102 protein-coding genes, 2 tRNA genes and 1 other annotated feature (2 of these 105 only partly in view) are annotated in these 115,343 nt (G+C 53.0%); of the genes, 82 read left to right on the forward strand and 22 right to left on the reverse strand.

The genetic code is table 11. The annotated features are described in order from the left end of the window. Positions 1-2,630 carry the 3' portion of an alpha-mannosidase gene (locus H7F31_RS17355; RefSeq protein ID WP_187099796.1) on the forward strand. The gene continues 571 nt to the left of window position 1, outside the view, so 2,630 of the gene's 3,201 nt are visible here — the last part of the coding sequence; its start codon lies off the left edge, out of view; its stop codon occupies positions 2,628-2,630. A 95-nt stretch (positions 2,631-2,725) separates the two neighbouring features. Here the strand turns inward: H7F31_RS17355 and H7F31_RS17360 are convergent, their stop codons facing one another. The 4 genes from H7F31_RS17360 to larE are packed head-to-tail and all read right to left on the reverse strand — an operon-like array spanning position 2,726 to position 6,199. After that, a complete protein-coding gene (locus tag H7F31_RS17360; RefSeq protein ID WP_187099797.1) occupies positions 2,726-3,640 on the reverse strand; it encodes a dihydrodipicolinate synthase family protein in 915 nt (304 codons plus the stop codon). Further along, a complete protein-coding gene (locus tag H7F31_RS17365) occupies positions 3,637-4,536 on the reverse strand; it encodes a nickel pincer cofactor biosynthesis protein LarC (RefSeq protein WP_187099798.1) in 900 nt (299 codons plus the stop codon). Before H7F31_RS17365 ends, H7F31_RS17360 begins: the two co-directional genes overlap by 4 nt. After that, positions 4,530-5,330 (reverse strand): nickel pincer cofactor biosynthesis protein LarB, encoded by an 801-nt coding sequence (gene larB, locus H7F31_RS17370; protein ID WP_222622712.1) that lies wholly within the window; start codon positions 5,328-5,330, stop codon positions 4,530-4,532. Before larB ends, H7F31_RS17365 begins: the two co-directional genes overlap by 7 nt. Then, positions 5,327-6,199, reverse strand: a complete 873-nt coding sequence (gene larE, locus H7F31_RS17375) for an ATP-dependent sacrificial sulfur transferase LarE (protein WP_187099799.1) — start codon at positions 6,197-6,199, stop codon at positions 5,327-5,329. The genes larB and larE overlap by 4 nt, the downstream gene beginning before the upstream one ends. Before the next feature lie 134 nt (positions 6,200-6,333). Between larE and H7F31_RS17380 the strand changes: the two genes are divergently transcribed. Then, on the forward strand, positions 6,334-7,323 hold the full coding sequence (locus tag H7F31_RS17380) for an aldose epimerase family protein (protein WP_187099800.1): 990 nt from the start codon (positions 6,334-6,336) through the stop codon (positions 7,321-7,323). A 67-nt stretch (positions 7,324-7,390) separates the two neighbouring features. Then, positions 7,391-8,023 (forward strand): GyrI-like domain-containing protein, encoded by a 633-nt coding sequence (locus H7F31_RS17385; RefSeq protein ID WP_261800028.1) that lies wholly within the window; start codon positions 7,391-7,393, stop codon positions 8,021-8,023. 146 nt (positions 8,024-8,169) lie between these two features. On the opposite strand, the gene H7F31_RS17390 is transcribed toward H7F31_RS17385, so the two are convergent. Then, positions 8,170-8,253: transfer RNA gene (locus H7F31_RS17390), tRNA-Leu, on the reverse strand. Positions 8,254-8,450: 197 nt separating this feature from the next. Here H7F31_RS17390 and H7F31_RS17395 point away from each other — a divergent pair. Further along, entirely contained in the window at positions 8,451-9,338 is an 888-nt protein-coding gene (locus tag H7F31_RS17395) for a divergent polysaccharide deacetylase family protein (RefSeq protein ID WP_261800029.1), read from the forward strand. Here the strand turns inward: H7F31_RS17395 and H7F31_RS17400 are convergent. Next, complete coding sequence (locus H7F31_RS17400) at positions 9,303-9,992, reverse strand: N-acetylmuramoyl-L-alanine amidase family protein (protein ID WP_187099802.1); 690 nt, start codon at positions 9,990-9,992, stop codon at positions 9,303-9,305. The genes H7F31_RS17395 and H7F31_RS17400 overlap by 36 nt on opposite strands. Before the next feature lie 151 nt (positions 9,993-10,143). Between H7F31_RS17400 and H7F31_RS17405 the strand changes: the two genes are divergently transcribed. After that, positions 10,144-10,338: a YqzE family protein gene (locus H7F31_RS17405; RefSeq protein WP_187099803.1), complete on the forward strand. Its 195-nt coding sequence runs from the start codon at positions 10,144-10,146 to the stop codon at positions 10,336-10,338. On the opposite strand, the gene H7F31_RS17410 is transcribed toward H7F31_RS17405, so the two are convergent. The 3 genes from H7F31_RS17410 to H7F31_RS17420 form a co-directional block, all read right to left on the reverse strand. Next, positions 10,329-11,261, reverse strand: coding sequence for a hypothetical protein (locus H7F31_RS17410; protein ID WP_187099804.1), 933 nt, complete (start codon positions 11,259-11,261; stop codon positions 10,329-10,331). The two genes, H7F31_RS17405 and H7F31_RS17410, sit on opposite strands and share 10 nt — an antisense overlap. A gap of 125 nt (positions 11,262-11,386) precedes the next feature. Next, entirely contained in the window at positions 11,387-12,334 is a 948-nt protein-coding gene (locus tag H7F31_RS17415; protein ID WP_187099805.1) for a YqhG family protein, read from the reverse strand. After that, the gene (locus H7F31_RS17420) at positions 12,331-14,160 is read right to left on the reverse strand and encodes a DEAD/DEAH box helicase (protein ID WP_187099806.1); all 1,830 of its coding nucleotides are present in this window, start codon (positions 14,158-14,160) and stop codon (positions 12,331-12,333) included. Before H7F31_RS17420 ends, H7F31_RS17415 begins: the two co-directional genes overlap by 4 nt. A 203-nt stretch (positions 14,161-14,363) precedes the next feature. Between H7F31_RS17420 and H7F31_RS17425 the strand changes: the two genes are divergently transcribed. From H7F31_RS17425 to H7F31_RS17440, 4 genes are all read left to right on the forward strand, one after another. Next, on the forward strand, positions 14,364-17,024 hold the full coding sequence (locus tag H7F31_RS17425; RefSeq protein ID WP_187099807.1) for an adenosylcobalamin-dependent ribonucleoside-diphosphate reductase: 2,661 nt from the start codon (positions 14,364-14,366) through the stop codon (positions 17,022-17,024). A gap of 88 nt (positions 17,025-17,112) precedes the next feature. Continuing rightward, on the forward strand, positions 17,113-17,685 hold the full coding sequence (locus H7F31_RS17430) for an NAD(P)/FAD-dependent oxidoreductase (RefSeq protein WP_187099808.1): 573 nt from the start codon (positions 17,113-17,115) through the stop codon (positions 17,683-17,685). Positions 17,686-17,860: 175 nt separating this feature from the next. Continuing rightward, positions 17,861-19,585 carry a hypothetical protein gene (locus H7F31_RS17435; RefSeq protein ID WP_187099809.1) on the forward strand — a complete coding sequence of 575 codons (1,725 nt, stop codon included), beginning with the start codon at positions 17,861-17,863 and terminating at the stop codon, positions 19,583-19,585. Between the two features lie 492 nt (positions 19,586-20,077). Further along, a complete protein-coding gene (locus tag H7F31_RS17440; RefSeq protein ID WP_187099810.1) occupies positions 20,078-20,947 on the forward strand; it encodes a stage II sporulation protein P in 870 nt (289 codons plus the stop codon). On the opposite strand, the gene H7F31_RS17445 is transcribed toward H7F31_RS17440, so the two are convergent. The 4 genes from H7F31_RS17445 to H7F31_RS17460 all read right to left on the reverse strand — a co-directional run bounded on the left by H7F31_RS17445 (position 20,944) and on the right by H7F31_RS17460 (position 25,652). Next, entirely contained in the window at positions 20,944-22,023 is a 1,080-nt protein-coding gene (locus tag H7F31_RS17445; protein ID WP_187099811.1) for a Ger(x)C family spore germination protein, read from the reverse strand. The two genes, H7F31_RS17440 and H7F31_RS17445, sit on opposite strands and share 4 nt — an antisense overlap. Further along, positions 22,016-23,101 (reverse strand): GerAB/ArcD/ProY family transporter, encoded by a 1,086-nt coding sequence (locus tag H7F31_RS17450; protein ID WP_187099812.1) that lies wholly within the window; start codon positions 23,099-23,101, stop codon positions 22,016-22,018. Before H7F31_RS17450 ends, H7F31_RS17445 begins: the two co-directional genes overlap by 8 nt. Then, entirely contained in the window at positions 23,094-24,425 is a 1,332-nt protein-coding gene (locus tag H7F31_RS17455) for a spore germination protein (protein WP_187099813.1), read from the reverse strand. Before H7F31_RS17455 ends, H7F31_RS17450 begins: the two co-directional genes overlap by 8 nt. Before the next feature lie 111 nt (positions 24,426-24,536). Continuing rightward, a complete protein-coding gene (locus H7F31_RS17460; RefSeq protein ID WP_187099814.1) occupies positions 24,537-25,652 on the reverse strand; it encodes a glycoside hydrolase family 88 protein in 1,116 nt (371 codons plus the stop codon). Between the two features lie 128 nt (positions 25,653-25,780). On the opposite strand from H7F31_RS17460, the gene H7F31_RS17465 reads away from it, so the two are divergent. Next, entirely contained in the window at positions 25,781-26,644 is an 864-nt protein-coding gene (locus H7F31_RS17465) for a helix-turn-helix domain-containing protein (RefSeq protein WP_187099815.1), read from the forward strand. Between the two features lie 107 nt (positions 26,645-26,751). Here the strand turns inward: H7F31_RS17465 and H7F31_RS17470 are convergent, their stop codons facing one another. Then, positions 26,752-26,961, reverse strand: coding sequence for a DUF2536 family protein (locus H7F31_RS17470; protein WP_187099816.1), 210 nt, complete (start codon positions 26,959-26,961; stop codon positions 26,752-26,754). Positions 26,962-27,100: 139 nt separating this feature from the next. Here H7F31_RS17470 and H7F31_RS34210 point away from each other — a divergent pair, with 139 nt between their 5' ends. Further along, a complete protein-coding gene (locus H7F31_RS34210) occupies positions 27,101-27,223 on the forward strand; it encodes a hypothetical protein (RefSeq protein WP_256975597.1) in 123 nt (40 codons plus the stop codon). A gap of 554 nt (positions 27,224-27,777) precedes the next feature. Here H7F31_RS34210 and H7F31_RS17475 read toward each other — a convergent pair. Together H7F31_RS17475 and H7F31_RS17480 are read right to left on the reverse strand one after the other, a co-directional pair. After that, a tRNA-Thr gene (locus H7F31_RS17475) sits at positions 27,778-27,853 on the reverse strand. Between the two features lie 171 nt (positions 27,854-28,024). Then, positions 28,025-29,482 carry a MocR-like pyridoxine biosynthesis transcription factor PdxR gene (locus tag H7F31_RS17480; protein ID WP_187099817.1) on the reverse strand — a complete coding sequence of 486 codons (1,458 nt, stop codon included), beginning with the start codon at positions 29,480-29,482 and terminating at the stop codon, positions 28,025-28,027. A gap of 111 nt (positions 29,483-29,593) precedes the next feature. On the opposite strand from H7F31_RS17480, the gene H7F31_RS17485 reads away from it, so the two are divergent. Next, positions 29,594-30,100, forward strand: coding sequence for a pyridoxamine 5'-phosphate oxidase family protein (locus tag H7F31_RS17485; protein WP_187099818.1), 507 nt, complete (start codon positions 29,594-29,596; stop codon positions 30,098-30,100). Positions 30,101-30,193: 93 nt separating this feature from the next. Here H7F31_RS17485 and H7F31_RS17490 read toward each other — a convergent pair whose 3' ends face one another. After that, on the reverse strand, positions 30,194-31,483 hold the full coding sequence (locus tag H7F31_RS17490) for a hemolysin family protein (RefSeq protein ID WP_261800030.1): 1,290 nt from the start codon (positions 31,481-31,483) through the stop codon (positions 30,194-30,196). Between the two features lie 292 nt (positions 31,484-31,775). Here H7F31_RS17490 and H7F31_RS17495 point away from each other — a divergent pair, with 292 nt between their 5' ends. From H7F31_RS17495 to thiI, 10 genes are all read left to right on the forward strand, one after another. Continuing rightward, positions 31,776-32,519, forward strand: coding sequence for a DUF1836 domain-containing protein (locus H7F31_RS17495; protein WP_187099820.1), 744 nt, complete (start codon positions 31,776-31,778; stop codon positions 32,517-32,519). A gap of 58 nt (positions 32,520-32,577) precedes the next feature. Beyond that, positions 32,578-33,492, forward strand: coding sequence for a prenyltransferase (locus H7F31_RS17500; protein ID WP_261800031.1), 915 nt, complete (start codon positions 32,578-32,580; stop codon positions 33,490-33,492). Between the two features lie 54 nt (positions 33,493-33,546). Further along, positions 33,547-34,284, forward strand: a complete 738-nt coding sequence (locus tag H7F31_RS17505; protein ID WP_187099822.1) for a DUF6081 family protein — start codon at positions 33,547-33,549, stop codon at positions 34,282-34,284. A gap of 54 nt (positions 34,285-34,338) precedes the next feature. Next, positions 34,339-35,712 (forward strand): sensor histidine kinase, encoded by a 1,374-nt coding sequence (locus tag H7F31_RS17510; protein WP_187099823.1) that lies wholly within the window; start codon positions 34,339-34,341, stop codon positions 35,710-35,712. 43 nt (positions 35,713-35,755) lie between these two features. Beyond that, on the forward strand, positions 35,756-36,454 hold the full coding sequence (locus H7F31_RS17515; protein ID WP_187099824.1) for a LuxR C-terminal-related transcriptional regulator: 699 nt from the start codon (positions 35,756-35,758) through the stop codon (positions 36,452-36,454). Positions 36,455-36,868: 414 nt separating this feature from the next. Then, positions 36,869-37,555, forward strand: a complete 687-nt coding sequence (locus H7F31_RS17520; RefSeq protein WP_261800529.1) for a YwaF family protein — start codon at positions 36,869-36,871, stop codon at positions 37,553-37,555. Then, positions 37,552-39,255 carry a DUF2339 domain-containing protein gene (locus tag H7F31_RS17525; protein ID WP_187099826.1) on the forward strand — a complete coding sequence of 568 codons (1,704 nt, stop codon included), beginning with the start codon at positions 37,552-37,554 and terminating at the stop codon, positions 39,253-39,255. The genes H7F31_RS17520 and H7F31_RS17525 overlap by 4 nt, the downstream gene beginning before the upstream one ends. Positions 39,256-39,415: 160 nt before the next feature. After that, positions 39,416-40,135, forward strand: a complete 720-nt coding sequence (locus H7F31_RS34475; RefSeq protein WP_315970498.1) for a lytic transglycosylase domain-containing protein — start codon at positions 39,416-39,418, stop codon at positions 40,133-40,135. A 104-nt stretch (positions 40,136-40,239) separates the two neighbouring features. Continuing rightward, positions 40,240-41,394 carry a cysteine desulfurase family protein gene (locus H7F31_RS17535; protein ID WP_187099827.1) on the forward strand — a complete coding sequence of 385 codons (1,155 nt, stop codon included), beginning with the start codon at positions 40,240-40,242 and terminating at the stop codon, positions 41,392-41,394. A gap of 1 nt (position 41,395) precedes the next feature. Beyond that, positions 41,396-42,622 carry a tRNA uracil 4-sulfurtransferase ThiI gene (gene thiI / locus H7F31_RS17540; RefSeq protein WP_187099828.1) on the forward strand — a complete coding sequence of 409 codons (1,227 nt, stop codon included), beginning with the start codon at positions 41,396-41,398 and terminating at the stop codon, positions 42,620-42,622. Positions 42,623-42,651: 29 nt separating this feature from the next. Here the strand turns inward: thiI and H7F31_RS17545 are convergent, their stop codons facing one another. Next, the gene (locus H7F31_RS17545; protein WP_087567661.1) at positions 42,652-43,374 is read right to left on the reverse strand and encodes a TerC family protein; all 723 of its coding nucleotides are present in this window, start codon (positions 43,372-43,374) and stop codon (positions 42,652-42,654) included. A gap of 142 nt (positions 43,375-43,516) precedes the next feature. Between H7F31_RS17545 and H7F31_RS17550 the strand changes: the two genes are divergently transcribed. The 7 genes from H7F31_RS17550 to H7F31_RS17580 all read left to right on the forward strand — a co-directional run bounded on the left by H7F31_RS17550 (position 43,517) and on the right by H7F31_RS17580 (position 48,961). Then, positions 43,517-44,176, forward strand: a complete 660-nt coding sequence (locus tag H7F31_RS17550) for a TerC family protein (protein ID WP_187099829.1) — start codon at positions 43,517-43,519, stop codon at positions 44,174-44,176. A 196-nt stretch (positions 44,177-44,372) separates the two neighbouring features. Next, a complete protein-coding gene (locus H7F31_RS17555) occupies positions 44,373-44,855 on the forward strand; it encodes a hypothetical protein (RefSeq protein WP_187099830.1) in 483 nt (160 codons plus the stop codon). A gap of 291 nt (positions 44,856-45,146) precedes the next feature. Further along, positions 45,147-46,988 (forward strand): translational GTPase TypA, encoded by a 1,842-nt coding sequence (gene typA, locus H7F31_RS17560; protein WP_108991498.1) that lies wholly within the window; start codon positions 45,147-45,149, stop codon positions 46,986-46,988. Between the two features lie 87 nt (positions 46,989-47,075). After that, complete coding sequence (locus tag H7F31_RS17565; RefSeq protein ID WP_087567665.1) at positions 47,076-47,387, forward strand: YlaH-like family protein; 312 nt, start codon at positions 47,076-47,078, stop codon at positions 47,385-47,387. Beyond that, entirely contained in the window at positions 47,384-47,656 is a 273-nt protein-coding gene (locus tag H7F31_RS17570) for a hypothetical protein (protein WP_187099831.1), read from the forward strand. Before H7F31_RS17565 ends, H7F31_RS17570 begins: the two co-directional genes overlap by 4 nt. Before the next feature lie 16 nt (positions 47,657-47,672). Continuing rightward, entirely contained in the window at positions 47,673-48,737 is a 1,065-nt protein-coding gene (locus H7F31_RS17575) for an LCP family protein (protein ID WP_187099832.1), read from the forward strand. A gap of 86 nt (positions 48,738-48,823) precedes the next feature. After that, positions 48,824-48,961 (forward strand): hypothetical protein, encoded by a 138-nt coding sequence (locus H7F31_RS17580; RefSeq protein WP_187099833.1) that lies wholly within the window; start codon positions 48,824-48,826, stop codon positions 48,959-48,961. 54 nt (positions 48,962-49,015) lie between these two features. Here H7F31_RS17580 and H7F31_RS17585 read toward each other — a convergent pair whose 3' ends face one another. Next, entirely contained in the window at positions 49,016-49,573 is a 558-nt protein-coding gene (locus H7F31_RS17585) for a YhcN/YlaJ family sporulation lipoprotein (protein WP_187099834.1), read from the reverse strand. A 125-nt stretch (positions 49,574-49,698) separates the two neighbouring features. Between H7F31_RS17585 and H7F31_RS17590 the strand changes: the two genes are divergently transcribed. Next, positions 49,699-51,036 carry a PhoH family protein gene (locus tag H7F31_RS17590; protein WP_187099835.1) on the forward strand — a complete coding sequence of 446 codons (1,338 nt, stop codon included), beginning with the start codon at positions 49,699-49,701 and terminating at the stop codon, positions 51,034-51,036. Positions 51,037-51,171: 135 nt separating this feature from the next. Continuing rightward, the gene (locus tag H7F31_RS17595; protein WP_187099836.1) at positions 51,172-52,554 is read left to right on the forward strand and encodes an extracellular solute-binding protein; all 1,383 of its coding nucleotides are present in this window, start codon (positions 51,172-51,174) and stop codon (positions 52,552-52,554) included. A 52-nt stretch (positions 52,555-52,606) separates the two neighbouring features. On the opposite strand, the gene H7F31_RS17600 is transcribed toward H7F31_RS17595, so the two are convergent. After that, positions 52,607-53,710, reverse strand: coding sequence for a coiled-coil domain-containing protein (locus tag H7F31_RS17600; RefSeq protein ID WP_187099837.1), 1,104 nt, complete (start codon positions 53,708-53,710; stop codon positions 52,607-52,609). A gap of 126 nt (positions 53,711-53,836) precedes the next feature. Here H7F31_RS17600 and H7F31_RS17605 point away from each other — a divergent pair, with 126 nt between their 5' ends. Beyond that, on the forward strand, positions 53,837-55,000 hold the full coding sequence (locus tag H7F31_RS17605; protein ID WP_187099838.1) for an SAM-dependent methyltransferase: 1,164 nt from the start codon (positions 53,837-53,839) through the stop codon (positions 54,998-55,000). Between the two features lie 85 nt (positions 55,001-55,085). Here H7F31_RS17605 and H7F31_RS17610 read toward each other — a convergent pair whose 3' ends face one another. Beyond that, positions 55,086-55,322, reverse strand: a complete 237-nt coding sequence (locus tag H7F31_RS17610) for a DUF2626 domain-containing protein (protein ID WP_087567673.1) — start codon at positions 55,320-55,322, stop codon at positions 55,086-55,088. 266 nt (positions 55,323-55,588) lie between these two features. Here H7F31_RS17610 and H7F31_RS17615 point away from each other — a divergent pair, with 266 nt between their 5' ends. From H7F31_RS17615 to H7F31_RS17790, 36 genes are all read left to right on the forward strand, one after another. Then, the gene (locus H7F31_RS17615; protein WP_087567674.1) at positions 55,589-56,251 is read left to right on the forward strand and encodes an RsfA family transcriptional regulator; all 663 of its coding nucleotides are present in this window, start codon (positions 55,589-55,591) and stop codon (positions 56,249-56,251) included. Between the two features lie 90 nt (positions 56,252-56,341). Further along, positions 56,342-57,328 (forward strand): 2-dehydropantoate 2-reductase, encoded by a 987-nt coding sequence (locus H7F31_RS17620; protein ID WP_187099839.1) that lies wholly within the window; start codon positions 56,342-56,344, stop codon positions 57,326-57,328. Between the two features lie 27 nt (positions 57,329-57,355). Further along, a complete protein-coding gene (locus tag H7F31_RS17625; protein ID WP_187099840.1) occupies positions 57,356-57,754 on the forward strand; it encodes a DUF3397 domain-containing protein in 399 nt (132 codons plus the stop codon). Between the two features lie 156 nt (positions 57,755-57,910). Then, a complete protein-coding gene (gene bshC / locus H7F31_RS17630; RefSeq protein ID WP_187099841.1) occupies positions 57,911-59,551 on the forward strand; it encodes a bacillithiol biosynthesis cysteine-adding enzyme BshC in 1,641 nt (546 codons plus the stop codon). A 19-nt stretch (positions 59,552-59,570) separates the two neighbouring features. Further along, the gene (locus H7F31_RS17635; RefSeq protein WP_187099842.1) at positions 59,571-60,836 is read left to right on the forward strand and encodes an adenosylhomocysteinase; all 1,266 of its coding nucleotides are present in this window, start codon (positions 59,571-59,573) and stop codon (positions 60,834-60,836) included. A 535-nt stretch (positions 60,837-61,371) separates the two neighbouring features. After that, entirely contained in the window at positions 61,372-62,550 is a 1,179-nt protein-coding gene (locus H7F31_RS17640) for an RNA-guided endonuclease InsQ/TnpB family protein (RefSeq protein WP_187099843.1), read from the forward strand. Between the two features lie 150 nt (positions 62,551-62,700). Beyond that, complete coding sequence (locus H7F31_RS17645) at positions 62,701-63,198, forward strand: DUF4349 domain-containing protein (protein WP_187099844.1); 498 nt, start codon at positions 62,701-62,703, stop codon at positions 63,196-63,198. 136 nt (positions 63,199-63,334) lie between these two features. After that, positions 63,335-63,772: a division/cell wall cluster transcriptional repressor MraZ gene (gene mraZ / locus H7F31_RS17650; RefSeq protein ID WP_187099845.1), complete on the forward strand. Its 438-nt coding sequence runs from the start codon at positions 63,335-63,337 to the stop codon at positions 63,770-63,772. 220 nt (positions 63,773-63,992) lie between these two features. Beyond that, complete coding sequence (gene rsmH / locus H7F31_RS17655; protein ID WP_187099846.1) at positions 63,993-64,943, forward strand: 16S rRNA (cytosine(1402)-N(4))-methyltransferase RsmH; 951 nt, start codon at positions 63,993-63,995, stop codon at positions 64,941-64,943. Positions 64,944-64,986: 43 nt separating this feature from the next. Continuing rightward, a complete protein-coding gene (ftsL, locus tag H7F31_RS17660; protein ID WP_087567682.1) occupies positions 64,987-65,388 on the forward strand; it encodes a cell division protein FtsL in 402 nt (133 codons plus the stop codon). Between the two features lie 94 nt (positions 65,389-65,482). Further along, the gene (locus tag H7F31_RS17665) at positions 65,483-67,738 is read left to right on the forward strand and encodes a penicillin-binding transpeptidase domain-containing protein (protein ID WP_261800032.1); all 2,256 of its coding nucleotides are present in this window, start codon (positions 65,483-65,485) and stop codon (positions 67,736-67,738) included. 370 nt (positions 67,739-68,108) lie between these two features. Further along, the gene (locus H7F31_RS17670) at positions 68,109-70,049 is read left to right on the forward strand and encodes a stage V sporulation protein D (protein WP_187099848.1); all 1,941 of its coding nucleotides are present in this window, start codon (positions 68,109-68,111) and stop codon (positions 70,047-70,049) included. Between the two features lie 68 nt (positions 70,050-70,117). After that, positions 70,118-71,605 carry a UDP-N-acetylmuramoyl-L-alanyl-D-glutamate--2,6-diaminopimelate ligase gene (locus tag H7F31_RS17675; protein ID WP_187099849.1) on the forward strand — a complete coding sequence of 496 codons (1,488 nt, stop codon included), beginning with the start codon at positions 70,118-70,120 and terminating at the stop codon, positions 71,603-71,605. Further along, positions 71,602-73,020: a UDP-N-acetylmuramoyl-tripeptide--D-alanyl-D-alanine ligase gene (gene murF / locus H7F31_RS17680; RefSeq protein WP_187099850.1), complete on the forward strand. Its 1,419-nt coding sequence runs from the start codon at positions 71,602-71,604 to the stop codon at positions 73,018-73,020. Before H7F31_RS17675 ends, murF begins: the two co-directional genes overlap by 4 nt. Before the next feature lie 4 nt (positions 73,021-73,024). Beyond that, positions 73,025-73,981: a phospho-N-acetylmuramoyl-pentapeptide-transferase gene (mraY, locus tag H7F31_RS17685; protein ID WP_187099851.1), complete on the forward strand. Its 957-nt coding sequence runs from the start codon at positions 73,025-73,027 to the stop codon at positions 73,979-73,981. A 110-nt stretch (positions 73,982-74,091) separates the two neighbouring features. Beyond that, entirely contained in the window at positions 74,092-75,540 is a 1,449-nt protein-coding gene (gene murD / locus H7F31_RS17690) for a UDP-N-acetylmuramoyl-L-alanine--D-glutamate ligase (protein ID WP_187099852.1), read from the forward strand. Between the two features lie 46 nt (positions 75,541-75,586). Further along, complete coding sequence (gene spoVE, locus H7F31_RS17695) at positions 75,587-76,684, forward strand: stage V sporulation protein E (protein ID WP_187099853.1); 1,098 nt, start codon at positions 75,587-75,589, stop codon at positions 76,682-76,684. A gap of 572 nt (positions 76,685-77,256) precedes the next feature. Beyond that, positions 77,257-78,168, forward strand: coding sequence for a UDP-N-acetylmuramate dehydrogenase (gene murB / locus H7F31_RS17700; protein ID WP_187099854.1), 912 nt, complete (start codon positions 77,257-77,259; stop codon positions 78,166-78,168). Between the two features lie 15 nt (positions 78,169-78,183). After that, positions 78,184-79,464 carry a UDP-N-acetylglucosamine 1-carboxyvinyltransferase gene (gene murA / locus H7F31_RS17705; protein WP_187099855.1) on the forward strand — a complete coding sequence of 427 codons (1,281 nt, stop codon included), beginning with the start codon at positions 78,184-78,186 and terminating at the stop codon, positions 79,462-79,464. A gap of 86 nt (positions 79,465-79,550) precedes the next feature. Next, on the forward strand, positions 79,551-80,309 hold the full coding sequence (locus H7F31_RS17710; protein WP_187099856.1) for a cell division protein FtsQ/DivIB: 759 nt from the start codon (positions 79,551-79,553) through the stop codon (positions 80,307-80,309). Positions 80,310-80,726: 417 nt separating this feature from the next. After that, positions 80,727-81,968, forward strand: a complete 1,242-nt coding sequence (gene ftsA / locus H7F31_RS17715) for a cell division protein FtsA (protein WP_087567692.1) — start codon at positions 80,727-80,729, stop codon at positions 81,966-81,968. 23 nt (positions 81,969-81,991) lie between these two features. After that, positions 81,992-83,107: a cell division protein FtsZ gene (gene ftsZ / locus H7F31_RS17720; RefSeq protein WP_187099857.1), complete on the forward strand. Its 1,116-nt coding sequence runs from the start codon at positions 81,992-81,994 to the stop codon at positions 83,105-83,107. 197 nt (positions 83,108-83,304) lie between these two features. Next, the gene (spoIIGA, locus tag H7F31_RS17725; RefSeq protein ID WP_187099858.1) at positions 83,305-84,240 is read left to right on the forward strand and encodes a sigma-E processing peptidase SpoIIGA; all 936 of its coding nucleotides are present in this window, start codon (positions 83,305-83,307) and stop codon (positions 84,238-84,240) included. 24 nt (positions 84,241-84,264) lie between these two features. Beyond that, positions 84,265-84,987: an RNA polymerase sporulation sigma factor SigE gene (gene sigE / locus H7F31_RS17730; RefSeq protein ID WP_087567695.1), complete on the forward strand. Its 723-nt coding sequence runs from the start codon at positions 84,265-84,267 to the stop codon at positions 84,985-84,987. 283 nt (positions 84,988-85,270) lie between these two features. After that, positions 85,271-86,053 (forward strand): RNA polymerase sporulation sigma factor SigG, encoded by a 783-nt coding sequence (sigG, locus tag H7F31_RS17735; protein WP_087567858.1) that lies wholly within the window; start codon positions 85,271-85,273, stop codon positions 86,051-86,053. Between the two features lie 410 nt (positions 86,054-86,463). Beyond that, the gene (locus H7F31_RS17740; RefSeq protein ID WP_187099859.1) at positions 86,464-86,745 is read left to right on the forward strand and encodes a YlmC/YmxH family sporulation protein; all 282 of its coding nucleotides are present in this window, start codon (positions 86,464-86,466) and stop codon (positions 86,743-86,745) included. A gap of 94 nt (positions 86,746-86,839) precedes the next feature. After that, the gene (gene pgeF / locus H7F31_RS17745; RefSeq protein WP_187099860.1) at positions 86,840-87,694 is read left to right on the forward strand and encodes a peptidoglycan editing factor PgeF; all 855 of its coding nucleotides are present in this window, start codon (positions 86,840-86,842) and stop codon (positions 87,692-87,694) included. A gap of 9 nt (positions 87,695-87,703) precedes the next feature. Continuing rightward, entirely contained in the window at positions 87,704-88,417 is a 714-nt protein-coding gene (locus H7F31_RS17750; RefSeq protein WP_187099861.1) for a YggS family pyridoxal phosphate-dependent enzyme, read from the forward strand. Further along, complete coding sequence (locus H7F31_RS17755; protein ID WP_187099862.1) at positions 88,414-88,896, forward strand: cell division protein SepF; 483 nt, start codon at positions 88,414-88,416, stop codon at positions 88,894-88,896. The genes H7F31_RS17750 and H7F31_RS17755 overlap by 4 nt, the downstream gene beginning before the upstream one ends. 7 nt (positions 88,897-88,903) lie before the next feature. Further along, on the forward strand, positions 88,904-89,185 hold the full coding sequence (locus H7F31_RS17760) for a YggT family protein (RefSeq protein ID WP_187099863.1): 282 nt from the start codon (positions 88,904-88,906) through the stop codon (positions 89,183-89,185). 10 nt (positions 89,186-89,195) lie between these two features. Beyond that, a complete protein-coding gene (locus tag H7F31_RS17765; RefSeq protein ID WP_187099864.1) occupies positions 89,196-89,978 on the forward strand; it encodes a YlmH family RNA-binding protein in 783 nt (260 codons plus the stop codon). Continuing rightward, positions 89,975-91,177 carry an AraC family transcriptional regulator gene (locus H7F31_RS17770; RefSeq protein WP_187099865.1) on the forward strand — a complete coding sequence of 401 codons (1,203 nt, stop codon included), beginning with the start codon at positions 89,975-89,977 and terminating at the stop codon, positions 91,175-91,177. The genes H7F31_RS17765 and H7F31_RS17770 overlap by 4 nt, the downstream gene beginning before the upstream one ends. A gap of 77 nt (positions 91,178-91,254) precedes the next feature. After that, entirely contained in the window at positions 91,255-92,277 is a 1,023-nt protein-coding gene (locus H7F31_RS17775; RefSeq protein WP_261800033.1) for an ABC transporter substrate-binding protein, read from the forward strand. Between the two features lie 230 nt (positions 92,278-92,507). Then, entirely contained in the window at positions 92,508-93,005 is a 498-nt protein-coding gene (locus H7F31_RS17780) for a DivIVA domain-containing protein (RefSeq protein WP_087567704.1), read from the forward strand. 113 nt (positions 93,006-93,118) lie between these two features. Beyond that, positions 93,119-93,423, forward strand: a binding site (T-box leader). Positions 93,424-93,481: 58 nt separating this feature from the next. Continuing rightward, complete coding sequence (ileS, locus tag H7F31_RS17785; RefSeq protein ID WP_187099866.1) at positions 93,482-96,574, forward strand: isoleucine--tRNA ligase; 3,093 nt, start codon at positions 93,482-93,484, stop codon at positions 96,572-96,574. Between the two features lie 86 nt (positions 96,575-96,660). Further along, entirely contained in the window at positions 96,661-97,074 is a 414-nt protein-coding gene (locus tag H7F31_RS17790) for a DUF5665 domain-containing protein (RefSeq protein ID WP_315970500.1), read from the forward strand. A 39-nt stretch (positions 97,075-97,113) separates the two neighbouring features. Here the strand turns inward: H7F31_RS17790 and H7F31_RS17795 are convergent, their stop codons facing one another. Further along, a complete protein-coding gene (locus tag H7F31_RS17795) occupies positions 97,114-97,842 on the reverse strand; it encodes a TraR/DksA C4-type zinc finger protein (protein ID WP_187099867.1) in 729 nt (242 codons plus the stop codon). 228 nt (positions 97,843-98,070) lie between these two features. Between H7F31_RS17795 and lspA the strand changes: the two genes are divergently transcribed. The 14 genes from lspA to H7F31_RS17865 form a co-directional block, all read left to right on the forward strand. Beyond that, positions 98,071-98,598 (forward strand): signal peptidase II, encoded by a 528-nt coding sequence (lspA, locus tag H7F31_RS17800; protein ID WP_187099868.1) that lies wholly within the window; start codon positions 98,071-98,073, stop codon positions 98,596-98,598. Continuing rightward, complete coding sequence (locus H7F31_RS17805; RefSeq protein WP_187099869.1) at positions 98,576-99,532, forward strand: RluA family pseudouridine synthase; 957 nt, start codon at positions 98,576-98,578, stop codon at positions 99,530-99,532. Before lspA ends, H7F31_RS17805 begins: the two co-directional genes overlap by 23 nt. 102 nt (positions 99,533-99,634) lie before the next feature. Then, positions 99,635-100,870: an LL-diaminopimelate aminotransferase gene (locus H7F31_RS17810; protein ID WP_187099870.1), complete on the forward strand. Its 1,236-nt coding sequence runs from the start codon at positions 99,635-99,637 to the stop codon at positions 100,868-100,870. Positions 100,871-101,305: 435 nt separating this feature from the next. Beyond that, on the forward strand, positions 101,306-101,878 hold the full coding sequence (gene pyrR / locus H7F31_RS17815; protein WP_187099871.1) for a bifunctional pyr operon transcriptional regulator/uracil phosphoribosyltransferase PyrR: 573 nt from the start codon (positions 101,306-101,308) through the stop codon (positions 101,876-101,878). 6 nt (positions 101,879-101,884) lie between these two features. Then, a complete protein-coding gene (locus H7F31_RS17820; RefSeq protein WP_187099872.1) occupies positions 101,885-102,787 on the forward strand; it encodes an aspartate carbamoyltransferase catalytic subunit in 903 nt (300 codons plus the stop codon). A 95-nt stretch (positions 102,788-102,882) separates the two neighbouring features. Then, the gene (locus tag H7F31_RS17825; protein ID WP_187099873.1) at positions 102,883-104,169 is read left to right on the forward strand and encodes a dihydroorotase; all 1,287 of its coding nucleotides are present in this window, start codon (positions 102,883-102,885) and stop codon (positions 104,167-104,169) included. Between the two features lie 120 nt (positions 104,170-104,289). Continuing rightward, a complete protein-coding gene (locus tag H7F31_RS17830; RefSeq protein WP_187099874.1) occupies positions 104,290-105,435 on the forward strand; it encodes a carbamoyl phosphate synthase small subunit in 1,146 nt (381 codons plus the stop codon). Next, a complete protein-coding gene (carB, locus tag H7F31_RS17835; protein WP_187099875.1) occupies positions 105,422-108,649 on the forward strand; it encodes a carbamoyl-phosphate synthase large subunit in 3,228 nt (1,075 codons plus the stop codon). Before H7F31_RS17830 ends, carB begins: the two co-directional genes overlap by 14 nt. Before the next feature lie 23 nt (positions 108,650-108,672). Beyond that, positions 108,673-109,407, forward strand: a complete 735-nt coding sequence (pyrF, locus tag H7F31_RS17840) for an orotidine-5'-phosphate decarboxylase (RefSeq protein WP_187099876.1) — start codon at positions 108,673-108,675, stop codon at positions 109,405-109,407. Continuing rightward, positions 109,400-110,047, forward strand: coding sequence for an orotate phosphoribosyltransferase (pyrE, locus tag H7F31_RS17845; RefSeq protein WP_315970501.1), 648 nt, complete (start codon positions 109,400-109,402; stop codon positions 110,045-110,047). Before pyrF ends, pyrE begins: the two co-directional genes overlap by 8 nt. 170 nt (positions 110,048-110,217) lie before the next feature. Further along, entirely contained in the window at positions 110,218-111,948 is a 1,731-nt protein-coding gene (locus H7F31_RS17850) for a methyl-accepting chemotaxis protein (protein WP_187099877.1), read from the forward strand. Positions 111,949-112,092: 144 nt separating this feature from the next. After that, the gene (locus H7F31_RS17855; RefSeq protein ID WP_261800035.1) at positions 112,093-112,881 is read left to right on the forward strand and encodes an ABC transporter ATP-binding protein; all 789 of its coding nucleotides are present in this window, start codon (positions 112,093-112,095) and stop codon (positions 112,879-112,881) included. Then, on the forward strand, positions 112,847-113,914 hold the full coding sequence (locus H7F31_RS17860) for an efflux RND transporter periplasmic adaptor subunit (RefSeq protein WP_187099878.1): 1,068 nt from the start codon (positions 112,847-112,849) through the stop codon (positions 113,912-113,914). Before H7F31_RS17855 ends, H7F31_RS17860 begins: the two co-directional genes overlap by 35 nt. Before the next feature lie 3 nt (positions 113,915-113,917). Next, positions 113,918-115,343 carry the 5' portion of an ABC transporter permease gene (locus tag H7F31_RS17865; protein ID WP_187099879.1) on the forward strand. The gene runs 1,472 nt beyond the window's last position, so 1,426 of the gene's 2,898 nt are visible here — the first part of the coding sequence; the start codon lies at positions 113,918-113,920; its stop codon lies off the right edge, out of view.

The raw sequence follows: 115,343 nt of genomic DNA on the forward strand, positions 1-115,343 counted from the left end.
CGCTGGTTAAAGCCGTAGATCGGGCATTTCTGTTAGTGGATTATCGGAACCCTGGCAGTGCAGCATTTTATAATAGCGTAGCTGCCGCCGCGGTCAAGCTGCACGAAGAAATCGAAAGCATTCCGAAAAATAATGAGGTTACGGTACGTGCCATCGGCCATACGCATATTGATGTCGCTTGGCTGTGGCGGTTGAAACATACACGGGAGAAGTCGGCCCGTTCATTTTCTACCGTACTTCGGCTGATGGAGAGATATCCCGAGTATGCGTTTCTGCAAACACAACCTCAGCTATACGATGATTTGTCACGAGATTATCCCGTGCTGTTCGAGCAAATCAAGGAACGCGTCAAGGAAGGCCGCTGGGAAGCGGGCGGCGCCATGTGGCTGGAATCGGATTGCAATATTCCGAACGGAGAGTCGCTGGTGCGCCAGTTGATGTACGGCATGCGTTACTATGAGCAAACCTTCGGCGTAAGCTGCGACTATCTCTGGCTTCCGGACGTATTCGGATATAGCTGGGCTTTACCGCAAATTTTAAAGAAATCCGGCATCAACTACTTTATGACGACCAAAATCAGTTGGAACGTATACAATCGTTTCCCGCATGATACGTTCTACTGGCGCGGCATTGACGGCACGGAAGTGCTGACGCACTATATAACTACGCCCGAACCTGGGCAAGCTGCAGATAGCTTGACCAAGTATTATACCTACAATGGTCAGGTATTGGCCGAAACGGTGAACGGGATATGGAAAAATTATCGCGACAAAGAGGTCAACGATGAATTGCTGCTGGCATACGGCTGGGGAGACGGCGGAGGCGGTCCTACCCGCCATATGCTGGAGATGCGTCGAAGATTAGAAAATATGCCAGGCTTGCCACATGTGACTACCGGCAGAGTTGACGAGTATTTCCATCAACTGGAGCAAACGGTGGACAAAAGCGATCGTTATGTGCATCGTTGGAACGGCGAGCTTTATCTGGAGCTGCATCGCGGTACGTACACGTCGCAAGGCTATGTGAAACGCATGAACCGCGAGATGGAATCGCTGCTCCATACAGCGGAAGCCGCAGGGGTACTTCATGGGATTGTAAGCGGGTTCAAAGACTATCCTAAAGATACGCTGGATGAAAGCTGGAAAATCGTATTGCGCAACCAATTTCACGATATTCTTCCCGGTTCGTCGATTGCCGAAGTTTATGAGGATTGCCATGTGGAATATGGCGAAGCAGAACGACTTGCGCGCGAAGCGTTAGGAACCAGCTTGTCTGGCCTTGCAGGACGTTTGCCGTTAGCGCCTGCCGGGGAGCAATGCTGGATCGTTGTAAATTCGCTAGGAATGGAAAGGGACGAATTGGTCGAACTGGCATGGCAGGATGATTTTGCGATTGGAGGCAGCTGGACGGATGCGGAAGGCAACCATTTGACAGCCGAGGCGGTTGTCAAAGAATCGGGAGAGCGTTCGGTACTCGTTCGGATTCCGAACATTCCCGCATTTGGCTATAAGACCATTTCGTACAGCTCGGCCGTGGAGTCAGACGTAAACGTTGCAGAGCCTGCCATTATCGTCAAAGCGCAAGGTTTATCCACGCCATTTTATGAGTTGACCTGGAATTCGCATGGCCAATTGGACCGTTTGTATGACAAACGAACGGAAAGAGAATTAATTGCCCCGGGCGAAGCGGCCAACCGTTTTGATGTTCACGAAGATAAGCCGACTGCTCACGACAACTGGGAAATCGACATTTTCTATTACGAAAAGCAACGCCAAATCAATGAGCTGCAGTCGGTTGTTATTGCCGAGCATAATTCTTTGCGGACGGTTGTGCGCATGGCATGGCAGGATGGAGAAACGGCACTCAAGCAGGATATGATTGTTTATCCCGACAATCCGCGCATCGATTTTGTGACTTGGGTGAGCTGGCAGGAGCGCGAACAACTGCTTAAGGTTGCATTTCCGCTTAATGTCAGCTCTACCTATGCCACGCACGAAATTCAGTTCGGCAATGTACGCAGGCCGACACATTGGAATACGAGCTGGGACTTTGCCCAATTCGAAACCTGCGCGCAACGGTGGATTGATCTATCCGAGCGCGGCTGCGGAGTCAGCTTGCTCAACAATTGCAAATATGGCCATGATGTCCGGGACAATGTGATGCGTCTTACTTTAATCAAGTCATCCAACGATCCGGATCCGACTTGCGATTTAGGAGAGCATGTATTTACCTACTCCTTGCTGCCTCATGACGGAGATTGGTTCGAAGCCGGAACGTTGGAGCAGGCCGCAAGGTTAAATACAAAGCCTGAAACGTTAAAGCTCACTAATCTGGCGCAAGGCTCTGCAGAAGCGATACCACTGACTTTTGGCCTGTTAGCTATAGAAGGCGGACATGTGGTCGTGGACACGGTTAAACGTGCCGAGGATTCGGACGCTTTGATTGTGCGCTGTTACGAGTACGCAGGCATGCGCGGCAACGTATCCCTCAGGTTTAACGCTTCCGTAGCGGAAGTGGCGGAGGTGAACCTGATGGAACGCGAAGCACGGGAGATCGCTCATCAGTCGAATCAGTTTGCGGTTCACTTCACCCCTTATGAGCTTAAGACGTTCAGGGTGGTACTAAGTTAGGACATTAGGAAAAGCCGACCACGAGGTCGGCTTTTTGGCGTCGGCGGTTAGAATGGCGATGCACGATGCCTTGCTACGCTTCCCGTGCTCCATGGTTAGTTTCCTTGCAGAGCCGGATCTAGCGTTTCATGCCAAATACGCAGCGCTTCGGCTGTAGACGGCTGCAAGGAAGCTCCGGTTCTGGTTTTCAGGGTGAAAGGAAGACCTTGCAAAGCGGCCAAATATTTGGCGGTAGCGGTAAAGCCGTTGGAAATCAGCGCATCCAGGCATAAAAGTTCGCGATGTAGCAGTTGAACTTCATCATCCACTATTCCGCCGTTTTGCTGCAATCGGTTCCAAAGTCCGATATTGAGATTAGCCATGGCTGTGGAGGTAATGGCCATAATGCCGTTCGCTCCAGCGGTGATAGCCTGCACAAGAAAAGCCGTATTCGCTTGAAATACAAGGCTGTCCGGCGCTATGGCAAGTTTGGCCGTGATGCCTTCCAACGTCGAAGTTGTATCTTTGATTCCGCTTACCCCATGTTCGGAGACCAGTGTCCCATACACTTCCGGCGGGATATAGTGCGGGGCTACGCCGGGAAATTCATACAGGATGAGCGGCAAGGGTGAGGCCGTCGCCAGCTCGGCGAAATAATGCAACAGACGACTTGGATCATGTCCATAACCATTGGGCGGTATGGCTACCAATGCAGAAACCCCGGTTTCGGCCATCCGCAGAAGCTCGTCGCGATGGGCGGTCGGGTCGCTTCCAGCGTTGGCAGTTGCTACAACAGGGATATTTCCGGCACGTTTTACGGCGATTCGTGTCAGTTGCAGCCGTTCTTCGGCGTTTAAAGTAAGCAATTCGCTGCTGCCGCAAGAAGCGAAAAGCGCTTGGGGCTGTTGCGACAATTGCCAGTCGACATAACGTTCATAGGTTGCATAATCGATTTCTCCCGATTCGTGAAAAGGGGTAAGCAGCAGAGAGTAAACACCTTTGACTGGTACAGATACAGTTGGGTTATTCATATGATCGCGTCCTCCCGTTTGTGGGTATGATGTTCGTTCGGGCTATGATGATGATGATCATCATGATGGTGATGGTGATGGTCTGAATGATGGGATTTTTCCTGGTGCCAAGTGGGGGTATTTCTCTTTTGACGCGACTGCCCAAGTGCTGTTAATTGATGCGACGACAAACGTCCGACAACAGCGCGCAGCACATTGGGACGATTAGGCAAGTCCCGGGTACCTGCGCCATAACCAATTTGCTCTACAATCATGGATGGCAGCCCGGTCAGGAAATAATCGGCAAGTCCCGCCACGATTGCGGCGCCTGTTGGCGTCGTCAATTCGGCATTGACTTCGGAATGGGCGATCGGAACATCCAGCAACAGCTCGAGAGTAGCTGGCGCGGGTACGGGATATAAGCCATGATCGCACCAAATATAGCCGCTTCCAAGCGGAATTGGAGACGCGATGAGGAGGTCGGCGCCCAACGAATCGAGGGCAAGAGCGACGCCGATCATATCGATAATCGAGTCCAGCGCGCCTACTTCATGAAAATGAACATGTTCGATCGGGACATTGTGAATACGAGCCTCCGCTTCCGCCAATTTGGCAAACATGGTTAAGCTGTCTCTGGTCACCCTCTCGTTAAAATTTGAAGCTTTTATGATTTGAACGATATCCGAATAATGACGATGATGCGATGGAGCCGTTTCGTTGTCAATCGTTATTTCCAGCTTGATAGAGGAAATACCTTCCTTCATAACGGGCCGCCATTGCAGAGAGAAGGGCTCTGTTTGCAACTTTATCAGCTCTTCCGCGATATATTCGCGGCTCGCCCCGGCGTGGACCAAAGCGGCTAAAGTCATGTCGCCGCTAATGCCGGAGAAACAATCCAAATATACGGTTTTTAGCATGAAGGGCTCCTTTCCGTCATAGGAAGCAACTTGAAGATGCGTATGGCGGCACAAGCTGCGCCGAATCCATTATCGATGTTGGTGACCGTCAGTCCAGGGGAGCAGGAGCTGAGCATAGCCAGCAGCGGGGTGATACCGCCGAGACCTGCTCCGTATCCAACGCTGGAAGGAACGGCAATGACCGGTTTGGATACAAGCGAGCTCAATACACCAGGCAGAGCGCCCTCCATGCCGGCTATAACGATGATAACGGCCGATTGGCGAATGTCCGGCAATTTGACGAGCAACCGATGCAATCCGGCAACGCCCACGTCATAGATACGATTGACAGGGAGTCCAGCGAATTCAATGGTCAAAGCGCTCTCTTCGGCAATCGGCAGGTCGGAAGTTCCGGCACATACGACAGCTATCGTTGGACGATCTTGCGCCACTTCGGGCTGCATGCTTCCGATAGTAAGCACTCGTGCGGCATTATGATAGATTGCGCCAGGTATATGTTGCTGGATATAAGACGCTTTGTCCGCGGATACCCTGGTGGCTAGAACAGGGAGATGATTGTCGGCAAGTTTTTTCGCAATGGCGCTGATCTGCTCGGCGCTTTTGCTTTCGCCATAGATGACCTCGGGAAAACCGGTGCGTCTTTCCCGGTCCAGATCGATCCGGGCGAAATCAAGTTCCGCGATTTGACCTTCGGGCATGCCGCCGGCGATCATGCCGATCTGCCTGGCCGCGGTTGCGATATCCGTTTCTCCTGCTTGCACGGATTGCAGTAACTGTTCCAAATGGTTCATCATGCACCTGCCTCGTTAACGCGCAGGGCAGCTCCAAGCCGTTCATTCATGCTGCCTGTTCGATATCCTTGCAAGTCGAGCGTCACATAGTTAAAACCGAGCTGCCGCAGGCGGCGATCAACTTCGGCGTTGTATTTAAACATTAATTCCATCTCATCGGGGTCGATTTCAATACGGGCGATTTCTCCATGGTGTCTGACTCTGACCTGATAGAAGCCGAGAGAGAGCAGATAGGTTTCCGCTTCATCCAGCTGATCGATTTTCTTTCTGTCGATTTCAGTACCGTAAGGAATACGCGACGACAGACAGGCAAAGGACGGTTTGTTCCAGGTCGGAATCCCCATCGCGTAGGATAATTGCCGAATTTCCAGCTTGGATAAGCCGACTTCCTGCAAAGGACTGCGCAGTCCTTGCTCTTGCTTGGCTTTAAGGCCAGGCCGGTAATCGCCCAAGTCATCGATATTGGATCCGTCCCAAATAAATAAACAGTTCAGTTGTTGCGCCGCCTCGTTTAGATGGGAATAAAGTCCGGTTTTGCAATGATAGCATCGATCGGGTTGGTTAGCGACGAATTGCGGGTTAGCGAACTCGGAAACCGATGTTTCGTGCACCGCGATGCCGTAACGCCGGGCAATCATAATGGCGGCATTATATTCGCGGGTCGGGAAGGTTTCCGATGCGGCGATGGCTGCGACAACTTTTTCTCCGACCAGCCGATGCGCGCGAATAAGCAAGTAGGTACTGTCGACGCCGCCGGAATAAGCCAACATTATTTTTCCTTCCCCGGCCATTTGGGTAATGATTTCGCCGAGGCGGCGGTCTTTATCTAACGTTAGCCGGTCAGGTGGCTGCTTTGCTTGCTTTATCGACATGGGAACAGTTCACCTCATTTCAACATGGATGTTATGGTTTACATTCAATCGACTCCATTATACAATAAACTTAATCAATAAGTAAATTAGAATTCGCCAATTATGCAAATGGATCAAGAGAGGGGATTTGGCATATGCACGGAACAAATCTGTACAGAAGCTTTCGCAACTATGGCTGCAGGATTACCGATGATTTAATGTACAAAGGTTATCGTTCGCTCATTGTGGAGAATGAGCATTTGCTCATTCATATCCTGCTGGACAAGGGCAGCGAACCTATCCGTTTTTTACATAAACCGAGCGATATGGATTTGATTTGGGTAACCAGAATGGGGATCCAGCCCGCTCATGCTCTGTTTCCCGATTATCAGACGACCTATACGGGAGGGTGGCAGGAAATGTTTCCGGAGGTCAGTTACACGCATGAGCAGAGCGATACGGTGATCCATCGCGGAGAATCTGCGGTAACTCCCTGGGATTACGAGATATTGTGCGACAATGAGGCGGAAGTGAGCATAAAGCTGACTAACCGCTTGCGTTCGATGCCTTTTCTCATTGAAAAAGAAATTTGCTTGAAATCCCGAGAAGCCATTTTTAGAATCAATGAAAAAATAACGAATGAATCGCCAACGGTCGAATTGCAGGCTAATTGGGGACATCATCTGGCCTATGGCAAGCCGTTCCTTACTGAGGCAACCAAGGTCGAGTTGTCAGAAGGCGCCGTTGTTTGCAATCCGGTAAGCGGGGAAAGCTGGAGCTGGCCGTACGCTAAGCAGGATGGACAAAGCATTGATTTATCGCAAATGGCTGCTCCGGGTACAGAGCGAGATTTATTGTATATAGAGGCGCCGGATTATCGTTACAAGCTGCGAAGACCGGAGGATGGGATTTGTTTAAACGTCTCGTGGGACGGTAATACCTGGCCGTATTTATGGTATTGGCAAAACTTCCAGCCTGCGAGCGGCGCTCCATTTTACGGCTGCGAATACAATATCGGTCTGGAGATGTTTAACGTGATTCCGAAGCTGACGCTTGCCGAAGCGGCGGAAGCCGGTCAAGCTATCGTTTTTCCGCCCAGGCATACCGTCAGTGCTTGGCTGAACTTCGAAGTAACGATGAGTTAATTTTTTTTGACAAAACAGGAACAAATGTTCTAAAATGGAGAGAAAAACTATTCGGAGTTGAATGCCGGTGACCGCGAAATACGAATGGAAAAAGAACGACAAAGCTTTGTATCTGCCGAAGGAGGAGCCGGCCATTATCGAGGTTCCTGTCTTCAGGTATTTTATGATCAGCGGAGAGGGCAATCCCAATTACGAACAATTTCGGGAAGCCGTCGGAGTCTTGTACTCGTTGTCGTATGGGGTAAAGATGCTGCCCAAAAAAGGCGAGGCGCCGGAAGGGTATTACGAATATACGATTTTCCCTTTGGAGGGAGTATGGGATCTCGCGGTAGAGGCACGAGGATTAGAGGTACTGGACAAAGATAAACTTCTGTATACGATCATGATCAGACAGCCGGATTTCGTTACGGAACCGCTGGCGATGGACGTGCTGAAAACCGTAAAAGCGAAGAAGCCTCATGTCTTGCTGGACAAGGTTATGTTCGGCGAGCAGGAGGAAGGATTATGTCTTCAGATGATGCACCACGGCTCATATGACGATGAAGCGCAAAGTTTCGCGAAAATGGAGCGGTACTGCGATGAGCACGGGTTAAAGCGAATCTCGAAGGTTCATAAGGAAATATACATATCCGACCCGAGGAAAACTCAGGCGGACAAGCTTCGTACCGTGCTTCGTTTCCGAGTGGAGAAAAACGAATAAAAAGCGATCGTCAGCAATGCATTGGCCAAGAAAACGTTAGGTTGGACGCCTCGGCATTCGTGGAGCGATCATCGAGGAGAAACATCCTAATTAGTGCCGGTAAAAACATAAAAAGTCCAAGCTCTTGAGCTTGGACTTTTTGTTGATGCGGTCGAGAGGACTCGAACCTCCACGGTTGTTACACCACTAGAACCTGAATCTAGCGCGTCTGCCAATTCCGCCACGACCGCATGTCTAAAGTAACGAGATTTATAATAGCATGGCTTCCAAGTGGAAGTCAACGCCAATGCTAAAGTTTAAATTTTCAGCTAATTCCATCATTTTCTCGGCGCAATGGCATGGTACATAAATCCTTATAAATCGTGGAAAGGTAAATGAAGGAATCGATGATGGAAAAAGAAAATAGACCCTAGGGGGTAGCGGAACAATGAATAGAAAAAAAACTAGTCAATCGCCGCAAGTGCTGCATACGAATAGGATGCTGCCCAGATGGAAACGGGCTGCAGCCGTGCTCTCCATGACTCTTGCTATAACGGCTGCTTTGCACCCCTCAACGCTTGCAGCCGCAGTCGACCAACCGTCGGAATCGCTTCAGCCATCCGATAGAGCCGAAAAAACGGTCTCGATCGTTATCGACGACTTCGGCAACGGGATGGCTGGTACGGAGGAGATGCTGAAGCTGCCGGTAAAAATCACCGCTGCCGTCATGCCATTTTTGTCTACGACAAAGAAGGATGCCGAAGCAGCTTACAAGCTCGGACATGATGTGCTGATTCATATGCCTATGGAGCCGAAATATGGCAAAAAGAACTGGTTGGGCCCCGGCGCCATTACAGCCGATCTTAGCGATGCCGAAGTGCGGGAGAGAGTAGAAGCTGCAATTGTGGATGTGCCGCATGCCGTCGGCATGAACAATCATATGGGCTCCAAAATAACGGCAGACGAACGTATCATGCGCATTGTGTTAACCGTATGCAAAGAGCGCGGACTGTTCTTTCTGGACAGCAAGACGAACTACCGCTCCGTCGTTTCCAAGCTGGCCCAGGAGATTGGTTTGCCCGTACTCGAGAACAATGTGTTTCTCGACGATGTGTATACGGCTGAGCACATATCCAGGCAAGTTAACGTTATTCGCAAGCATATGGAGACCCATAATCGTACCATTACGATCGGCCATGTCGGTTCCCCGGGTCTCAAGACGGCAGCTGTGCTGCAACAATCCATTCCGGGCTTGCAGGCGGAAGCAAAGATCTTGAAGCTGTCGGAGCTTATAGGTGCTTCAATTGGCGACCCATTGGTAGTGCCCAATCCCTGAAGCGATCGCCTCGGCAATCTCTAGTTGCTTGCGTGAATCGGTCAACATGCTCCGATCCTGATCATTGCTGATAAAGCCCATCTCCACAATGACCGAAGGCTGCTCCACTCTCCGCAGCAAATAAAATGGTTTTCCCTCACGCGGGAGCTGGGATGTATTTTGTTGTCGATTAAGAACTTCCTGCAGGCAGAAGGCGAGCAAGGCGCTTTCGCCCGTGTTCTGAAACAGGACAAGAGGACCTCGTTTCCTGCTGTTGCGTGCCGAGTTTACATGAAGGCTGACCATTAGCTCGCTGCCGATCTCTTCTGTTAATCCTCGGCGCTGCGAAAGGTCGCGCCTATGCCGGGAACCGGTACGGTGCCAGCGATTATCGTCGCTGAGCGCATAATCGCCTGTCCGGTTCATGACGGCGGCAATGCCTCGGCTTCGCAATAACAAATAAAGCTTGCTCGCGATGGCTAGATTAATGTTTTTTTCCAGCAGGTCGCCATGCGATGCTCCGCCGTCGATTCCGCCATGCCCAACGTCAATAATGACGGTAGTCGTTGGCAATGCCCAGCGATCGCTGGACTGGGAAGGGAATGAGGCGGCCGCCGCAACGGGATGAACCAAAAACATAAATAAAACAAGCAGTGTCAGCAAAGTTCGAATCATGATCAACGTCAACCTCCTGCGACCGGATCAGAATGATTTATTTGACGTTAGCGTGGCTGTTCGGAGGTAATCTCATACATGATTATGACCGACCTAAAGCGGGAATAATGATAGTAACAACTCGCACTATAAGAAGCTGGAGGTGGCGAAGATGAAGGGCGGAAGCGATCTTGTGAAGTATATGACGGAGCAATTCATTACGTATATGGAGACGCCGTCGGAGACGCGCAAGCAAGCAAAAACGTCAGCCAAAGCTGCAAAAGAGCCTTGGCTGACGCGATGGTTCGGATTCGGCGGCATGAGTCTGATGATGTGGTGGCGAGGCCGTTCAGGACGTCAAAGGTAAAAGGATCCTAATGGTTGCAGCAAGGAAGCAGGAATATATCGTCGGACCGGAGCATTCTCTTCGCTGTCGAGCGAGATAAAAAGCTCTCCGCCCGACCACTCCGTATATCCCGTGACGGACCACACATACGTCATCTTTCCCTGGAAGGACTTGCTGACGTACCTAAGCTCACTATTGTCTTGCAAGGCGCCGGATAAAATCGAGAGGGGATCGGCACCAATCGAATAAGGACTTTGGGTGAGCCATGGCAATCGGCCATAAGGATCGAAAGAAGCCATGGCTCCAGCAGATGAGATCGAAGCATGGGCGTTTTTAACCCCATGCTTGTTTGCGTTGGCGGCTTGAGCAGCGGCAGTGGCCCACTGTCCGGCGTCAATCGGCAATTGTTCGCCCGAATAAGCATCTGTATAATGATTTTCGGTTATTGATCCATTACCGGCAATGCCGCCCGATATTTGCCAAGCAGCCAGCAAGGGATGAATATAGAGTCGAGTCGCTTTCATGGACGTCTCGCTCAGACCTAGTCTGGTTAAAGCGGATTTTAATATTGCCGAGCTAAAGGGCGGGTATTCCCCGATGCCGTATTCGCCCAGTACATAACCTCCGCCATCCTTGGCATAAACAATCATATATCCGACAACATTTTGACCTCGTTTCATCATTACGAGCCAGCTATGCGTACCGGGTCCGAGCGCTGTCGCGCTTACCCAAGCTCCCTTCCATTCCGCAAAAGCTCCATCCGGAGAATTCGCGAGCTGTTCGGCCCATAACCGTGCTTGTTCTTTCAATGTAACGTCTTGTTCCTTGTCCAGCGTCGTCATGGCTTGTCCGGTTGCATAAATTCTTGCGTCCGTCCCGCCCGACATGCTTAACATAACCGCGAGAACGGTCGCGGCCGTTGCGATCTTCCAGCTTGTTCGCATTGTAATCACCTCTCTGGATTCATTGTAGCGGACAAGCCCCAAGAAGACTGTTGCAACCTGTCGCCCAATAGCTGCCTGGGAACCAATTCTTTTGCCGCAATGAAACGATTCCCGTCACAATGTCATCAATCTATGCCTTCCAGATGGAAAATGCCGCAGTTAATGGCGGAAGCCGTCACGCGCGGCTCGTATTGCCACTTGATTTCGGCTTGCCGCTGCATGTATTGTTCCTGAATGGCTGACTTGTTCTCGGGGAGGGCATGCTCCAGCAACGGCTCGTAATAAGCCTGAATGCGGGAAAGCTCCTCTTGCAGCCTTGCAGCAGCCCCTTCCGCCCAAGTGTAGTCGTATCCCTTGAGCTTACGCTCCAACGCCTGCTCAATTAACGTCAGCGCACGGTTGTAGGATAGGCCGTTTCGGGCTAGATGAATATTGGCAGGGAGTCTTGGCGTAAGTTTTTTATGCTGAAGACGGTCGTGAAAGTTTTCAATAATATGCCCGGTCACAAGCGACACGCCGAAGCTGTGGATTTCCTCCCGCTTGCGATCGCAAGTCAGCTCCACTCGCATATTAATGCCGAGCCATGCCGTATAAGGCGTCGAGCTGTACGGATTGCCGCCGCGCTTGTCAGGTTCCTGAAACAGGAACACATAGCTGCCTTTATTTCGAGTAGCACCAAACAGTTGATCCAGCCGGCGCGAGCCGAAATAGAGATCGTCGCGAGGAACGCGGGCTGGCGCAGCAAGGGTCGTGTGGACGAAGCCGAACGATCGGGCGAGGGCGGCATCCGCCGCTGGCGCAAGGCTTTCGCCGGCGGAGGGGCCGGGTGATGGAGTTGGCGCTTCCAGCATCGTCTCGTATCTAGTCTTGTCGGTGACAAACAGAAACGTCATCGTCTCCGGCTCCGCGCCTACACGGTCAACAAAGCTCCAGTAATAGGGACGATTCGTCAGCTCCCGATCGGCTTCCGGAGACAGCTTGACCATATAATGGGCATTCGACTTCTCCAGGATGGAGCAGCCCGTTGCTTCCAGAAATCGGCCAACGAATTTATGGATTTGTTTCTCGTTCACGGCTTCACCTCCACAGTTTGCCCCAGTCGGTCCAGCTTCACCAGCAAGTCGGGACTCTTAGCAAGTCCGACTTCGGACTTCGCCCCTTCGCGCAGCTCGGATATGGAGCTGCCGAGCTCGTCGAGCTGACGTTTCAGCTCCTGCTCGTTTCCGGCTTCTAGCAGCGCCTTCGCCAGCCGCTTCTCGATCGATTCGCCTCCGTCGAGCCTCTCCAGTATATGGTCCAGTTCGCCGATCACGAGCTCGAACAAGTTGATCTTTTCGTGCAGCAAACCTACGATATGCTCTTCGATTGTGCCGAGCGTGCACAGATTGTAGATCTTCACATCTTCGGTCTGGCCGAGTCGATGCACGCGTCCGATCCGCTGCTCTACGCGCATGGGGTTCCATGGCAAGTCGAAGTTGATCATGTTGTGGCAGAATTGCAGATTGATGCCTTCACCGCCGGCTTCCGTTGCGATCATAACCTGAGCTCTGCCGCGGAAGAGGTCCATCATCCAATCTTTTTTGCCACGGTTCATGCCGCCGCGATAGGGGACGGCGATCATATCGTTTGCGCGGAAAAATTGCAGCAGATATTCCTGCGTCGCCCGATACTCCGTAAAGATGATGACTTTTTCGTTCATCTCCTTTACAAGCTCCATCGCTTTCTCTGCTTTCGTATTGGCTTTAATGCCTTTGATCTTTTCGACGAGCCCCCAGATTTTGGCCCGGAGCGGAGAATCCTCCGACGTTTTCTTGAACAGATTGACCAGCGTCAGAAAGACGGCATCGCGGCTGCTGCATACTTCGCGCTGCAAAGTAACGAGCGACAGCATGCTGGTCATATCGCCTTCGCTTTCTTCGTAACGTTCCTTCACAAATCCGGTGACGGCATCATATAGCGCCTTCTCATCTTGGGACAGCGAGAGAGGGATGTTTTTAACGAACCGCTTGGTAAAGTGAATGCCTCCGTCGCCTCGCCGATTGCGAATCATGACATTCGACAGAGCCTCTTGCAGCTGATCTTCATTTTTCGGCAGCCGTTTATCCACGACGAAATTGGCGGCGAATTCGCTTTGCCCGCCTAACTGTCCCGGTTTGAGCAGCGTAATAAGGTTGTACAGCTCGTCGAGATCGTTCTGGATCGGCGTTGCCGTCAGCAAGAGGCAATATTTTTTGCGAAGCAGGTTGGCGAACTGATAGTTCGTCGTTTTTTTGTTCTTCAGCTTATGGGCTTCGTCGATAATGATGAGATCATAGTCGGTGCCCAGCACGAGCTCACGATGGGGATCCCGCTTGGCGGTGTCGATGGAGGCGACAACGACGTCGTAACCCCAAGTATGATCCCGTTTCTGGGCGACGGCCGAAATGCCGAATTTCTGGTTGAGTTCCCGCACCCATTGCAATACTAAAGAAGCGGGAACGAGAATAAGCGCTCGCTTGACTAGGCCGCGGACCATATATTCCTTGAGCACAAGCCCGGCTTCGATCGTCTTGCCAAGTCCCACTTCATCTGCGAGAATGGCACGGCCTCCCATTTCATGCAGCACCTTGCCGGCCGTGCCGATCTGGTGGGGGAGAGGCTCGAAGTCCGGCAGCGAGCGCAGGCATTGCAATTCTTCGAAACTCTCAACGCGCTTGGCATGTTCGGCTTCCATAGCGAGCTGGTATAACGTCCAGTCATCCCACGGACCGCCTCGAGATATTCGATTTTGGAGCTCGTCGTACCAGGAACGGTCGAATTGCAGATCGACCAGAGGATGAAGTCTACGCGTAACGGCGGTATCGCTGCTTGCCGATCCCGTGCTGGTCGGCTGGTGCGGAGACGTAAGTTGATCGGTCATGGGAAGCTCCTTCCATTCTAAAAAAGGGTGAAGTTGTCATTAGTATTGCCTTGTTGGACCATAATCATAAGACAGACTGGAAAATGAAGTGAATAACCATATATAGTGTGGTATAATATGAAGGGTATACTATATGTAGATGTTGTCGGTGTCCGTAATTGTGAATTTATTCTCGGAATGCAAAAACAAAGGAGAGAATACCCATGCGGCTCGAAGGTCTAAGCGAAAAAATATTTTTGGATCGGTATGCCAAAAAACATCCTAACGGTCAGTTATGCAAACCTGGCGATACGGTGCTCGTGCTTGTAAAGGACGATCCTAAATTCCCGACGAAGGAAGTAGGGGTAGTCACCGCTCGCCAAGGAAATGAAGTTACGGTTCTACTCCGTGGAGGAGACTCGGTGAAGACGACCGCAGACAAGCTTGTGCTGCCTCTGGAAGTTACGCCAACCGGCATGTGGAACCGTCTTGCGGAGTCTATCGCCTCTGCCGAGGAACGCCCCGATAAACGCGTAGAGTGGGAAGGACGGTTCCGCGATGCGCTGCAAGACTGGAAGCTTGTGCCGGGCGGACGCATTATGGCGGGAGCGGGAGCCAGCGACGAGCTTACGCTTTTTAACTGTTACGTCGTACCGTCGCCGAAGGACAGCCGCGGCGGCATCATGACGACGCTGGGCGACATGACGGAGATTATGGCTCGCGGAGGCGGCGTCGGGATGAATCTCTCGTCGCTTAGACCTCGCCGCGCCGTCGTGGCAGGAGTCAACGGCTCCTCCAGCGGATCCGTCTCCTGGGGCGGCCTTTTCAGTTATGCGACGGGGCTGATTGAGCAAGGTGGTTCGCGCAGGGGCGCTTTAATGATCATGCTTAACGACTGGCATCCCGATCTGTTGGAGTTTATTACGGTGAAGCAGAAGATGGGCGAGGTAACGAACGCAAATCTCTCTGTCTGCGTGAGCGACGCCTTTATGGATGCGGTGAAACGGGATCTGGAGTGGGAACTTGTATTCCCGGACACGAAGGAAACGGGTTACGACGAGCTGTGGGACGGAGATTTGGCAAAGTGGCGTGAGCTCGGCAAGCGGGTCGTTACCTATCGCAAGTTGCCCGCTCGAGAAATATGGCATGTCATGATGGAGTCGGCATGGCGTTCCGCGGAGCCGGGCGTCGTCTTTATGGAGCGGTATAACAAGCAATCTAATAGCTGGTATTTTAATCCAATTGTGTCAACTAATCCCTGCGGAGAGCAAGGCTTGCCCGGCTGGGGAGTATGCAACCTGTCCGCCGTGAACTTGTCCCAGTTTTATGACGCGAAACGGGGCGACGTGGATTGGAATGAGCTCGCCCAAGTGACCCAGTCTGCCGTGCGGTTCCTGGACAATGTCATCGATAAGACGCCTTACCACTTTGAGCAAAATGAACGAAATCAGAAGCTTGAGAGGCGAATAGGACTAGGCACCATGGGTCTGGCGGAGCTTATGATCAAGCTGGGAATCCGTTATGGGGGAGAGGAATCGATTGGTTTCCTGGACCGTCTGTTCGGCTTTATTGCGAAGGAGGCGTACCTGGCATCCTCCCGGCTTGCGGCGGAGAAAGGTTCGTTCCCGGCGTTCGACGCGGATCTGTATCTCCAAAGCGGATTTATGAAAGAGCTGGTTGCGGCCTATCCCGAGGTTGGCGAGGCGATCCGCAGAGACGGTATTCGTAACGTAACGGTGCTGACGCAGGCCCCTACAGGAAGTACGGGCACGATGGTAGGCACGTCGACGGGTATCGAACCCTACTTCGCCTTCGAATATTATCGGCAGAGCAGGCTGGGCTACGACAAGCAGCTTGTGCCGATCGCGCAGCAATGGCTGGATGAGCATCCCGGAGAGGAGCTTCCCGATTATTTCGTGACGGCGATGAGCCTCTCGGCGGAGGATCATATTCGGGTCCAGGCGACCATCCAGCGTTGGGTCGACAGCTCCATCTCCAAGACGGCCAACTGTCCTGCAGACTTCACCGTGGAGGAGACGAAGCATCTCTACGAGCTTGCTTATGATCTGGGCTGCAAAGGCGTCACGATCTATCGCGACGGCAGCAGGGATGTGCAAGTACTGTCGGCGGGAGAGAAGGAGTCCTCCGTCAAGGATGTAGAAAAGTCTGATGCGGAATCCCAAGAAAAAGCGGAATCTCCGACAGAATTTGAACAGACAGGCAATCTCACAGTTGAATTGACGCCCACGGAGACATCCAGCCTGGAGAATCCAGTATCCGCAGATAAACAATACAAGCGCCGCCCGTCCGTCTTGCGCGGAGCGACTTACAAGATGAACACGCCGTTCGGCATGGCCTACATTACGATTAACGATCTGGACGGCTCGCCGGCGGAAATATTCCTCAACGTTGGCAAGGCCGGCTCGGACGTGTTCGCCATGGCGGAAGCGCTCGGCCGAGTATGCTCGTTGTTCCTGCGCTACGGCGACCACGGCAGCAAAGTGAAGCTGCTGGTCAAACATTTAAAGGGGATCGGAGGCACCGGAGCGATCGGCTTTGGACCGAATCGCGTAGAATCTATTGCCGATGCCGTCGCGAAGGCGCTGGAAATGCATATAGAAGGGGGTCGGGAACCGCTTGATGTCGTCTTCCAGTCGGAGATGGTATCGGATGAGCTGGCGGCAGCTCAAGCTGACGCGAACGGAACGGGCGCTTATCCCGACTACGCGACCGACTCGGAAACCGGCTCTCCGCGAGATCATTTCAAACATAAAGCCGCAATTGAGACTCATCCGGATCTATGTCCTTCTTGCGGCTCCGCTACATTAATGAGTATCGAAGGATGCAAACAATGTACGGTATGCGGGTTCAGTAAGTGTAATTAGGAAAGTTAGTTCCCTTTTGAAAGCTTAGGGTTTGTTCTGGTATACTCGAATAGATAGACAAACCTGAAGATCGAAGGGAGCGATTGACATGTATGATGTTGCTATTATCGGGTCTGGACCTGCAGGAGCGAGTGCGGCTATCTTTACGGCTAAGGCTGGCAAAAAAACGATCGTGCTGGACGCCGATCAAAGTGTTACTAAAAGGGCCTGGATCGAAAATCATTACGGCGCGCCCGAAATCAGCGGGCCGGATCTCGTAGAGACAGGCAGAAAGCAGGCGGCTAAACACGGAGCGGAACTGGTTGCTTCCAAGGCGGTTGCACTGGAGACTGCAGGCGAGAACCTCCGTGTGCAAGCGGAAGATGGCACGGTTTACGAGGCGAAGCACGTCATTCTAGCAACCGGCATGTCGGTTGAGCTGGCTGAAGCTAACGGCGTGGCGGTGAAGCCGGGAACGGAGCCTCGCATCAAAAGTATTGTAGATTGCGATGCGGAAGGCAAAACTAGCTTGGCCGGCGTATGGGCTGCGGGCACTGTTGCAGGCGTAAGCATGCATACGATTATTACCGCGGGAGACGGCGCGAAGGTCGCTATTAATGTGATCAGCGAGCTTAACGGTGCTCGTTATGTCGATCATGACGTACTGAAAGTGAACGGTTAGTCTAAGAGATTCAAATCGATATGGCCCAATAAATAACGTAATGATGAAAACACATATGATAGCAGCTAGTCCGGGCGCTGCCCGGACTTTTTGTGTTGTCAAATTTTAGTAGGCAAATAGACCCTGATATAGTATGATGATACTCATATTTTGAACCATTAGGGGAGGGTACGGAATGGATAGGGAACTGCCGCCGCAGTCGGATATTGTTATGCAGTCAACGCGCAATAAGTCTTTGGCGGAGAGAATTTGGCAATACAAATTTCATTATATCATCGTCATACCTGCATTTTTTCTCGTTTTTGGATTAAAGATCATGCCTTTCCTGAACGGACTGCATGCGTCATTTCTGGAATACAAACCTCATTTGGGGATCGGAGGCAGCCCATGGGTCGGGTGGGATAATTACAAGGCACTCTTTCAATCGCCCGAATTCCGGAGCGCATTGGGTAATACTTTGACTTACAAGATCATCTATATCGTTGCCGGAGGCGTGCTTGCCTTTGGAGCCGCATTGGCGTTAAGCGGTATTCGATCGGGAAAGCTGAGAAGCTGGATAACTTCGATGCTTGTTTTGCCCTACGTCATTCCTTCCGTCGTACTTGGGCACTTCGCGATGCTGATGTTTTCCGCCACTTCATCTCCTTTGGGACCGACAGACCGCTTGCTGCTTGGAGAACCGGGACCTTTCAGAATCATTCTTCTGGCGTTGGAGCTGCTGAAGTATGGCGGCATTCCGATGATTATTGCTCTGGCGGCGATTTCTGCGACGCATTCCAGGTTCGGCGACGGTATTAGCGGTGCGACGTTCGGTCGTTTGAATGCGCTTCCCGCCGCAAAGGCGGTTGCGGCTGTTATGCTGCTCCAGCTCGCCATGATTACAACGACGGATTTCGAGCTGCTGCATACTTTGTTTAATCCTCTTGTCATGGACACGGCCATGACAGTTGATCTGTACGTTTATCAGATGGGCTTCCTTCAAATGAACACTGGCCCGGCATTTTCGGCTACGATTCTTTCGTATGGACTGCAGCTTGCGCTCGCGCTGGCAGCCTATTTTATCGTACGAGGAACCTTGCTGAATTCGTTGTTTCAGCGCGATGCCGATCCGGCTGCCGATTTAAAAGGCGGCTCTGCGGTTGCCGGAGGAGTCGTTGGGGTTGCAGGCACGGGACTCGTGTTGTTTATGCTTTACTTTATCTTCGTAGATCCATTTCTAAGTCAAAGCTCAACGGAAACTTCTTTAACCGAGCTTCTGCGGCTGCCGAACGTGGCACTGGGCGCCGTACTGTTCTGGGGAGCGACGCTGATTAGCATGCTCGTTACGATTACCCTCGCCTATCCGATGACAGCGCGCAATCTGCCGGGCGGGACGTGTTATCGGATCATCCTGATTGCCGTCATGGGCATCGGAACGGGGACGTTATTCGAATACTTGCAATTCCGTTGGCTGGGCATGGTGAATACCATATTCCCGATAGCCATCGTCGGCTTTATTAACATTGTTTCGGCATTTGTGCTCAAAAGCATTTTTAACGGCCAATACGGCCATTTGAAGAAGCAAGCGGAGCTCGAGGGACGGGGAGAGTTTGCCACGCTTTTCACCTTGTTTTTGCCGAAGATATGGAAACCTTTGCTGGCATTAGGCGCGCTTCAATTTATCGTGTTATGGAACAGCTATCTTCCATCGTTACTGTATATAGCGGATTCTTCCAAACACCTTGGCATGATGCAATTTCTTAATGCGATGTATATGAGCGATCAGTTGGGCATCGACCGCAGCGACCCCATCCTGTATCGGATCGGTGCGCTCCTGAGCCTGCCGCCGCTTATTCTATTCCTGCTTTTGCGCAAATGGATCGTTGGCGGGGTGCTGTTAGGAGGATTGTTTAAAAGGTAGTTCAATTATTAGAATGATGAAAACGCCTATTCTAATACGAGTTCAAAAAGTTTGGTTTTCAGCACCGAGAAGATTGAATGAAGGTAGAAAGTGAGGAGCGGAGCGTAGTGGAGCTACGTGAGCACCGGAAGTTTCGCCTGAATTCAATATTCGATGTCGAGTAAGCTTCGTGGCATACTTCGTGATCAAAAGCGGACTTTTTGAACAACCTCTTCTATGAAATTCGGGTGCTTCATATAGTAGTAACAACGCTAGATTGAATTGGGGGTTGTTACTATGCTGTACAAGCTTCGCGAAAGACTCGTTTCAGGCACCTTTTTTGCATCCACGTGTTTGTTGTCCATGGTATTAAGTGTAGGGTGGGGGTTGGCCGCAGACTCTCACCCGACTACATATGCTGCCTTGCATACGGAAACAGAAGGGGCAGGCGGCCTTTCGACATTTCTGCAGCCCGCTCCTGAGCCGAAGGTCTCTTTCCTTGGCGGGATCCAAATGTTTCCGGGATGGGAGGACGCTGCGTTAACTGCTCCAGATCAAGGCGGAGCAGCACTGGCAACAGCTGCCGCTCCTTCTGCATCCGCGGCTCCTGCTCAACCATCCGTCTCAAATACTCCGGACAAGCTTAATGCTGCGTCAGCTCCAAATGACAAGACGGACAAGCCCGCTGCATCGGATGCCACATCAGCGACTGCGCCGGCGCCTCCCGCCAAGGACAAGCCCGTCAGCGTCGCAAGCTCCTCGCCTCGCGTGCTGGTCTATCATACGCATAACCGCGAATCGTATTTCCCTGAACTCAAGGAAGGAACCAAAAACGCCAGCTCCAAGACGATAAACGTCACGCTTGTCGGCAAGCGGCTGACGGCCAGTCTGCAGAAGCTTGGCATTCCCGCCCTGCAAGAGAAGATGGATTATCCGACCACGATCTCCAAGTTTAATTATGCCTACTCCTATAAGTATTCCAAGCAGACGGTTGTCGACGCGCTAAGCGAGAACAAGGAGCTGACGTACCTGCTCGACATCCACCGCGATTCCTTAAAGCGCAACAAAACGACGGTCGAGATTCATGGAAAAAATTACGCTAAAATCCTGTTCGTCATCGGCGAAAAAAATCCAAACTGGAAGGACAACAAAGCGTTTGCCACGAAACTTCACGAAGCGTTAAACGCCAAATTCCCGGGCATCTCGCGAGGCGTGCTCACGAAGGCGCCGGGAACGGGCAATGCAGAGTATAACCAGTCGCTGTCGAAGAACAGTCTCGTCGTCGAGATGGGCGGTGTCGACAATACGCTGGAAGAAAACTACCGAACTGCGGACGCCTTGGCCGCCGTCCTGCATGAGCTTGACCAGAACGGCAAGGTTTAGCTGTCCCGCAGCAAACCTGTATTTTGAATAACCGTCACGAATTCAACCTCGCAGTTGAGCCGGGGCAAATAATCTTCTCTCCAATGCTCCAGCTGATCGCGGGTCAGATTCGACCGGAAATATTGCCCGGTAGCCAGTATATCCGCCCGGGTAGTTTTCATCTTGCCGATAATGTTGTCGTATCGGCTCTGCAGCAGCTTGTTGACCTCCTGTCTGATGCTCTCCTGGGAAGGCGAACCTTTCGTCTCCAGCAATGTCACCTTAAGCCGAATCTTCGATTTTAGATACGGGATGCCATTTTTCATCGTATGCCGGTGGACGGTGGCGCTGCTGATGATCTCGACCGTCGCGTTTTTCATGACTTCAATCTTGCCTTGCGCGCTGCTGCCCTTAAACGAATTGACGATCAACGTCTCCCCGGGGGTTAAGTTGCCGACCATCCGTCCGCTGCCGATGATGGCCGAACCTCTGCTCTCGATCACGGTCCCGGTGCCGGATCGGATGATCGGTATAGAGACGTCATGCGTATAGGAGTTCATGCTTCGGAACACTTCCCAGATGGAGGATTCCGCAACCTGCGGATTCCAACCGGCGTTTTTCTCGAAAAAGCTGAGAAGGACGGTTCCGTTGTTTTTGTGGAAGGTATTAATGTTTTTAAAGAACGTTTCCAGCGGTTCGTCGCAGATCGCGACCATTACCTTGGCGGAAATGTCGTGCGCGCGCATAAACGATTCGATGACGTCTCCCAGCCCTTCCTTGGCGAATTGGTCCTCGAATAAGATGAGCTTCAGATGCAGCAGATCGATTTGGCTTTCCATATTGGTGCTTATTTTATCGACAATATCGTTAATGGTCGTTCCCTTTCCTTCGATCACGCGAAGAGCGGTGGTTCCTTCCGTCGGCTCCGGCACCTGCAAGACGACCTTGTATATGCCATCCCGCTTGGCGATGCCCATGACGATCGGGAGGGAGCGATGATTAATGTCTTTGTTATCCCAGCAGCCTCCGGCGGGAAGCGTGAGCAGCATCGACAGAAAGACGGCAATCCAGCGAAGTTTAAAGGATCTACTACCCATACGCCGCGCCACCCTTCCGCTTGTAAAGAAGGCCCAGGGTCAGCGTAACGCCCGGAATAACAAACATGACGTATAGTCGGAGGAATGTATTCCACCAAATCAGCTTCTCCAGTTGCTCCCAGTCGTCGATGCTTACGCAGATAACGAACAAGACAAAGGCGATGGTCCATACGATAGACCACGTCCGCAATGCAATCACCTTTTGCGCCAAGTAGGCAGCGTTCCACAGCATAAGCGAGATAAAAAGTAGGACGAACGCGATCATGCTCATCGTAAAGAACAACGACGAGCGCTCGAACATGAGCCAGTTCACCTCTACGATATCTGTCACGAAGATAAACGGGAACATCAACCTGGAGGCCGTGCTATGGCCGAAGGTCAAGAGCGGAACATAGACGGCAATCCCGTACAACGGCAGCAACAGGAAGCTGGCATACCGCATATAACGCTGATTGAATGCCACTTCCGGTTGAACGAATCCGAGAAAGACGAAACTGCCGCCCACCGCTAACAATCCCATCAGGAAGGAGCGATTGTAAACGAATGACCATTGGAATGCTCCGCCTTCGAATAGGGGGAGCAGGTAATGCCAGTCCACATGCTGAAAGGACGAGACCAGCACGAACAAGGTGGGAGGCATGCATAACACGAGCAGCAATAATCCCGTTCGCAAGATGGCTTCAATGCCTTGCATTGCGAGAAAGGCTGCAATGATGGCCGTTAACAGCATCGTTGCCCAGAGAGGCGTGCTGGAGAGAAAAATGATCGTAATCATTTCCCCGTACGACCGGATCGAGATGACGATGACAGCAAGCAAATACACAAAGACGGGGGCGAGCAGCAGAAAAGCGATCCACTTGCCGGCGTCAAGGAAAATGTCCACGACATTTCGGCGATCGAAAAGACTTAGCCCTTTCATGTAACTCCATACGACTATGATATGAAGCAGGAAACCCGTCAGAATGCCGATCCAGTGACTGACCTCCATCGCTTGGATCATATTGTCCGGATAGAGGAAAAAGATGACGCCGATATGCGTCAGAATATACAGATTCGCCACTTGCCAGGTTTTAACCATTCGGCTCACCTCTCGGTTTCATCATGTGCATGTAAGGGATGCCGAACGAGGTGACGCCGGCCATATAGGAGCAGACCAGGAACAGCCCGGCGAGCAGCCCCATTACGCCGTAAATCGCCGATAATACGACAAGCAAATATTTGAACAGCCGAATGGTGACCGAGTTCTGGAAGCCGACTACCGCCGAGTTTGCGATCGTTGTCGCCGCGAGAATAATAATAAGCAAATTGCTGACGAGTTTGGCGCTGACGACGGCTTGTCCCAAAATAATGCCTCCAACCATAGTGAGCGTGGGACCGATGCTTTTGGGCAACCGAATGCTCGCTTCCAGAATCAGCTCCAGGATGACGAGCAGCAGCAGCGTTTCGACCAAAGACGGATAAGGCACATCGATCCGACTCTTGGCGATCGTCAGGGCGAGCTCTATGCGCATGACGTCCGGATTAACCGAAACGAGAGCGACATATAAGCCTGGAATGAGAATGTTGATCAAGACTCCGAACACGCGCAAAAAACGAATGGCATACATAAAGATGACGGGGAAGCTGCGATCGTTCTCCACGGCAAACATATCCCACATCAGGCTGGGAAGGATGATGGCGAAGGGCATCCGGTCCATAAACAGGACAACCTTGCCTTTGCTTAAAGCCGTCTCCGCTTCCTGCGGCAGCTCGGAGGTGTTGAACTTGGTCACGAGCGACCACTTTGAGAAGCCGAGAGCCGTCGACAGCTGCTGCAAATTTTGAATGTTCATTTCTTTGTTCTTCTCGAGCATCGCTACGATTGCATCCCGAAGCCGAACGTCCACGACGTTATCGTTGCATAACAACACAATCCGCTTCTTCTGAATCGTCCCCAGCAAATAGGAATGAACATGTAGAGAAGGGGAGGCGACATGCTTGCGAATAAGTCCTATGTTTGTATCGATATCCTCCACGAAAGCGCTGATCGAGCCGCGCAGCACATTTTCCGTCGTAGGCGGTTCAATCGTACGCGAGAGGGGACGGCTGACAGGCGCGACAAGCACGTAGGCGTCGATTCGCTCGAACCAGAGAATGAGGTGACCGGCCAGCATGGATGACATTAATTGATGCTCTGTCGGCTCGGTTACGATAGGTCCAAGGTTGCCGATCACCGACTCTAGCGGCAATCCCGTGTTAGTATCCTGGTGAACTTGCTGCTGAATATGCAGGAGCGAGGCGTTAAAATCGATCAGGGAGCTCAACCCCGTCAGTTCTACTTCCAGGCCGGACAACGTCATTCTCTGAAAACGTATATCGGCATTTAGGCTTGCCCGATGTTTCAAAGCTTGCAGAATCGTCATGAGATGCTCCTAAGTGAATGCTTTTCTTAGCAGTATCCCCATAGCGGCTATCTCGCCATACCAAAAACCGGCAGACAGAAGTCTACCGGCCAATTGTGGAGATGGATCGGATTAAAAGATGCGTTTCGACCAGCCGTTTAACTTGGCGAACGCTTCCGCATAATAATAATCGCCATAGATTAATGATACGTTGATGTTCTGTCCGGCAGGCTTGTGGCCTGTGCCTTCAACGAGAATGGCTTCGTGCCCAGGACGATCCCATGTTGCGTAGTTTTCTGTCAGAGAATGCAGGATACGGCGCGCCGCATCGCCATAAATTCGTTTCTCCTCCACGCCTACTAACTCGGATAGCTCCAGCAAGCCGGAAGCGGCGATGGCGCCTGCCGATGTATCGCGCGGTTCGCCTTCGATCGGATGCGCCCGGAAGTCCCAATGCGGAACATGATCTTCGGGCAGCGAGGCGATAAAATAGTGCGACACGCGTTTCGCCGCTTTCAGGAAACGATCCTCTCCCGTACAACGATAGGCAATCGCTAGACCGTATAAAGCCCATGCATTGCCGCGGCTCCAGGAAGAAGTGCCCGACAGACCTTGTCCGCCCAACTGCTCGAGGAACTCGCCGCTCTCCGGATCAAACGACAAAATATGGCAAACAGAGCCGTCGTCGCGGATCGCATGTTTCAAGAATGTATCGGCATGACGGATGGCGATATGCTTGTAGCGGGGATCGCCGGTCGTGCGGCTCGCCCAGAACAAAAGCGGAATATTCATCATGCAGTCCACGATGGCCCAGCCGATGGCTTCATCCGTATTCCATGCGCGGATAAACTCACCTTCGACGTTAAAGCGTCCGGCCAAATAATTGGCGGCTTTCAAGCCGATGCGCAGCGCTTCCTTATCTCCCGTGAGCTCGTATTTAAATACGGCAGTAGGAAGGAACTGAAAGCCTACGTCATGATGCAGCCCGATGGGATGCTCGGAGAAGCAGCGCTCTAGCTTTGCGTCCCAGTCCCAAGCTCCTTCTTTAAACGATTCCTTGCCGGAGACGTCGTACATCAGCCACTGCAAGCCCGGCCAGAAGCCGGATGTCCACCAGCTATGGCGCAGATCGTCGTAGATGCCATCCTCTCGGGCCACATGGGGCGACTTGCCGCCAATTCTTTTCATCATATCTTCTACTTTGTTCGTGATAGCGGTCATCGTTTGGTTAACGTATGTTTGATCCATCGATTGGTCAGCTCCTTGTCATGTTTCTTATGCTCCAAGTATAGCGCCTGACAAACATACAAAGTTGCAGTACAATGAGTGAAAATGTTGTTGTATTGACATTACATAACATGCGGAGATGAAGGAAAATGAAGGATTTATTCTATAAGTCGATCAATCCCCAGGGCAAGCCGTTCCTGTGGTCCCATCGGAGATGGACGCAGGAGCCGTTCGACGGTTATTATCATTGGCATTGGGGTTTCGAGATGCTGTTCGTGCATCAGGGGAGCGGCGTAGTGATCGTCAATCAGAGGAGGTATGAAATGCGGCCTGGATCGCTCTTCTTCTTTTTGCCGAATCAACTGCATAAGGTGCAAGCGGATATAAACGAAGAGCGGCCTTACGAGAGAAGCATCATCCATTTCGAGCCGGCTTTCCTGGAGCGTTTCCTGCCGCCGTTTCCTTCTCTTAGAGATTCGTACATGCGGATGAAGAAAGGACTGCTTCGGAAGCAGAGCTTGGAGCTTTCTGCCTGCCAGACCGAGCTGGGAGCAGCGTTCGACAGCTTTCAAGGAGTCATTCATGACAGTGGTGCGGGAGGCGGGGAGGAAGAGGGGGCAGCGATCCTTCTGCTGCAGCTGCTGGCCTTCATTCAGCGCGGAATCGCGGAGCCGATAGCAGGGGAGGGCGTGAAGCCGATCCGTCATTCCGACGAAATCATGGCCTGGATAGAGCGGCATTATTCGGAGCCGTTCCAGCTGGATAAGCTTGCGGCGGAGCTGCATATGTCGGGTTCTTATCTGTCGCGGCTGTTCCGTCAGGAGACGGGCAGCAGCATTACGGGATACCTTGCTGCGCGTCGGATTCAGCAAGCATGCAGTCTGCTGCGCGGGAGCGACAAGCCGATCGAGCTGATCGGACAGCAAGTCGGCTTGCCTAACGTTTCTTATTTTATCCAGCTGTTCAAACGAACGATGGGCATCTCCCCGCATCAATACCGTCTGAAGCTGTAAGAGGTTGTTCAAAAAGTCCGCTTTTGATCACGAAGTATGCCAAGAAGCGTGCTCGACATCGAATATTGAATTTGAACTCGAATATAAGAAGCGGGCTGCCCATCACTTTACCGTTTCAGCTTGAAGTGCACGACGGCGCTATAAAGGAGCCGTTCTGTACAGGGATTGAACACCACCTGGTGAGAGACGGAATGAACGTCGAGCATTAGCGCCTTATTGATATCAATCGCCCGTTCGATCTGGCCTTCCAGCGACTTCAAGTCATCCGCCTCGTATAACTCGACCTTGGAATCCAGTAGGTCCAGCTTAAAATCCATAACATTACCCTCCTGCTTGTCAACTGAATCGTAATATGAAGATCGAATTCTATTCTAACCGATCTTGCGGCGGTATCCAATAACGATCCGATTATGATACTATAAAGAACATTAGGCTGGTGGAAGGGAGGGGCGGCTAATGGGCAATGTGCCCGGTTCTGTATGGATATTTTCGGTGATCATTATCGTATTGGTGACCTGGATTACCCTTTGGGTGACGAGGAAAGCCTATTCGAAAAAATGGGACGAAACCGATGAATGAGATAACCTCTATCGTGGCCTTTCGGAGATGAGCAACCGCGTCTAGAGGTGAAGGCGATCATCGCCCTCAGTAAAGCCAGGCGGCGGCGCCTGGTTTTATTGGCGTGTCGCGGGAAAAAAACAAAATCCCCAGAAGGTGATTCAAACTCCCAGAAACGTCCAGTCGCTCGCAGCCTATCCGACACGCCAGTCTCACAGCCTAAAGGACACGCCCGCCTCCACAGCCTAAAGGACACAGATGACGCTATTCTTCGATTTTTTAGGTTTTCGAAAATGTAACGGACACACACGACTTTATTGGCATCATCATCGCGCAAATTGGCTTCGTTACGACTCATTAGTGTTTTTCCTGTCCGTTAGATTAGTTTGAGGTTGAAAATCGGACAAATAGCGTCGCTGGTGTCTGTTAGATTTTCAAACTCACCGACTATTGGACAAACGAAGCATACTTTTAGTTCCACAAGACTTATGGTTGCATAATCTCCTGAACAACAAAAAAACTTCCCCCGACCAGGTCGACGAGAAGTCTTGAAATTACTAGTTGTGAGAAAAAAATGGTGCCGTCGAGAGGACTTGAACCCCCAACCTACTGATTACAAGTCAGTTGCTCTACCAGTTGAGCTACAACGGCACATTTTGTTATCCCTGTGTTACTGGGGACAAGACATATTATTGCACAAAACCAAAAATGAATGCAAGCCATTTTTTGAAGTTCTAATTTTCAGAAAAGTAACAACTTTTGAGTAAATGAAACGCGCTGCTCTGCCAAAGGACGGCGACAGCCGTTTTACCTTGGCTTCGACTACCTCGCAAACCAGGCCAAGGATAATTTCCGCACTCCTTCGCGCAACAAGTCTTCCTGCATGCCGCCGAAGCCTAACATAACGAATTCACGCGCTTCCGCATTCGGGTTGCTCCAATGTTTGGCGGCGGGGTACACGAGGCAGCCGGCTTGCTCCGCTAACGCAACAAGCTCCATGGCATCTCTGCCCGGCACGCGCAGCAGGATGTGCATCCCCGACGAATCGCCGACGATGCGAACACGTTCTCCCATCGTGGAAGAAACGGCATCCGTCAGCGCCCGATACCTGGCTTGATAAACGCGCCTCATCCTGCGGATATGGCGTCCGTAATGGCCTTGCTTGATGAAAAGCCAGACCGCTTGTTGAATCATGGGGGAAACGGAGCAGCTGTAATTCGCCATTCGTTCTGTCATAACGGGAACAAGCCTGCGCGGAACAATCACATAGCTGAGTCTGGCGCCGGGCAGGAACGACTTCGACAAGGTGCCCAGATAGATGACGCGATCATCGTAATCCAGCGCCTTTAAGGAAGGGACAGGTCTGCTGCCATAACGGAACTCGCTGTCGTAGTCGTCTTCGAGGATGAGCGCATCGCTTGCGGATGCCCACTTAAGCAAGCGTTGACGTTTCTCGATGGACATGACCATTCCGAGCGGGAATTGATGCGATGGCGTCACGTAAGCGACCTTGGCCTTCGATTGCTCCAGAGCCGTGACTTGAATGCCGTCCGCCTCTATCGGGATGGAAGTAATGTGGCAATCCATGCCGGCAAGAACGCTTCGAACGCCGTTATAACCAGGCTCCTCCATGGCGAATTCGGCCTGTCGAAGACCGAGAATCTGAAGCAGGAGAGAGACGGTGTACTGGGTGCCCGCTCCGATGAAGATCTGATCAGGGGAGCAGACCGCACCGCGAGATTGATACACATAATCGCAGAGCTCTTCCCGCAGTCCGAGATGTCCAAGCCGATCGCCGTAGCCTAATATGCCGAATGGCGCTGCTGCTGCCGCATCGTTAACCGATTGCGTAAGGCACGACTTCCATATATCGTATGGGAAGCGGTCGAAGGCAATATCGCCGTACCGAAATTCGTAAGGGAGGAAGGAGGACTCCTTCCTGTTAGTTGAGTTCATGACCTCGTTTGCCTGATCGCCACACTTTTTATTCATTTCCACATACTGAACGGGAAGAGGATTCCACAGCTCATCCAACGGCTGTATAAGGAAGCCGCCCCTCTCTTTGCTCTCGACATACCCTTCGGCAACCAACTGGCCATAGGCAGCCTCCACTGTATTTTTGCTTATGCCCAGATGCTGGGACAGTGCCCGTATCGCGGGCAGTTTGCTTCCGCTTGGCAGCTTGCCGGCTTCGATCGCTTCGCGAATATAACGATACAGCTGAGTATAAAGCGGGGTACCTTTTTCCTTGCCAAGCGCAGGAGTAATGGATTCAATCATCGATAGATCTGTCCCCTTGAATTTTGATGTTTTTGTCACTTTTCTTGGTGACAATAGTTGCATATAGTGACAATAGCACAAGATTAGCGCAGTTGAGAAGGGGAGAAGCCTATGTTTACCGTAAGATTGAGCAAAAGAGTATGCCAAGACGAAAACAAAATAGCCGCATTTCTGGAGCAGGCGCAAACGGCTTTTCTCGGTTTGGCGGACGGTGGTATTCCTTACGTCGTACCGCTGAATTTTGTATGGATTAACGGATCATTTTATTTCCATGCGGCTGAAGAGGGAAGAAAGATGGACATTATGGGTCGAAATCCGGAGGCTTGCGTAACAATCGGGGAATCGTACGGCACGATCCCGCATCCCGTTCCCGCCAAGACGGATACGGCATATATGAGCGTGATGGCATTTGGCGCCATCGAACCCGTCCCGGGACTTGCGGAAGCAACGGCGGCCATGCAGGCGATGCTGGACAAGTATGCGCCCGGTTTCCACAGGGAACGACTGGCGAGCGTGCATGTGGAGCGGTACGTGTCGTCCATGGGCAGCAAAACCGCCGTCTTTAAACTGACGGCAAGACAGTTGACGGCAAAGGAGAGCGAGAAACCTGCGGGATAGGCTGGAGAGCGACTGTTGGCAATTTCCTTTTTGGAATAGGAAAGGGGCAGCCCCAGGTCTTTGAACCTGGCGGCTGCCCCTTTGAACTATATTTTAAGCCGTTTCTCCTTCAAGCTGGAGCTCCTCGATCTGCATCTCGATCTTGCGGATCCTGTTCTTGCTTGTCTCGCGAATGATGAATTTCATATTTTCGTGCGTATATTCCTTGCCTGGCTTCGGATCCTGCAGCTTGCTGTAAAGCCAGCCGCCGATCGTATCGACGTCTTCTTCGTCGAAGTGTTTGCCGGCGATGGTTTCCAGTTCGTCCAGCAGCACTTTGCCGTCCAGCAAGTAACAATTGTCGGCAAGCTGCTCGATTTCCTTGCGCTCGTCGCCGTCGAACTCGTCTCGAATCTCGCCGACGATCTCCTCCAGAATATCCTCGATCGTGATCAGTCCGGATGTGCCTCCGTATTCGTCGACCAAAATGGCAATGTGCACGCGTTCTTGTTGCATCCGCTTGAGCAGCATCTTGACGGGAGTAACCTCGGATACGCTCAGTACGGGATGAATCAGATTTTTGATGTCGAATTCCTTGTTCTCTTGGTAGGAGAGGAACAGTTGCTTCGTGTTAATCATGCCGACGATATTGTCCTTGCTCTCGAGAGCAACGGGAAATCTTGTATATTGTTCCTTGCGGATAATCTCGAAATTTTCCGCAAGCGTATTGTTTGTGTATAAGCAGATCATATCGGTACGAGGAACCATTATTTCCTTGGCCAGCAGCTCATCAAATGCGAAGATCCGGCTTACGTAACCGTATTCGGTGTTGTTGATCATGCCGCTTTGGTAGCTCTCGTTCAAAATAATCTGAATCTCTTCTTCCGTATGCGCCTCTTCATGCTCCTTCATGGGTCTCAGTCCGAAAGCGCGCACTAGCGCGTTGGCCGATCCGTTAAGCAGCCATATGAATGGGAACATCAGTCGATAGAAGAAGATGATAGGTTTGGCCGTCAAAAATGTAATAAATTCCGCTTTCTGAATGGCCCATGATTTCGGCGCGAGTTCGCCGACGACGACGTGAATAAACGTGATGATGACAAACGCGATTCCGATAGACAATGCATGGCTCAATGCTTCGCTGAGCTGAACGTTTTCGAACAGTGGTAAAAGTATTTTCTCAACCGTCGGTTCGCCAAGGAAACCAAGCCCCAGCGCCGTGATCGTAATTCCCAACTGACAGGCGGACAAGTAAGCATCCAGATTGCTCGTTACCTTCTGAACGGCAAGCGCATTTTTCCGTCCCTCCAGCACGAGCTGATCGATCCGGCTTCCGCGAACTTTAACGATGGCGAACTCCGTTGCGACGAAGAACGCAGTCAAGAAGATAAGCAAAGCGATCATGAATAAATTAAGTCCTATACCACTACCCATTTTCGTGTCTCACTACCCTTTTTTTTATAATTTTTGTAGGACAGCAAACTATTGTTCTATTTACTTATGAATTAATATAACGAATCATGACTCGAACTGACAACCGGCAAAAGGGTCGTAATTCGCCTTGTACGTTCGTTTAAGTCGATTTACATGCGATTATTGCGCTTTTCCCATTGTTTTTCGCTCCTTTACAAGCTTGTTTCGCAGCCGTAAGATGAGTTCATATGAACTCCCATGCGACAGGGAAGGAGGCGATGTCATGGATGGATTCTCTTTGACTCGCGCTGAAGTCGGCCATTTATTGATGGCGATGGAGTCCGGAGGTCAAGAGCAGCCGGCCGATATTATGCAGAAAGCTTGGAGCGCGCGAAGCCAGACAAGACGTTTGAGCGATCATCCCGTATTGTCCGAGCCGCTCCCGGCGATCGCCATGAAATTAATGAAAAGCGGTACTCCAAAAGGATTGTCGCTGCACGAAATCGCCGAGCTGGGACAACTCGTCGAATTTGCCAGTCCTTCTGCCACCTCCATGCAGAATTGGGTGAAACGCGATTTCAAATCTATATTCGTCTGCCCGCAAGCGGGGAAAAAATATGCGCCTGGTCAAGCGGCACTCCTATATATGATCGATGACCTGAAGTCCAGCCTGGATTTCGAATCCATACGCAATCTGTTCGCGATTCTATTCGGCAAGCCGGATTGCAGGGAGGGTTCTTCTGCCAAACCGTTCATTGAGCCTGTTGCTTTGTACAAAAGCTACGCCGCGTTATATGAAGAGATGAAAGTTTTGGGACGATCCGGCGTCCGTATTGGAAGCCAGTTGGAGGAGCATGTTCGCATGCGTGCAGACAAAGCGGCGAATCTGCTCGCGCTTGGAACGGAGCCGGAACGTGAAGCGCTGCGAAATTTTTTGCTGGTTGCTGTCATCTCGGTTCAGTCGGCCTATTGTCAGGCGCTGGCACGGCGTTATAGCGAAGCCACTTTGTTTCTGGGCGGCCATTAAAGTAACCTCTTGATGCGAAGCGAGGGGTTCCGCTATTTAAGAGAGGATGAAGACATCGATGCTGCAATCATTTATGAAAGCCTCGCGATTCAAAGTGCTGCCGGTCATGCTTATTCCAGTCGTGCTTGGAGCCGCTGGAGCTTATGTTTGGACAGGGCGATTCCATATCGGATTAATGTTGTTGACGCTGTTGGGAGCGGGTGCGGCACATCTGTTCTCCAATATGATTAATGATCTCTGGGATTATTACAACGGGACGGATGAAGCTGCCAAAGCGACGGAAGGCGCTATCTCGACCAACTCCGGATTTCTGACGGGGGGCGCCTGGAGCGTCGGCAAGTTCCGCGCGGTTACCTGGCTGCTCTTTCTCGTTGCGGCAGCCAGCGGCATTGCGCTTGGCGTAATCAGCGGCTGGCCGGTTATTGTGTTCGGATTCGCAGGGGCGTTTATTGCGTACTTCTACGTAGCGCCACCCGTGAAGTTCGGCTATCGCGGCAAAGGCTACAGCGAGCTTGCGATTTTGCTTGCCTTTGGCGTGCTGCCTGTAACGGGAGCCTATTATGTTCAGACGTCGCATCTCAATTATCGGGCACTGTTGTTGTCGCTGCCGATCGGTTTATTGACGACGCTGATCCTGTTTAACCATCACTTCCTGCATTGGGAGGCTGATCGCCAGGCGGGCAAGCGGACGCTAGTCGTCGTTTGGGGAGAGAAGAGAGCCTTGCAATTTTCCCGGCTGTTATTGTTTCTGGCCTATGCCGCGCTCATTCTGTGCGTCGTTTTTGGAGCACTTCCCCTATATGCCTTGCTTGCCGTGTTTACGGCGGTTCCTTTATATTTGGTATACGGCAGACTTGGCGCGCATAATAAGTCGACGGCGTATTTGCCGCTGATGGGGGCATCGATGCAAGCGACCAAAAGATGCGGCGCTGTCCTCATCTTGGCGCTTGTACTGCAAGGTATCCTGCAATAACAGGCAAGCTGAGCGAACACTTTACAACCATACCAGGAAAGAAGGAATGCCGACATGGCTACTACTACGAAAATACTCGGTGATTTCCATACCATATTAAATGACGGAGAAGTGTGGAAGATAGGAGGTTTTCCGTTGCATGACGGTACCTTCTGGCCTTATCGCGAGCCGGAGGCCGTTGTCATCGTTCGAAACGGCATTCTTTATGTTCGCGCGGCAATCAGCCGATCCAACGACCAAGTGCAGATACTCGATAATGCGAAACATATGTATTATTCCGCTGAGCAGGTAGCAGTGCCGGAGAACGGGGAAATCAGCTTCGAGCTGAAGATTCGCGCCCGCTCCAAGGACACGGCGCCAGGAGACTTGTACGACGGCTACGTCTCTTTGAATTTGCTGGATTTTACGACAGGCGGGGCATTGGACTTCTTTGTAGGCAATGATCAATATGCCAGCGTGTACGCCGTGCTGCCTTTCCCGGGCGTGAAGGTGCCGGAGACGGACGGAACGAAATATTTCTGTATTTTCAAAGAAGATACGGACTTCGCTCCGCGCGAATTTAATACGTACCGGATTACGTACAACCGGAACAAGGACGAAGTGGTCTTCTTCGTGAACGGCCGGGAAGTTCGCAGAGAGACGGGAACGCCAGTCAAGTTCAACAGCTTCACGGTAGCTCTCGGCATTATGACGGAGAAGGACCTGACGCCGGAAGGCAGCGTGTCGGCGCATGGACAGACCGTGATCGCGGAATGGTCGCCGATTACGATTGAAGTGACCGAAGAAGGCTAACATCGCGGACGGCGGTGAAAATGGCGCGGCTTGGAGCCGCGAAGGGGCGTAACGATGCTGTTTGTATTGATTGCCTTATGGAGCATAGCGGCGATTGTATGGATATCGGAGCCGGGCTCTGCGGTAAATCGCAGGCTCGGCGGGCTTGCGTTTACCGGCGGCACTGGCGCGCTGGCGGCAATGATCGATTTGAAGTGGCTGCCGCAAGCAGCGGAGGCCGGAGCGGGTCAATCGACGCTGCGCCTTCTGTATGAAGTGCAAGCGCTGTCATCGATTTCGTCCTATTATGGCATTCCTTATTTTTTCTTGCTGTTCGCGATCGCTTATAGCGGCCTTCGGCTTAGCCGAGGACTGGCGATTGCCCTCCCTGTTCTTTTGCTTATTCCCATCATTCTGTGCATTTTTCTAACGCCTTATTATACTATCTATTACCCTATCAGCTATAAGGTAGTCGTCTGGTGGGCCGTTCCTTATATGTTGACGGGAGCTGTGCTGGTGCTTTCGAAGAGGGTGCCGCCATCGATATACGCCAGAACACATTGGATCGTTTGTTTCGCCGTACTTCCGCCCGCGCTATTCTGCATGTTCATGAACTACATACTGCCCAGTCTGGGCATGCTTCGCATGTGGGTGTATAATACTTGGTTAGTTGGCCTTGGTGCGGCCGTGTTCGTGATTGGGCTGTTCACCTATGGTTTCATGGGCATGCGCGTACTCATTCAGCACAGACGATACGATTCCACTTTGCGGGCCGTAACATCAGGAACGGCCATGCTTAATCACGCCATCAAAAATGACGCGGGCAAGCTGCGATTGTTCGGTGAAAAGATGAAACGTCACGCCATCGCCACATCGCAGCAGGAACTGCTGGCCGATGTTGAAGCGGTTCTGTCGGCTTCTCGGCATATGGAGGAGATGGTGCGGCGCGTTCACAGACGAACGGAGGATCTGGAGCTTCGTCCGGAACGCGTCGAGCTGTCTTCCGTACTTTGCGAGGCGCTGGAGCTGGCAATGCCATCCGCAAGCTCCGTCAGGCTTGAGACAGACTTTGCGGAGGGTTGGCAATGCGAGGTGGATAAGACGCAGCTGGCGGAAGCGTTCGGCAACATTGTGACCAATGCGATCCAGGCGATGTCGGAGCGTGGCGATGCCATGCTGAGAGTTAAGCTGACGGCAACCAAGCGGGAGCTTGTCATCGAAGTGGCGGATAACGGCCCCGGTATGGATCGGGAGCAGAGGCTGCAAGCGTTCGAACCCTTTTATTCGACAAAGCGGGGGAGCGGAAGTTTCGGGCTGGGCTTGCCTTATGCCTATCATGTCATGAGCAAGCACAAGGGCGCTTTGACCATGCGAAGCCGGCCCGGAGAAGGAACGACCTTCTATATGACTTTGCCAAAGCGGGCGGTCAAGGCAGTAAGGATAGATTAAGGAATGACAACGAGGATTCGTGACGACTGGAGGAACGGGCCGAATGGGGAAGGAAGAATCGAAGATACGAGTGGGACTGCTGGAGGATGATCCCGACTGGCGGCGCGGCTTGGCCGATTATTTGGCTGGCCAGCCTGATGTGTCATTAGCATGGATTGCGTCCTGCGGCGAAGAGCTGCGCGCAGCGATCCGCGAAGCGGGCGAGGACGGGGGCGCTGACGTTGTGCTGATGGATATTATGATCGACGGCAGTCCGGAAGGGATCGCGCTTGCCGAAGAAACCTCTCTATCGACGGGTGCCCGCGTCATTATGCTGACATCGATGGAAGAGAAGGAGCTTATCTTCCGATCTTTCCAGGCGGGAGCCATCGACTATCAATTGAAGTCCGGCTTCGAGGAGCTTCCTGATGCGATACGGGCGGCTTATGCGAGACAGTCTCCTATAAGCGCCGCTGCAGCCGAACGGCTGCGTGACGAGTTCCGGCGTTTGAAGCAGGTGGAGAAGGAGTTCGAAACGAAGAAGATCGCCGACCTCATTACCCCGTCGGAGCGGCAACTGCTTGGTCTGATCCATCAGGGCTACTCCCAGCCACAGATTGCGGATAAGCTGTTCATTACGCTGCGGACGGTCAAAAATCATGTAGGCAATATTCTGCGAAAGCTTGGCACGCAAGGCTCCAAAGAAGCTGCTGACAAAGCGAAGGAGCTTGGCTTGCTTGACCAATCGAATAAGGACATCTAACGGTACCAGTTATAATTGGTACTATTTTTTTTCCCCCCAAAAGGTAATATTTCCTTATAAGGAAGTTCGAAAAAGTCCGCTTTTGATCACGAAGTATCCCAGGTAGCTTACTCGACATCGAATATTGAACTCAAGCGAAACTTCCGGTGCTCACGTAGCGCTGCTACGCTCCGCTCCTCAGTTTCTACTTTCATTCAATCTTCTCGGTGCTGAAAAGCGAACTTTTTGAACTTTTATTTGAAGCTTCAACACAAAGTCAAAACCGCAACACAAAAGCAAAACCGCAACACAAAAGGCAAAACCGCAGCCCAAAGTCAAAACCGCAAGACACAAGGTCAAGAGCGCAAAAAAAAGTCTAAACCGTAATAAACATAAAATTGTGCGTACGAAGGGGAGGTGGAGTCATTGTTTGAAATGTTTTCGGGATCGCACCTCGCCGCGTTGACCGTCACCGTAGCCGTATTGGCTGCCATTGCGGCGGGACGGGCGAAGCTGAGGGAGGAAAAGGCCGGGCGCGCCATGCGCGTAGGACTCGCGGTTCTGCTCCTTGCATGCGAAGTATCCTTCCAGCTGTCTTATGTGATGGAGGACAACTGGAGCGCGGGATCGCTGCCGTTCCAGCTCTGCAGCCTCATGGTGCTGCTGTCGGCGGCAATGCTCTTGTCAAATGCAAAGAGGTTGTACCCGGTCGTCGTCTTCCTGGGAGTGGCAGGAGCCCTGCAGGCGCTGGTCACGCCCAACCTGGATGCGCCATTTCCGGAATTCCGATACTTCCACTTCTTCGCCGCTCATATCGGCATTATGGCAGCCGCGATGTATCTGCTTGCCGTGGAACGTTATCGGCCGACGCTGCGAGCTACGTTCGGCGCGTTGCTGTGGCTCCACGTCCTCGCCATTCCGGCTGCTATCACCAATATCGCGACGGGCACGACGAACTTCATGTTTCTTGCCCGCAAGCCGGGCACTGCGTCGCTGCTTGACGCGCTGGCACCATGGCCATGGTATTTGCTTCAACTGGAGCTGATAGCCGCAGCTATGTGCCTGATGATGTACGGTACCATCCATTTCGTCCATTGGACGCTTAGGAGGAAAACGAGATGAAGGATACGATTAAGAACCATTGGACTTCACTGCTTGGCGCGTTGTTCGTTATTACCGCTTTTATTACAATGTTCCAATTCTCCATAGATAAAGGCTGGATCACGAATGCGATGAAGATCGGCATCGGAATTGCGGCAGGCATCGCCTTCGCATTGGCCGGAGGAAGAATCGCGCAGAAGCCTAAATGGGAGTTGACCGGCCAAATTTTATTGGGCATCGGAGCGTGTATCTTATACGCGACCTTTTCGTTCGCAGGCATCTATTACGATATGTGGGAGCCTACCCTGGTGTTGCTAGGCATGACGGCCGTTACGGCGGGCATGCTCGCATACGCCCATAAGTTCAACTCGCGCATGCTGACGAATATTGCTCTGGCGGGCGGGCTGCTGGCCCCGATGCTGCTCCGTCCGGACTGGGATTCCGTGCTCACGCTGTTCCTGTATTTGCTGGTTTTAAATATCGCGATCTTCTATCTGAGCATTACAAAAGGATGGATGGAGCTGCGCATTATCGCATTCGGCGGAACATGGCTGCTTTATACGATCTACTTCATCCATTTCTCTCCTGCTACCGAGGGCCTCTGGAATATGCCGATCCGATACGCTATATGCGCTTACCTGTTCTATACGTTCGCTTTGCTTGCCGCCACTTGGACCAGCAAGCTGAGCTTCGATAGCGTCGATCTGTATCTCAATGCCATCAACGGACTGTTGTTCGGCGTTTGGGCGCTGTTTATCTGGCAAGGAGATGTTCCTTACGGCTATGTCATCGCGGGTATGGGCGTCATCTATGCCGCTGCCGGCTTCGTCCTCTTCCGATTGAGCCGTTTCTGGTCCGTACCGGCTGTATCGTTCGTACTAGCCGGCGCGCTTCTGTTGCTCATGTCGCTGAACAACTTGGGCGAAGGTACATTGTTTAATGTGATGATGTGGACCGGCTTCGTTGCGCTGCTGACCGGCGTTGGCCATATCAAACGCTGGTTCCCAGCTGTACTGATCGCCGCGATCGTCTGGTTCTACCTTGGCGCTTACTGGTACGTTGTCACTTGGACGACGCCGAGAGGCGAATGGTTTGGCGTCTATATCCCGTTTCTGAACTGGGGAGCGATGGCTTGGATCGCTCTTGCCGCACTCGGCTTCTACTACTCCAGACAGCTGCGGCTTCCCGGCGCAGGCGAGCTTATGAACAAGGCAACGTCAAGGCTGTTTGCTCTGCTGGCTCATCTGATTGTCGGCGGATTAATGACGAGACAGATCGAGAATATTTTCACCGAATATTTCCAAAGCGGCTATGGCGTGTATATGGATCTTACGCTGTCTGTCGTATGGGGAATCTACGCCTTGCTGCTCATCCTGTGGGGCAATTATTACAAGGAGCGCACCTTTAGGTGGTTCGGATCGATCGTACTGGTGCTGGTCGCATTTAAAGCGATTTTTGTGGATCTAAGCGGACAGGAGCCGCTGTACAAGGCGATCGCCTTGCTGGCGCTTGGCGCCATCTCGTTCGCCATTACCTGGATTAATAGCAAGTGGAGGGGCGGAGAAGCAGAGAAGCGCGCAAGGGAAGAAGGTCCAAACGAAGAACCGGTCTCCGGCGATACGATATTTGTAGCGGATTACGCAGTCCAGAATATCCAAGGGGATCGGAAGACCGAAGCAGGCGGAGGCAACGCCGGAAGCCCGTCAGATGAAAGGGATTAGAGAGCTCCTTGACGCGCCGTCCCCCGGCTTTTTAGACGAGACCTGGCAGAATGGGCTAAAAAGTTGTACAATGGATACCGATATTACTCATGTACCTGCAGCAATGCGGTTGTTCCGCAATTGTACGGATTGAACATGTTATCGCTAGGGGGCAACGAACGTGAGTATAGATCCGCGAACATTAAAATCAATGATACAGGCACAGCTGGCGCCTTCCCTGAGCTTTGGGGCCAACGCCAAAAAAGCGTCAGGACAGGACAGCGACGATGTTTCTTTATTCAACAAAATCTTGAGCGCGCAGCTAAGCAATTCCGATTTCGGCGAAGCGGTCGGCGGGGACGGAACGTCGCCCGCTGCAGTATGGTCCAATCAGCTATGGGCCCAGGTGGAGTCCTCGATGGGCTACGAGGGCAGACTGATCTGGGGGGACGCCAGCGCTCAATCGGCCTCGGATGGCGGGAGCTTTTCGGAAGCAGCGGCACCGTTCGCCGGCATCATTGCTGGCGCGGCTGCGAAATACGGCGTAGACAGCGCCTTGATCGAAGCGGTGATCGCGACAGAGTCGGGCTTCAGGCCGCTTGCCGAATCGCATGCGGGCGCCAAAGGTCTGATGCAGCTGATGGACGGAACGGCAAGAGGGCTTGGCGTAACCGATTCCTTCGACCCCGTCCAAAATATCGAAGGCGGGACGCGTTACTTGTCTCTGCTGCTGCGCAAATACGCCGGCAACGAGTCGGTAGCTCTGGCAGCTTACAATGCCGGACCAGGCCGCATCGACAGGCTGGGCATCTCGACGGATGCGGAATTGCTGTCCAGACTGAGCGAGCTGCCGCAGGAGACGCAGCGTTACGTCGCGAAGGTGCAAGATGCCAAATTTTAGACAAGAAACACGAACTAAAATGTATTCGGGGATCACGGTTGCTACCGCAGTAACAGGCGGAGCGGCGCTGATCCCTTTTCTCATGAACGAGGAGGTTCACCAACATGCAGAACCCTATTTATTTCGATCATTGCGCTTCGACGCCTCCTTACGAGGAAGTAGCTCGCACCGCCATGGAGGTTATGCTTAAGGCTTATGCCAATCCTTCTTCCTTGCACGGTCCCGGAGCGGAGGCGGCCAAGCTGATTGAACGCGCCCGAACGCAACTGGCAACCAAGCTCGGAACAAGCAAAGGAACATGGTTGTTTACTTCGGGCGGGACGGAATCCAATAATTTGGCAATCAAGGGGAGCGCGCGTTATTATCGGGAGAGAGGTCGCCATATCGTGACGACCGGCATCGAGCATTCCTCCGTAATTGAAGCCGTAAAGCAACTGGAGGGAGAAGGGTATAACGTTACCTATTTGCCTGTGAGCCGTTCCGGCCATGTGAGCGTGGAGGATATTCGATCGGCATTGACTAAAGAGACAGTGCTCGTAAGCGTCATGCACGTCAATAACGAGATCGGAACGGTTCAGCCGATACGCGAAATCGGAGAACTTCTGCGCGGGTATCCCAAGGTGCTGTTCCATGTAGATGCCGTGCAGAGCCTGGGCAAGCTCCCGATCGACGTCGAAGGCTGGGGCATCGACCTGCTGTCGGGTTCCGCACACAAATTCGGCGGAACGCGCGGAGTCGGCTTCCTGTACGTCCGCGATGGAGTCCACCTTCAGCCTCTGTCCTCCGGCGGTTCCCATGAAAAGGGATTTCGCGCGGGCACGGAAAATGTCCCAGGCATCGTGGCTTCGGCAAAGGCGGTGCGGCTGGCCATCGAAGGAATGAACCTGCGCGAACATAAAATGATCGTACTTAGGGACAAGCTTAAGGCATTTATAGAAGCCGTACCCGAGCTGACTCTTAATGGAAGCGAGCCGCTGGCGCCGCATATCGTCAATTTCTCCTACGCGGGCATGAAGCCGGAGGTTATCGTGCACAGTCTGGAGCAGAGAGGCATCATCGTCTCCACGAGATCGGCCTGCTCATCCAAAGACAACAAGCCGAGCCGCGTGCTTTTGGCCATCGGGGCGAGCGGACAGGCCGCGGCAGGAGGCGTCAGAATCAGCTTTGGCGACGAGCATGACGAAATGCACGTCGATGTCCTGATTACGGCGATTAAAGAAGTCATTGAGCAATTGAAGCCGCTTGAGAGGAGCACTTAAGTTGATATTCGACCAGATCGTTTTAAGGTACGGGGACTTGACCATGAAGGGAAGAAACCGAAACCAGTTTGAAAAAAAAATGCTGCAGCAGGTCAAAAATGCGCTGTCGGGTTACGAAGGGGTCACCTATTGGAAAACGTACGGAAGGCTGTACGTCAAGCTGAACGGACATCCCTGGGAGCCTGTGGCCGGACGGCTGAAGGAATTATTCGGCCTTGTTTCTCTTAGTCCCGTACGCAGTACGGAGAGCGGGCTGGAGGAGATTCGATCCGCGGCCATGACCGTAATGAATGCGCTCGGCAAGCCGCCGAAGACGTTTAAGGTAAGCGTCAAAAGAGCATGGAAGGGTTTCCCGCACAGCTCGCACGAGATGAACCATCTCGTCGGCGCACATATTCTGAGAGCATTCCCGGAGCTGAGCGTAGACGTCAGAAATCCGGAGGTCGAGCTTAAGGTCGATATCCAGGAGGAATCGACTTATGTGTTCTGCGAGGTTATTCCAGCTGTAGGAGGGTTTCCGTTCGGCTCCAACGGGAAGGCTTTGCTTCTTCTCTCCGGCGGTATAGACAGTCCCGTAGCGGGCTGGATGGCCATGCGCAAAGGACTTGAGGTGGAAGCAGTCCACTTCCACAGTTACCCTTACACAAGCGAACAAGCGAAGGATAAAGTCGTGGAGCTTGCCAGAAGATTGACCTACTTCAGCGGGGTATCGATGAAACTTCATTTGGTTCCGTTTACGGAGATCCAGACCACCCTTGCTCAATCCGGTCAGGAACATCTTATCATTACGCTTATGCGAAGGGCGATGCTGCGAATAACGGAGCGCATCGCGGAGAGCAGCGGAGCGGGCGGCATCGTCACCGGCGAGAGCCTCGGCCAGGTTGCGAGTCAGACGCTTGCCAGCATGAACGTCATCGGGAGGTCGACGCAGCTGCCCTTGATCAAACCGCTGATTATGATGGACAAGCAGGAGATTATTAATATTGCCTACCGGATCGGCACTTATGAAACGTCGATTTTGCCTTATGAGGACTGCTGCACGTTGTTTTTGCCCAAGTCGCCGAGCACGAATCCCAATCTGCGTGTAGTCGAGAGGATAGAGGCGGGACTCGGCGGTCTGAGCGAAATGATCGAGACGGCCGTACGGGATACGGAAGTGATCAAGCTGTATCCTAACGCCCCTGCAGCGAAAAGCGACAACCCGTCGCAAGAGGATGCATGGTTCTGATCGTATTACAAAAAGAAAAGCAGCGAACCCTAGTGGGCTCCGCTGCTTTCTTGTTTCTTGGCTGTTTTGGCCATATTGCGTTTGTTCGTTAAGTAACCCGCGAGAACGGTCAGAATGACGACTACGATGATGAAGGACCAGTAAATGACTTTGTCGTCTTCCAGGAAGCCGTTAAACTTCTTCTCGTGCGTGATCATCTTGGCAGCCGTGTATGCAAGCACGGCGGATCCGATATAGACGATCCAACTGAATTTGTTGATCAGTTTGATGAACAGCGTGCTGCCCCATACGACGACAGGGATACTGATCAGCAGTCCCAGAATAACGAGAATCAGCTCGTGATCGCCATGCGATGTGCCTTTGGCAGCGCCCGCTACGGCGATGACGTTATCAATGCCCATCGCCGCGTCGGCGATAATAATCGTCCGGATCGATTGCCAAAGCGTGTTGCCCGCTTTGATGTTATCGTGGCTTTCCTCTTGTACAAGCAGTTTGTATGCGATCCATACGAGGAGCAGGCCGCCGGCCAAATTGAGCCATGGCACGTCCAGCAAGTACACGACCAGCACCGTTGCAATGACGCGAATGCCGACTGCGCCGACGGTTCCCCAGATAACGGCTTGTTTCTGTTGGTGCTTGGGCAGCTTCGCAGCCGCAAGTCCTATGACAATGGCGTTATCCCCGGCCAGAATGAGGTCGATGAAAACGATGGTCATCAGAGCGGTGAAAAACTCGACCGAGAAAAAATCCATATTTTAGTTCCTCCTTTCGATAAGCTTTGCATTATGAAGTCTACATCAAATATGTCCATTCGTGAAGATGGTCAATCATTTTTTTTGGACATATTCTCCAAAGCTTGGACATACCCCTGTTATGAGAGGGGAGTGTTCGCGTGTGGACAGCACACTTATTTTTCTACAAATCGTCTTAATTAATGTATTGCTCAGCGGAGACAATGCCATCGTTATCGCAATGGCCAGCCAGCACCTCCCTTCAGCGCAGAGGAAAAGGGCCATCTGGTGGGGGGCATTCGCCGCCGTCGCGCTTCGATGTCTGCTTACGGTCGTCGCGCTGCAGCTTTTGCAAATTCCGTTCCTTCAAGCCGTCGGCGCATTCCTGCTGTTATACATCGCAATCAAGCTGCTGCAAGATGCCGGCGCCGGGCACGGCAATGGGAGCGTCAAGAGGGCGACCACGCTCGGACATGCCATCTGGACCATCGTGACGGCCGACTTCATCATGAGTCTTGACAACGTATTGGCCATCGCCGCAGTTGCGGACGGCGACCTCGTGCTGGTGCTACTCGGCATTGCGCTCAGCATTCCGATGATCGTATGGGGAAGCCAGATGCTGGGCAAGCTTCTTCAGAAGGTGCCGGCGCTTGGGTACATTGGGGCTGCTCTGCTGGCATTCGCGGCAGGCGAGATGCTGATGAAGGATCCCGGCATGAACGCCGTGCTGTTTCATAACTCCAAGATGCTGTCCGAGCTGATTCCGCTATTATGCGTGCCTTTAGTCGTTGCCATAGCCGTTTCGAAGAAAAAATCCGTTTAATTGCTATTTTTGAACGACCTGTAAAAATGCGAAAATACGCTTCGGCTGCGCCTTTTGGAAGGCGCGGTCGATTTTTTTTTGCTCTGGCAACTCTTCGTACTGGTTTTTTTGCCGCAGTTCCTATAAACTAATATAGATAAAATTCGCCGTCTTTCGTCTTGTCTATACGATCGATGTTGTAAGGAGCGGAAGAGTTATGCCATCTAACAAATATTCCGCTGGAATTATTTTGCTGTTAGCCGGGGTCGTTATTCTGTTGGGCAAAGTAGGCGTCTTTAGTTTTCTGGGCGCGATCTTCTGGCCTTTGCTCGTCTTGATCCCGGGCGTGCTTTTGCATGTGCTCTATTTCGGCAGAATCGTTCCGGCTGTCGCGCTTGTACCCGGCGGTATGCTCGTTGTGTATTCGCTGCTGTTTATCGTCTGCAACATTGCAGGATGGGAGAGCCTCAAATACCTGTGGCCGCTGTTCGTATTCGGGGTTGCTGCAGGGCTCTACGAATATTACATGTTCGGCAGCAATGTGCCGCGCGTCGTATTCACCGCATCGCTCGGTATCGGTATCGCGTCTATCGTATTCCTTCTCTTGATCCTGCTATGGAGCTGGGGCATCTACCTTGTTGCGGCCGCGCTCATCGCAGCAGGGGCTTGGATGATGTTCGGCACCCGCAAACGTTGGTAAGTCTGCCTGACCGCAAGACCGCAAGATCTGAATACAAGAATATGTTCAAAAAGTTCGATTTTCAGCACCGAGAAGATTGGATGAAGGTAGAAACTGAGGAGCGGAGCGTAGTGGCAGCTACGTGAGCACCTGCAATGTTTCCGGAGGAAACATACTTCGTAAGCATTCGCTTAGTTTCGCCTGAATTCAATATTCGATGTCGAGAATGCTATATGGCATACTTCGTGATCAAAAGCGTACTTTTTGAACTACCTCTAAGAAGAAATTTAAAAAGTGGAGTGGTTATTTCTTATGCAAGCAAGAGAGAACATACGCAACATCGCCATCATCGCGCACGTAGACCATGGCAAAACAACGCTGGTTGACAAGCTGCTTCAACAATCGGGCACATTTAGGGAGCACGAATCCGTTCAGGAGCGTGCGATGGACTCGGGCGATTTGGAGCGCGAGCGCGGCATTACGATTTTGGCCAAGAACACGGCCATCAATTACAAGAACTTCCTGATCAACATCGTAGACACGCCTGGGCACGCCGACTTCGGCGGCGAAGTAGAACGGATTATGAAGATGGTTGACGGCGTATTGCTAGTCGTTGACGCTTTCGAAGGTTGTATGCCGCAGACGAAGTTCGTACTGCGCAAGGCGCTTGAGCATCAGCTTACGCCAATCGTAGTCGTGAACAAGATCGACCGTCCTAACGCGAGACCGACAGAAGTCATCGACGAGGTGCTGGACTTGTTTATCGAGCTTGGCGCCAACGACGAACAACTGGAGTTCCCGGTTGTGTACGCATCCGCGCTGATGGGCAAATCCAGTCTGGATCCCGAGAAACAGGACGACAACATGCAGGCGCTGTACGAGACGATCGTCAGCCATATCCCGTCCCCGACGGAAAGCACGGTAGACCCGCTTCAATTCCTGGTTACGCTGCTTGACTATAACGAATACCTGGGCCGCATTGCGATCGGCCGCGTTAACCGCGGCACAATCAATCAAGGCCAGTCGGTTGCGGTTATCGACCATGACGGCAAGACGAAGCAGGCTCGCATCGAGAAGCTGTTCGGCTTCCAAGGTCTTAAGCGCATTGAAATTCCCGAAGCCGGAGCAGGCGATATTGTCGCCATTGCCGGCATTCGCGAAATCAACATCGGCGAGACGATCGCAGATCCGCAGCGTCCAGAAGCGCTGCCGGTGCTCAAGATCGACGAACCGACTTTGCAGATGACATTTCTGGTCAATAACAGTCCGTTCGCTGGCCGCGAAGGCAAGTGGGTGACGTCCCGCAAGCTGCGCGAGCGTCTCTTTAAGGAGCTGGAGACGGACGTGGCGCTTCGCGTCGACGAGACAGATAGCCCGGATGCCTTCGTCGTATCCGGACGCGGCGAGCTGCATCTCGGCATCCTGATCGAGAATATGCGCCGCGAGGGCTTTGAGCTTCAGGTATCGAAGCCCGAAGTAATCGTGAAAGAAATCGATGGCCTTAAACAAGAGCCGTACGAGCGTCTGTTGATCGACGTGCCCGAAGAAAGCATGGGTTCCGTTATGGAGTCTCTGGGCACTCGCAAAGCAGAGATGGTTAACATGATCAACAATGGCAGCGGACAAGTACGTCTGGAGTTCATTATCCCGGCTCGCGGTCTCATCGGCTACCGGACCTCGTTCCTGACGCTGACTCGCGGCTATGGCATTATGAACCACGCATTCGACAGCTACGGTCCGCTTGCCGGATCCAGTGTCGGCGGCCGTCACCAAGGCGTTCTGGTTGCCAGCGAAAACGGCACATCTACCTTCTACGGCATGATGGGCGTAGAGGATCGCGGCTTGCTCTTCTTGGAGCCGGGCGCAGAAATCTATGAAGGAATGATCGTCGGCGAGCATAACCGCGACAACGACATCATCGTCAACATTTGCAAGGAGAAGCAGTTGTCCAACGTTCGTTCCGCGGGCAAGGACGACACCGTTAAGCTGAAGACGCCGGTCATCTTCTCCCTGGAGCAGGCTCTCGAGTATCTGAACGATGACGAATATTGCGAGATTACGCCGAAGTCGATTCGTCTGCGCAAAAAAATTCTGGTGAAGAGCGAGCGCGAGCGTGCGGAAAAACACCGGAAGATGTCGCAAGCTGGCGTGTAATCAACCAGCGCGCCCGCGAGGGAAGGCCTATTACGGGGAGTCCGCCGCCAAGGCGGACTCCCCTTAACGTTGTAGGAGGGAATATCCATGCAGGAATGGTTAAGCGATCATAAGTTGGTTTCATACCTGATTATTTTGGCGTTTACGATCTACATATTTAATTCAGTCTTCCGTCCGCAAGCGAGGCTTCCTATTCTTAAGGAGATTCTTGTTTATCTGCTGATGGCATTCGGATCTTTTATTCTTATGATTCTTCAGGTGGATAAGCTGCCCATCATCCAATGTATGGCTGTCGCCGTCATTATGATGCTCATGCTGAGAGGCAGGCAGTTGTACGATAAGTGGAAGAAGGGCAAAGGGCCGCAAGACGGGACGGGCAAGCCGGAGTCGGGACGATGAGATTGGAGGACGCTTTGTTTTATTGGCTGCAGATCAAGCTGGTTGCCGAAGGCCGTCCGGATGACGATGCGGCGCTTCGCACGCTTGCGTTCTTCGAAGACATTTTGCGCGAGGACCATGGACTGGATCAGGTTGCAGTCTCGTCGATGGACAGTGAACGGATTGAGGTAATCTACGAGAAGGAAGGCAAGCCATACAGCCAGCACTATCCTCGCGAGCTAGGCGAAGCGCTGCTGCACGACATCGTATCGAATCCCAAATATAACTAACGAGAAGGTGGACTCCATGAGCCAAACATCCTTGCCCCCACGCTCGGAATCGCGCGGACAGACGAAGCCAACCCCCGCCAAGGGCAAAAAACCTAAGAAGGTCAAAAAACGTAAAAGGGGATTGTCCATTTTTCTGGGCGTCTTCGCAGGCCTGCTCATTCTTGTCGCAGCTGCGCTTGGTTACGTCGTTCTCAAGACGACGGATGCGATCGACAATATAAGCAGCGTAAGCAATAACGATGAAGGTGTAAAGGTGCCCGTCGCAGAGTCGGTAAAGAAGAAGCCCGTAGCTATGGTTCTGATGGGGCTCGATTCGAGAAGCCATGGCGGCGGATTAAATACGGACGTCATGATGGTGGCGGCATTTGATCCCGAGACAAAAAAGGCAACCGTCGTCTCCATTCCGCGAGATACATATATTGCCGTTGAAGGCTACAAAGGACGTAAGGCCAACAGCATCTATGCGGCTTTCTATAGCGATGCAAAGAGCAAGGGGGCCGACACGGAAAAAGCGCAGCTAGCCGGCAAAAAGGCGGTGAGCGACGTACTGGGCAAGCTGTTCGGAATTGACATCAAATATGCGGGAATCATTAATTTCCAAGGCTTCAGCGATGTTGTAGACGCCGTGGGAGGCGTGAAGGTCAACGTCGACATGCGAATGAAATATACGGATAACGCCGACGGCACGAAAATTGATCTGCAGCCCGGCATTCAGACCCTTGACGGCGACAAGGCGCTTGACTTCGTACGATACCGGAAGTCGAATGACGGCCGCAATATGTCGAGCGACTTCGACCGTAACCGAAGACAAAGCGAGGTAATTGGCGCGATCGTCGACAAGCTGACTTCCCTTGGAGGCGCAGCTAAGATTGGTTCCGTCATCGAGGCGGTCGGCAATAACATTCGGATCGATATGCCAAGCAGGGAAATTACGCGGATGCTGGAGACGTATTATTCTGTCCGAAGCGATGACATTACGTTTCTCGCCCTTGACGGCGTCTGGCGCAGTCCATATGTATATGCCGACGAAACAAGCCTTGCGAACGTCCGTACCGCCCTTAAGGAGAAAATGGGAGAATGAGCGTAGACTAACCTTAATATGATAACTTATAATGGAGCTAAGCTGCAGCTTATTCCCCCACATTCCAAGCCAAGGAGGTTGTGCGGATGACCGAAGAGAGAAGAAATGGCAACCCGCTGCTTAATGGCACCTGGCGCTTGCATCAATTGGCTGAGAGCATGTTTGCAGACAACGTAATGGACAAGGAAGGCCGAGCTATGCCCGGCCTATGTAAAAAAGCCTAGTGAACCTCACTAGGCTTTTTGCAATTACAGGAAAGCAAATGTCGTCCGCGCTCCTTATTTGTCGCCGTTCATCGTATTCGGCCGTCCGGACTGCTGCCGCGCTTTCGGATCATTATCGGCAGGCATAATGTCTCTCGGAACCTGCGGTATAATGCGTCCCATAATATCGGCCAGCTCCTCCGCGAATCCTGCAATGGGACGACCAAGGCGGATATCTTGACCGATCTCCGCCAGCCGGTTCGAAATATCAAGATCGGCCGTGACGAAGGCATCCACGCCGTAAGGATCGTTGCGCAATGCTTCCGCAACGGAATATTTGATGACGCCGACTCGGGATCGCTCCAGATTGCCGTCGACGTTGATGCCGACGATGGCCGTATTGCCGACAATAACGCAATGTGCGCTTTCTACGCCCTCTACGCCCGCAGCCAGCTCCTCCAGACGAACTTCTACGGCTGCCGGGTCCTCGATCAGCTTTTTGCCAGGCTCGTTCTGCTGGGTTCTGACGGACCCATTATGATATGGAGAGGGTGATGGTTCATTCCGCACGCTGGTGCCGCAGCCTGATACGACAACCGCCGCAGCGATCATGATTATTATCCATTTGTACATGTCTGCCACCTCATTCATGTGTGTACTCGCATGCGCGAACGCGCGAGCATCGTATGTCCAGTAGTTTGTCCGCTGCCAATTGAGGCTATGTATGCAAATGTATAACCGATGCCGGGAGGGGTACCATGAAAAAAATATTCGTGCTCGATACCAATGTGTTGCTGCATGATCCTCAGTCGCTCTTTGCATTCCATGATAACGAGGTCATCATCCCCGCGATCGTACTGGAAGAACTGGATTCCAAGAAAAGGCTGGCCGACGAGCTTGGCCGCAATGCCCGCTCCGTATCGCGATTGCTGGATCAAATGCGCGAGGAAGGACATCTTCACGAAGGAATCACGCTACCGGGCGGCGGCTTGCTTAAGGTAGAGCTTAATCATAGAAGCTTCTTGCGCGTTCAGGAGATGTTCGGAGAGATGTCGAACGACAACCGGATTCTGGCTGTTGCGCTGAACTACAAGATGGAGCAAGAGGACGTTCTCGAGGAAGAAAAGCTGAGCGTCGTGCTCGTCAGCAAGGATGTGCTGGTACGAATCAAGGCGGATGTGCTCGGACTGCAAGCGCAGGACTATCTCTCCGACCATAACGTCATCGACTCCGACCTGTATACCGGCTATCTGACGTTGTTCGTTCATCCATCGGTTATAGACGAATTTTATACGTATCGCTTTCTGAGCATCAATCAACTCCAGCTTAAGGCCAAGCTCAATCCCAATGAATTCGTCATTTTGCGGGACGAGATGGGGACGTCCAAGTCGGCGTTGCTCAAGGTCAGTCCGGACGGCTTAAGGCTGGAACCTCTCTATCTCAGCAACGAACCCGTATGGGGCATTACCGCCCGCAACGCCCAGCAGCGCATGGCGCTGGAATTGCTGCTTAACGACGATATTCCGCTTGTTACTTTGTCCGGCAAGGCAGGTACGGGGAAGACGCTGCTCGCCCTCGCGGCAGGACTGCTGAAGGTTGAGGACGAACACAAGTATAAGAAGCTGCTCATTGCCAGGCCCGTTGTTCCGATGGGCAAGGATATCGGCTATTTGCCCGGGGAGAAGGAAGAGAAGCTGCGTCCGTGGATGCAGCCCATCTATGACAATCTGGAGTACCTGTTTGATACGAAGAAGGCAGGGGATATCGATAAAATTCTGATGGGAATGGGCAGCATACAGGTCGAAGCGCTGACCTACATTCGAGGACGCTCCATTCCGGGACAGTTTATAATTATTGACGAAGCTCAAAACTTGACGAAACATGAAGTAAAAACAATCGTCTCGCGGGTCGGCGAAGGAAGCAAAATCGTTCTGATGGGCGATCCCGGCCAAATCGATCATCCTTATCTCGACTCGCTTAGCAACGGACTGACGCATATCGTAGAGAAGTTTAAATACGAGGGCATCAGCGGCCATATGACTTTGGAGAAGGGCGAACGCTCCAAGCTTGCCCAGCATGCGGCTGATTTGCTGTAAAACGTATCTGTTGGTTTAGCTGACAGCCATATCCGCCAGGAAACCAAGCACGGTGCACGAGAAGCGGCAAATCTCGGCAACCGCTTGGTTTTTTGCTGCTGCGGGGGATGGTCGGCCCATTCTTAGGATATGGGCTTGGACAAAAGGAAGAAAAGCTGGTATCCTATACGCAACTATGAACGGAAGCCGGAAAGGACGAATACGTTGACCTTGCGCAGAATTGTCCCGCTGCTGATCGGCGCGCTTCTATTGGCTGCCTTGCTGCTCCTGCATTTTACCCGCGTACTGGACTGGAACTGGGCGAGGGAAAGTCAGGGCGACAGCCAGTCTCCCGTTGTTTACGTCGGAGCGGAGAGGGTGGATACGCAGCCTTCGGAACTTTATGTAACCGTTTCCCTTGATGCTGCGAGCTTCGCACGCTTGACAAAGTTAAACGACAGATTTATGGCGCAATACCCGCACATCGAGGTCCATCTTCGCAACGAAGCTCCCGGAAGTCTGAGCTTCGAAGACTGGCTGACTGCAGGCAAGCGGGGCGATGCGCCGGATGTGATGTTGTTAAATAATGCCTTGGTGCTTCCATTGGCCGTACAGGGATACTTGAAGTCCGTCGACGCGCTTATGACGGGAGACATGCTGACGGATCAGCTCGCGGGCTTATTGGAGCCGCTGCGCTGGAATGGTTATCTGTGGGGCGTCCCGGCCGACATTGAACCGTATCTTCTCTTCTGGAACAAAGATATGTTGGCCGAACTCGATCAGCAATCTCCAATCCCGGATGTCGCGAGACTGGATGAAACGTTAAAGAAGATGACGGATACGAATGCGGGAGAGCCTGCATACTTTACAAACCTGAGTCCTGGCGATTTGCATCAATTGCTGATCTGGGAAGCCAAGTTTCATCAAGGAGAAGGAAAGTTCATTGCCTTAAAAAAAGCGGAAGAGACGGGAGGCGCGCCTCATCTGGAGTGGCTGAACAGCCATGCGGAATATGTCTCCGGCATTCCACTGTCCCAGCCCTTTAAGCTTGGCGAGCTGCTGATAGAAAATCGCTTGCTTAGCGCCGTTATGACATGGGGGGCTTATTCGAAGCTGAATAAGGGGGTGCAGGAGAAGTTGGTCCTTGATTCGGAAGGTTTGTCGTATCCGTGGCTTAATGGCAGCAGCTTCGCGATCTCCGCGGGCAGCAAACACGATGATGACGCCATTATTTGGATCGAGGAGATGACGGGGGCCGCCAATTCTGATGCCGCCTTTGGAGACGCCGGGAAGCTGCCTGTTCGAGCTTCGTTATACGGCGAGCAAGACCAGCTCGCATTCCGCAACGGGCCAATGCCACCGGTATGGTGGTACGAAGCGCTTAACGCCAAGCAGCCGGAAGGAGAGAATGCCTTGGCCGATCCCTTGTGGCCGCTGCGCTGGCAGCAGTGGGAAACGGAGTGGCGTCTCCATTCCGGCGACGGCGAACTTCGTATTGCGGAATTTCTAGCGGCTGTTACGAGCAATCATCATGAATAAGAGCAGCTTCTTCCAAATAGAGCATATTCTTTTTGCGATATTGGTTCCCGTTTTAGAGTGACACGCTGAGCTTGATAATCAGCTCGCCATCTTTTAATTCCACTTCCTTCGCCTTCAGGAAGGACAATACGAGTCCGGGGTAGAAGCCCAAGTCGAATTCTTCCTCCAACGATTGACGCGTCGTGTCAGGCAAGGCGAAGCCGTTAAACAATAGTTCATCCACGTGGAAAATAATGCCGTTCTTCGGCTTGTCTTGAATGCTGTAACGACCGGATACGCTAATTTCCATTCCATCGCGCTTGCCGTGCGCCGTTATCTCGTTCTCTTCGAACGTAAAGGAAAACTGGTTAAAGCGTTCATCCTGCTCCCGAAGAAATTCGTTCAGCTGCTCCTCTGTCACGCGGATCGTGTAATTGAAGCCTTTGATCTCCAGCATATCCTTATTGTCTTGCACCCATCCCGGGAGCTTGCCCATGGCCGAAGACAGCGCCTTAAAATATTCGCGAACCTCGGCAAGTCCTGCCGTCTCCCAGAAGCTGGTCAGTTCCTTCATGAGAAGTCTGATTCGCTCGCTGTCGGATCGTCCCTTTAATTGTCCTTCGAGGTCCTTTTCCAGAGCCTGTACGCGCTCGCGCTGTTCATTTAGCCTGCGCTCCACCTCGGCAAGCTCGGTCTGCCTGCCTTCCAGCTTCCGATAGTCATCCTGCATGCTACGGTATTCGCCGATATAGTCGTTCATCCTGGATTGGTCATGCGAGACGATGATATCTATATAATCGAGTACCTGGAAAAATGAAGTCCAGGACTTCATCGTCAGCAGGGCTGTAAACATGGAATCCCGTTCTCCGGTGTAATAAGCATGAATCACATCGCCGGCTTGTTCGCGCTTGTCCGCGATACGAAGCTCTTGCTCATGCAGCGCCGCCTCGGCTTCGGTCATCGTGGAGAGCAGCTCCTTGCGCTTTTCTTGAATGCGAAGGATTTCTTTGTCGATCTCTACGACGGACAGACTTTGCTCCAGCAGATCGCGAATGCCGTCCTCAGGCGGATTCTCTTGCTTCTCGGCCATTACAGGAAGCTGAAGGGCGAACGTAATGCCGACGAGAATCGCTGCGAGCATACCGATGATCCTTCGTCGATAATAGATAGCGGCCAACGTCATCCTCCCTTCTTACCCCTCTATTGTATGCGACAGCCATTTCTATTACCACATAAGATTGCAGGAATCTGAAATTCTTATTGGCGATAAAATATCTTAGTTTAAGAAAAGGATGAATAACCCATGGCGATCATAAAAGGACCGGCTTCCGCGGCAATCGAGAAACGAATATCCGAGTCCGGCTTGCGCGGAGCGGAGCTGTCGGCTGGCGGCGAGGCAGCCTGCATCACGTTCGCGGACTATATGGAGGCTTGCTTGTACGATCCCGACTCCGGCTATTATCGTGTCGGTGACGCCAGGGTAGGGAAGACAGGCGACTTTTATACCGTATCCGGAGTTGGAGATCTTATGGCCAGAGCGATCGCCGGAGCCGCTCTCCAATGGCGCTCGGAGATTGCAAGAGATGATCTTGCGTCACTGCTGCTTGCAGAATGGGGAGCGGGCACAGGCAGGCTGTCCGCTCAGCTGGCAGCCGTCTTGTCGGAAGGCGAAGACGGATCGGGGATTCCCTTCAGGCAGCTCCTCATCGAGGACCATAAGGGCCATCAGAATGAGATTGCCGAGACGTACAAGATGCTGCATGGGGGACCGCTCCCCGTGGTAAGAATCTCGGACGAGGTTTGGGAGCAGGCTGAACGTTTGCTTGCCGGACCATTGTTGTTGATAGCAAATGAACTGCTGGACGCATTTCCCGTCCACCGGGTAACTCGCAAGGATGGAGTAATAGTGGAGCTCGGAGTGGCGGGAGATGCGGAGAACGGGTTCCGTTATGTCCGGCTGCCTCTTACAGACAAACGCATTCGGATGGAAATGGACCGGGGCGAGCTCACCTTGGAGGAAGGAGAAATAAGGGAAGTTTGCCTGGCGGCAGGGGATTGGATCAGACGATTGGCGAGCGCGATGGGGCACGGAAGGGTGCTGATCATCGATTACGGAGATTGCGGCGAGGAGTTGTCGGCTCCGTATCGAAGCGAGGGTACCTTTATGACCTACAGCAATCATCTTGCTTCCGATGAGCCTTTTCATAGGCCGGGCGGACGGGATTTGACGGCGCATGTTAATTTTACGGCTGTTAGAAGCTGTGCCGAGGAAGCGGGCTTTATTACCCTTTATTATGGCACTCAGAAGGAGTTCCTGCTGGAGCAAGGGATGCTCCAGCTGCTTGTCGAGCATGACGGTGCCAATCCGTTCTCGTACGAGTCACGGCGCAACCGTGCCATTCGTCAGTTGCTGCTTGGAGATAATATGAGCGAATCATTTAAGGTGTTGTTGCTGGAGAAACGTTAGAGTTTCCGTACAATGCAACTAAAAAGAGCTGTCCGTACGCAGAACGTATTCTGCATTCGGACAGCTCTTTGTGCTTCAGGATTGACTAGAACGGCAAACTCATCTTGAAGACGGACCAATAAGTGAATCCAATAAATGAGATCGCCATATATCCCCAGAACATCGTTATGTAAGTGCGTTCGGAGAAATTCAAGTAGCCTAGAAATACGAACGCTACAGCTTGCGCGAAGAACAGAAGCGCAAATTCGGTCATATGGCCTGCAAAAGCCATGAGCCCGATTACTAAGCACCAGAAACCAAGTACCCGATACATGCGTGCCATGTTACATCCCCCTTCCGCCTTGGCCCATTTTTTCTAAACTTCATTATAACGCCTGTCATCTGGAGTGTAAACCTGAAAGCGTGACTAATTCGCAATTTTTTGTGACGAGATGATATCCGCTTCCGACAGTTTGCTCAACCTTCTCCGAATTCATGTATGAGGAGTTCAAAATTTGGTTATACAATTTAGTATCCAATAGATTCTATGAACTCTACCAAGGGCATAGAGATAAAGTAAGCGCCTTTACGTTAGGAGGTTTCGATGGCATGACAGCAGTAAGACAAGATGCGTGGAGTCCGGACGACGATCTTATTCTCGCCGAAGTGACGCTGCGCCATATTAGAGAAGGTAGTACCCAGCTTGCCGCGTTCGAAGAAGTAGGGGAGAGGATTGGACGTACGTCGGCTGCTTGCGGCTTCCGTTGGAATAGTTGTGTCCGTAAGCGTTACGAGGATGCCATTCAGATTGCGAAGCAGCAACGCCAGAAACGCAACTATTTGAAAAAACAAACCGTAACGGCAGCTTCGGCTGCCACCTCTCAGGTTTCTTCGATCTCGGTATTCGAGACGGAGGAGCGTATCTTCAAAGGGGATACAAACTCGTTGGACGAAGGATTGTCCGTCGATGCGGTGATCCGATTCTTGCGTACATGGAAGTCGACTTATCAGGATTTGTCCCGTCAAATCAAGCTGTTCGAAAAGGAAATGAAAGACAAGGAAGAGGAGTTGTTCCGGCTCCGCAGCGAGAATGAGAGATTGAACCACGAAGTCAACAATGCCCAAACCGATTACCGGACGGTCAACGATGACTACAAGACGCTGATCCAGATTATGGATCGAGCTCGCAGACTTACCGTTCTCTCGGGTGAAGAGGAAGCGAAGCCGAGGTTCAAGATGGATGCGAACGGAAATTTGGAACGAATCGAATAAGTTATGCGCCATGAAAGCCCGCCGTTCTTGGAACGGCGGGTTTCTCTATTGTATAATGGCAGAATATGAGCAAATACGGGAGGAACCAGCTTGCGGATCGGAATTATTGGAGGGGGCTCCATCGGGCTGCTATTTGCATCGAAGCTGGCAGCGGTCGGCGCGGAAGTGACGATCTGGACCCGAACGGAGGAGCAAGCTTTCGTTATTGCGGCAGAAGGCATTCGGCTTTGGGATGCGGAAGGCGGGGAACATACGATTGTCGCGGGTGGAGAATGGCTGTCCAGGGAACGATTGGCGAAAATGGAGGCTGGTCGGCTGGAACGGGCTGACTGGTATCTGCTTGCGCTTAAGCAGACGGACTTGTCGAAGGAAACTGCCGAACTCATCGCGGAGCTGATCAGACGGACGCCGGATCGTCCGCCTCTCCTTTGCATACAAAATGGCACAGGACATCTCGGGAAGTTGACGGCCGCATCGGCAGGAGACTTCTCCATCTATAATGCGGTGACAAGCTCAGGCGCAAAGCGCGAAGACATGCGCTCGGTACGACATACCGGCCAAGGCTCTTTATTTCTTGCAAGAACGCCAGAACGGAGTCAAGGGGAGCGAAGGGCAGAGCGATCAGAAGATGATTTTCGTCAAAAAATGTTGCTCAATTTCCTTAATCGGGCAGGATTTGACGCTTCGTTGTCGAATGACATCCATAATCGAGTTTTCCAAAAATTGCTCATCAATGCCGTTATCAATCCCTTGACGGCGCTGTACGATATGCGAAACGGCGAATTGCCCGCCCATCCGGCGCGCCGTTCGCTCATGAAGGCGCTTCACGACGAGACCAAACCCGTTTTGCTTGCTGCGGGCATGAAGGAATGGCCGGACAGCTGGGAGTCCGTGCTCGGCGTGTGCGAACGGACAAGCTGCAACGTGTCCTCCATGTTAGCCGACGTTAGGGCCGGCAAGGGAACGGAGATTGATTCCATTAACGGAGAGATCGCGCGGATGGCAGCCGCAAGGGGATTGTCTGCGCCGCTTAACGAGTCGATGCTGCGGCTGGTAGAGGCTCTCGGCAAGAGATAGATCGGAAGCGGGGGGATAGTAAGCAACATGTTTGCAATTATAGATAGTCTGTGGAAGGCGACGACTGCGCTGGCTGTATTTCCTATCGTGCCTTTTGCTGTCGTGCTGTTCGGTTATGGCGCATATGTAAGAGACCGGAAGAAGGCGCTTCGCATGGCGATGGATGTGTCTACAATCTTTATTATTCTATGCGTGGCCGGACAGTTTAAGCTGCTTTTCGACAGCACTTTTGGTTTTTACGGCATTTTGCTGATTATGATTCTCGCGGGCGGATTGCTCGGCAACGCGCAGTTCCGCAAGCGCGGCAGCGTGGATGTAAAGCGGATATTCCGCGCCATATGGCGGCTTGGCTTTTTCGCCATGAGTTTTCTCTACATCATCTTCACGATCGTGCTGCTAGGAAAAGTGATCTTTTCTGTAGCGTAGTCGCGATCTTGGCAGTATCGTAACGTCTCCGCCAGCGCGGAGACGTTTTTTCTTTTTGACGTCCGTGCGGATGTTCCTGTACAATTGGGAATGGTCTCACTATATTTTTCTCAGTGCATAAGAGCTGGCAGGATGACATGGAGGTGCAAGACTGGGATGAGTCAAGAACGTTATCAGCTTCCTGTCGCGCAGGCGCTGACGCAAGCATACATAGAAGGAAATCGCGAGGTAGTGGAAGGTTTGTATGGCTATCACGCCGGATCTCTTCAAGATTGGGAGAAGCGATTCGCTTGGCTGCAAGGCAGTACGAATACACGAGCAACATCGGCGGAGGTCGCTTCCGTGCTGCGGGAATATAATGAACGACATGGGGCGACGCAAGCTTCCATGCGCAATATAGCGGCTCTGGCGGAAGGAGCTCCGGTGGTTGTCGGCGGTCAGCAGGCCGGACTGTGGACGGGTCCTCTGCTCGTCATTCACAAGGCCGTATCCGTCATCGGGGCGGCGAAGTCGGCAAGCGAACAGCTTGGCGTCCATGTCGTGCCTGTCTTTTGGATCGCCGGCGAGGATCACGACTGGGATGAGGCTAATCATGCCTATGTCGTAACCGCCGATCAAGAGCTGCGCAAGCTGACGGCTTCCAAGCCGGAGGGCAGCAGAACCTCGGTGAGCCGGACTCGAATTGCCGAAGAGCAATGGGAGAAGCTTGTCGGCGAGTTGGAGCAGAGTCTGCCATCCTCGGAATTCAAAGCTTCCATTATGGAGAGGCTTCGTCAATTGACGAAATCCAGCGGGACATTATCGGATATGTTTGCGTCCATCATGGCGATTATGTTCGGCGAAGTAGGTCTCGTCCTGCTGGATGCCGACGATGCTGCGCTTCGCGCGCTGGAGGCGCCAATGTTCCGCAGAATGCTGGAAGAGAACGATGAGCTCAGCTCCGCTTATTCGTCGGCCGCCGAGAAGGTGCAAAGCTTTGGCTTCCCGCTGCAGGCCGAAGTGGCGGAAGATGCCGCCAATCTGTTCCTGTTTCAGGGGGACAAGGATGATGAGCGCACGTTGCTGTACAAGCGGGAGGGCGGCTTCCGAGACCGGAGAGGAACTGTCTTCTGGTCGAAGGATGAGCTTCTGCGGCTTGCTGGGGAACAGCCTCAGCAATTCAGCAACAACGTCATGACCCGACCGATCATGCAGGATTATCTGCTGCCGGTGCTGGGCGTCGTGCTGGGACCCGGCGAAATCGCCTACTGGGCAATGACGGGTGAGGCATTCCGGACGCTTGGCATGGAGATGCCGATTATTGTGCCTCGGATGTCCTATACGCTTGTCGAAGGCGGTGTCGTCAAGAACATGGCCAAATATGAGCTTTCCTTCCATGACGTCATGGAGTCGTTCGAGGAGAAGAGAGCGGCATGGCTGAAGGGGCAGGACAACTTGCATATCGAAGCCCGTTTCGGCGAGGCAAGAGCTGCCTTCGAGACGATGTACACGCCGTTGCTGGAGCTTGCCGGCTCCGTTCAGGCTGTTCTGATCAAGCTGGGCGAGACGAATATGGCGAAGATCATGGAGCAGATCAGCTATATGGAATCCAAGACGATCGAGGCGTATAACAAACAATTCGAAGCTTCGACCCGACAACTGGATCGCATCCGAATCTCGCTGCTGCCTTTGGGCAAGCCGCAGGAACGCGTCGTCAATATGGCGGTGTATTGGAATCGCTACGGCGACGACTGGCTGAAGAAATTGCTGGAGACGCCTTACAGCCGAACCGGCGGTCACGAAATCGTATACTTGTAAATAACAGGAGGCAATCAGAATGAGCGCAAAAGACAATAGCATTATCGCAGATCTGGCGTTGGCGCCGGAAGGACATCTAAAGATTGATTGGGCAAGCTCGCATATGCCCGTGCTGAACCGGATTCGCGAACAGTTTGAGAAGGAGAAGCCGTTTCAAGGGCTGAAAGTATCCATCTCGCTCCACCTCGAGGCAAAGACGGCTTACCTGGCCAAAGTGGTTCAAGCAGGCGGCGCGGAAGTGACGATTACAGGCAGCAATCCGCTTTCCACGCAGGATGATGTGTGCGCGGCGCTTGTGGAGGACGGCATTACCGTATTTGCGAAATACAACCCGACATCGGCGGAATTCAAAGCATTGAATATGAAGGCGCTGGAAAACAATCCGGATCTCATCATCGACGACGGCGGCGATCTCGTAACGCTGCTGCATACGGAGAGCAAACAACATGCCGTTAATCTTCGCGGCGGAGCGGAAGAAACGACAACAGGCATCATCCGTCTCCGTGCATTGGAGAAAGAAGGTGAACTCCAATTCCCGATGATCGCCGTTAACGACGCGTATTGCAAATATTTGTTCGATAATCGCTATGGCACGGGACAATCCGTGTTCGACGGCATTAACCGGACAACCAATCTTGTCGTAGCCGGCAAGACGGTTGTCGTTGTCGGTTATGGCTGGTGCGGCAAAGGCGTTGCCATGCGCGCCAAAGGACTTGGCGCCAATGTCATCGTCACCGAGATCGACGCGATTAAGGCGGTAGAAGCCTATATGGACGGCTTTGCTGTCATGCCGATGCTTGAAGCGGCCAAGCTTGGCGACATGTTCGTCACTGTAACCGGCAACCGCGACGTCATTCGCGGCGAGCACTTCGAAGTGATGAAGGACGGCGCGATTTTGTCCAACGCCGGGCACTTCGACGTAGAAGTAAACAAGATAGAGCTGGAAGCGATGTCCGTCAGCAAGCGTACGGTACGCCGCAACATCGAGGAGTACAAGTTGAACGATGGCCGCAAGTTCTATCTGCTTGCAGAGGGCCGTCTTGTTAACTTGGCGGCCGGCGACGGCCATCCGGCGGAAATCATGGATATGACTTTCGCCCTTCAGGCGATGTCGCTCAAATACGTAAACGATCAATACAAGTCGATCGGCAGCAAAGTGGTCAACGTGCCTTATGAGCTTGACGAGCAAGTAGCGCGCTACAAGCTGGAGTCTTTAGGCTTCGGCATCGACAAGCTGAGCGCCGAGCAAATCGCCTATCTGGACAGTTGGGCGGAAGGCGAATAAAACTGCCAGCCTGGGGAAGTCGGTTACAGAATAACGCCAAGAATCATAAAACCTTTCGCGTTGAGTTTTGCGCGGAAGGTTTTTTTTTGACGTACCAAGGAAAGATTTTTATATGGCTTGTAGGATCGCCAAATGAAGCATAAAAGTAACTCTAATTAGCAGCCGTTGGCGAAAAAAGCGTCTTGGACCCAAAAGTAGGCAAACGAGCAGCTGAAGGCGTTTATTACGCCGATGGACCGTAAAGTGACTCTGATCAGGGCTTATAGGCGATAGTAGCGTCTTTGGCACACAGAAGTAAAAGTTTTGCAACCACTGTGCGGGTAGATCCAAACGGAGCCTATATTCTGCTATTTAACATTTTAGGGCAATAAGTCTCCCGCCTCTAAGCTACCTTACTCGCGATAGTGAACGCGTAGGCGGTGAGATGAATGGCCTGTCTTATACGAATTTTGTTCGCACAAACTTCTTTGTATACGAACATATGTATGGTAAAATTGAGTTGTGAGTAAACGGATTGTTCGATGGAGGTGGTGCAATGATACGAGCTCAAATCGTACATTTTCAGGCATCCAATCGGAATATGGACCGACTATTTGCCTGCAACCGGGAATCGGCGCGAGTGTGGAACGAATGTTTGCAATTATCCAAGGACCATTACACGATACATGGGAAATGGATCACACGATCAGAAATCCAGAAGCAAACCAAGGGCAGATTTCACTTGCATAGTCAGTCGATTCAATCGGTTTGCCATAAATACCTGTTTGCCCGGGATTCCGCTTATCAAGCGGTACAGCAAGGAGTGAAGACGGCACGGTATCCGTATAAGAACAAGAAACATTACAACACAAAATGGGCGAAAGATGGATTCAAGGTAGCCCGAAACGGGACCCTCTCCCTTTCCATGGGAAATCACCACGGCAAGAGAGAGGAGCCTATTGTGATCCATACGACCGGGCTTCCTGATGGCCAGATCAAAGAAATTGAGCTTTGTTATGACAATGAGTTGTACCTGGCTGTTTCCTATGAAGACGGGGTCGAGAGTAAACCTTACGAGAAGAAACAGGCGGCCGGGGTTGATCCGGGTGAAATTCACACCCTAGCCGCTTTCTGCGAGGATGGGGAAAGCTTGATGATCACAGGACGAAAGGTGCGCTCTATTCATCGTTTACGCAACAAAAAGCTGGCGGACATTCAGCGGCTGCAGTCTAAATGCAAAAAGGGCTCACGGCAGTGGAGAAAATACCAGAAAGCCAAACGATATATCCTTAGCAAATCCGAAAAACAACTGAGAGATGCCTTGCACAAGACCACGAAGCTATTTGTAGATTGGTGTGTCCAGCAGTCGGTATCCGATGTCCATATGGGAAATGTAGAAGGCGTCCAGCGAAATACGCGCAAGAAAAACCGTGTCAACCGTAAACAAGCACAGCGATTGTCGAACTGGTCCTTCGGTAAAGTGAAACAGTACTTGGCCTACAAGCTGGAGCGGCAAGGAATCCAGCTTCAAAGTATAGACGAATCCTATACGAGTCAGACTTGTCCAGTCTGCACGAAGAGAAACAAAGTTTCTTCGAGAAATTACCGATGTGCCTGCGGGTATACGGAGCATCGGGATATTCATGGAGCGAGGAATATTCTCAGTAAAGCTCTATATGACAAGATGGTCCATTCCGATGTGGATTCACAAGTCAAGTATCTACGGATTGCGTAAGCAAGAAGTAGTAGATGGGCTGTTCCGCCCCATGTGCCGAGGGCACATGTTGCTTACTTAGACTGCTTTCGATGACACCCATACACATAGCTAGAATGTATGGAGTAAGAGTGGCAAACCCGCTTCTACAGAGTTGTATCGAGGTTGTTGATGGTAAGAAGCCCCCACATCAACCTGTTTGCAGTAAGTGGGGGAGGTTCACTGATTCCAGATACGACGGGGAGATCGATTCTCTCTTTACGATTGCCTGTGGGGGGGCTTCCTGTCGTTCGTGGACAAAATTTCCAGTTGGCGGAGGTACAGGAGCAAATCGAGCAGCTATTGGGCCGAATCAGGTATCTTGACGCGAATGTTGCCTATTCTACCGTCGAGTTAAGAATTTACCAGGTCGATCAGAAGATGGCCACCGGCTTGGAATCGGATTCCCAATCTTTCGGTGCCAGACTGTCAGGAGCTTTAACCGGCAGCTCCAAGGCGGTCTGGGCCGGAATTCAGGGATTTATGGTCATACTTGCGGGGGCGCTGCCCGTTCTGGCCATCCTTGCCGTAATTGGAATTCCGGTATTCTGGTTCGCGAAGCATAGACGAAAAAGAATAAATTCGCGCTCGGGGATGCCGCAAGAAAAGAATGCGCCACCGGAAAGTTAATCTTTAACAACCTAAAATATTTAAAGAAAATCCTGCTGACCAAGCAGGATTTTTATTTTAGGTGGCGAACTACTGTATTCAGGTGGGGAAAAGTGGGGCAAAGTGGAGCGTTAGGGGGAAGGAGTGGAGCGGAATTATGTTTATGGGTGAATATCAACATAGCATTGACGAGAAGGGACGTATTATCATTCCTTCGAAATTCCGCGAATCGCTCGGTACGACCTTTATCGCCACGCGAGGCCTTGATAACTGTTTGTTTGTGTACCCCATGAGCGAGTGGAGCGTACTGGAGCAAAAGCTCAAGACGTTGCCGCTGATGAAGTCCGACGCGCGGGCGTTCACGAGGTTTTTTTTCTCGGGAGCTACAGAATGCGAGCTGGACAAACAGGGCAGGGTAAACATACCCGGCCATCTGCGAGATTATGCCAAGCTGGATAAAGATTGTATGGTGCTCGGCGTTTCAAGCCGGGTGGAAATTTGGAGCAAGCAGACATGGGAAGGCTACTACGAGCAATCGGAGCAAACCTTCAACGAAATTGCGGAGAAACTGGTTGATTTCGATTTTAACTTCTAATGTGAGTTCAAAAAGATCGGTTTTCAGCACCGAGAAGATTGGAAGAAGGCAGAAAGTGAGGAGCGGAGCGTAGTGGAAGCTACGTGAGCACCGGAAGTTTCGTCTGAATTCAATATTCGACGTCGAGTCGGCTTCATGGCATACTTCGTGATCAAAAGCGGACTTTTTGAACAACCTCTTCTAGAGCATATCGGACATCGAGAACGGGAGGAAAGACGGCGTGTTTCAGCATACGACAGTATTATTGGAGGAAGCAGTTGACGGATTGGCCATCAAGCCTGGCGGCGTCTACGTAGATTGTACGCTCGGCGGAGCCGGGCACAGCGAACTGATCGCATCCAGACTAAGTGAAGGCGGAAGGTTGATTGCGTTCGACCAGGATGACTGGGCGCTAAGCAACGCGCGAGAACGGCTGGCTCCCTATATGGATAAAGTAACGCTGGTCAGAAGCAATTTCCGCTATCTGGAGCAGGAATTAAGAGGCTGCGACGTGCGCATCGAGAACGGCGTGCCTCAGGTAGACGGCATTCTGTTCGATCTTGGGGTATCCAGCCCCCAATTGGACGAGGCGGAAAGAGGTTTCAGCTATAACCACGACGCGCCGCTGGACATGCGGATGGATCGCGAAGAGTCGCTTACGGCGCATGAGATCGTCAACGAGTGGGAGGAGCGGGAAATATCCCGCATCCTTGATCGCTACGGCGAGGAGAAGTTCGCCCGCAATATAGCCCGCAACATCGTGAAGGCAAGGACGACCGCGGCGATAGCCACCACGGGAGAGCTGGCGGAGCTGATCAAGGTTTCGATACCCGCGGCGACAAGAAGAACGGGTCCGCATCCCGCGAAACGTTCTTTCCAGGCGCTTCGCATTGCCGTCAACGACGAATTGGGAGCGGAAGAAGAAGCGCTGGAGAGCGCGGTTCGCTGCCTGGCGCCTGGCGGCAGAGCTTCCGTGATTACATTTCACTCGCTTGAGGATCGTATTTGCAAGTCGATTTTCGCCAAATATGTGGAGAAATGCACGTGTCCTCCGGACTTCCCGCTCTGCGTATGCGGGAACAAAGGGACGCTCAAGCTGATTAACCGGAAGCCTATCCTGCCGAGCGAGAAAGAGCTGGAGGATAACCCGAGAGCCCGTTCGGCCAAATTGCGAATAGCGGAAAAATTATAGAGTGGCGAAATAGGAACATTTTATTTATAAGGAGGATTACATTGTGGCGTATGTGAATGGAAATTTGGCACTTCAACCGAAGAAGAAACCGCAGCAGGAGCCACTCATCCGGGAAACCAAAAAACTTGTTGTCAAGCGGAAATCGTTGCCGGTTCAGGAGAAGCTGCTTTATTTGTTTACTGTACTGATTTGCGTAGTGGTTGCAGGAGTCATTATTTTCCGATATGCGCAAATCTACGATATGAATATTCAAATCACGAAGCTTAACTCAGAATACCAAGGTTTGAATGTGGAGATCGAGGAACTGAAGAGGCAAGTGGAGACGCTCAACGATCCAGAGCGGATCAGGCAGCTGGCGGAGACGCAAGGCATGGTCAGCAGCGAGGATGCTGGCATTACGGTGAAGACGGGCGGCGAGCAATTGACGACAGTCATGCAAGAATAGGGTGATCGCAATGGGGAAACGAATTAAACTGCGGACATTGTTTTTTGGAGGGATAATGACCCTCCTTTTCTTTGTCCTTATAGGTCGAATCTATATGGTGCAGGTCGTAGACGGCGCGATGTGGTATGAAGAAGCGAAAAAAAGATGGTCGGCAGCCGACACGATGAAGGCGAAGAGGGGAGAGATTACGGACAGGGACGGCAACGTTCTGGCAATGGACACGATTGCTTATAACGTATCGGTAGACCCGCAGATCATTAATGATGCGGACATAGCGGAGGAGGTCATTAACGGACTGCATGAAACCCTCGGGATCGGTAAAGACGAGCTGACGAAGCAGGTGACGGCCCAGAAGGAAGACGGTACCTTTTATCGATCGCGGGAGTTGCGCAAGGGCGGTTGGATGATCGACAAGCCGGTGGCGGATGGCTTAGCGGCGTTCCGCGACGAGCTGAAGGAAAAACTGAGAGAAGACGGCAAGAAGCTGGATACGGGCATCTATATGGTAGAGACGCATAAACGTTTCTATCCTAGGAATTTCCTGGCCTCGCAGCTCGTAGGTTATGTAAGTCTTGATGGAGAGAACAAAACGGGTGTCGAAGCTTACTTCGACGATCAGTTACAGGGCGCTGACGGTTTTATCCGATATGAGAAAGACGGCAAACGCGTCCAGTTGTCCAAGGGAGAAGTCGATTTCCAAGCGCCGAAGGACGGCAATAATATTAAGCTGACGATCGATAGCGACATACAAGGGTATGTAGTGGAGGCGCTGCGCGATATTGTGAAGAAATATTCGCCGAAAAGCGCAACGGCTATCGCGGCGGATCCTGACACAATGGAAATATTGGCCATGGCCAATATGCCGGAATTTGATCCTAACGAATATGCGAAGTACGATTACGCCAACTTCTATAACCATGCCGTAGGCTCGTTATATGAGCCAGGTTCTACGTTCAAAATCGCTACGCTGGCAGCCGCGGTGGAGGAAGGCGTGTTCAACCCGGATGAAATCTACCAATCAGGCAGCATTGTCGTGCCCGGGGATCCCAGACCGATACGCGAACATAACCGTAGAGGGTGGGGGAAAATCAGCTTTCTGGACGGCTTGAAATATTCCAGTAACGTCGCGTTCGTTAAGCTGGGCTTCGAGAAGCTCGGCGGTGAAAAGCTTCGCGATTATTTCACGAGATTCGGTTTCGGTCAGAAAACCGGCATTGAGTTGACAAACGAACTGGCGGGGAAAATAGATTTGCTGGGCAACAGGGATATCGCTTCGGCTTCGTTCGGACAAGGCAGGGTGCAAGTAACCGCTATCCAACAAGTAGCGGCTGTCGCAGCTGTAGCCAATGGCGGCAAGCTGATGGAACCGCATATCGTTAAGAGCATTACAGATCCATCGACGAATACGACGACGGTGACGGATCCGAAGTTCGTTCGTCAGGTCATTTCCGAACAAACATCCAAGCAAGTCGGCGAATATCTGGAGCAAGTCGTCTCCGACCAGGACAAGGGAACGGGGAAAAACGCGTATATCGAAGGCTACCGGGTAGCAGGCAAGACCGGTACCGCGCAGAAGGTTATCAACGGCAAATATTCCGATAATAAATTTATGGTTTCTTTTATTGGTTACGCACCTGTGGAAAATCCCCAGATCGTGCTCTATATCATGGTCGACGAGCCGAACAATCCGCTAGCGGGGGGCGGCTCGGTAGCGGCTCCTGCTTTCCGGGAGATCGTATTAAAAAGTCTGAAAAAGATGGGGATCGCGCCAGACTATAACATCGAAAGCGATGAGGAATCTGCCAATAAGGAAGCGAAAGTTTCAGTTCCGAAGGTGCAGGACTTAAGCGTTGCGCAGGCGAAGGCCGAGCTGCAGGGCAAGGGATTATCGTTTGAAGTCGTAGGCGGCGGCGACAAAGTGCTGAAGCAAATTCCGGCAGCAAGCTCGCTCATCTATCCCGCGCAGAAGGTATATATTGTGACGGAGAAAAAGGATCAGCTGGCCGTGCCGGATCTGACGGGCGTCTCGCTTCGGGATGCGCTGGAGCTGACCTCCTTGATTGGCGCGCGCCTCGTAACGGAGGGGACTGGTTACGTCGTCAGCCAGCAGGTTGTAGAAGAGAACGGCGGACGGCTGGTCAAGGTGAAGCTGGTCCCTCCAGAGGGCGCTGAAGGCTACGATGAAGCGCTAAGCGCGTCCGGCGGCGGTGGCGAAGAGTCCGATACTGGCGAAGAGGGCGGCGAATCCCAATCGGATGACGAATCAGATGCCGGAGAATCAGGAGGTTCCGAAGATTCGACGGACGCCGACATCGAACCGCCGGTTGGCGTACAGGGCGGCGAGAACTGACCGATTGCGAGCTTGACTGGCAGCTTGTAAGATTCGACGTCGAATAAGAGGTGGATGTGGATGTGGATGTTTTGAACTGCCATTCCAATAAAGGTTCAAAATGTTCGCTTTTCAGCACCAAGAAGGTTGTACGAAACTAGAATCTGAGGAACGGAGCATGGCTGTAAGCTATGTGAGTACCGGAAGAATCGGTTGAGTGCAAGATTCGACGTCGAATAAGCTTCTTCGAGCAGCGTCGTGATCAAAAGTGAACATTTTGAACTACCATATCAGGGGCTTGTTCTATCCCTCTCTTGTGTTTCATAGTCTGGGAATGAGCGTCAGTGCACGCTTATTCGCAAGGCTGGAGGCGAAGAGGGGGATTTCTACGATGAAGGTATCTAACGTAACGGTTAGGCGACGGTTGTTCGTCGTGCTCATTCTCGCAGGCGTGGCGTTTATCGCCCTATGTTTAAGGCTTGGCTATGTACAGCTGTACAAAGGCGCAGAGCTTGCAGAGAAAGCGGAAAATTCGTGGAGGCGCGACATTCCCTATGTCGCGAAGCGAGGCGAAATCTGGGATCGCAACGGCGTGCAGCTAGCCTATAATATAAGCACGCCCACTGTATGGGCGATACCCGTGCAGGTCAAAGAGAAGGAAGCGGCGGCAGCAACGCTTGCTCCATTGCTCGACATGTCTCAGGAAACGCTGCTCAAAAAAATTTCAACGAAAGAAATGATCGTCCGGTTGGGGCCGGGCGGCAGAAAGATGACGCCGGAGAAGGCCGATGAGATCCGTGCGCTCAACCTTCCAGGCATCGTCGTCGCAGAGGACAGCAAGCGGCATTATCCGTTCGGCAGTCTCGCTGCCCACATGCTGGGCTTCACGGGCATCGACAATCAAGGTCTCACCGGCATCGAGTCGAAATACAACGAAGCGCTAACCGGCATTCAAGGCAACGTATCCTTCTTGTCCGATGCGGCTGGCCGGCAGATGCCGAATTCGTCCGATACATACGTTGAGCCGCAAGAAGGCTTGACGCTGCAGCTCACGATCGACAAGGAAATACAGGCTGTCATGGAGCGAGAGCTGGATCAGGCCATGACAGGCCTACAAGCGGATAGCGTCATCGCGATCGCCATGAATCCGAAGAACGGAGAAATTCTCGGCATGGCGAGCAGGCCAACCTACGAGCCGGACAAATATCAGGAAGTGCCGAGCGAGGTGTACAATCGGAATCTTCCCATCTGGATGACGTATGAGCCGGGCTCCACATTCAAGATCATTACGTTGGCCGCCGCGCTCGAGGAGAAAAAGGTAAATCTCAAAAACGAACATTTTTTCGATCCGGGAGCGATAGAGGTCGGCGGAGCGAGGCTTCGCTGCTGGAAAAAAGGCGGTCATGGCAGCCAAACGTTCCTTGAAGTCGTCGAAAACTCCTGCAACCCTGGTTTCGTTACGTTAGGCAACCGGTTAGGCAAGGAAACGCTGTTCCAATACATCAGGGACTTTGGCTTCGGCACGAAGACGGGGATCGACATTAACGGAGAAGAAAACGGGATCCTGTTCAAGCTGAGTCAGGTAGGGCCTGTAGAACTTGCGACGACGGCGTTCGGTCAAGGCGTCTCTGTGACCCCGATTCAACAGATCGCGGCGGTATCGGCTGCGATTAACGGCGGAACTTTGTATAAGCCCCATGTAACGAAGGCGCTCATCCATCCGGATACGGGAGAGGTCGTCAAAGAAGTGGAGCCGGAGGCGGTGCGTACCGTGATTTCGGAAGAGACTTCGAAGCAGGTGAGAGAAGCGTTGGAGAGCGTCGTGGCAAAGGGTACAGGACGCAACGCGTTCATCGACGGTTACCGGGTCGGAGGCAAGACGGGAACGGCGCAGAAGGTCGTTAACGGGCGTTATTCGCCCAATGAGCATATCGTGTCGTTTATCGGCTTCGCGCCTGCGGACGATCCCCAGATCGTCATCTACGTGGCGGTCGATAATCCGCAAGGCATCCAGTTCGGAGGTTTGGTCGCGGCCCCTATCGTACGCAATATGATGGAGGATGCGCTAACGATTTTGGAGGTTCCTCGCAGGGAGTCGCAGATTGACAGGCTGTACAAGTACGGGGAAACACCGATCGTTACCGTGCCGAATCTGATCGGCAAGAGCGTCTCCGATCTGTATGAGGATTTGAATATGAACTTCAATCTGACCACCGCGGGCTCCGGCAAGGTTGTCATCCGGCAGGCGCCGGCTGAAGGGGCGAGAGTCGACCGGGGCTCGACTATCCGCATCTATCTCGGCGACGAAGAAGACATTCCGCATTCCCACTAGCCATTAACGCGTTTACTCTGGGCGGCATATAGTATTCCGTCAGAGTATTCGAGGGAGGCATGGAAGGGATGCGTCTAAGAGAACTTACGGAGCTGCTCGTTACAGCGAGGTTAATAGGGGACGGAGATACGGAATTTACGGGGATAACACGAGACTCCCGGCTTGTTGCGGAAGGAGATCTGTTTATCTGCATTCCCGGGCACAAGGCGGACGGCCATAGCTATGCCGAAGCGGCGGTTCATTGCGGAGCGGCGGCGCTTGTCGCAGAGCGGCCCCTTCCGCTGGATATTCCGCAGCTGATCGTAAAGGATGCGAGAGGTGCGGCTGCCGTCATTGCGAGCCATATCAATGGTTATCCCAGCAACAGCGTGCGTCTGATCGGCGTAACGGGCACGAACGGCAAAACGACGACAACTTATTTGGTGGAAACGATTCTAAACGACAGCGGAAAATCCACCGGCGTGATCGGGACGATCGAGCGGCGTTTCGAAGGCCGTGCTTATCCCATGGAAGGCACTACGCCGGATTCTCATGAGCTCCAGCGTTATTTGGGAGAGATGAGAGAAAGCGGCGTTAAGTACTGTGCGATGGAGGTATCCTCGCATGCGCTGGACCAAGGGCGGGTCAAGGGCTGCCGGTTTCGGACCGCGATCTTTACCAACCTGACGCAGGACCACCTGGATTATCACGGCACGATGGATAAGTATGCGGATGCCAAAGGGTTGTTCTTCTCGCGGCTCGGCAACGTCTATGAGGCAAGGCAGGAGGAACGTTCCTTCGCCGTGCTCAACTCGGACGACGAGGCTTCCGAGCGCTTCCGGAAAATGACGGCGGCCGAAGTCGTGACTTACGGCATCGAAAATCCGGCGGATGTCCGGGCAAGCGATGTTCGGATTACGGCGAGGGGGACATCATTCCGGGTGTCGACATTCCGGGGCGAAGCCAAGATCGAGCTCCGCCTGCGAGGCAAGTTCAACGTCTACAACGCGCTTGCCGCAATAGCGGCGACGCTGCTGGAAGGCGTGCCTCTTGCTGCTATAGCGGAATCTCTGTCTGCTATTCCCGGAGTGCCGGGCCGCGTGGAGAGCGTGGAAGAGGGCCAGCACTATGCCGTAATCGTCGATTACGCCCATACGCCGGACGGCCTGCAGAACGTGCTGCAGGCGACGCGGGAATTCGCGGAAGGCCGTATTATCTGCGTATTCGGATGCGGCGGCGACCGTGATCGGGCGAAGCGCCCAATGATGGGCCGAATCGCGTCCGAGCTTGCGAATTATATGATCGTGACGTCCGACAATCCCCGGACGGAAGACCCGCTTGCCATCATCGACGATATAATGGAAGGGGTGATTGCGGCTGGTTCGGATGGAGATCGCTACGCCGTCATTCCCGATCGGAAGCGCGCGATTGAAAAAGCGGTTGAAATGGCAAGCCAAGGCGATGTAGTATTGATTGCGGGGAAAGGTCATGAAACCTACCAGCTGATCGGCGGAGAGGTGCATGACTTCGACGATCGATTAACGGCAAAAGACGCGATAAGGAGATTTTTACATTGATTAAACGTACTGTAGGACAAATGACGGCCATGTGCGGCGCCAAGCGCCAGGGCGGCCATGAGGATATGCTGCTCCGCGGAGTGACGACGGATTCGAGAGCGGTTGGAGGCGGAGGCGACCTGTTCGTCCCGCTCGTCGGAGAACGCTTTGATGGACACGACTTCGCGGCGCAGGCGGCCGAGAACGGCGCCAAAGCGATGCTGTGGCAGAAGGGACGCGACATCCCCGCTGATCTCCCCGATGTGGCCTTCCTAGTTGTCAGAGACACCCTGGCCGCACTGCAACGGCTCGCTTCCGCTTACCGGAACGAGCTGATGGTGCGAGTAGTAGGCATTACAGGCAGCAACGGCAAGACGACAACCAAGGATATGACGGCTGCTTTGTTGTCCACACAGTATTCGGTCCTAAAGACGGAGGGCAATCTGAACAACCACATCGGCTTGCCCCTGACGCTTTTGAAGCTGGACGAGGAGACGGAGGTTGCCGTGCTGGAGATGGGCATGAGCGGCTTCGGCGAGATCGAGCTGTTGACGAAGCTTGCGTCTCCCGATCTAGCCATTATTACGAATATCGGCGACGCGCATCTGCTTCATCTTGGCTCGCGGGCCGGCATCGCGAAGGCAAAGCTGGAGATCGCGCTTGGCCTTGGCGAGGACGGCGTCCTGCTCTACAACGGCGACGAGCCGCTGTTGAAGGAAGGACTTGCAGAGTCGGCGCTGCCTGAAGGCGTTACTCTCCGGACATTCGGTCTTGGAGCGGATAACGAATGGTCTGCGGACGACATTCGGCTCCATCCGGATCAGAGCGTATTCGCGGCGTTGCACCGGGGACAAGTAAGCGGACTCGGAACCGTTCATATTCCGGTGCCGGGTCGTCATAATATTAGCAATGCCCTTGCCGCGATTGCCGCCGCCAGATTTATGGGCGTGCCTGCGGAAGCCATCCATCGCGGCTTTAAAGAGCTCAAGCTGACAGGCATGCGCATCGAGCCGGTAAAGGCGTTTAACGGCGCCGTCATTTTAAACGACGCGTACAATGCCAATCCCACTGCCGTACGCGCGGCTATCGATTTGGTTGGCGGACTCGAGAGCTTCGGCCGCCGCTGGATCGTGCTGGGCGATATGCTTGAGCTCGGCCCGGAAGAAGCGGAGCTTCACCGCGGCATCGGCGCTTATCTGACGCCGGATGCGGCAGAGGGCGTACTTACCTGCGGACCGTTATCGGCCAATACGCACGAAGGCGCGAAAGCAAGCCTTCGCGAGGCTGACGAGGCGGGCCGCGTGATCCATTTTAATGACAAGGATACACTCGCCGACTGGCTTAAGAACCGGCTGCAGCCCGAAGATCTGGTGCTTGTAAAGGGCTCCCGAGGAATGCGGATGGAACAAGTTGTCCAAGCTTTGGAGAAGGGGTGAGGAAATGGACATGATGGTCAACTTATTCGCAATCGGCGTATCCTTCCTTATAACGGTTCTGCTGGGACCATTGTTCATTCCTTTGCTCCGGCGCCTCAAGTTCGGTCAGCAGATTCGTACGGAAGGTCCAGAGAGCCATCTAAAGAAAAGCGGCACGCCGACAATGGGCGGCATTATTATAATGATTGCGCTGGTTATCGCATTCGTGAGATTCGCCGACAAATCCAGCGAGTTCTGGGTGCTCCTGACGGCGTCGCTCGGCTTTGGTCTCGTCGGCTTCCTGGATGACTATATCAAGATCGTTTTCAAACGATCGCTTGGCTTAACGGCCTGGCAGAAGCTGTTCGGCCAGCTCCTTTTTTCGGCCATCGTCTGCGTGCTGCTGTACAATATGGGGCACAGCACCGAGATTACGATTCCCGGCACAAGCGCGGGGCTCGATCTCGGCTGGTTCTATTATCTGTTCGTCGTCATCATCATGTTCGCGGCCAGCAATTCCGTCAATTTCACGGACGGACTCGACGGACTGCTGGCAGGGACGAGCGCAATCGCGTTCGGCGCGTTCATGATTGTGGCGCTGCAGACGTCCGAACATGAATCCGCGATTTTCTCGGCGGCCATGATCGGAGCGGTGCTCGGCTTCCTGGTCTACAACGCTCACCCGGCCAAAGTATTCATGGGCGATATGGGTTCGCTCGGCATCGGCGGCGGTATCGCGGCTGTCGCGATTCTGACGAAGACGGAGCTTCTTCTGATCGTGATCGGCGGCGTGTTCGTCCTCGAAATGCTGTCCGTCATTTTGCAGGTCGCCTCCTTCAAACTGCGGGGCAAGCGGATCTTTAAAATGAGTCCGATCCATCATCATTTCGAGCTCATCGGCTGGTCCGAGTGGAAGGTCGTTACCGTGTTCTGGACGGTGGGCTTGTTGTTTGCGGCCGCGGGCATCCTGTTCGTCATTTAAGAGGTAACATGTATTAAATATTCACACTCCATAAAACAGGCGCAAAGGCGGTTCTCGCTTACGAGAGCCGCTTCCTGCGTACTTATGCACATAGAAGGGATTGTCGCTGCATGAATCACCCTGCGGATTACCGCGGCCGGCGCGTCGTCGTTCTCGGCCTTGCGAAGAGCGGCGTCAGCGTAGCCAAGCTGTTCCACAAGCTGGGCGCCGACGTCGTCGTCAATGACAAGAAGGATAGGGAGAGCAGCCCCGAGGCGGGCGAGCTTGAAGAACTGGGCATTACCGTTATTTGCGGACATCATCCGGAGGATCTGATTGACGCCAATACGGCGCTTATGGTCAAAAATCCAGGTATTCCGTACAGCGCGCCTCCCGTACGGGAAGCGTTGGAGCGGGGCGTAGACGTCGTGACCGAGGTGGAGGCGGCTTATCTGATCTCGCCTGCTCCGATTATCGGCATTACCGGCTCTAACGGCAAAACCACGACAACTACGCTGATCGGCATGCTGCTGGAAGCGGCGGGCAAAAAGCCTATCGTAGCCGGCAATATCGGCTTGCCGCTTTGCGATGCCGTCCAGGATGCAACGCCGGACAATTGGATCGTCGCCGAGCTCAGCAGCTTCCAGTTGAAGGGGACAGAGAAGTTCCGGCCGCGTATCGCGATGCTGCTGAATCTGGCGGAGACGCATCTCGACTATCATGGCGGCATGGAAGATTACGTGGCATCGAAACGCAAGCTGTTCGCCAATCAGCAGGCGTCCGATACGGCGGTGCTGGGTTGGGACGATCCCGTATGCAGGGAGACGGCACGGAGCCTGCAAGCAAAGCTGCTGCCCTTCTCGCTCTATGAGAAGCTGGAGGAAGGCGTCTACATCGATCCTCCTTACACGCGCGAAGGGGAGGCCGATAAGGCAGCCGAAGCTCAGCGTCATATCGTATACCGCACTGCTGGCGGAGGAGCGGGGTCCGAGAGCCGTGAGCTCGTCATCATGCCTGTCGCCGAGCTTGGCCTTCTCGGACGCCATAACGCGGCGAACGCGATCGCGGCGATCGCGGCCTGCGTCGCTGCCGGAGCCGCGCCTGACGCATTGGCCGCGCCGCTGCGCGAATTCAAAGGCGTAGAACATCGCCTCGAATACGTATGCGAGAAAAACGGCGTGAAATTCTACAACAGCTCCAAGGATACAAATTCGACGGCAACGAAGATGGCGGCAAGGTCCCTGACGGAGCCAATCGTTCTTGTGGCGGGAGGGCTCGACCGGGGCTCGGATTATATGGAGCTGCTGCCGCTCTTTAAGGAAATCAAAGGACTTGTGGCGCTTGGCGAGACTCGCGACAAGCTTGCGCATGTCGCGAATCTTGCAGGTTTAACGAGGATAGAAACGGTGAACGCTGAGAAGGACGCCGAATCCACGCTTCGCGAGGCGGTCGTCCGGGCCTTCGCGATGACGGAGCCGGGCGATGCAGTGCTGCTGTCGCCTGCTTGCGCGAGCTGGGACATGTTTCAATCCTACGAACAAAGAGGGAGCATGTTTAAACAATCGGCGCATACCTTGTAAGTAGGGGGCCTGTCCCTACTTTCCCATGCTAAGAGGTGTGTTCGCTATGGCAAAAGCGCGTTCTGCCCCCGATATTTGGCTGCTCGCCGCCATTGGGCTTATTCTTGCAATCGGTCTCGTCATGGTATACAGCGCGAGCGCGGTGCTCGCCCTCCATGAATTCGGCGACCGCTTCTATTATGTGAAGCGCCAGCTACTATTTGCCGGACTGGGCGTCGGTGCGTTACTATTTACTATGAACACCCATTATTCCAACTGGAGAAAATGGGCGCCTGCCGCGCTGATCGTTTGCTTCGGCCTGCTTGTTATCGTGCTTGTTCCCGGTATCGGGGTTGTGAGGGGCGGGGCGAGAAGCTGGCTCGGCATCAGCTCCTTCGGCATCCAGCCCTCCGAATTCATGAAGCTCGCCATGATTCTGTTTCTGTCCCGTTGGCTGTCGGAGAAGCAGCAAAATATTACGCTGTTTACGAAAGGGCTTATGCCGCCGCTAGGGCTTGTGGGTCTGGCGTTCGGCCTTATAATGCTGCAGCCGGATTTGGGCACGGGCTCCGTCATGGTCGGCGCGTCGCTCATTCTCATCTACACGGCTGGTGCCCGGATGGCTCACTTAGGCGGACTGGCGATGATCGGCGTAGCCGGCTTCGTCGGGTTGATTTTGGCCGCTCCATACCGCCTGCAGCGCATTACTTCGTTTCTTGATCCGTGGGCGGACCCGCTCGGCGGAGGTTATCAAATTATCCAGTCCCTCTTTGCCATCGGCCCCGGCGGTCTTGTTGGCCTCGGGCTCGGCATGAGCAGGCAGAAGTTCAGCTACCTGCCCGAGCCGCAGACGGACTTCATTTTCTCCATTCTCGCCGAGGAGCTTGGTTTTATCGGCGGAGCCACTATCATCTTGTTATTTCTGGTCGTCGTCTGGCGAGGGATCCGGACCGCTATCGCGGCCCCGGACACGTTTGGCAGCTTCCTGGCTGTCGGCATTACCGGCATCATCGGCGTTCAGGTGTTGATCAATATCGGAGTCGTTATCGGCATGATGCCTGTCACGGGCATTACACTGCCGCTCGTGAGCTACGGAGGCTCTTCGCTGACGCTTTTGCTTACGGCGCTCGGCATTTTGCTCAACATTTCGCGTTATTCCAGATAAGCTAGCAATCTCCGACGCCGGCCATGCCGCCAGGCATGCTCCGTGATGGAAAGCGGACTTTTTGAACTACCTTAAAATGAAGGTTCAAAAGTTCGGTTTTCAGCACCGAGAAGATTGCAGGCAGGTAGAAAATGAGGAGCGGAGCGTAGCCGAGCTACGTGAGCACCGGAAGTTTCGCCTGCATGCAATATTCGACGCCGGCCATGCCGCCAGGCATGCTCCGTGATGGAAAGCGGACTTTTTGAACTACCTTAAAATGAAGGTTCAAAAGTTCGGTTTTCAGCACCGAGAAGATTGCAGGCAGGTAGAAAATGAGGAGCGGAGCGTAGCCGAGCTACGTGAGCACCGGAAGTTTCGCCTGCATGCAATATTCGACGCCGGCCATGCCGCCAGGCATGCTCCGTGATGGAAAGCGGACTTTTTGAACTACCTTAAAATAGGCGTCTGTCACACAACATCGGCGCAAGGCATAATATACCCTATATTCGCGACCGTCACCTGCGGAAGCGGAGGATCACACAATGGAGTTGCGGCGAATGCCTGCATCCGCAGCAATGAAGGAGGAAGTCACAATGGAAGCATGCATAGCGGAACTTAGGGAAGCGGCGGCAGGGGAACTGCAGCTGCTGCTGAACGAACCGCTTTCGAAGCACACAACATGGAAGATCGGCGGACCGGCCGATCTGGTTATCCTTCCACGCACCAAAGAACAACTCATCACCGCAGTCAAGCTGCTGCATAAGCATGAGGTGCCATGGATCAATCTGGGCCGCGGCTCCAATATGCTAGTTAGCGACGAGGGCATTCGCGGAGCTGTGATCAAACCGTCCGGAGGATTGGATTACGTTACCTTCGAAGGGACAACGGCTATAGCCGGCGGGGCCTATTCATTCATCAAGCTGTCCGTTATGGCGGGCAAGGCGGGGCTGACCGGCCTGGAATTCGCAGGGGGGATCCCGGGAACGGTCGGAGGCGCCGTCTACATGAATGCGGGGGCTCTCGGATCGGATGTGTCGCGTATTTTCAAGTATGCTGACATTGTACTGGAGACAGGAGAATTGGTTCGTTACGGGCTTGAGGACATGGGCTTCGCCTACCGCCATTCCATCTTGCAGGAACAACGGGGCACCGTCGTAGAAGCCGGCTTCGAGTTGGCGGCGGGAGACCGCATGGAAATCGCTTCGGCGATGGCTACCTACAAGGAACGGAGGCTGCGCACGCAGCCGATTCAGTTGGCTAGCGCCGGCAGCGTATTTCGTAATCCTCCGGGCGACTTCGCCGCGAGGTTGATTCAAGAGGCGGGACTAAAGGGCTTCTCCATCGGGGGGGCGCAGGTATCCGAACAACATGCCAATTTTATTGTAAACACCGGGCAAGCGACAGCTAGAGATGTACTCGCCCTCATGTCTCACATCCAGGGCACTGTGGAAGAACGCGCAGGCGTGAAGCTGGTGCCGGAGGTTCGGGTGGTGGGCGAGCGGTAATTCGGAGGTGATACATTGGACAAATTGGTGATTGAAGGCGGGAAACCTCTCTCAGGATCCATAGTTATCCAAGGAGCGAAAAATGCCGCTTTGCCGATATTGGCTGCCAGTCTGCTGGCTGAAGGCACGATTACACTGGATTCGGTGCCAAGGCTGCTCGATATCGAAGTTATGCTGAACATTTTGCGCGAATTAGGATGCCGCGCCGAGCACGTCGGCGAGACGGTCGTACTGGATACGACCGCGCTTCATACATCCCATGTACCGGAGACGCTGATGAACAAGATGCGCTCCTCGATCTTTCTCATGGGACCGCTTCTAGCAAGGTTCGGCGAAGCTCAGGTCTACCAGCCGGGCGGTTGCGCGATCGGCGAAAGAAAGATTGATCTTCATCTGCAAGGTTTAGAGGCGCTGGGGGCCGAGATCGAAGAAATCGGCAACCGCATCGTGTGCAGGTCCGGCAAGCTGACGGGCACCGATATCCATCTTAGCTTCCCAAGCGTCGGAGCGACCGAAAACCTGATGATGGCCGCCGTCCTGGCGGAAGGACGCACGACGCTGACGAATGCGGCCAGAGAGCCTGAAATTCAGGATCTGCAGCGCTTCTTGAACGCTATGGGCGCGAAGATAATGGGGGCAGGCACCGATACGATTACGATCGACGGCGTTGCCGAACTTACTCCATGCCGCTACAAGATCATTCCCGACCGAATCGTAGCCGGCACGATCATGGTCGCCGCCGCCGCCACGCGCGGCGCGGTCACGCTGCAAAACACCCAGCCCGCCCACCTCTCCTCCCTGATACATGTTCTGCGCCGCGCAGGTGTTCAAATCGTAGTCGACGGTGATATAATAAAGGTTGATAGTGCCGCAAGGCCGAAGTCGATCGAGCGAATCGTCACCTCTCCTTACCCCGCCTTTCCGACGGATTTGCAATCCCAGGTGATGGTGCTTCTAACGCTTGCCGACGGGGTAAGCATCATGAAGGAAACGATTTTCGAAGGCCGTCTCAAGCATGTCGGCGAATTGTCGCGCATGGGAGCCGATATCCGCGTCGACATGAATGCAGCATTTATACGCGGCGTTACCCGTCTTTACGGGGCTACGGTGGAAGCGACGGATCTTAGGGCCGGAGCCGCCCTGGTCATCGCGGGACTCGCCGCGCAGGGACGCACGATCGTGGAGCAAGTGCATCACATCGATCGTGGCTACGACCGGATCGAGCATATGCTTGCGAAGCTCGGCGCCCGGATATCCCGATTCTCGCCCGTGCCTAATAACGAACCAGCCAGATGACATCATGCAGTTAGATCGAAGCGTTCGGCTTTTCTGGAGAAACCGTGCCAGGGAAGCCGGCGTTTTGCAGGAAAGAGGGACAAGTTATGAGCAGCGGTAACATGCCGGTGCTTAAAGAACCCGCCCGCAAACGCAAAGGCAACAAGAAGCTGCTTGCCATTCTATTGCTATTGTTCGCCGCCTTGCTGGCCGTGCTGTTCTTTAATTCATCGATTAGCAAAATATCCGACATTCAAGCAATAGGCATGGAGCATACCTCCAAGGAGCAAGTACAGGAAGCCGCCGCCGTAAGTATTGGCGACGCCTTCTTCCAGACCTCGTCCGGAGAAATCGCCTCTCGCGTAGAACAGTTGCCCCAGGTCGAATCAGCCAAGGTCGTCAAGGTGTTCCCCGGCGTTATCAAGATTGAGGTGAAAGAGCATCCCGTCGTCGCGTTCGAGCTGATGCCGGACGGCACTGTGCAAGCGCTGCTCTCGAGCGGTGCCAGCGTGGAGGCGAGAACGGACGGCTATCTTTTGGACAAGCCGATCCTGACAGGCTGGAACGGGGAAGACTCCGTTAAACGAGAGCTGACAAAGCAGCTTGCGTTAATCCCTCAGAAGCAGCTGTCGGATTTGTCGGAGATTGCTCCCATTCCATCCAAGGCTTATCCCGACCGGATCAGGATGTATACGCGAACCAAGTTTGAGGTCATTACCGCCGTTTCGGTACTGCCGGACAAGATTGAAGCGTTGAACGCGGTAATCGAGACGCAGGAGCCCGGCAAGATTACGATGCTGCTGGCGGACACGTATGTTCCGTTCCATGCCGACGATTCGGAAAATGATGGCGATAATGAAAAATAGACTACTCATTCGTTTAAAAGAATGATAGAATTTGTTTTACTAGCTTGGAGTAAGTTTGCCGTAACGGCGCGCCTTCCCGGCGACAAACTCCCTCTTTTTAAGACAACGAAATCGCCCTTTCGACAGTGAAAATAATAATTCTGAAAAATTTGTTGAAAAAAGAGGGAAACTAAAAAGTCTGTTGAATATGTAGAGAGACTTGTTCATTTTTTGATCAGAAATGACGGGCGCTGCGTACTAGCAACGCCAGCTAGCGAGAAAGCCTATGCTCCCGGACGTTCCGAGAAGGGCGGCTGAGTGTGCAGGTCGTTTTTATCTCTAATAAGAATCTATTGACGGCAAGGTTTGGAACTTCTACATTCTTATTGGGTAAACATAACTTGAGATACTAATTATTGGAAACGGAGGTGCCGCGAGTTGAGCAACAACGACATCATCGTCAGTTTGGACATCGGTACATCCAAGGTTCGAGCTATTATCGGCGAGATGAACAATGGAGCCATTAATATTATTGGAGTGGGTTCTGCCGACTCCGAAGGTATTCGCAAGGGAGCTATCGTCGATATTGACCAAACCGTGCATTCGATCCGCGCCGCGGTCGAGCATGCAGAACGCATGGTAGGCATTCAGATATCCGACGTTTATGTCGGGATTCAAGGCAATCATATTGCATTGCAGACCAATCATGGCGTAGTTGCGGTATCTAATGAGGACAGGGAAATCGGAGAAGAAGATATCGAGCGCGTGCTGCAGGCGGCTAAAGTTGTCGCACTGCCTCCCGAACGCGAAATCATCAATCTCGTTCCCAAGCAATACCTGGTAGACGGATTGGAAGGCATATCCGATCCTAGAGGGATGATCGGCGTCCGCCTGGAAGTGGAAGCTACGATCGTGACCGGCACGAAGACAGCGATACATAATCTTATGCGCTGCGTCGAGAAGGCGGGTTTGCGAATTTCCGGCGTTATTCTGCTGTCGCTTGCTTCCGGCATGATGTCGCTGACGAAAGACGAACGTTCTATCGGCACGGTTCTGACGGACATCGGCGCAGGCTCCTGCACGATCGCCATCTACGATCAAGGCGGGTTGGCTGCGATATCGACGCTGCCGATCGGCGGAGAGTTCGTCACGAACGATATCGCCTACGGATTACGGACCCAAAGCGATCAAGCGGAGAAGTTCAAGCTCAAGTATGGCTGTGCCAATGTAGGCGATGCTGCGGACGATGTCCGCTTTAAAGTTACACGAATGGGAAGCAATATGGAGAAGGAATTTTCGCAAAAGGATCTGGCCAGCATTATCGAACCGAGGATGCAGGAAATCTTCCATCTCATCCGTCAAGAGGTTCGCAGGCTGGGTTACGGCGACAAGGTTAATGGCTACGTGTTGACCGGCGGCGCCGTCGCCATGCCAGGGACGCTTGCGCTTGCGCAGGTGGAACTAGAGTCCTCGGTTCGCATCGCTTTGCCTGACTACATCGGCGTAAAGGATTCCGCATATAGCAGCGGTGTTGGCATGATACAATACGTGTCCAAATATATGGGAGTACGAGGCTCAGGCGTCACGAAGAAAGCGGCAAGCCGCAAAGCCAGTCCCGCAGCTCCATCCAAACCCGGTATGTTCGAACGGATCAAAAATATGTTTAACGAATTTATTTGACTTTGACTGGGGGACAATGAGAGATGTTGGAATTCGACATGGAGCTTGAAACGCTCGCTCAAATAAAAGTAATCGGCGTTGGCGGCGGTGGCAGCAATGCCGTTAACCGTATGATCGAAAATGGAGTCAAGGGCGTCGAGTTCATTACGGTGAACACGGATGCCCAGGCTCTGCACCTTGCCAAATCGGAGCATAAGCTGCAAATCGGCGACAAGCTGACGCGCGGCCTTGGCGCCGGCGCCAATCCCGATGTAGGCAACAAAGCGGCGGAAGAATCCCGCGAAGCCATCATGAACCAACTCAAGGGCTCGGACATGGTATTCGTAACGGCAGGTATGGGCGGCGGAACGGGCACAGGCGCTGCGCCTGTCATTGCGGAGATCGCCCGCGAGTGCGGCGCGCTGACGGTAGGCGTCGTAACACGCCCGTTCACGTTCGAGGGACGCAAACGTTCCGGCCAAGCCGAGCAAGGCATCGAGGCGCTCAAGGAGAAGGTGGATACGCTCATCGTTATCCCTAACGACCGCCTTTTGGAAATCGTCGACAAAAAAACGCCGATGCTGGAAGCTTTCCGCGAAGCGGACAACGTGCTTCGACAAGCAGTACAAGGCATCTCCGATCTGATCGCCGTACCAGGTCTCATCAACCTTGACTTCGCGGACGTAAAAACAATTATGACGGAACGCGGTTCCGCCCTGATGGGCATCGGTATCGCAGCCGGCGAAAATCGCGCAGCCGAAGCCGCTCGAAAAGCTATCATGAGCCCGCTCCTGGAGACGTCGATCGACGGCGCGCGCGGCGTCATCATGAACATTACAGGCGGCAGCAACTTGTCCCTGTACGAAGTAAACGAAGCGGCTGAGATTGTCATCTCCGCATCCGATCCCGATGTAAACATGATTTTCGGCGCAATTATCGACGAAGATTTAAAGGACGAAATCAAAGTAACGGTCATCGCGACTGGATTCGAGGCAAAGGCATCTGCCGCTCCTCAGCGCAAGCCGGGTTCCATTCCGGTAGAGCAGGTAGACACGAGACCTTCCCAAACATCGTCCAGCGTGAAGCCTTTCGGATCCGGCACATCCAGCGATCAGCTGGAAATTCCGGCATTCCTTCGCAAGCAGCCTCGTGATAGATAATCCCTTACTAGACTATTAACGCCTCTCGGCTTGTCCGAGAGGCGTTTTTTCTTTTGGATCTCGACAAAAAAAGATACCCGATACCGTCATGAATAGACAGACTTTGAAATAGGATTACCATATACTAATCTCAATCGTTGAAGCGGGCATCCACTTACGATAGCGGCCACTGCCGGGCAGGATGGAAGGGGTTGGGCATGGCGATTTATATCGATATTTTATTCCTGCGAGAGCTGCTCGTTGACGGCGCCGTTCTTTTGACGACCGCCTGGGCTTGCCATATAAGGCCCAAGCCTTGGCGCGTGCTTGCTGCTTCCGTCTTTGGAGCTTGTTATGTGGTGCTCATGTTATTCCCGCAATTGTCATTTTTGTTCACGTTAGGCGTAAAAATCGGCTTCTCCCTCATCATGATATGGATCACGTTCGGTTTTCATTCCCTGCAGCGTTTCATTCGAACGACGTTAGCGTTTTATGCCGTTAATTTCGTAGCCGCAGGCGCCGTTTTGGGACTCTATTATCTGTTTATGCAGGGTTCCGGCGAAGTATGGAGGACGGTCACGTTCTCCGGCGGCAGCGTCCATGCGGAGCTCAAACTCGGCATCTTTTATTTCGTCGCCGCATTTGTTATCGGAATCTACGTGTATCGGTCCGTGTTATCGCAGAAACGGGAGAAAGTCTTAATCGGCACGCATCTGGCGGATGTGACGATTAGGATCGGAGAGGCGGAGTATGGCTGCACCGGGCTGATCGACACAGGCAACCAGCTGTACGATCCGCTTACGAGAACGCCGGTCATGGTTATGGAGGCGTCGCGATGGGAAGCTGAAATTCCGGCAGTGTGGATGAAAGGCATCCGCGATGCCCAGGTCGACCGGCTTATTGCCGGGCAAGATACGGAGCCGTTCCCGTGGCAGGACCGGATGCGGCTGGTGCCGTTCCGCGGCGTAAACAGGGGCTCGCAATTCATGTTGGCGGTCAAGCCGGATTCTGTCCAGATCATGAGGGAAGGGCAAGTTTTCGAAACAAGCAGAGTGCTAATCGGGTTAGACGGCGGCAAGCTGACAGCAGATGGGACCTATCAAGCGATAATCCATCCGTCAATGGTACAACAACCGTCACAAGGTTCCGCATAATTCATCAGGGGAGGGATGGGCCAGATGCTCGTCAAGTACAAACTCATTATGCAGTTATATTATTATCGAATTTTATTTTTATTCGGACTAAAAAGCGAAGAAATTTATTACATCGGCGGGAGTGAGGCGCTTCCGCCTCCATTGTCCCGCGAAGAAGAGGAGTACTTGCTCGAGAAGCTGCCATCCGGAGACTCGGCCATACGCGCGATGTTAATTGAACGCAATCTGCGTCTGGTCGTGTATATCGCCCGCAAGTTCGAAAATACCGGCATTCATATCGAGGATCTTGTCTCCATCGGCGCGATCGGTCTCATCAAGGCGGTCAACACGTTTGATCCGGAGAAAAAAATCAAGCTTGCCACCTACGCCTCGCGCTGTATCGAAAACGAAATATTGATGTATTTGCGCCGCAATAGCAAGACGAGAACGGAAGTATCCTTCGATGAACCGCTTAACATTGATTGGGACGGCAACGAGCTGCTTTTGTCGGACGTGCTGGGGACGGAGAACGATACGATCTACCGCAATATCGAGGAACAAGTGGATCGCAAGCTTCTTCATAAGGCGCTTGATAAGTTGTCGGAGAGGGAGCGCATTATTATGGAGCTGCGATTCGGATTGGCCGATGGCGAGGAAAAGACGCAAAAGGATGTAGCAGACATGCTCGGCATTTCGCAGTCCTATATTTCCCGGCTGGAGAAACGTATCATCAAACGACTCCGCAAAGAATTCAACAAAATGGTTTAAGGATGAAAAAAAGTCCACTTTTGATCACGATGTTATTTCAAGGAGCGTATTCGACGTCGAATCTTGAATTCAACCGGAACTTCCGGTGCTCACTTAGCTCTGCTAAGCTCCGCTCCTCAGATCCTAGTTTCATTCAACCTTCTCGGTGCTGAAAACTGAACTTTTTTTCTTCTATGTGAAATTTAAATATAAATACGCTTGTCGAAGGTTGTCGGGAGCAGGAATAAAATGAGGACCCAGGGAGATAATGAACATTAATGTTGCTCCTTGGGAGGTAATCACGTTGACCCGAAACAAAGTCGAGATCTGTGGAGTGGATACCGCTAAATTGCCTGTTCTGACCAATGTCGAGATGCGCGAGTTGTTCACGGCCTTGCAGACCAGGAACGAGTGGGCAGCAAGAGAGAAGCTGGTTAACGGCAATTTGCGGCTCGTGCTTAGCGTTATCCAACGATTTAACAACAGGGGAGAGTTTGTGGATGACCTGTTCCAGGTTGGCTGCATCGGACTCATGAAGGCGATTGATAATTTCGACCTTAGCCAGAACGTCAAGTTCTCGACGTATGCCGTGCCGATGATTATCGGCGAGATTCGGCGATACTTGCGCGACAACAACCCGATCCGGGTGTCCCGGAGCCTGAGGGATATAGCGTACAAAGCGCTTCAAGTACGCGACAGCCTGACGAATAAAAATTCGCGGGAACCAACGATCTTCGAAATATCCGAGGCGCTGAACGTGCCCAAAGAAGATGTCGTTTTCGCCCTGGATGCCATCCAGGATCCTGTTTCGCTGTTCGAGCCGATCTACCACGACGGGGGAGATCCCATCTACGTGATGGATCAAATCAGCGATGATCGCAACAAGGATGTATCCTGGATCGAGGAGATTGCCTTGCGCGAGGCGATGCATAAGCTCAACGACAGGGAGAAAATGATTCTGTCGATGCGATTTTTCGAAGGAAAGACGCAGATGGAGGTGGCCGACGAGATCGGTATCTCCCAGGCGCAGGTGTCCAGGCTGGAGAAATCGGCCATTCAGCAAATGCAGAAGCACGTCAAAACTTGAAGTTGGAGTGCAATACATTAACGCTATGAATGCGTAAGACCATACACGTCCTAGACGTCCGACGAAAATCCTTTTCTCCGCTTTCGGTGGGGAAAAGGATTTTTTTGTTATTTAGGAAATTATGCGACATACCAGACAAGTAGGTAACGAGAAGCCATAGGCGTTAAAAACGCCGATGAACCGAAAAGTAACTCTGATTAGCAGTCATCGGCAGGTGAGCAGGGAGAGGTGCAAACTTAGATTCCTTTCTAAGCGGCGGTTTGGTGGAGTCTAAGTAAGCTAAACGTAAACGTTGTCGTATTTTTCACTTAAGGCCGGACATATTAGGCGAATGGATCATATACTATACAAAGGACGAAAATGACAGCACGGTCAGTGCAACAATTCCGCCGGAAGAGTGGTGAGCATAAATGAAAATATCGGATTTCCAAGCCAAGGATGTTATTAATATAGTTGACGGCAAAAAGCTGGGACATGTAAGCGACCTGGAGCTTGATCTGCGACAGGGACGAATCGATTCCATCGTCGTGCCTCAGATTACGAAGGTATTCGGCTTCTTCGGCAACGGCGGCACGGAGGTCGTCATCCCTTGGCGCAACATTGTCAAGATCGGTGCGGACGTGGTGCTCGTCCGAATGGATGAAGCCAAGCCTATTCGGGATGAAGAGGATGAGTTGCATGTGCGGACCTGAGCGTATACACTTGTAGAGGATGTTCAAAAAGTCAATACAAGCCGCTGCCCGTAGATGCGCAGCGCTTAACGACAGTTTGCAAGAGGTGATCCGCATGGAACCGTTTCAACGCAAGGATGGAACAGCGAAGGAACCTTCGCTTTTTTTGTTGTCTCAATGGATGGATGGAGCTCCCGGGCTTACGGCAGGTTTCTCCGGCAGGGCGGGAGGCGTCAGCTCCGCACCCTGGAATAGCCTGAATATCGGGCTTCATGTAGGGGATAAACAAGGCGATGTCATCGAAAATAGAAACTTACTGACGGAAGATATCGGTTGGCCGTTTGAAGCATGGACCTGTGCGGAGCAGATCCATGGAGCCGCCGTCCATCAGGTGCGCGAAGGAGAGAGAGGCCGCGGACGATCGTCGATGAACGATACCATCCAAGGCTGCGATGGAATCATGACGGATGTAGAAGGTATTCTGCTAACGTCTTTCTACGCCGATTGCGTCCCGTTGTACTTCTTTGATCCGGAGCATCGGGCGGTTGCGCTTGCTCATGCGGGTTGGAGAGGGACGGTAGGAGAGATTGCCGCAGAGACGGTTCGTCGAATGTCGGAGGCATACGGCACTCGTCCTGAACGATTGATTGCCGCAATCGGTCCATCCATTGGCGAATGCTGCTATGAAGTAGACGGTCTGGTCATTACCGAAGTCGAAGCTTTGATGAACCGGCTTGGATTAAGCGAGGCTTTGGCCTTGACATGCATGATTCCCGAGGCAAGCGGCAAAGCAAGACTGAACTTGAAAGAATTAAACCGACAGATTATGATAAAAGCAGGAATTTTGCCGACTCGTATCGAATTAAGCAAGTGGTGCACGGGATGCAGGGTTGATCTTTTCTTCTCCCACCGCATGGAAGGCGGCAAGACCGGCCGCATGGCCAGCTGGATCGGATTGGCAGAAAGGTGATTGTTCAAGATGACTATACAAGATCGCATACAACAGGTTGAGCGCAAAATAGAAGAGGCATGTCTCCGTGCGGGGCGTAAACGCGACGAGATCGGCGTTGTTGCAGTAACCAAATATGTATCGCTGGAGCGGACCAAAGAGGCTTACGAGAGCGGCCTTCGACATCTCGGGGAGAATCGATGGCAGGACGCGGAAGCCAAGTGGCGCACGCTTAATGAAGAATCGCCTGTAGAAGATAGCCCGATCTGGCATTTCATCGGATCCTTGCAGAGCCGCAAGGCAAAGGATGTAGTGGGCAAATTTCATTACATCCATTCCTTGGACAGGCTGTCTCTGGCCGAGGCGATACATAAGCAAGCCGAAAAGTTGAATGTTATCGTATCTTGTTTCATTCAAGTGAACGTATCCGGTGAAGAGAGCAAACACGGAATCGAGCCGGCAGAACTGCAAGATTTCTTAGGCGCTCTTAAGGAATATCCAACCATTAAACCCATTGGATTGATGACCATGGCTCCTTACGAGCTGGAAGCGGAAGCTGCCAGACCCGTATTCCGAGGCTTGCGAGAGCTTAGGGACGAGATGCTGGCAACAGGCGCGGCAGACGAGTCCTTTTCGCAATTGTCCATGGGGATGTCCGGGGACTTCGAAGTAGCGATCGAGGAGGGTGCAACCTGGATCAGATTGGGTAGTATTCTAGTAGGAAAAGAGGAGGATGAACTATGAGCGTGATGAACCGATTCATGAATTTTCTCGGTCTGCAAGAGGAAGAAGAAGTCGTGGAGAGAGAACGCGTCGCCCAGCAAGACGAGCAGGAACATGAAACCACAGCTTTCGAACAACGTAGAAACAACAGGAACAGCTCCATTGGCGCTGCTGGCAGCGGTTCCGCCAACAATGTCGTCAGCATTCACTCGCAGAAGAACGTGCGCGTCGTGCTTAGCGAGCCGCGCTCGTACGACGAAGCGCAAGAGATCGCCGATCATCTGCGCTCCCGCCGGGCGGTTATTGTGAATCTTCAGCGCGTTCGCAGCGATCTGGCGCTTCGCATTGTTGATTTCTTAAGCGGTACGGTATACGCTTTAAACGGTAGCATCTCGAAGCTTGGACCGAACATCTTCCTGTGTACGCCTGATTCGGTTGAAATTCAAGGGGCCATTACAGAAATGCTTGCTGAAGAGAACGATTACACTAAAATGAGGTGACCTTGAATTGTTTGAATTACAAGTTATTAATTTTATTGGTCTCGCATTAAACATCTACAGCTATCTCATCATCGGATATGTCCTGTTGTCATGGTTCCCGAATGCTCGGGAAAGCTTCATAGGACAATTTTTAGGGAAAATCGTGGAGCCTTACATCGGCATATTCCGCAGATTTATCCCGCCGATCGGCGGCGTGCTGGATCTGTCGCCGATCATTGCGCTTCTCGCTTTGAATTTCGTGCGGATGGGTCTGATTGCCGTTGTCGGATTCCTGTTCGGTATGGGCTAAGGCGATGAGTATGAAAGCAAGCATATATGAACATTTCCACCCGGAAGAGAAAGCGTTCGTCGACCGGGCTGTGGAATGGGTCGAGCGGTCCGCACAGCTTCATGAGCTGAAGCGGACCGATTTTTTAGACCCGAGACAAGCGCAAATTCTGTCCATGCTAGCGGGACGCAATGCCGACGTCACGATACGTCTGGAAGGCGGTTATCCCGAGGCAGAGCGCCGACGAGCCCTCATAGCGCCTGATTACCGCATACTGGATGACGAGTCTGCGGCTATTGCCGTACTTGCCGTCCACGCGAGCGGCAACGGTCACTTGGAGCTGGATCATGGCGACTTCCTGGGGGCGCTGCTCGGGCTAGGCATTAAACGCGATCGAATAGGCGATATCCATGTCCACGAGAGTTTCGCTCACATTATCGTCACCGATGAAATCGCCGATTATTTGAACATCCATCTGCGCCAGGTTCACCGTTTAGCCGTTCTGACAGAGCTGCTTCCCATCGAAAAGCTGCAAGCGCTGCTCCCCAAGCTGGAGGAGATGAGTCTCACAGTCGCATCCATGCGCCTGGACGGCATCGCAAGCGACGTATACCGCATTAGCCGCTCCAAAATCGTGGATCCCATCAAAGCCGGGCGCTGCAGAGTGAACTGGAAAACGGAGGAGGATCCCTCCGAGCCTCTGAAGGAAGGCGACGTCGTGTCGTTCAAGGGACTCGGGCGGTTCAAGGTGCTCGAAGTCGACGGCGTGACCAAAAAAGGCCGAATTCGCATAACGGTCGGCAAATTCGCATGAACGGCGAACGAACGTCCAGCAAGCTCGCCAAGCCAACGAGGGGCGCGCTTGCTCCGGCTACCGCCGAATCCAAAGAGAAAATCGATAGAACGGTCAAACACATGCTGTCGCATATGCGCGAGCCGTTAACGAGGGATTTCCTCGCATCCATTGCGGGACTGCAACAGGAGCACTATTCTCGTATTTTCAAGAAACATACGGGTTATAGTCCCCTGGAGTACTTGACCCGCATCCGGATCGAGGAGGCCAAACGGCTATTGCGTCATTCCGGCGAGTCCATCACCGAAGTGGCGCGCAAGGTCGGTTTCGTCGATCCTTATCATTTCAGCCGCAGGTTCAAACAGATGGTAGGGGTTGCTCCGGCTTATTACGCGGTGCGGCGGGAACTCCGCGTCGTGGCTTCATACGGCTACGGTTATCTCGCAGCGTTAGGCGTGGTACCAGTGGCTATCGATTGGAATGCTTTGGGGGCATGCCCGGTCCCGGCGGGCATGACGACGGAGCGGCTTCAAGCGGCCGGCGATCGGTTGTCCGTCCAGGATTTCGCGGAATGGAGCCCGGATGTCATTCTGGCCGCAAGCGATGATATCGAACAAGAAGTGATGGACATGGAAACATGCGAGGTTATCGTGGCGGATCCCTTGCAGGATCCCATTTACAACCAACTGCCTTTGATTGCAGGCCGGCTTGAATTGCTTCCGGCAGCGGAAGAATGGATCGCGCGATACGAGCAACGAAGAGACCGACTGCGTACGCGTATTCGCTCCGCGATCGGCGATAGCCGGGTAGCGATACTGCGCATACGGGAGCAAGGGCTTCAGATGTACGGCATGCTGAACATGGGATATCCCGTCTATCGCTCCCTTGGCGCCCAGCCTCCCGACAAAATCAAAATGCAGTCCGTCGTGAACGCTTATTATCATTCCAGCGTCATCGATCCCTTCGAGCTTTCGTTCTATGGCGCGGATTATCTCTTCGTGATCCTGCAGCCGGATGACGGGGCTCAAGCGTTCTTCGAGACGTTGTCCCGCACGGAGGAGTGGAAGAGGTATTCCCCCGTGGCCAACGGCAAAGTATTCTGGCTGGACGTCGGGCGCTGGCTGTCGTTCGATCCCGTCTCGATCGCCGAGCAAATGGAGGAAGCCGCCAGGTTATTGTTGGGGGAAGAGCGTCACAAACATCCATCGGGCGCGCAATAACCGTCCATGGCTTGCATAGGCAATTCCGTATACACTGATGGTGATATTAATTATCATTATCACATCAGGAGGTTCATATGCAACGATCGCGGGGCAAGAGAAGAGGTTTAGGGGTTCTATTTATGTTAACGGCGGTCCTGTTATTGTTGGCCGCATGCGGTTCGGAGAATTCGGGCAACGGGAACGAAGCGGCTACGCAAGCGCCAACGGCATCGGCGCAGCCGGAACCGACGGCAATCGCCGAGGCATTGCCGGAGACGAAAAAAGTAACGGACGATCTTGGCCGGGAAGTCGAAGTGCCGGTACAGCCCTCGGCGATCGTGGCGGGGGAGTTCGCAAGCGAACTGCTTGCCCTGGGGATCAAGCCGGTAGGTTCCGGAGACAACGGCTTCAAGATTGTGTACACGCAAGCGGAGATGGAAGGCGTGGAGCGCATCGGAGACCCGCCTAACCCGGAGACGGTCACGTTGCTCGCTCCGGATCTCGTCATCGCGCCTACCGTGTTCCTGGAAATCTATCCGGAACAAATGGAACAGATCGGCAAGATCGCCCCGATCTTCTATATCTCCTTCGAGCAGGATCCCATCTACGATATTTTCGCGAAGATCGCGGAACTGGTAGGCAAGACGGAGGAAGCGAAGAAGTGGATCCAAGAATACGAAGCCGAGGCGTCAGCCGCCCGAGACAAGCTGCAGTCTTCCATCGGCGACGAGACCGTGACGATCTTCCGCGTGGAGAAGGGCAGACTACGCATCTACCTGAACCGGAACTTCGGGGGATACATGCTCAGAAGCGGCCTGCAGGCGAAAGCGCCGGAGGCGGTGGCCGCCGAGATCGAAGGCAATATATTCGCGTCGGCCAAGGAAATTTCGCTGGAGCTGCTGCCGGAATACGCGGGCGACCACATCTTCCTGATCGTGCGCGAGGAAGGCGACGACAAGTCGGCATTCGAGGAAATCGAGAAATCCGGCCTATGGAGCAATCTGGACGCCGTCAAAAACGGCAACGTCCATCGGCTCGAGACGGACAAGTATTACGGTTCCGATATCGTGACCATTCGGGAGACGATGAAGGAAGCGCTGGGCATGCTGGCGCCATAGCGAAACGGGAAGGCTCCTCCGACAATCGGGGGAGCCTTTGTTATATTAGGAAGGAAGCCGCTTACGCTGGGAAGAATTGTCGAAATCATGGTTTTCGTACACAAATAGTTTTATGCGGCAGCAGGAAAAAGGGATAACGTTGTCGAATCCTACTCTTCAACAGACTGGCGTATTGCGAACGGAGAATCCGTCGTCCGCCACGTAATAACTTCATACGAGGGGGTGCTCCAATGCCGTTATCGCCATTGGACATACATAATAAGGAATTTTCCCGCAGATTACGCGGATACGATGAAGACGAAGTGAATGAATTCCTTGATCAGGTCATTAAGGATTATGAATCCCTGATTCGCGAGAACAAGGAAATTCAGAACCAAATGCTTTCGCTGCAAGAGAGGCTGAACCACTTCTCCAATATCGAAGAAACCCTCAGCAAAACGATTATCGTCGCGCAGGAAGCGGCCGACGAGGTGCGCAACAATGCAAAGAAAGAAGCTCAGCTGATCATTAAGGAAGCCGAGAAGAATGCCGATCGCATCGTCAATGATTCGCTCAACAAGTCCCGCAAGGTCGCCCTGGAAGTAGAAGAACTGAAGAAGCAGGCGTCGATCTACCGCGCGCGGTTCCGCACGCTTGTGGAAGCGCAGCTCGAGCTGCTGTCGCAGGACGGCTGGGAGACGCTGGATTCGTCCAGCCGCGATTCGGAGCGCGAATTGTTGAGAGGTTAGGGGCTGGCTGGAGACAGCTTCGATGTTTGCAGGAGTACTCTTGCGACAATATCGTTTGACATTCGTTCGAGAATTCGTTATAACTTAACTATTAAAGACAACATAAGATGAATGTAACTTCATTGACGAGAACAAGTACGTATCGGAATCATTCCACAGAGAGCCGGCGATTGCTGCAAGCCCGGCGTATGAGCCGTTACCGAATATCCTCTCCGAGAAGCGCCGCCTAACCTGCGAGAATTGCAGCATTAAGCGTCGACGGCCAGTCCTCCGTTACAAGGACCGCGAATCGAAGTCGGGTTCGCAGACAAGGTGTCGCAGCCGCTGATCGTCGTCGGGATGATCAGAGAGTTCCTTATGGTGGAGCTGTACAGGCTGCGGAACAAGGGTGGTATCGCGAGCAAACCTCGTCCCTTTACAGGGGCGGGGTTTATTTTATTTTTTGCCGACATATCAATTGAAGGAGCTGTTGAGAGATGCAACGCGTAGACGTTAAGGAACGCGCGCGCAGCCGCGAGCTGCGGGTACTGGCGCAATGGAAAGAAGAGGACACGTTCAGGAAATCGATCGAGAACCGGGCAGGCAAGCCGAATTTCGTCTTTTACGAGGGACCGCCGACAGCCAACGGAGCGCCGCATATCGGCCACGTCCTCGGACGGGTTATCAAGGACTTTATTTGCCGCTACAAGACGATGTCCGGATACCGTGTCGTGCGCAAAGCGGGTTGGGATACTCATGGCTTGCCTGTAGAGCTTGGCGTCGAGAAGCAGCTTGGCATCTCCGGCAAGCAGGAAATCGAAAATTTCGGCGTAGAAGCTTTTGTGAAAAAGTGCAAGGACAGCGTGTTCGAGTACGAGAAGCAATGGCGCGAATTGACGGAAGGCATCGCCTACTGGACGGATCTGGATAATCCATATATTACGCTGAAGAACGAATATATCGAGAGCGTGTGGCATATCTTGTCCACGATTCACAAAAAAGGGCTGCTGTACCGCGGCCATCGGGTAAGCCCGTATTGCCCTTGCTGTCAGACGACGCTGAGCTCGCATGAAGTCGCGCAAGGCTACGAGGACGTAAAGGATCTTAGCGCGACCGCGAAATTCAAGCTACAGGATTCCGGCGAATTCATCCTGGCTTGGACGACGACGCCTTGGACTCTCCCGGCGAACGTAGCGCTTGCCGTAAACGCCGAGCTTGATTATGTTCGCGCGACGAAGGACGGCGAGGTTTACATTGTGGCAGCCGCATTGGCGGAGTCCGTCCTGAAAGAGAATTTCGAAATCCTGTCCACCGTGAAAGGCGCGGAACTGGTCGGCCGTTCTTACGAGCCGCCGTTCCGATACGTGCCAATCGAGAAAGGCCATATCGTTATTGCCGGCGACTTCGTCAGCGACAGCAGCGGTACGGGCATTGTCCATATCGCGCCCGCGCACGGCGAAGACGACTACAAAGTCGCCCGCGCGAACGGCATCAGCATGCTGAGCGTCGTAAACAATGCCGGACGCTACGTAGACGAGGTAACGGATCTTGCGGGACGTTTCGTCAAGGATTGCGATGTCGACATCGTTAAGATGCTTAGCGAGAAGGGGCTGCTCTACTCCAAGGAGCGTTATGAGCACAGCTATCCGTTCTGCTGGCGCTGCAAATCGCCGCTTCTGTATTATGCAACGGAAAGCTGGTTCATCGAGACGACGGCGGTCAAGGATCAGCTCATCGCGAACAACAGCACGGTAGACTGGTACCCGGGCCATATCCGCGAAGGACGTTTCGGCAAGTTTCTGGAGGATCTGGTCGATTGGAACATCAGCCGCAACCGTTACTGGGGAACGCCGCTTAACGTTTGGGTTTGCGAGGCGACGGGACAGCAATACGCGCCGGACAGCATCGCGGATTTACGTGCCCGTGCCGTTGGTGAAGTGCCTGAGGATATTGAGCTTCATAAGCCGTATGTAGACGACATTCTACTGAAGTCGCCGTTCGCGGAAGGCGCCGTAATGCGTCGTACGCCGGAAGTAATCGACGTCTGGTTCGACAGCGGCTCCATGCCGTTCGCCCAGCAGCATCATCCGTTCGGAGATGAAGCGACGTTCGAGGAGCAATATCCCGCGGACATCATTTGCGAAGGCATCGACCAGACGCGCGGCTGGTTCTTCAGCCTGTTGGCCGTATCCACGCTCTATAATGGCAAGGCGCCGTACAAGGCGGTTATCTCGACGGGACATATCCTGGACGAGAACGGACAGAAGATGTCCAAATCAAAGGGCAACGTTATCGATCCATGGGAGATCATCAACGAGTACGGAACGGACGCATTCCGTTGGGCGCTTCTTGCAGACAGCGCACCTTGGAACAGCAAACGATTCTCGCGCGGCATTGTTGGCGAGGCAAAGTCCAAAGTTATAGACACGATCGTAAATACGCATGCGTTCTACGCTTTGTACGCAACAATTGACGGCTTTGATCCTGCGCGGCACAAATCCGATAGATCGGACAACAAGCTCGACCGCTGGATTACGTCGAGGCTGAACAGCCTGATTGCTCAAGTTGCCAAAAGCTTGGATAGCAACGACTTCCTGAATCCGGCCAAAGCGATCGAGAACTTCGTGGATGAGCTCAGCAACTGGTACATCCGCCGTTCGCGCGATCGGTTCTGGGGCAGCGGCCTCTCGGCCGATAAGATAGCCGCATATACGACGCTGCGCGACGTGCTGATGACGTTATCTCGTCTGATCGCCCCATACGCTCCGCTTCTCGCGGACGACGTGTACCGCAATCTTGGCGGCGAAGACAGCGTCCATCTGGCCGAGTTCCCGGCTTCGGATGAATTGCTGATCGATGCCGCGCTGGAACGGGATATGGACAGCGCGAAACAAATTGTCGAGCTTGCGCGGAATGTGCGGAACGAAACATCCATCAAGACGCGCCAGCCGTTATCCGAGTTGATCGTATCGCTGGATCGCGACTTCGCGATTGCCGAATACGAGGAAATCATCAAGGACGAAATCAACGTCAAGGCCATCACCGTTCAAACCTCGGACAGCGGCTTTGTTGATTTCACTTTGAAGCTTAATCTCAAGGTTGCCGGCAAGAAATACGGCAAATACGTAGGCCCTATCCAGGCATCCCTGAAAGCCATGACGCCGGACGATACACGCGCCGTTGTTAACGGTGGAGGCTACTCCTTCACGACCGACGACGGCTCAACGCTGGATATCTCCATCGATGAGCTGCTTGTGGAGAAACAAGCGAAGTCGGGCTTCGCGTCGGCATCGGACAGCGGCGTGACCGTCGCGCTAAATACCGATATTACGCCGGAGCTGGAGCAAGAGGGATGGGTTCGCGAGGTGATTCGCGCCGTTCAGGACACGCGGAAGAAGCTGGATCTGCCCATCGAGAAACGCATCGACCTTGTGCTGGACGCCGAGCCGACGCTTCAAGAGGCGCTTCGGACGTTCGAGAACGTGTTGAACGAAAACGTTTTGCTTCAATCCTTATCCTTCGGGCTAGCGGAAGGCATGGAACGAGTTTCCCTTGGCGATCAGGAAATTGGCATTTTCATCAAGGGTTAAGGTTATAGTATAAGAGTAAGAAGCCCGCTTGCCGCCATGCCGGCGGAGCGGGCTTTCCTTGTCTGTAACGGAGGTGTAATGTTGCGATGCGAATGAAGCGGGATAACTCGAAGTGGACGGACGACAAAGACGCAAAAAAAGAGTTGAAGCATGCAAAACAAGAAAATCAGACTGCCGTGCACGAACCTAAGGACCTCACCGTGCTTCAAAGATCGCTAGAAGCCGTCGACAAGAGGCTGGAGAACGTAGCCACCAATATGGAACGTACCCATATTGCGGAATACGTCGATTTGCTCAACAAGCCCTTAAAGCTAATCTGGCGCAATCTGCTTGCCGGAACGGCAAGGGGCGTCGGTATCGCAATTGGATTTACTTTTTTTGCTGCCACGATTTTGTATGTGCTTCGAATTCTCGGTGCGCTCAACCTGCCCATTATCGGCGATTACATTGCGGATATCGTTAAGATCGTACAGATTCAGCTTGAGGGCAAACAATATTAGAGGTTCGCACTATTAATTGAAGCGTTCTTGCGATAAGCGTTAATTCTCATCGAATTGATCATCGTATTGCAAGTCGGAATCGCCTTCGTTGCTATGCATGTACCGGTCGTATTCCCGATTGCGCACGATCGAGACGTGACGGCCGGTAATGTCTGTTGCCACAAAGCTTTCGAGCGGCTCCACGAAGCCGTCGTTCTCGTCCGCTTCTATGCCTACGTGGTCGTAATCGGCGACGTCACGGTTCTCCGACATCGCAGGCGAATCCGCATTGCCGAAGCGCTCTACGATCTGCCAGGCATCCTCTCCATCGAAGCCGTTATATTCATGTTCGTCGAGGCTGCTTCTGCCGAACGGAGGTTTTAGAAATATTTCCTCGACGGGACGATTATCGCTCACGATGTTTCGCGGCGCGTGATCGATGCAGTAGAGGGTGTCAGGTGCGGCATCGAGACGCTCGAACGGTATATCCTTGCCGCATGCGACGCAAGTTCCGTAGCTGCCCTTGTCCATGGCGTCGAGGGCAGCTTCGATCCGTCTAAGGTGCAACTCCTCCTGCTCCAGGAGCGCAATGTCCTTTTCGCGTTCATACAGCTCGGATGCGACATCTCCGGGATGATTGTCGATAGGCGAAAGCTCGCCCGTAGAATCGCGCAAAGCTTCGGACAGTCCATCATGTTCGTTCCGCTCTAACCGTGATTCGATATCGGCTTGGTCATCCGTTAATCTGCTTCTGAGCAGGTCGCGTTGCGATTTCGATAATGAGTTCATGGAATGGGGCACCATCCTTTGTTGATCATTCTTCGTCTTGTCCTGCGTAGTTTCTGCCGAATGGCCGGATTTCAGTATGGACATGCATGGAAGCCTGGTTATTGCACTTCGTACCGCATGATGCCCGCCTCGCTGCGTTGGCTCCGTACCCGTTCCTGTGCTACACTATGTGGAGCGGTCGTATGTGCCGGAATACATAGCCATTTCAAACTTTATAGGAGTGATCCCATGCGTGTTTTCTTGTATTATCTGCTAGCTGTATTCGTGTTCGTGCTCGACTTTATTACCAAAAAAATCGTAGCGACCCGAATGGAGCTGTACGATGAGATCAGCGTGATCGGCAATTTCTTTCTGATCACTTCGCACCGGAACAGAGGCGCCGCGTTTGGCATTCTGCAGGAGCAGCGAACGTTCTTCATCATTATTACGACCGTTATTCTAATCGGGCTGATTACTTATATTCAGCTCATGCGCAAAACCGGCAAGCCGATTCTGTTGACGGGCCTGGCGCTTGTGCTGGGCGGCGCAGTCGGCAATTTCATCGATCGCGTTCGCTTTGGCGAGGTTGTCGACTTTTTCAAGTTCAACTTTGGCAGCTATACGTTCCCGATCTTCAATATTGCGGATTCCGGCATCGTGATCGGCGTCGGATTGATTTTGCTGGATACGCTGCTCGTCGCCAGGGATGAGAAAAGAAAACAAAACCAAGAGCAAAACAAGGAGCCCGAACAACATGAGCAGCAACCTGTCTCTTGATCGCGAGGACGATCTGGAATGGCGGATACGGCCTGAAGCGGCTGGAGAACGCACGGACAAATTTATAGTGGATCAACTGGCCGAGCTTGGACAAGCCGGCTTGTCGCGCACGCAAGTTCAGGAATGGATCAAAGACGGCGCAGCTACGGTAAACGGGCGTTCGATCAAAGCGAATTACAAGCTGAGCGAAGGAGATACCGTCGTTCTGGTCATCCCCGAGGCGCAAGAAGCCGATATTAAGCCTGAAAATATCCCCCTCGACATCGTGTATGAAGACAGTGATCTCATCGTCATCAATAAACCGCGAGGGATGGTCGTCCATCCCGCTCCCGGACATTCCTCCGGAACGGTTGTCAACGCGTTAATGTATCATTGCAAAGACTTGAGCGGAATCAACGGTTTGCTAAGACCGGGCATTGTTCATCGAATCGATAAGGATACGACGGGCTTGTTAATGGCCGCCAAAAACGATCTTGCGCACGTCTCGCTGGCAGAGCAGCTCAAAGAGCATAGCGTCACGCGCAAATACATCGCGCTCGTGCATGGAAAACTGCCGCATGACCAAGGAACCGTGGACGCCCCGATCGGCAGGGATGCTGCCGATCGCAAGCTGTTTACCGTCACGGATCGCAACAGCAAGACCGCCGTCACTCATTTCGTCGTGCTGGAGCGAATCGGCGACGACTATTCGCTGTTGGAGCTCCAGCTCGAGACTGGACGCACGCATCAAATCCGCGTCCATATGAAGTATATCGGCCATCCGCTGGCAGGAGATCCCGTCTACGGGCGCAACAAGACGGTTCCGCTGAACGGACAGGCTCTGCATGCGGCAGTGCTTGGTTTTACGCATCCGCGTACGGGAAAGAGGCTGCATTTTGAGGCAGCTTTGCCAAGCGATATGGAACAAATACTGGTTAATCTGCGTCACCGCTAACAAGTGCAAACTTTTGCTCACATTCTGCATGATCCTTGACGTCCAAGTACGATATCCTATATTCAATCGGATAAAAATCGAAACAAGGACAGGTGAATGCAAGTGACATCCATTAACCAGAACTATTTGGAGCTGCAAGGCAGCTATTTATTTTCCGAAATCGCAAAACGCCGTACGAAATTTATGCAAGAGAATCCCGAAGCCGAAATTATTAGTCTTGGTATCGGAGACGTAACGCGCGGCTTGCCGGAAGCTGTCCTTAAAGCTATGCATGGCGCGGTAGACGAGCTGGCGCAGCCGGTATCGTTTCGAGGTTATGGCCCCGAGCAAGGCTACGACTTTTTGGTCAATGCGATCATCGAAAACGACTACAGGACCCGTGGCGTGGAAATCGCATCGAATGAAGTATTCGTGTCAGACGGCTCCAAATGCGACGTAGGCAATATCCAGGAGATCTTTAGCGCGGACAGCATTGTAGCGGTTCAGGATCCTGTATACCCGGTTTATGTAGATACAAACGTTATGGCAGGACGCTCCGGAAAGTACAACGGGGAGACGAAACGTTACGATAATATCGTCTACCTGGCGTGCACGGCGGAGAACAACTTCAAGCCGCTTCTGCCGGACCGCAAAGTGGATCTGATCTACCTGTGCTATCCTAACAATCCGACAGGCATGACGCTGACGAAGGACGAGTTGAAGGTTTGGGTAGACTATGCTCGCGAAAACAATTGCCTTATTCTGTTTGACTCCGCGTACGAAGCCTTCATCCAGGAGGATGACGTTCCGCATAGCATCTACGAAGTGGAAGGCGCCAAGGAAGTCGCGATCGAATTCCGCAGCTTCTCCAAGACAGCCGGCTTTACTGGCGTACGCTGCGCCTACACGGTAGTGCCGCGCGGGCTTAAAGGCCTTGACGCTGCCGGCAACTCCGTCGTGATCAACGACCTGTGGAATCGACGCCATACAACGAAATTCAATGGCGTCTCCTACGTGACGCAACGCGGCGCCGAAGCGATCTATTCCGCTGAGGGCAAGGCACAAATCTCCGAGCTGATAGACTATTACATGACCAACGCGGGCATTATCCGCGACGGACTCGCTTCCATCGGACTGGAAGTGTTCGGCGGCGTAAACGCTCCTTACATTTGGCTAAAGACGCCGCAAGGCATGGATTCCTGGAGCTTCTTCGACAAACTTTTGTCCGAAGCCAATATCGTCGGTACTCCGGGCGTAGGCTTCGGCCAAAGCGGTCAAGGCTACTTCCGCCTGACGGCATTCGGCAGCCGCGAGAACACGGTTAAGGCAGTCGAACGGATCCGCAAGCTGAGCTTGTAAGATAGTTTGATCGAACATGAACGTATTGCCAACGCTACCCTTGAATAGGCTGCTGAATTGGACGAACACTAACCACAACTTCTAAAACCAACGGTTTTCATTCGACAACATCGGCTATGATGGCATTGACTATTGACAATGCTTGTCGAACGTGGGATAATTCCAATGATACTAAGCAGAACCTTTAACTCAGTCCCGAGAGGCTGGCAAGGTAGCGTGAATATTGGTCATTAATGGACGGAATTGGACAATCCACCCGCATTCGTGTTTTTGAAATCATAATGCGACGGGTGGGCTCCGATTTTTTCCCGACTGGTCACAGACTCCTTGCGGACATCTTCGCATGGAGTCTTTTTGTATGACCGACGTCGGGACGCGCTAAATGTTGGACGACAAGGAATCATCGGATGAGGCGAGGCAGAAAGGAGCGCGGACATGGCAGAAGAAGAACATCTGGTCATTATGGACGATACGGCGATACGTCGTGCGCTTACGCGGATCGCTCATGAAATCGTCGAGAAGAACAAGGGCATTGACGATTGCGTAATCGTCGGCATTCGGACTCGCGGCATCTACATCGCAAATCGGGTAGCCGAACGCATCGGCGAGATCGAAGGCAAGCCGGTACCGGTACGGGAACTTGATATTACGCAATATCGGGACGATCGCCAAGATGAATCGGTTGCGACGGCCAAGATGGAATCGGCTGCTGCACTCGGCGAGATTGACGGAATCCCCTTCCGGACGAAGGACAAACGGATCATACTGTTCGACGACGTATTGTATACCGGACGTACGATAAGGGCTGCCATGGACGCGCTGATGGATTGCGGGAGACCGCGCAGCATTCAACTTGCCGTGCTCGTGGACCGCGGCCATCGCGAACTTCCCATCCGCCCGGACTTTGTCGGCAAAAACGTGCCAACCTCCAAACAAGAACAAATCCAAGTATCGCTTCAGGAGATCGACTTGAAGGATCAAGTGACCATCATTCATCATAGGGGGTAAAGCGGCATGACGGTAACGCAACTGAAGGAGCGCAGCATGCTCGGTCTGAAAGAGCTCGACAAGTCGGAAATTGAAGGTATTTTGGATCGGGCGGCATACTGGGAGAACCATCCATCCAAAGTGCACTCGCATATGGCCGGGAAATTCGCGGCAAACATGTTCTTCGAGAACAGCACGCGGACACGCTTTTCGTTTGAAGTCGCGGAGAAAAGGCTTGGGGCGGAAGTGATCAACTTCTCGGCTGCTGCTTCCAGCGTGCAGAAGGGCGAGTCGATATACGATACGGTGCGCACTCTGGAATCCATGGGCATAGACGTCGGCATTATCCGGCTAAAGCCGATCGGCGTTCTCGCGGAACTGGCCGAGAAGATCAAGGTGCCGCTCATTAACGCCGGCGACGGCAATAATGAACATCCGACTCAGGCGCTGCTGGATATGTATACAATTCGCAAACATTTTGGAAGCAGCCTGCAAGGACTAAACGTATCCATTATCGGTGACATACTGCATAGCCGAGTAGCGCGTTCCAACTTGTACGGACTTAGCAAGATGGGAGCGAACGTCAGCTTCTGCGCCCCGGACAATATGAGAGCGATGGAGCTGGATGCACCATATATTCCGATAGAAGAAGCGATTCAAGCCGATGTCGTCATGATGCTGCGCGTACAGCTGGAGCGTCATGAGAGCGGCATGCTGAACTCGGCGGAGTCCTATCGCGAACAGTTCGGAATGACGGCGGAACGTGCTTCGCGAATGAATTCTCATGCCATCATCATGCATCCGGCGCCAGTAAATCGGAACGTGGAGATCGACGACGAGCTGGTGGAGCATCCGCAATCGAGAATTTTCCCGCAGATGGAAAACGGGGTTCCGGTAAGGATGGCGGTTGTGGAGCGGGCGATAAGTTAGTCAATCAGCTGGTCAGCCGTTCAGCTTCATTATAAGAGCCTCTTCGGAGGCGCGCGAGATAGATTCGGATTTTGGGGTCGAAGGGAGATGTCAACATGGCATTATGGATTAAAAACGGCAGTGTCTGGAACGAAGGGACAAAACGTCTCGAGAGCAAACATATCCGTATCGAGGACGGCATCATTGCCGAGCTTCTCGATGGCGGATCGGATGTCGACACTGGCTCGGCAGATGTTGTGGACGCAGGAGGCAAGCTGGTGTCGGCAGGTTTCATCGACATGCATGTACACTTGCGGGATCCGGGCTTCGAACATAAGGAAGACATCATTACAGGCTCGCGATCGGCAGCCAAAGGCGGATTTACAACAATCGCCTGCATGCCGAACACGCGCCCGGTCATCGATAAGCCGGAGACGGTCAAATATGTGGTCGACAAAGCTAAAAATGCAGGTATCGTAAATGTGCTGCCTTATGCAGCCATCACCAAGAACGAACTGGGTCGAGAGCTGACCGACTTCGCCGCTCTTAAGGAAGCAGGCGCGATCGGTTTCACGGACGACGGCGTAGGCGTACAAAATGCGCAGATGATGAAAGACGCGATGGCGCTGGCTCAATCGCTCGACATGCCGGTAATCGCACATTGCGAGGATGATACGCTAGTGGAGGGCGCTTGGGCATCGGAGGGCGAGTTCTCCCGCAAGCATGGCATCAAAGGGATCCCGAACGAATCGGAAGCCATCCATGTAGGCCGCGACGCTCTGCTGGCCGAAGCTACCGGCGTTCATTACCATGTCTGCCACGTCAGCACGGAGCAGTCGGTCAGACTTATCCGTCTGGCCAAGTCGGTCGGTACAAAAATTACCGCAGAAGTTTGCCCGCATCACCTGATCTTGTCGGATGAGGATATCCCGGGACTCGATGACGCTAACTGGAAGATGAACCCGCCTCTTCGCACGCCGCGCGATGTTCAAGCCGTAATCGAGGGGCTGGAGGACGGCACGATCGACATGATCGTCACCGACCATGCGCCGCACAGCGCAGAAGAGAAGGCTCGCGGAGTTGATCTTGCGCCATTTGGGATCGTTGGCTTCGAGACGGCATTCCCTCTGCTCTACACGAAGTTCGTCGAGACGGGACGCTGGAGTCTCGGATTCCTGCTGGAGAAAATGACGAAGGACCCTGCACGCGTGTTCCGGTTAAACGCGGGAAGGCTGGAGGTTGGGGCGCCTGCCGACATCACGATCGTCGATCTGGAGAGGGAAAAAGCGGTAGACCCGACGGATACGCTGTCCAAGAGCAGCAATACGCCTTTCGGCGGATGGCAGCTAAAGGGTTGGCCGGTAACGACAATCGTGAATGGAAACATTGTTTGGTCGAAATAACTTTGGATATAGATTTTTAATCGAGTTCAAAAGTTCGTTGTCGAGCAGGCTTCTTGGGATACTTCGTGATGGGAAGCGGACTTTTTGAACAACCTTACTAACAGCTGAGGAGTGAAGCGGATGCAAGCAAGACTATTGTTGGAAGACGGAACGTTGTTTACCGGTCTGTCCTTCGGAGCAGAAGCGCAAATGACGGGCGAGGTCGTGTTTAATACGGGGATTACGGGTTATCAAGAGGTCATCTCCGATCCATCTTATTGCGGACAAATTGTAACGATGACATATCCATTGATCGGCAACTACGGGATTACACGCGATGACTTCGAGTCGCTGAGACCTTTCATTCATGGATTGGTCGTAAGACGTCATGAGCCGGTTCCGAGCAATTGGCGCGCGCAATATTCGATGGGACAATTGCTTAAGGAATACGGTGTTCCGGGAATCAGCGATATTGATACACGCATGCTTACTCGCAAGATTCGTCACCACGGCGTGATGAAGGGCCTCATTACAACAGGCAATGAGCGAGTCGAAGAGCTTGCCGAGCGTCTCGGCGCATCTCAGCTGCTCAGAGATCAAGTGGCTCGTACGTCCACGAAGAATGTATTTATGAGCCCTGGCAACCGTGAGCGCATCGTGTTGGTCGATTTCGGCTCCAAAAACGGCATTCTGCGAGAATTGACGCAGCGCGGCTGCGATGTGGTCGTAGTTCCGCACGACACTACTGCAGACGAGATTCGCCGTCTGGCGCCGGACGGCATTCAGCTGTCCAACGGTCCTGGGGACCCGAAAGACGTTCCGCATGCCGTTAAGATGATCTCCGAGCTGGTCGGCGAATTCCCGATCTTCGGCATCTGCCTTGGTCATCAGCTGTTCGCGCTGGCTTGTGGAGCAGATACGGGCAAGCTGAAATTCGGTCATCGCGGCGGCAACCATCCTGTCAAGGAGCTTGCCACAAACCGCTGCTACATTACATCGCAGAATCATGGCTATACGGTGCTTGACCATACGGTTCACGGCACTCAGCTGACAGTGACGCACATCAACAACAATGACAAAACAATCGAAGGCTTGAAGCATAACGTGCACCCAGCCTTCTCCGTTCAATATCATCCGGAGGCAGCGCCTGGTCCGTTCGATTCCAGCTACCTGTTCGACGAATTCCTTGAGATGATCCGCGAGCACAAAAAAAACAACCCGCAAAAACCTCGTCAAGCCGTCTTGTCGGAGACGTTGAAAGGAGAGCTTGAGTATGCCCAGAAATAATGAATTGAAAAAAATTCTCGTGATCGGCTCCGGGCCGATCGTGATCGGACAAGCGGCGGAGTTCGACTATGCCGGTACGCAAGCTTGCCAGGCGCTAAAAGAAGAAGGCTACGAGGTTGTGCTTATTAACAGCAACCCGGCTACGATCATGACCGACACGAACATGGCGGATAAGGTTTATATCGAACCGATCACGCTGGAGTTCGTCTCCCAAATCATTCGCCAGGAACGTCCTGACGGCTTGCTGCCGACGCTGGGCGGTCAAACCGGCCTTAACATGGCCGTAGAACTGGCGCGTGCAGGCGTATTGGAGCGCGAGAACGTCAAGCTTCTCGGCACGCAGCTTATCGCCATCGAGAAAGCGGAAGACCGCGACTTGTTCCGCGATCTGATGCGCGAGCTGGAGCAGCCGGTGCCTGAGAGCGAGATCGTTACGACGGTAGAAGACGCCGTCGACTTCGCGAACTCCATCGGATATCCAATCATTGTTCGGCCTGCCTACACGCTTGGCGGAACGGGCGGAGGCATTTGCGCGAACGAAGAAGAGCTTCGCGAAATCGTGGCTTCCGGTATTCGCTACAGCCCGATCAGCCAGTGTCTCATCGAGAAGTCGATCGCCGGCATGAAGGAAATCGAATACGAAGTGATGCGCGACGCGAACGACAACTGCATCGTCGTCTGCAACATGGAGAACTTCGACCCGGTCGGCGTGCACACGGGCGACAGCATCGTAGTTGCCCCTTCGCAGACGTTGTCCGACCGCGAGTACCAGATGCTTCGTTCCGCGTCGCTTAAGATCATCCGCGCGCTCAATATCGAAGGCGGCTGCAACGTGCAGTTCGCGCTGGATCCGCACAGCTTTCAATACTACGTCATCGAAGTAAATCCGCGTGTAAGCCGTTCCTCCGCGCTGGCTTCCAAAGCGACGGGATATCCGATCGCCAAGATGGCTGCCAAGATCGCGGTAGGCTATACGCTGGATGAGCTGGTTAACCCGGTTACGGGCCAAACCTATGCATGCTTCGAGCCGACGCTCGACTATATCGTATCGAAAATTCCGCGCTGGCCGTTCGACAAGTTCGTTAGCGCCAACCGCAAGCTCGGAACGCAGATGAAAGCTACCGGCGAAGTTATGGCCATCGGCCGCACCTTCGAAGAATCCATCCATAAAGCAGTTCGTTCACTGGAGATCGGCGCTCACCGTCTGCATCTCAAGGAAGCGGGTTCTCTGGAAGAGTCGGTACTGCGCAATCGCCTGGAGAAGCCGGATGACGAGCGTATGTTCCTCGTAGCGGAAGCATTCCGCCGCGGTTTCTCCCTGCAAGAGATTCAGGACATCACGAAAATCGACTGGTGGTTCCTTGACAAAATCGAGTCCATCGTGGCATTCGAAGACCGTCTGCGCAAGGAAGCAACGCTGTCGGCAGGAACCCTGTACGAAGCGAAGCGCAAAGGATTCTCCGACCGCTCCATCGCGGAAATCCGCAAAGAAGGGTTCCCGAACGGAAGCCATACAACAGAGGCGGAGGTTCGCGCATTCCGTTTGCAGAATGGACTGAAGCCGGTCTACAAGATGGTTGATACGTGCGCGGCCGAGTTCGAAGCGACTACACCGTACTACTACTCCACTTACGAGGTGGAGAACGAAGTGACGGAGACGACTAAACAAAAGGTTCTCGTGCTCGGCTCCGGCCCAATTCGGATCGGTCAAGGCATCGAGTTCGACTATTCGACCGTTCACGCGGTGTGGGCGATCCAGAACGCGGGGTACGAAGCTGTTATTATCAATAACAACCCGGAGACGGTGTCGACGGACTTCAGCACTTCCGACCGCCTCTACTTCGAACCGCTTTTCTTCGAGGACGTTATGAACGTCATCGAACAAGAGAATCCGATCGGAGTAATCGTGCAATTCGGCGGCCAAACCGCAATCAACCTTGCTGCGCCTCTGGTTAAAGCAGGCGTACGTATTTTGGGCTCCAGCCTGGAGAGCATCGACGCGGCGGAAGACCGCAAGAAGTTCGAAGCGCTGCTTCGCAAGCTGAACATCGCGCAACCGGAAGGCAGCACGGTAACATCGGTCGAAGAAGCGGTTGTAACGGCACAGAAGCTCGGTTATCCGGTGCTTGTACGTCCATCGTACGTTCTGGGCGGACGGGCTATGGAAATCGTCTACTCCGATGAGGAACTGCTAAACTACATGGAAGTAGCCGTGAAGATCAATCCGGAGCATCCGGTCCTTATCGACCGCTACATGATGGGCAAGGAAGCGGAAGTCGACGCGATCTGCGACGGAGAAACGGTTCTGATCCCGGGCATTATGGAGCATGTCGAGCGCGCAGGCGTTCACTCCGGCGACTCCATTGCGGTCTACCCGCCGCAATCGCTCTCGGATGACATCAAGCAGCAGATCGTTGACACTACAATCAAGATCGCCAAAGAACTCGAGGTCATCGGTCTCGTTAACATCCAATACGTTATTCACAATGAGAAAGTGTATGTGATCGAGGTTAACCCGCGTTCGTCCCGTACGGTTCCGTTCCTGAGTAAAGTGACGAACCTGCCGATGGCGAACCTGGCGACCAAAGCGATTCTCGGTACTACGCTTGCTTCCCAGGGCTATGTGGACGGTCTGTGGCCGGAAGACGAATACGTCTCCGTCAAGGTGCCGGTCTTCTCCTTCGCCAAGCTGCGCCGCGTAGACCCGACGCTGACTCCGGAGATGAAGTCGACGGGCGAAGTAATGGGACGCGACGTGCAGTATGCGAAAGCTCTGTACAAAGGTCTCATCGGCGCAGGCATGAAAATTCCGACATCCGGAACCATCATCGCTACCGTAGCCGACAAGGACAAAGAAGAAGCGGTGGAGCTGCTTCGAGGCTTCAACCAAATCGGTTATAAAATTATGGCAACCGGCGGTACGGCGGATGCGCTGGAAGCGGCTGGCTTGTATGTGCAACGCGTGAACAAGCTGAGCGAAGGTTCGCCGAACATTCTTGACATGGTCCGCGAAGGCAAAGCGCAATTCGTCGTCAATACGCTGACGAAAGGCAAGACGCCTGAGCGCGACGGCTTCCGCATACGCCGCGAAGCAGTCGAGAACGGAGTCGTTTGCATGACATCGCTGGATACGGTCCGTGCGCTTCTCCGCATGATGGAGACGATCAACTTCTCGTCCCATGCCATGCCTGTGCTGAGCAAATCCGGCAAATAACAAGTAAATAGGGGGAATCGCAGATGAAGCTGACAAGCGAACAGGCCGCGAAACGCATCATGGTGGCTCTGGATTATCCGGACGCCGCGGCGGCCGAACGACTGATCGAGGAGCTGAAGGGCATTCCCTGTTATATGAAGGTGGGTTTGCAGCTGTTTTATGCTGCAGGCCCATCCTTTGTGGAGAGCCTTAAGAAACGCGGGTATTACGTCTTCCTGGATGTCAAAATGCACGATATACCGAATACCGTCAAAGGCGGAGCGAGCAGCGTAACGAAGCTGGGCATCGATATGTTTAATGTCCATGCAGGCGGCGGCACAGCCATGATGGAGGCTGCGATGGAAGGCGTTCAAGCAGCGCTCCCTAGCGGCAGTACCGCGCCAGCGGTCATCGCGGTGACGCAGCTTACGAGCACGAGCGTCTCTGTTATGAACGAACAGATTGGCATACCCGGCCCAGTGGAAGAGTCGGTCATTCGTTATGCAGAGTTTGCGAGAACGGCAGGTCTGCAAGGCGTTGTCGCTTCACCGTCCGAGGTCGTCGCGATCAAGTCCGCTTGCGGCGGTAATTTCGTCACGGTAACGCCTGGCATACGTCCTGCCGGTTCTGATGTCGGAGACCAATCCCGCATCATGACACCGGGCGAGGCATTACGCCAAGGCACGGATTACATGGTTATCGGAAGACCGATAACGGCGTCGCCGGAGCCGCGCGCCGCGATTGAATCTATCATCGAGGAGCTGATTGCAGTTGACTAAGCTGACATTATCGAATTTGCCCCAAGAAATCGCGAAGAGCCTGCTGAAGATTGGAGCCGTTGCGCTTCGTCCGAACGAACCGTTTACATGGACATCGGGTCTCAAGTCGCCGATCTATTGCGATAACCGCTTGACGATGGGTTATCCCGAGATTCGCGATATGATCGCGGAGGGATTCGCGACGATCATACGCGAGCGTTATCAAGATGCAGCGATCATTGCGGGTACGTCGACAGCGGGCATTCCTCATGCCGCTTGGGTATCGCAGAAGCTGAACCTGCCTATGGCATACATTCGCGATAAGGCGAAGGGACATGGCAAACAGAATCAGATCGAAGGCCGCATCGCCGAAGGTCAGAAGGTTATCGTCATTGAAGACCTTATCTCGACGGGCGGCAGCTCGCTGAAGGCGGCTCAAGCCGTTCGTGAAGCGGGCGGCGAAGTGCTGGCTGTACTCGCGATCTTTACGTATCAATTTGATTCCGCCGCAAAGTCGTTCGAAGATGATGGATTCCAGCTTGAGACGCTGTCGAATTACTCGGCGCTTATTCAAGAAGCGGCGCAGCAAGGGCTCGTGGAAGAAGCTGATGTAGCGACGCTTCAATCATGGCGACAAAACCCTCAATCGTTCGGGAAGTAACGATATTCTCTGCCGTTGTTGAAACACCCGAAATAAAGAACGTTCCGGATGAGAGCCGGAACGTTTTTTTTCGACAAATAAAATTTAAAAAGTTTAGGGTAGCTGTTACATATTGCCTTCGTTTTATCCGATAAATAAGTATCGGTAATAAGACGAGGAGAGAGACGAATATGAAAATTTCAGTTGGTTTAAAATTGGTTATTTTGGCAGCTGTTCCTTTGTTTTTTTATACGATGACCGGACTTATGCTTTTGGGAGAGCAACGGAAAGTATTCGACGATATGAAGTCGTCCATACACGAAACCTCCAATCAGGTTAGCAGGCTCATGCTTAATGCAGACCGCGATCTCTATCAAGCCAACAATGCTTATCTTCTGATCGAATCGGGCGCGTTGGACGCGGCCTCGCTAAAAACGATGAATGAAGAGATGATTGCGAACAAGGATCAAGCAATCGAGAGAGTCGCTTCCGCGAAGACGTTGATGGAATCCGCTGGATTGCTCCAACTGGACAAAGGAGAATCCGCTGCGAAAGTCGGCGACATTTTGAATTCGTTTGATGACAACTATAACGCATGGTTTTCGGCGGCTTCTGCGGCAGCAAATGACGGCAAACCGCTTGCCGTAAATCCGGAAGTCGACTCCTTGTTCCAGACCGCCCGCACCGGCGTAGACGAAGTCGTGAAGAACATTGAAGCCTTTGCGGACGAGAAGATGGAGGAGATCGAATCAAACCTGGACTCCTCGCAGCTCTTTACGTTTGTCGCTGTCATCGTCGTTACTTTGCTGCTTCTCGTTATGCTGATCCTGATTACGCGCGCGATGACCTCTACGATCAGAAAAGTACTCGAAAAGACCAACCTGGTGAGCCAAGGAGACCTGACATCGCCGCGCGCCGCCAAGTATGGCAAAGACGAGCTTGGGCGGATCCTCCATTCCGTGGACGACATGATCGAGAGGATGCATGGATTGATCTCGGGCGTCGTCAAGAACGCCTCCGAAGTTAAAAGTTCCTCCACGCGCTTATCGATCGCAGCATCGGAGTCCGCGGCGGCATCGGAGCATGTGGCGGGACAAATCGCGGAAGTTACGCAAAATTCAGAGATGCAGGCACGGGGTGCTGCAGAGACTTCTCGCGCCATCGAAGAGATGACGGTTGGCATCGGCCGCATCGCGGAAAATACGTCGACTATGGCGGATCACTCCGCTTCCACTTCGATAGAAGCAGACGAAGGCCGTGAAGCGCTGAAACGTCTGGAAGAACGTATGCAAGGCATGGTTGATGTCATTCATCGCCTCTCCGGTATTATTGAAACGCTCGAGAAACGTTCCGGACAGATCGGCTCCATCGCGGAAAACATTACGACTTTCTCGAACCAAACGAACATTCTGTCGCTTAACGCATCCATCGAAGCGGCTCGCGCCGGCGAACATGGCAAAGGCTTTGCAGTCGTTGCCGGCGAGATTCGCAAGCTTGCCGCAAGCTCTCTCGCATCTGCGGAAGGTATTAACGATCTCGTAACGGAAACAAGAGGGGAGATCGCCAACGCTTCGGACGTTATGCGTCAAACGCTTGTTGAAGTGGAGGATGGCAATAATCGCGTCGCTCAGCTGAATCTCCGCTTAAATGCAATTAGTGCCGCAGTCAACAAGATGACGGAGCAGCTGCAGGAAAGCTCGACGATAACGGAGCAGATGTCCGCGAGCTCCGAGCAGGTAAGCGCGTCTTCGGAACAATCGGCGGCTACGGCTGCCGCAAGTCTGGAAAAAACGGATAACGTAGCGGCTGCTACGGAAGAGCAGCTGGCGCTGACGGACAATATTGCAGACGCATCCCGCACGCTGGATCATATCGTGGATCAGCTGGGAGCGGCCGTTGGCCAATTTAAAGTGAAGGCATAGATGAGCATCATGCTGTTCCGTTATTCCCTGCGGAACAGCCTTCTTTTTGCTAACGAAAAAAGTTAGGGATAAATGCCCAAGATGCGTAACTTTTTCTTGGTCTATTCCGTCTATGATGTAAGATTAGAAATATGAAGATAGAGAATGCGGGAGGGGGATGCCGGTACGGAACAGCAAACGATGAAACAAGAGATGATCGAGCAAACTCCGAACAGCAGCGTTGACTCTGCCCAAGATAAGCAGGGCGGAGATAGCGCAACTGGCGGACCATTGCTGTTAGTTAACCAAGTGGAACGAATGTTCCAGGTTGGCAGCAATACGCTGCATGTCCTCAAGGGCATTCAGATGTCCGTTATGCCCAATCAGCTTGTCATGCTGAAGGGTCGTTCTGGCTCGGGCAAAACGACGCTGCTCAACTGCCTTGGAGGATTGGATACGCCGAGCAAGGGAGAAATCCTATTTAATGGGCTTCCTTTCAGCCGAATGAGCGACGACGAGCGAACCCATGTAAGGCGTAGGCAGATGGGTTTTATTTTCCAAGCGTTCGCGTTAATGCCGTTGCTGTCTGCCTGGGAGAACGTTGAGCTCTCGCTTCGCATGGCGGGAACGCCAAGGTCGGAATGGAAGAGTCGAGTTGAGCAGTGCCTTGAGCTGGTCGGCCTGGAGAAGCGGATGCATCATCGTCCATTCGAGCTTTCCGGCGGCGAGCAGCAACGCGTAGCTATCGCGAAGGCCATCGCTCACAAGCCGCTCTTGCTGCTCGCCGATGAGCCAACGGCAGAGCTGGATACGGGAATGTCCGCACAAATCATGTCGGTTTTCCAAAATATCATCACAACAGAAAACGTCTCAATTTGCATGACTACACATGATCCTACGATTTTGGAGGTTGCCGACCATGTCTATGAAATGGTGGACGGGAAGTTTATCTAAACAGTCCATAATAGCCGCGCTGAGCTTATCGCTGGTGTTCGCAGGGGGATGCTCGCTATTGCCTGACGAGAAAGCGGAGGAGGTGCTGCCGGAGATCGTTCCGCCTCAAATTTCGAAAAAGCCCGAATACGAGGTAACGACAAAGACGCTGGAGACGAAGGTCCAGGTCATCGGCAAAGTGATTTCCACCCAGGAAGAAACGTTATATTTTACGCTCGAAAACAAACACTTGAAAGAGCTCTACGTCAAAACGGGCGATACCGTGCAAGCGGGAGACCTCATTGGAGAGCTTGATGTCGAGGATTTAAAGAAGACGCTCCGCAATGAGAGACTGGCGTTCAAACGCGAAGAGAATGCCATGAAGGAAACGCTCCGGATGCGCGACGAGATGGAGCCGCTGGAGTTCGAGGAAAAACAAATCGCCTTCGAGGAGAAACGTCAGAAGCTCGTTGACATGGAGGAAGAGATCGCAAAAGCGACCATCGTGGCCCCTTATTCGGGGACAATTGTGTCGGTAAGCGCGCAAAAGGGCGATGTCATCAAAGCCTACGCCCCGATCGCGATCGTAGCGGATACCGCTCTTATGACGCCGGCGGCCAAGCTGACGAAAACGGAGCTCGAAAAGATTGCTCCGGGAATGGAAGCCGTCGTAACGATCAGCAGTGTCGGCAACTTCAAGGGAACGGTTAAGCAGATGCCGGTGAAAACGACGGAAGGCAATAACGGCAACAATCCGCCTCAAGGGGAAAACAAGCCGGAGCGTCCCGAGGATTTTATGATTGTTGACCTCCCGGAATTGCCGAAAGACATTGCGCGCGGTACGCCGATCTCCATTAATATCATTACGAAACGGACGGAAAATGCAGTCGTTATTCCGCCTTCGACTCTCCGTAACATCGGTTCGCGCACTTATGTTCAAGTTATCGATAATGAAGGCAAACGCGAGGTGGACGTCGAGGTCGGCCAGCAGACTGCAACGGATATCGAAATCTTGCAGGGGCTGAAGCCGGGGCAGAAAGTCGTAGGTCGATAAAACATGGGTATTCCGCTGTTTCGATTCATATTCCGCAAGATGTGGAATACAAGATGGCTGACGTTAAGCACGCTTGCGGGACTTACGATGGCGGTCGCGTTCGCGACAAGCATTCCGATGTATGCGGACGGAGCGCTTAAGCGCGTCGTCGCCCAGTCGCTGCAGGAAAAGAGCACCGGCATGCCGGCAGGCTCGCTGCTCATGCGTTTTCAATCCACGCCGGGCGAGAAGACGGACCTGACGGCATTGGCCGAACTGGAGCGGTACATTAAAGAAGAAGTTCCGCAAAGCATTGGTTTTACATATGACACGTACCAGAAGACGTATTCTATCCGCAGCTCCGATGTTGTACCGGAGGATCCCAGCAAGGTCGATGCGGGCCGCAACAGGCAATTGTCTCTGATGACAATGTCGGGCCTCGCCGAACATGGCGAGATCGCGCAGGGCAAGTGGTTCGACGAAGGAGCAGGGGACGGAGAAATCATCGAAGCCGTCATGATGGAGGAGGCGATGTACCGCAACGACATCCATATTGGCGATATATTCGAATACCCGGTATACGGCGGGCTTAACCTGACGTTGCGGGTTAAGATCGTCGGCGCCTTTAATCCAGTCGATGCCGCTAACCCTTACTGGTATCAAGGTCTGGAAGGGCTGCTTGGCTCGCTGCAGGTCAGCGAAGCCGTCTTCCACAAGGTGCTGCTCGAGAAGTTTGGCATACCGCTGCATAACGGCGGCTGGTATTACGCATTCGATCTGTCCGAGGTTAAGACGAGTCAATTGTCTCCTCTTGGCAGAACGCTGGAGCGACTTAACATCGAGCTCTACCAGCGCATGAAAGATACGCGTGTGGAAATTTCGTTCGCGTCCACATTGACGGAATTCCGCAAGCAAAGCTTGCAGCTTCAGACATTGCTGTTCACGCTTGCCGCGCCGATGATTGCGATGGTATTCTACTTCATCGCGATGAATGCGCGCCAATCGTTGGATAAACAGCGCAGCGACATCGCTGTGTTGCGAAGCCGAGGCGCAGGAACGCGGCAGATCATATGGATTTATCTGCTGGAGGGGCTGATGCTAGGTGCTGTCGCTTTGGCAACGGGACCTTTTATCGGCTGGTTCATGGCAAAAAGCATCGGCTCCGCCAACGGTTTCCTGTCGTTCGTCAACCGGGCTTCGATTCCGGTCGGCTTTTCTACGGAAGCCATCATCGCAGGTTGCGCGGCGGTATTGCTCGCTATTTTAGCCACAGTAATCCCGGCCGTCATCTACGCGCGTTCCTCCATCGTGAGCTACAAGCAGGAGCTCGCGCGTTCGGACCGCAAGCCGGTTTGGCAGCGTTGGTTCCTCGACGTGCTGCTGCTCGGGGCGGCTGGCTATGGATGGTATATGTTTAATGAACGTCAAATGCTGACGTTCCAGACGGGCA

The organism is Paenibacillus sp. PAMC21692 (assembly GCF_014303795.1).
GTDB classification, from domain to species: domain Bacteria; phylum Bacillota; class Bacilli; order Paenibacillales; family Paenibacillaceae; genus Pristimantibacillus; species Pristimantibacillus agaridevorans.

Coding starts and splice junctions, on each gene's coding strand:
- H7F31_RS17360 (WP_187099797.1), bottom strand. CDS start 3,640: ATGAATAACCCAACTGTATCTGTACCAGTCAAAGGTGTTTACTCTCTG.
- H7F31_RS17365 (WP_187099798.1), bottom strand. CDS start 4,536: ATGCTAAAAACCGTATATTTGGATTGTTTCTCCGGCATTAGCGGCGAC.
- larB (WP_222622712.1), bottom strand. CDS start 5,330: ATGATGAACCATTTGGAACAGTTACTGCAATCCGTGCAAGCAGGAGAA.
- larE (WP_187099799.1), bottom strand. CDS start 6,199: ATGTCGATAAAGCAAGCAAAGCAGCCACCTGACCGGCTAACGTTAGAT.
- H7F31_RS17380 (WP_187099800.1), top strand. CDS start 6,334: ATGCACGGAACAAATCTGTACAGAAGCTTTCGCAACTATGGCTGCAGG.
- H7F31_RS17395 (WP_261800029.1), top strand. CDS start 8,451: ATGAATAGAAAAAAAACTAGTCAATCGCCGCAAGTGCTGCATACGAAT.
- H7F31_RS17400 (WP_187099802.1), bottom strand. CDS start 9,992: ATGATTCGAACTTTGCTGACACTGCTTGTTTTATTTATGTTTTTGGTT.
- H7F31_RS17405 (WP_187099803.1), top strand. CDS start 10,144: ATGAAGGGCGGAAGCGATCTTGTGAAGTATATGACGGAGCAATTCATT.
- H7F31_RS17410 (WP_187099804.1), bottom strand. CDS start 11,261: ATGCGAACAAGCTGGAAGATCGCAACGGCCGCGACCGTTCTCGCGGTT.
- H7F31_RS17420 (WP_187099806.1), bottom strand. CDS start 14,160: ATGACCGATCAACTTACGTCTCCGCACCAGCCGACCAGCACGGGATCG.
- H7F31_RS17425 (WP_187099807.1), top strand. CDS start 14,364: ATGCGGCTCGAAGGTCTAAGCGAAAAAATATTTTTGGATCGGTATGCC.
- H7F31_RS17430 (WP_187099808.1), top strand. CDS start 17,113: ATGTATGATGTTGCTATTATCGGGTCTGGACCTGCAGGAGCGAGTGCG.
- H7F31_RS17435 (WP_187099809.1), top strand. CDS start 17,861: ATGGATAGGGAACTGCCGCCGCAGTCGGATATTGTTATGCAGTCAACG.
- H7F31_RS17440 (WP_187099810.1), top strand. CDS start 20,078: ATGTTTCCGGGATGGGAGGACGCTGCGTTAACTGCTCCAGATCAAGGC.
- H7F31_RS17445 (WP_187099811.1), bottom strand. CDS start 22,023: ATGGGTAGTAGATCCTTTAAACTTCGCTGGATTGCCGTCTTTCTGTCG.
- H7F31_RS17450 (WP_187099812.1), bottom strand. CDS start 23,101: ATGGTTAAAACCTGGCAAGTGGCGAATCTGTATATTCTGACGCATATC.
- H7F31_RS17455 (WP_187099813.1), bottom strand. CDS start 24,425: ATGACGATTCTGCAAGCTTTGAAACATCGGGCAAGCCTAAATGCCGAT.
- H7F31_RS17460 (WP_187099814.1), bottom strand. CDS start 25,652: ATGGATCAAACATACGTTAACCAAACGATGACCGCTATCACGAACAAA.
- H7F31_RS17465 (WP_187099815.1), top strand. CDS start 25,781: ATGAAGGATTTATTCTATAAGTCGATCAATCCCCAGGGCAAGCCGTTC.
- H7F31_RS17470 (WP_187099816.1), bottom strand. CDS start 26,961: ATGGATTTTAAGCTGGACCTACTGGATTCCAAGGTCGAGTTATACGAG.
- H7F31_RS34210 (WP_256975597.1), top strand. CDS start 27,101: ATGGGCAATGTGCCCGGTTCTGTATGGATATTTTCGGTGATCATTATC.
- H7F31_RS17480 (WP_187099817.1), bottom strand. CDS start 29,482: ATGATTGAATCCATTACTCCTGCGCTTGGCAAGGAAAAAGGTACCCCG.
- H7F31_RS17485 (WP_187099818.1), top strand. CDS start 29,594: ATGTTTACCGTAAGATTGAGCAAAAGAGTATGCCAAGACGAAAACAAA.
- H7F31_RS17490 (WP_261800030.1), bottom strand. CDS start 31,483: ATGATCGCTTTGCTTATCTTCTTGACTGCGTTCTTCGTCGCAACGGAG.
- H7F31_RS17495 (WP_187099820.1), top strand. CDS start 31,776: ATGGATGGATTCTCTTTGACTCGCGCTGAAGTCGGCCATTTATTGATG.
- H7F31_RS17500 (WP_261800031.1), top strand. CDS start 32,578: ATGCTGCAATCATTTATGAAAGCCTCGCGATTCAAAGTGCTGCCGGTC.
- H7F31_RS17505 (WP_187099822.1), top strand. CDS start 33,547: ATGGCTACTACTACGAAAATACTCGGTGATTTCCATACCATATTAAAT.
- H7F31_RS17510 (WP_187099823.1), top strand. CDS start 34,339: ATGCTGTTTGTATTGATTGCCTTATGGAGCATAGCGGCGATTGTATGG.
- H7F31_RS17515 (WP_187099824.1), top strand. CDS start 35,756: ATGGGGAAGGAAGAATCGAAGATACGAGTGGGACTGCTGGAGGATGAT.
- H7F31_RS17520 (WP_261800529.1), top strand. CDS start 36,869: ATGTTTTCGGGATCGCACCTCGCCGCGTTGACCGTCACCGTAGCCGTA.
- H7F31_RS17525 (WP_187099826.1), top strand. CDS start 37,552: ATGAAGGATACGATTAAGAACCATTGGACTTCACTGCTTGGCGCGTTG.
- H7F31_RS17535 (WP_187099827.1), top strand. CDS start 40,240: ATGCAGAACCCTATTTATTTCGATCATTGCGCTTCGACGCCTCCTTAC.
- H7F31_RS17545 (WP_087567661.1), bottom strand. CDS start 43,374: ATGGATTTTTTCTCGGTCGAGTTTTTCACCGCTCTGATGACCATCGTT.
- H7F31_RS17555 (WP_187099830.1), top strand. CDS start 44,373: ATGCCATCTAACAAATATTCCGCTGGAATTATTTTGCTGTTAGCCGGG.
- typA (WP_108991498.1), top strand. CDS start 45,147: ATGCAAGCAAGAGAGAACATACGCAACATCGCCATCATCGCGCACGTA.
- H7F31_RS17565 (WP_087567665.1), top strand. CDS start 47,076: ATGCAGGAATGGTTAAGCGATCATAAGTTGGTTTCATACCTGATTATT.
- H7F31_RS17570 (WP_187099831.1), top strand. CDS start 47,384: ATGAGATTGGAGGACGCTTTGTTTTATTGGCTGCAGATCAAGCTGGTT.
- H7F31_RS17575 (WP_187099832.1), top strand. CDS start 47,673: ATGAGCCAAACATCCTTGCCCCCACGCTCGGAATCGCGCGGACAGACG.
- H7F31_RS17580 (WP_187099833.1), top strand. CDS start 48,824: ATGACCGAAGAGAGAAGAAATGGCAACCCGCTGCTTAATGGCACCTGG.
- H7F31_RS17585 (WP_187099834.1), bottom strand. CDS start 49,573: ATGTACAAATGGATAATAATCATGATCGCTGCGGCGGTTGTCGTATCA.
- H7F31_RS17590 (WP_187099835.1), top strand. CDS start 49,699: ATGAAAAAAATATTCGTGCTCGATACCAATGTGTTGCTGCATGATCCT.
- H7F31_RS17605 (WP_187099838.1), top strand. CDS start 53,837: ATGGCGATCATAAAAGGACCGGCTTCCGCGGCAATCGAGAAACGAATA.
- H7F31_RS17610 (WP_087567673.1), bottom strand. CDS start 55,322: ATGGCACGCATGTATCGGGTACTTGGTTTCTGGTGCTTAGTAATCGGG.
- H7F31_RS17615 (WP_087567674.1), top strand. CDS start 55,589: ATGACAGCAGTAAGACAAGATGCGTGGAGTCCGGACGACGATCTTATT.
- H7F31_RS17625 (WP_187099840.1), top strand. CDS start 57,356: ATGTTTGCAATTATAGATAGTCTGTGGAAGGCGACGACTGCGCTGGCT.
- bshC (WP_187099841.1), top strand. CDS start 57,911: ATGAGTCAAGAACGTTATCAGCTTCCTGTCGCGCAGGCGCTGACGCAA.
- H7F31_RS17635 (WP_187099842.1), top strand. CDS start 59,571: ATGAGCGCAAAAGACAATAGCATTATCGCAGATCTGGCGTTGGCGCCG.
- H7F31_RS17640 (WP_187099843.1), top strand. CDS start 61,372: ATGATACGAGCTCAAATCGTACATTTTCAGGCATCCAATCGGAATATG.
- H7F31_RS17645 (WP_187099844.1), top strand. CDS start 62,701: ATGGTAAGAAGCCCCCACATCAACCTGTTTGCAGTAAGTGGGGGAGGT.
- mraZ (WP_187099845.1), top strand. CDS start 63,335: ATGTTTATGGGTGAATATCAACATAGCATTGACGAGAAGGGACGTATT.
- H7F31_RS17665 (WP_261800032.1), top strand. CDS start 65,483: ATGGTGCAGGTCGTAGACGGCGCGATGTGGTATGAAGAAGCGAAAAAA.
- H7F31_RS17670 (WP_187099848.1), top strand. CDS start 68,109: ATGAAGGTATCTAACGTAACGGTTAGGCGACGGTTGTTCGTCGTGCTC.
- H7F31_RS17675 (WP_187099849.1), top strand. CDS start 70,118: ATGCGTCTAAGAGAACTTACGGAGCTGCTCGTTACAGCGAGGTTAATA.
- mraY (WP_187099851.1), top strand. CDS start 73,025: ATGGACATGATGGTCAACTTATTCGCAATCGGCGTATCCTTCCTTATA.
- murD (WP_187099852.1), top strand. CDS start 74,092: ATGAATCACCCTGCGGATTACCGCGGCCGGCGCGTCGTCGTTCTCGGC.
- spoVE (WP_187099853.1), top strand. CDS start 75,587: ATGGCAAAAGCGCGTTCTGCCCCCGATATTTGGCTGCTCGCCGCCATT.
- murB (WP_187099854.1), top strand. CDS start 77,257: ATGGAAGCATGCATAGCGGAACTTAGGGAAGCGGCGGCAGGGGAACTG.
- H7F31_RS17710 (WP_187099856.1), top strand. CDS start 79,551: ATGAGCAGCGGTAACATGCCGGTGCTTAAAGAACCCGCCCGCAAACGC.
- ftsZ (WP_187099857.1), top strand. CDS start 81,992: ATGTTGGAATTCGACATGGAGCTTGAAACGCTCGCTCAAATAAAAGTA.
- spoIIGA (WP_187099858.1), top strand. CDS start 83,305: ATGGCGATTTATATCGATATTTTATTCCTGCGAGAGCTGCTCGTTGAC.
- sigE (WP_087567695.1), top strand. CDS start 84,265: ATGCTCGTCAAGTACAAACTCATTATGCAGTTATATTATTATCGAATT.
- H7F31_RS17740 (WP_187099859.1), top strand. CDS start 86,464: ATGAAAATATCGGATTTCCAAGCCAAGGATGTTATTAATATAGTTGAC.
- pgeF (WP_187099860.1), top strand. CDS start 86,840: ATGGAACCGTTTCAACGCAAGGATGGAACAGCGAAGGAACCTTCGCTT.
- H7F31_RS17750 (WP_187099861.1), top strand. CDS start 87,704: ATGACTATACAAGATCGCATACAACAGGTTGAGCGCAAAATAGAAGAG.
- H7F31_RS17755 (WP_187099862.1), top strand. CDS start 88,414: ATGAGCGTGATGAACCGATTCATGAATTTTCTCGGTCTGCAAGAGGAA.
- H7F31_RS17765 (WP_187099864.1), top strand. CDS start 89,196: ATGAAAGCAAGCATATATGAACATTTCCACCCGGAAGAGAAAGCGTTC.
- H7F31_RS17770 (WP_187099865.1), top strand. CDS start 89,975: ATGAACGGCGAACGAACGTCCAGCAAGCTCGCCAAGCCAACGAGGGGC.
- H7F31_RS17775 (WP_261800033.1), top strand. CDS start 91,255: ATGCAACGATCGCGGGGCAAGAGAAGAGGTTTAGGGGTTCTATTTATG.
- H7F31_RS17780 (WP_087567704.1), top strand. CDS start 92,508: ATGCCGTTATCGCCATTGGACATACATAATAAGGAATTTTCCCGCAGA.
- ileS (WP_187099866.1), top strand. CDS start 93,482: ATGCAACGCGTAGACGTTAAGGAACGCGCGCGCAGCCGCGAGCTGCGG.
- H7F31_RS17790 (WP_315970500.1), top strand. CDS start 96,661: ATGCGAATGAAGCGGGATAACTCGAAGTGGACGGACGACAAAGACGCA.
- H7F31_RS17795 (WP_187099867.1), bottom strand. CDS start 97,842: ATGAACTCATTATCGAAATCGCAACGCGACCTGCTCAGAAGCAGATTA.
- lspA (WP_187099868.1), top strand. CDS start 98,071: ATGCGTGTTTTCTTGTATTATCTGCTAGCTGTATTCGTGTTCGTGCTC.
- H7F31_RS17805 (WP_187099869.1), top strand. CDS start 98,576: ATGAGCAGCAACCTGTCTCTTGATCGCGAGGACGATCTGGAATGGCGG.
- pyrR (WP_187099871.1), top strand. CDS start 101,306: ATGGCAGAAGAAGAACATCTGGTCATTATGGACGATACGGCGATACGT.
- H7F31_RS17820 (WP_187099872.1), top strand. CDS start 101,885: ATGACGGTAACGCAACTGAAGGAGCGCAGCATGCTCGGTCTGAAAGAG.
- H7F31_RS17825 (WP_187099873.1), top strand. CDS start 102,883: ATGGCATTATGGATTAAAAACGGCAGTGTCTGGAACGAAGGGACAAAA.
- H7F31_RS17830 (WP_187099874.1), top strand. CDS start 104,290: ATGCAAGCAAGACTATTGTTGGAAGACGGAACGTTGTTTACCGGTCTG.
- carB (WP_187099875.1), top strand. CDS start 105,422: ATGCCCAGAAATAATGAATTGAAAAAAATTCTCGTGATCGGCTCCGGG.
- pyrF (WP_187099876.1), top strand. CDS start 108,673: ATGAAGCTGACAAGCGAACAGGCCGCGAAACGCATCATGGTGGCTCTG.
- H7F31_RS17850 (WP_187099877.1), top strand. CDS start 110,218: ATGAAAATTTCAGTTGGTTTAAAATTGGTTATTTTGGCAGCTGTTCCT.
- H7F31_RS17855 (WP_261800035.1), top strand. CDS start 112,093: ATGCGGGAGGGGGATGCCGGTACGGAACAGCAAACGATGAAACAAGAG.
- H7F31_RS17860 (WP_187099878.1), top strand. CDS start 112,847: ATGTCTATGAAATGGTGGACGGGAAGTTTATCTAAACAGTCCATAATA.